We start from the raw sequence: 109,438 nt of genomic DNA, 5'->3' as shown, positions 1-109,438 counted from the left end.
GATCATCATCACCGGCGGCATGAAGACCGTGCTGTCGGGCGGCGGCTATGGCGAGCTGAACCTGATGGTCGCCAATAATTCGGGGCTGTACGAGGGATCGACCATCTCCACCGTGGCGATCGCGATCATCCCGCTGATCCTGTGGTTCACCCGCCACGGCACGATCTTCGCGCCCGACTGGCGGGTAAAGGCCGTGGCCTATGCGCTGATATTCGCATGCCTGCTGATCCCGGTCGGCACATCGACGCGCACGGGGCTGCTCTGCATCGGGCTGCTCGCGATACTGCTGCTGCGCGATTCGAAGCGCAAGGTCGCGTATCTCAGCGCGCTGGCGTGCGCGGGGCTGCTCGCCATTCCGTTCCTGCCCTCGGCCTTCACCGAGCGGATGGGGACGATCAAGACCTATCAGGGCGATGCCTCTGCCTCCACCCGCCTCGCCGTTTGGCAGTGGACGATGGAATACGCCAAGTCGCACCCGATGGGCGGCGGGTTCGAGGCGTATCGCCAGAACCGCATCCGCTACGAAAAGGTCAGCGCCGCGGACGTCGGCGGCGTGACCAAGGTCGAGCGCAGCCTCGAAGTCGACAAGGCGCGCGCCTATCACAGCGCCTATTTCGAGATGCTGGGCGAACAGGGCTATCCGGGCCTGGCGCTGTGGCTGCTGCTCAACCTGTCCGGCATTTTCCGCATGGAAGTGCTGCGCCGGCGCTATCGCAAGCCCGCCGAGGGCGAAGAATGGATCGCGCCGCTCGCATCGGCCCTGCAAAGCGCGCACATCATCTATCTGCTCGGCGCGACGTTCATCGCCATCGCGTTCCAGCCCTTCGTCTACATGCTGATCGGGGCGCAGATCGGGCTCGACACCTATACGGCGCGCAAGCGGGCCGAGACCAGCTGGCGTCCCTTACGCAAGCCGCGCGCGGCGGCGGCATGACCGGCGAGTTGCGCGCCCTGACCAGCGTGCGCGGAGTCGCGGCGTGGCTGGTCGTGTTCTTCCACCTGCGCCGTTCGATCGACGGGCTGCCCGATGCGGCGATGGCGGTGCTGGCCAAGGGGTATCTGGCGGTCGATTTCTTCTTCCTGCTGTCGGGCTTCGTCATCTGGCTGAGCTATGCGCCCCGGCTGCGCGAGGGTGGCTGGCGTGCGGTGCCCGATTTCCTGCGCCGCCGCGTGGCGCGGATCTGGCCGTTGCACCTGTTCATGCTGGGGTTCGCGGTGGTGCTCGCACTGGCGCTGCACGCGACTGGCCGGTCCGCCGCCCCCTTCCCCTTTGCCGAGCTGCCACTGCATATCCTGCTGCTCCAGAATTGGGGCTTCACCGATGCGCTGACGTGGAACGACCCGGCATGGTCGATTTCGTGCGAGCTGGCCGCCTATCTGCTGTTCCCGCTGCTCGCGCTCGGCGTCGACTGGCGGCGCGTGCCGACGCTCGCGGTGCTGGCGGCGATCGGCGCGATCCTGGTGGCGCTGCACCTCGTCTTTGCCGGCGATGGAGCGACGGCGCTGGGACAGGATATTCCGCGCCTGGGCGTCGTGCGCTGCGTGCTCGAATTCGGCTGCGGCACGGCTGTTGCCGCGCTGTGGCTGCGCTGGCGGAGCCGGTGGCGCCTGCCCGCACTCGGCGCGCTGGGCGTCGCTCTTGCAGGGTTCGCCGCATGGATCACGGGCGCGGTGCCCGAAACGCTGGCGGTGCCCGCCAGCTTCGCCGCCGGGCTGCTGGCGCTGGCGCTCAGCGCCGGGCGGCGGGGCAATCCGCTGGAGGTCAGCCCGCTCCACTATCTGGGCGAGATCAGCTACGCGACCTATCTCAGCCATTTCCTGCTGTGGTTCGCGTTCAAGCTGGCGTTCGTCAGCGACGCGCACGCCGTCGGCTGGCCGCTGATCGCGCTGTATCTGGCGCTGGTGCTGGCCGCGTCGGTGGCGCTCTACCATGGGGTAGAGCGCCCCGCGCAGCGCTGGATCAACGGCCTGGCGCTCAGGCCGCGACCGGCGCCACCGCTTCCTCGATCGCCGCAAGCACCGCGCGGTTGAAGGCGGGGATGTCGTCGGGGTTGCGGCTGGTGATCAGGTTGCCGTCGACCACGACTTCCTCGTCCACCACGTTCGCGCCCGCATTGGCCAGATCGGTGCGCACCGAAGGCCAGCTCGTCAAGCGCTTGCCCGCGACCACATCGGCCTCGACCAGCAGCCACGGCGCGTGGCAGATCGCCGCCACCGGCTTGCCCGCATCAAAGAAGCTGCGCACCAGATCGACGACGCGCTTTTCCATGCGCAGCGTATCGGGATTGCCGACCCCGCCCGGCAGCACCAGCGCGTCGAAATCACTGGCATCGACCTGATCGACGGTGGTGTCGGGGGTGATGCTGTCGCCCGTCTCGCCCGCCTTTTCGCCCGTGATCGGATCGGTTTTCAGCGATGCCAGCGTCAGCTGCACGCCGGCATCGAGCAGCGCCGCGCGCGGCTTGAACAGTTCGTCCTGCTCGAACCCGTCGGTCGCGATCATCAGCACGCGGGCAGTGGAAAGGTCGGCCATGGCAATTCCTTTGATGCGGGATGGATTGCCCGTTGAACCCCGCCGCGCCCCGGCCGGTTCCGGAACGAAGCGACGGTCCGCGCATTCATCGCGGCACGACGAGGAGGATCATGACCCAGGACGACATCGCGGACCTCGACATCCTCTATGTCGACGATCAGCAGGACGGCATCACCCGGCGCAAGGTCCGCCACGGCTGGGGCTATTGGGACGCAAGCGGCAAGCGCATCACCGACCGCGACGAGATCGAGCGGCTCAACCGCATCGGCCTGCCCCCCGCCTATGCAAATGCCTGGTTCTGCCCCGACCCGCGCGGCCATATCCAGGCGGTCGGCTGGGACGACAAGGGCCGCAAGCAATATCGCTACCACAGCGGCTTTCGCGAGGCGCAGGAGGCCGCGAAATATGATCGCTGCGGCGCGTTCGGCCATGCGCTTCCCCGGCTGCGCGCGCAGGTCGAGCACGACCTGAAGCTGCGCGGGCTGTGCAAGGAAAAGGCCGTTGCCGCCGTCGTCCGCCTGCTGGATCTCGGCACGATCCGCGTCGGGAACGAGAGCTATGCGCAGGCCAACAAGAGCTTCGGCGCGACGACGCTGCGCAAGCGTCATGCGCAGGTGAAGGGCAGCACGCTAAAGCTCCAGTTCCGCGCCAAATCGGGCAAGCTGCGGGTGATGACGATCACCGACGGCACGCTCAGCCGCTTCGTGAAGCGATGCCAGGACCTGCCGGGGCAGCACCTGTTCCGCTGGGTCGACGATGCGGGCGAGAGCCATCCGGTCACTTCCACCGACGTGAACTGCTATATCCGCGAAGCGATGCGCGGCGCCTTTACCGCCAAGCATTTCCGCACCTGGGGCGCCAGCGTGCTGGCGTTCGAGGCGCTGGCCTGTGCGGAGACCTATGTCGGCATCAAGACGATGCTGGAGCCGGTGACAGAGGCGCTGGGCAACACGCCGTCGATCGCGCGCAAATCCTATGTCCACCCGCGCCTGGTCGCGCTGGCCAAGGACCGCGCCGCACAGGAGGCGTTCCGCCAGACCTTGCGGCTGCCCCGCACCACGCGATACCTGAGCCGGTACGAACGCGGCCTGATCGCGTTTCTGGAAGACGCGGCCGAAGCGCCGCACGCAAAGGCAGCCTGACCCCGCATGACCAACAAATCGGCCCCGATCCTCCCCAAAGTCGATCTGGAAACGCACACCGTATCCTTCGTTCGCGATTCGAGCGCGTGGGTGGAAGAGCATTGGGTGCAGATACTGATCGCCGCCGGCGTCGCGGCGGCGATCGTGCTGGTGCTCCACCTCGTCCGGTCGTGGGGCTTGCGCATGTGCCAGCGCGGGCACGGCGTCGCCAACTGGTATGCGATCTTCGGCCGTGCGGTTGCCAAGACGAGCAACTTCTTCATCGTGATGGTCGCGATCCGGCTGGTCACGACCTATGCCGACCCGCCCGCAGCGGTAGTGACCACGTCGAACTTCCTGTTCACGATCGCATCGGTGTTCCAGGCGGCGATCTGGGCGCGCGAAGTGATCTTCGGCTTTATCGAGCACCGCACCATCGGTGAGGATGAACGCGCCGCCGGGCTGGCCAGCGCACTGGGCATCATCCGGCTGCTGGTGACCTTCGCGCTGTTCGCGATCGCGCTGGTGATGGTGCTGTCCAACCTTGGCGTGAACGTGACCGGCCTGGTCGCCGGTCTCGGCGTCGGCGGCATCGCCATCGGTCTGGCGGCGCAGGGCATCTTCGGCGACCTGATCGCCGCGCTGTCGATCCTGTTCGACCGCCCGTTCCGCGTCGGCCAGAACATCAAATACGACCAGACCGTCGGCACCGTCGAAGGCATCGGCCTGAAGTCGACGCGCATCCGATCGTTCGACGGCGAGCTGCGCATCATCTCCAACCGCCAGCTGCTCGACAAGGAGGTCCAGAACCTCAGCGACCGGCCCAAGATCCGCCTGCCCTTCACGCTGGGCGTCGCCTACGAAACCCCGCCCGACGTCCTCGACACCATCCCCCAGATGCTGAAGGACATTGCCGAAGCGCATGGCGGCACGGCGGTGCGCGCGGGCTTCTCGGCGTTCGGCGCCAGCACGCTCGACTATGAGTTCATCGTCGAGATGCCGAGCGGTAACTGGGACATTGCCCACCCGGCCCGTGATCGGATCGCCACCGATGTACTGCGCCGGTTCGGCGCGGCGGGCATCGCCTTCGCCTATCCGACGCAGACGAGCTATACCGCCGCGCCCGACGGCAAGTTTGTGCTGCCCTATCCCGACGTCCAGCCGGTGATGCGCGTGGACCGGGGGCCGAACGAGCAATAATCGGCGCGGATTGCGACGGGCGGAGGCAAAGGCGGCATGGAGCGCCCACCGCCCGTTTGACACAAACTGTGCCATGGCTATCAGGCTGTATGTCCTCCCGAAAATTCCTGTTTGCCGATCCTGCCAAGCCCGCCGTCGCCGACAACCTGCGTACCCGTGAACGGATCGAGGCGGCGGTGGTCGCGGTGCTGGGCGACAACGAAAAGCTGACGCACGATCGCGTGGCCGAACGCGCGGGGATCTCGCGGCGCACCGTCTATCGCTATTTCCCCGACCAGCCCACGCTGCGCCAGGCGGTTGCCAATCCGATGCGCGACGCGGCGGCGACGCCGGAATCGCTTGCGGCACTGGTGGACGAGATGCCCGCGCGCTTCGCCGCCTTCGATGCCAAGGCCGCCGCCATGACCGTGGCGCTGGCCAGCGCAGAGGGCCGCGCGCTACGCAACGCCGCCAAGCGCGAACGCGCCGCCGCGTGCCGGCAGGCGCTGGACGCCCCCACCCGCGCACTCCCCGAACCGGACCGGACACTGGCGATCGCGACGCTGCAATATCTGTCGAGCGCGCTGGCATGGCGCGAGATGCGCGACCAGTGGGACCTGAAGGGCGCCGACATCGGCACCGCCTGCCGCTGGGCGACCGAAGTGCTACTCGCCGACCTGCGCAAACGCGGCGACAAGCCGCTGGCGGACGGCCCGGCCTGACGCTCCACGCGGGCACGCTTGACCATCGCCGTATCCGCAGGCCCAATCGCGGCGGGGCCGACTCGGGCAAAGGGGGAACGGAAATGCGCAGGTTGTTGGGCGCGGGCGCAATAGCGCTGGCAATGTTCGGAACGTCGGCAATGGCAGCGGACAAGCCGGCGAAGGCGCCGCCTGCGGAAAATGCCAGGGCGGCGAAGCTCCCGCCCAAGGCGCAGCAATTCCTCGCCAGCCTCCACCCCCAGAGCGGCGACGTGAGCGTGCCTGCGGCAAAGGCCGTGCTCCATCTGGGCGACCGCTATTATTTCCTGCCCGCCGACGACGCCAAGCGCGTGCTCGTCGATGTCTGGCGCAATCCGCCCGAATCGGTGTCGGACGTGCTCGGCATGGTGATGGAGAAAGACGCCAACGCCTTCGACAATCTGTGGGGCGCGGTGATTACCTATCAGTATAGCGGCCATGTCTCCGACGCGGACGCCGACAACCAGGACTATGGCGCGGTGCTCGCCGACATGAAGGCAGGCGACGCCGCCGACAATGAACAGCGCAAGGCACAGGGCTTTCCGGCGATCTCGCTGGTCGGCTGGGCGCAGCCGCCGTCCTACGACAAGGCCAGCCATTCGCTGATCTGGGCGCGCGAACTGGCCGAAGAGGGCGGCGCAGAGCACGGGCTCAATTACGACGTGCGCCTGCTCGGGCGCACCGGGGTGCTCAGCCTCAACATGGTATCGTCGATGGCGGCACTGCCCGAGGTGCGCACGGCGGCATCCGATTTCGGCAAGGCCGTTACGTTCGAGCCGGGCGCGGCCTATGCCGACTTCAATTCCTCGACCGACAAGACGGCGGAATATGGACTGGCGGGGCTGGTCGCAGGCGGCGTCGGCCTGGCGGTGGTCAAGAAGGTCGGGCTGCTCGCGATCCTGCTCAAGTTCGGCAAGCTGATCCTGCTGGGGATCGCCACGGCGGGGGCCGCCGCCTGGGGATTCATCAAGCGGCTGGCCGGGCGGCGGGAGGAAGATGCGATCTGAGGCGGCCGGGCGCGGGATCGACTCGTCCCGAGCCCGCGCCTGACCGTTTTTCGAATATCGGGTTCGCCGCGCGCAACAGTCACGACGCTACGGCACCCGGCACTTTCCTGTTTTCGGTCGGGAGAGGCTTGCGAAGCCCCCCTCTCCCTCCCTAAATGAGCCCAGCGAAAGCCGGAGACAGGCGTGAACACGATTACCGTCGAGCAAAGGGGCGCCATGGTCGGGACCGAGCAGGTTTCGGACTGGGTGGAAGTGACCCAGGCGATGATCGACACCTTTGCCGACGCCACCGGCGACCACCAGTTCATCCATGTCGACCCCGAACGCGCGGCGCAGACGCCGTTCGGCGGCACGATCGCGCATGGCTTCCTGTCCCTGTCGCTGATGCCCATGCTCGCCGCGCGCAGCGGCGCGCCCGAGATAGCGGGCGCCAGGATGGGTGTGAACTATGGCGGCAACAAAGTCCGGTTTCTCACCCCCGTCCGCTCCGGCAAGCGCGTGCGCGGCCGGTTCAAGCTGCTCAAGTTCGTCGAGCGCAAGCCCGGTGTCTGGGAACAGGTCCAAGAATATACGCTCGAGATCGAAGGCGAGGAAAAGCCCGCGTTGATCGCCGAGTGGATCGCACTGATTTACGTCTAGCCCTTCTCCCCCTCCCGCAGGCGGGAGGGGGCCGGGGGGTGGGCAACCGCTCTCCACGAACAAATCGCCCGCCGATAGCGGGCGCCCACCCCCAGCCCCTCCCGCATGCGGGAGGGGAGCAACGAAGAGGAAGCTCGAATGCGTTCCGCCGTCATCGTCTCCACCGCCCGCACGCCGATCGGCCGCGCCTATCGCGGCGCGTTCAACAACCTGCCCGCCCCGACGCTGGCCGCCGCGTCGATCCGCGCCGCCGTGGAGCGCGCCGGCATCGACCCGGCGGAAGTCGACGACGTGGTCTTCGGCGCCGCGCTGCAACAGGGGCATCAGGGCGGCAACATCGCCCGCAACGCGCTGCTGCGCGCCGGGCTGCCGGTATCGGTCGCGGGCATGTCGCTCGATCGCCAGTGCGCGTCGGGGCTGATGGCGATCGCCACGGCGGCCAAGGAAATCATCACCGACAACATGGACATCGCCATCGGCGGCGGCGTCGAATCGATCAGCCTGGTGCAGACGCCGCAGATGCGGATCGGCGCCGATCCCGAGCTGCTGGCGATGCACCCCGACATCTACATGCCGATGCTCCAGACTGCCGAAGTCGTCGCCGAGCGCTACGGCATCGGCCGCGACCGCACCGACACCTATGCGCTCCAGTCGCAGCAGCGCACCGCCGCCGCGCAGGCCGCGGGCAAGTTCGATGCGGAAATCGTCCCCGTCACCGCGACGATGAACATCGTCAACAAGGAGACGAAGGAAGTCACGACCAAGGAAGTGACGCTATCCAAGGACGAGGGCAACCGCGCCGATACCACGCTGGAGGGGCTCCAGTCGCTCAATGCGGTGCTGCCCAACGGCACGATCACCGCCGGCAATGCCAGCCAGCTGTCGGACGGCAGCTCGGCCGCCGTGCTGATGGAGGAAAAGCTGGCGGAGAAGCGCGGACTCCAGCCGCTGGGCCGCTATATCGGCATGGCTGTCGCAGGCACCAAGCCCGACGAGATGGGCATCGGCCCGGTCTATGCGATCCCCAAGCTGCTCGAACGCTTCAACCTCAAGATGGACGATATCGGCCTGTGGGAGCTGAACGAGGCGTTCGCGGTGCAGGTGCTGTATTGCCAGGACAAGCTGGGCATCCCCAACGAACTGCTCAACGTCAATGGCGGCGCGATCTCGATCGGCCACCCCTATGGCATGAGCGGCGCGCGGATGACCGGCCATGCGCTGATCGAAGGCAAGCGGCGCGGCGCCAAATATGTTGTGGTGACGATGTGCGTCGGCGGCGGCATGGGTGCTGCCGGGCTGTTCGAAGTCCTCTGATTCCGGATGCAGGCGCGGGCCCCTCTCCCGCGCCTGCCCGTCCCTGTGTGTCCCATCGTAAAGCGTTGTTGCTTCGGCAACTTTTGTTAGCGATACCAGTGTCGAGCCCCCGAAACAGGGAGCCGATTGGGAGAGGACCGGCATGGCCGAGGGACTGGCGCTGGTGGCCGATATCGGCCGCCATTCGGTGCGTTTTGGGCTGACGGGCGGGGATGCCGGGCTTCCCCCGCGCGACGTCCGCACCTTTCTGACCGCCGAACACCCCACCTTTACCAGCGCGCTGCTTTCGTATCTGGGCGATCTGGGGCTCAGCGACGCGCGGCTGCCCAGCATCCTGGCGGTGGCCGGCGCGGCGCGCGGCGACCTCATCAACCTGACCGGCAGCCGCTGGTACATCTCGCTTGCCGGGGTGGAGGCGGTGCTGCGCATGCCGCCGCGCGCGCTCAACGAATGCGCCGCGAACGCGCTTGCGCTCACTCTCCTGCCCGCCACCGCCTTTGCCGCGCTGCCCGGCCCCATGCCGAGGCGCGTCGAGACCGGCGGCAATTTCCTGGTGCTCGGCACCGGCACCGGGCTGGGCGTCGCCGCGCTGGTGAGCGCCGGCGACCGGCTGGTCCCGATCCAGAGCGAAGCCGGGCACATGGCCTTTGCCCCCCGCACCGACGACGAACTGCGCTTCGCAGAATATTGTGTCGCCAAGGGGCTGGCGCTGCAGGTCGAGGCACTGCTGAGCGCAGGCGGGCTGTTGCTCGCCTATGAAGCGCTGTCGGGCGGCAAGACGCTGGCGCGGCCGGAGGACGTGACGCGCGCTGTCGGCCGCGATCCGGTGGCGACGGCGGTGGTGCGCATGTTCTGCGCGCATCTGGGCGCGGTCGCGGGGGATCTGGTGCTGGCGTTCGGTGCGTGGGACGGCGTGTTCCTGACCGGCGCGATCGCCCGCGCGCTCCAGCCGCAACTGGGCGATCCGAATTTCCGCCAGCGGCTGCAGGACAAGGCTGCGTTCCGCCGCCAGCTGGGCGAAGTGCCCGTCGCGCTGGTGCTGCGCAGCGACCTGGAACTGCTGGGCGCCGCCGCCGCCTTTGCCACGGCCTGAGCGGGGGAAATCTTTGCCCGATGCTTCGTTGTCCCTGCGCACCCCGAACCCAAGGAGCATCGCATGGCCGACACCGAACAACTCAAGAAAGACCTCTGGTCCAAGCTCTCGGCCAGTCCATTCCTGATGGTCGGCCTGCAAAATGGCGAGCATAGTGCGCCGCTGACCGCGCAACTCGATCCCGATCAGGTCGACACGCTGTTCTTCTTCATCGGCAAGGACAATCGCATGGCCCCCGGCGGCGCGGCGATGGCACAGTTCGTGTCAAAGGGGCACGATTATTTCGCCTGCCTCGCCGGCACCGCGCGCATCGACAACGACCCCGCGCTGATCGACAAGCTATGGAACAAGCATGTCGAGGCATGGTTTCCCGGCGGCAAGCAGGACCCGAATCTCGCGCTGCTCCGCTTCGACATCGACAGTGCCGAATTGTGGGAATCCGACCTGTCGCTGACGGGCAAGGTGAAGATGCTGTTCGGCGGCACGATCCGTTCCGACGAAACGGGCAGCCATGCGAAGGTCGAAACCACGGCCGCGTAACACGCCCCATTGACCCCGGCGCGCGAGCGGGCGATCCCATGGCATGGGTCCCTCGCTCGCGCACCGCATCCGCACCGAAGCACATGCCGTCTGGCTCGCTGTGCGCGATCCGCGCACGCCGATGCCTGCACGGATCTTCGGCGTTCTGGTCGCGGCCTATGCGCTGTCGCCCATCGATCTGATCCCCGATTTCATCCCCGTGCTCGGGCTGCTCGACGACGTGGTGCTGGTGCCAATCGGCGTCTGGCTGTTCGAGCGCATGGTTCCCCCCGCGTTGATGACCGAATATCGCAGGCGCGCCGAGGCCGAGACACAGCGCCCGGTGAGTATGGGCGGCATCGCGATTGTGGTGCTGCTCTGGGCGCTGCTGGCGCTGGCGGCGTGGAGCGTCGCGGCGTGGTATTATGACTAGGCGGGAGCCAACGCGCGCAATAACCACGAATTAATCCTGCGGCAGCAATAAGCGGGCATGGATACTGCCAAGACGCCGCTTCGCTTCGGCCATCATGCACTCGCCGTCCTTGGTGCAGCGACACTCGGCGCTACGCTATTCTCCGCGATCTGGACCGCCGGCCTTGTCGCGGCTGCCGGCGCCAAGCTGCCCGGATTGACGTGGATCGCGACAGCGGCAGTCTTGTGCTGGCTGACAGTGTTCCTCTTTGCCCTGCCGGCAGGAGGATTGGTGCTGTCGTTTTTGTTTCCCGTGACTCGTCGCCGCACCATGGCCGCGAACGCCATCTGCCTGATTGCGGGAGCCATGATCGGAGTGGTGCTGGCGCCCCTGGCAAGTCCGGCGCTTCGCGGGGCCAGTCCGCTGCAAATCGCCGCATTCGCGTTGACTGGGCTCGTGATAGCCGGGGCCTATCTGGCGATCGGGCACCGGCTCAGCCGCACCGCCGGCTAGTACAGACCGTCTCGTTTCTTAAAGGGGCGCAACCGCCGGATCTTGCGCGCCGCACTATGCCAGAGGCGCGTTTCAAAGGCGCAAAGCTCCCGGCGGGCGTCGTCCGCGCCAACGTTCGCTGCGTTGCGCAGCCAGTGCCGATAGCCGCGCATGTCGTTCCGGTTGAAACAGCTCGCCGCCGCGTTCAGCGCGGCCCGCGCGTTTCCCTTGCGCCACGCCCGCCGATACAAGCCAGCCGCCGCGAAGCTGCTCGCAGGCTTGCCGAATGCCTGCGCCGAGTTGTCTTCCGAATACCAGTCGGCCAGTTCGATCATCGCATCCGCGTGCCCGCGCATCGCAAGGTGCCGGATGATCGGCACCCATAAACCCACAGCATGCTCGTAGCGCATGCTAAGCGTCTTCTCGTACAGACGATCCGCCCGCGCGCCGCCTCTGCACACCGCAGCCGCCGTTCTCACCCCGGATGCTTGGCCATCCATTGCTCGACAATCGGAGCGATGCGGTTGCGCCATTTGGAACCGTTGAAGATGCCGTAGTGGCCGACGCCCTCGGCCAGATGATACTGCTTCATCGCCTCGGGCAGCTTGTCCGAAATCGTCAGCGCCGCCTTGGTCTGGCCGATGCCCGAAATGTCGTCGCGCTCGCCCTCGATCGCAAGGATTGCGATGTCGGTGATTGCCGAGGGATCGACGCGGCGGCCGCGATGGAGCATCTCGCCCTTGGGCAGCGCATGGTCCTGGAACACCACGTCGATCGTCTGGAGATAGAATTCGGCGGTCATGTCGCAGACCGAGCGATATTCGTCATAGAACGCCATCGTCGCGTCGGCGCTCTCGCCGTCGCCCTGGACCAGATGCTTGTACATCTCCCAATGGCTGATCATGTGGTTGCCCAGGTTCATCGTCATGAACCCGGCGAGCTGGAGGAAGCCCGGATAGACCCGGCGCCCGGCGCCCGGATAGGTCATCGGGATCGTCGCGATCACGTTCTGCTCGAACCAGCTGTGCGGCCGTTCGGTCGCCAGCGTGTTGACCGCCGTCGGCGCCTCGCGCGTGTCAATGGGGCCGCCCATCATGGTCAGCGTCGCGGGGCGATTGGGATGCTGGTCGGCGCTCATCAGCGCGGCGGCGGCGAAGCACGGAACCGACGGCTGGCACACCGCCAGCATGTGCGGCCGGGCAGCGCCCTCGGCGCCGATATGGGCCAGGAATTCGACGATATAGTCGACATAATCGTCGAGGTCGAAGCGCCCTTCGGCCAGCGGCACCAGCTTGGCGTCACGCCAGTCGGTGATGTACACATCGGCCACCGGCAGCATCCGCTCCACAGTGCCGCGCAGCAGCGTGGCGAAATGGCCCGACATCGGGGCGACGATCAGCAGCTTCGGCCCGCCCTCTACACCCTTGCGGACGAAGCGCTTGAGCTGGCCGAACGGCTTGCGCAGCACGACTTCCTCATGCACGTCCACGGTCTTACCGTCGATGATCGTATGGTCGAGCGCGAAATCCGGCTTGCCGCGCGGCGCGGAGGCATGGGCGAACACCTGAAGCGCCGACGCCATCACCGGGCCGCCACCGAAATAGGCGAACGGATTGGCGGGATTGTTCAGCAGCCCCGCGCTGAAATTGGCGAAAGCGCTGGCCCCGGCGAGAAGCGAACGCTGGATTTCATATGCGTCGTACAGCATGTGGTTCCTTCCACCGTCACCCGTAAGCAAACGGCGGCGGTTTTTCTGACAAATTGACCCGAGTCTCTATATAGCCGAGCGGTGTTGCGGCGCAACGCCACTCGGGGCTCAGCGCTTGTACGAACGGGTGGTTCCCCTATGCGGTCATTCGCGCTAGGTCCGCGCGCATGGCCGAAACGACCCCGCCTGCCCCCGCGCCCGCAAAGCGCAAGCTCAGCAACCTCAGCCTGATCTGGAGCTTTACGCGGCGCTATCCGCTGCAGCTCGCGATCGGGACGCTGGCGCTGTTCACGTCCTCCGCCGCGACGCTGTGGATTCCGCGCACGTTCAAGCAGATCGTCGACAACGGCTTTGCCGCCGGTGCGGATACCAGCCGGATCGGCGTGTATTTCGAAGGGCTGTTGCTGGTCGTCGCAGTGCTGTCGATCGCGACGGCGGTGCGCTTCTTCTTCGTGTCGTGGGTCGCCGAAAAGACCGTGGCGGACCTGCGCATTGCGGTGCACCGCAACCTGTTGCGGCTGCCGCCCAAATGGTTCGAGGAAAACCGCCCGTCCGAAATCGCCTCGCGGCTGACATCGGACACGGCGATCGTCGAGCAGGTGGTGGGATCGACCGTGTCGATCGCGCTGCGCAACCTGCTGACCGGCGTGGGCGGCGTGATCTATCTGTTCGCGCTGGCGCCCAGGATCGCCGCCTATCTGATCGTCGGCCTGCCGCTGGTGGTCATCCCGATCGTATGGCTGGGCGGCCGCATCCGCACGCTCTCGCGGTCCAGCCAGGACCGGATCGCCGATATCGGCGCGATCGCATCCGAGACGCTGGGGGCGATGCGGATCGTCCAGGCATTCGGCCAGGAAAAGCGCGAATCGACTCGCTTCGAGGAAGCCGTCACACGCAGCTTCGCCGCCGCGCAAAAGCGCTTTGCCCTGCGCGCGGTGATGACTGCGCTGGTCATCGGGCTGCTCTTCACTGCGATCACGCTCATCATGTGGGATGCCGTCTCCGGCGTCGCCGAAGGGCGGATCTCGGGCGGATCGATCACCGCGTTCGTCATCACCGCCGGGCTGGTCACGGGATCGTTCGGCGCGCTCACCGAAGTCTATGGCGACCTGTTGCGCGCATCGGGCGCCGCCAGCCGGCTGGCCGAACTGCTCGCGCAGCAACCCGACATCGCCCCGCCCGCGCACCCGACCGCGCTGCCGATGCCGCCGCAGGGAGCCATCGCGTTCCAGCATGTCACCTTCCGCTACCCCTCGCGCCCCGAAGTCGCGGCGCTCCACGACTTCTCGCTCGACATTCGCCCCGGCGAGTCGGTCGCGGTGGTCGGCCCGTCGGGGGCGGGCAAATCGACGCTGTTCCAGCTGGTGCAGCGCTTCTACGACCCCGACAGCGGCATCGTCCGCATCGACGGCGTCGATGTCCGCGACGCCGATCCGGCGGACATTCGCGCGCGCATGGCAATCGTGCCGCAGGAGACGGTGATCTTCGCCGCCTCCGCGCGCGACAATCTGCGCTACGGCGCGTGGGACGCGAGCGATGACCAGCTGTGGGACGCCGCCCGCGCGGCCAATGCCGAGGATTTCCTGCGCGACCTGCCCCAGGGCCTCGACACCTTCCTGGGCGAAGGCGGCGCGCGCCTGTCGGGCGGGCAGCGCCAGCGGATCGCCATTGCCCGCGCGCTGCTGCGCGATGCGCCGATCCTGCTGCTGGATGAAGCCACGTCCGCGCTCGACGCCGAAAGCGAGCGGCTGGTGCAGGATGCGCTCGACCGGCTGATGGAGAACCGCACCACGCTCGTCATCGCCCACCGGCTCGCCACCGTCCGCGCGGCGGGGCGAATCATCGTGATGGACGAGGGCCGGATCGTTGAAAGCGGCACCCACGCGACGCTGGTGGCGCAGGGCGGTCTGTACGCGAGGCTCGCTTCGCTGCAATTCCACGAGGCCTGACCGGAAGCGGGCAAGCGTTGCCCGCCCCCGACCATGCCGAACGACTGCGCTATTCGACGCGATCGCCCTCGGCGGCGGCAGTTGCCTCCTGCGCAATTGTGCCCTCGCCCGCCCCATCGGACAGCAACTGCAACAACCCCGGCTGGATCATCGCCTCGGCCTCCGCAGGGGAAACAAGCGCGTTGACCCCGAAGAAATCGATATAGGCCGCGATGTGCTGATACAGCGCGGTCCTGTCCAGGCCGACCTGATCCCATATCTTCTTCTGTTGCTCGCCGGTGAAGAGCTTGCTGCTCGCAATCGTGATGTACGGACTCTCCGACCCGACCATCCCGATGGCCCGGACGCGCAATGCATGGACCTCCAGCGCCATGGGCGCATCCGCCCAGAACATCGCCGCGCCCTTCTTTCCCGATGCCGTCACGTCCTGCAGTTCGGGCGACTGCGTGGTCGACCAGGCGTGGGGAACGATGTCGTTGCCGTTGTACAGCACCGCATTCCATTGCCGATAATCGGCAGTGCCGGCGGCGGTCGGTTTGAACGCGGCGGCGAACGCCGTGGCGAAGGCCTGGTCCGAAACCGTCGGGGCGGCAGTGGGATAGACGTTCATCTGGCTCCACCCAGTCCCCAGCAAACCCTGTTTCAGCAGCGAATAGGCGAGCAGCGGCGCGAGCCCGCCGCCCAGGCTGTGCCCGGACACCACCAGTTGCGCATTCGCCGGGGGCAGCATCTTGAGGAACTGGGCAAGCGTCTGGCCCGATGCCGGGAATCCCGTGGTCGGCGTCATCGTCGTCAGATTGCCCAATGCAATGAAATCGCCGTTGCTGATCTTCGCATTGGGATCGCCGGGCAGTGGCTTCATGTTTTTCGGACGTACCGCCAGGTCTTCCTTGATGTCGAAGATCGATTTCGGGTTGGTCGCTGCAATCGCGATCTGGTACAGGTTCTTCGTCTTGTTGTGGCAGACCGCCATGGTCTGGTCCGCCGCACCGCCGGACTTGTGCTGCCAGACCGCCGGTCCCCAGGCGATCTCCCATTCATCGGTCACGGCAAGTTGCGCGAAGAGTTGCTTGAGCTTGTTGGCGGATAGCCCGGCCAGATAGGCAGGCGTGCCCTTGCCTTCCGCAGACCCGCAAACCTTTAGAGAGACACAGAAAACCTGCTGATATAGATCATATGTCGACATCGGAATCTCCTGAGCATGACAACACCTGGAAACTTCGCGACCCGATTCGGTTCTATATCGCCGGCATAATGCTGTGATGGGTGCAGATCGTTACTTATACGCACCAAATTCCGCGTTAACCTCGTTTCTCCCGGTGGGCCGCGATCCGGGGCATGCTGGTCTCGATCCAGTCCGCCAGCACACGCACCTTCTCCGCTGCTTCGCGCCCCAGCGGGGTCAGGCTGTATTCGACATGCGGAGGAACCACCGCCAGCGCGCGGCGATCGACCAGCCCGTCCTGCTCCAGCCATTGCAGCGTCTGTGCCAGCATCCGCTCGCTCACCCCGCCGATCCGGCGGCGCAGCGCGCTGAACCGGTGGGTCCCCTCTTCGAGCACGATCAGCACCAGCACCCCCCATTGGCTGGTCATATGCCGCAGCACATCGCGCGACGGGCAGTCGGCGGCGAGCAACGCGCCCCTTCGCAACTGATCGGACAGCGAAGGCACGGCGTCAGCGGGCAGGTTGGCGGGATTTTTCATACTTACCCTTATGTACGTACTTACGATTGGTAAGCAAGGCGCATAGCTAGAGGCGGCAACAACAAGGACGCACCCCATGACCATCGCCATTACCGGAGCCACCGGCCAGCTCGGCCAGATCGTGATCGAGAAGCTCAAGGCCCATCTGCCCGCCGACGCGATCATCGCGCTGGCCCGCTCGCCCGAAAAGGCCGCGTCGCTGGGCGTGCCGGTCCGCGCGTTCGATTATGCCGACGCCGCCACGCTGGCCCCGGCGCTGGCGGGCGTCGATACGCTGCTGCTCATCTCGTCCAGCGAGATCGGCCAGCGCATCGAACAGCATCGCGCCGTCATCGCCGCTGCGAAGGCCGCCGGCGTGGGCCGCATCGTCTATACCAGCCTGCTCCATGCCGACACGACGCCGCTCACCGCCGTAGCCAGCGAGCATGTCGCCACCGAAGCGGCGCTGAAGGAATCGGGCATCGCCTTCACGATCCTGCGCAATGGCTGGTATGCCGAGAATTATGCCGGCTCGATCGCTGCCGCGGTCGCGCACGGCGCGTTCATCGGCAGCGCAGGCGACGGCAAGCTGTCGCTCGCGGCGCGGGAAGACTATGCCGAAGCCGCTACCGCCGCGTTGCGCCGCGACGACCTGGCCGGGCAGACGCTGGAACTGGCGGGCGACGACGCGATCACGCTGGCCGACCTCGCCGCCGAAATCTCGCGCCAGAGCGGCAAGGCCATTCCCTATCGCAACCTGAGCGAGAGCGACTATGCCGCCGCGCTGGTCGGCGCCGGGCTGCCCGAGGGGCTGGCCCAGTTCATTGCCGGGGCGGATACGGGTGCGGCGCAGGGCGGGCTGTTCGATGACAGCCGGACGCTGTCCACGCTGATCGGACGCCCGACGACGCCGCTGTCGGAAGTCGTCGCCCGAAGCCTGAGCTGAGCGCGACTCCGGGCGGGCTTCCGCAGCCCGCCCGGAACTTCGGGTATCTCGCCCCGGCCCTGCCCATCCCCTATTCCCACCGCTTTGGAATTTCGGGTATGGACATGGCAAACAGGAGAGCGATGATGGCCGACTTCGATGTGATCGTCTATGGCGCAACCGGCTTTACCGGCCGGCTGGTGGCCGAATATCTGGCCCGGCATTATGCCGATGGCAGCCTGAAATGGGCAATGGCGGGGCGTTCGCTGACCAAGCTGGAAGCGGTGCGCGACGAAATCGGCGCCGCGCCCGATACGCCGTTGCTCACTGCCAATGCCGACGATCCGGCCGCGCTGCGGGCGATGGCGGCGCGTGCCACCGTCGTAATCACCACGGTCGGCCCGTATCAGCTCTATGGCGAGCCGCTGCTCGCCGCCTGCGTCGAGACGGGCACCGCCTATTGCGACCTGTGCGGCGAGCCCGCCTGGATGGCGCAGATGATCGCCAAATATGACGCGGCAGCCAAGGCCAGCGGCGCGCGCATCGTCTTTTCCTGCGGGTTCGATTCGATCCCGTTCGACCTGGGCGTATGGGTGGCGCAACAGGCCGCCATCGCCCGCTTCGGCAAGCCCGCCCCGCGTGTGAAGGGGCGCGTGCGCGCAATGAAGGGCACGTTCTCCGGCGGCACCTTCGCCAGCGCCAAGGCGTCGATGGCAGCGGCGGCGAAGGACCCGTCGATCCTGAAGCTGATGGTCGATCCCTTCGCGCTCGCCCCGGGCTTCGCCGGGCCGCACCAGCCGAACGGGATGCTGCCGCATTATGACGAGGCGGTCTCCGCGTGGGTCGCGCCGTTCATGATGGCGGTCATCAACACCAAGAACGTCCACCGCACCAATTTCCTCGCCGGCCAGCCCTATGGCGCCGATTTCCAGTATGACGAGATGCTGGTCGCGCCGGGCCTGGGCGATCTGGGCAAGGCGGCGGCGGAGGCCATCGCCAAGATGAACCCGATGAGCGGCGACAAGGGCCCCGCCCCCGGCGAAGGCCCGAGCAAGGAGGAGCGCGAGACCGGCTATTACGATCTCGCCTTCATCGCGGAAATGCCGGGCGGCGAGCGGCTGACCGCCCAGGTCCACGGCGATCGCGACCCCGGCTATGGGTCGACCAGCAAGATGATCGCGGAAACCGCGCTATGCCTGGTGCGCGACGTGGCCGGCGCGGGCGGCATCTGGACGCCCGCCGCGCTGATGGCCGAACCGCTCAGGAAGCGGCTGGAGGACCATGCCGGGCTCCGCTTTACCGTAGAATAACGGAGGCCCCCCTTAAACCGCCCTTGATGCTGATCGTCTAGCGTGCACGCATGAGTAGCATCGAACGCGCCGCCTATACGCCGCCGGCCAGCATCGAGGGCGTACCTTCCATCCCGCCCGAGGACGGCGCGCGCGCGCGTCGCGATGCGGTCCGCGACCAGCGCACCTCGGAGCGCGCCGCCGAGAGCCGGGAGCGCCAGACGGTGCGCGAAACCGTGCGCAACGAAAGCGATCCCGCAAAGGTCGAGACCGCACGCAGGGTTGCGGAGGCCCAGCGCGCCCAGATGGTCAGCTACTGCGCGGCCGGCCCGCGCATGGGCGTAAGCGACACCGGCAGCCTGTTCGCGATCAACGCCTGACCGCGAACCCGGCTCGGACGGTCAGCGCTTCCGCCCCTGATGCCGGATATTCGCCGGACGCCCGCGATGCTTGATGACGCGCTTGGCCCCCGGCCCGCTCCGCCGCGCATCGCTGGTGCTGGCGCTCCCCTTGCCATCGGGTAGCTCGAAGCGCAGCGCGCCGGTGATCGGGTTGGCATCGGCCAGCCGCAATTGCAGCCGCTGCCCCAGCGCGAAGAACTCGCCGCTCTGCTCACCCACCAGCCGCTGGCTGGATTCGTCGTAGCGGAAATATTCGGCGCCCAGATCGCGTGCGGGGACCAGCCCGTCGCCGCCGATCCCCTCGATCGTGGCGAAGAAGCCGAAGCTCTGCACCCCGGTGATCCGCGCCTCCATCACTTCGCCGACATGGTTCGCCAGATAGGCGGCGACATAGCGATCGATCGTCTCGCGCTCCGCCTCCATCGCGCGGCGTTCCAGCTGGCTGATCGTCTGGCCGATCCGGTCCATGCTCCCGGCCTCTTCCGCCGTCAGCCCGCCGGGGCCGAGATTGTACGCGGCGACCAGCGCGCGGTGGACGACCAGATCGGCGTAGCGGCGAATAGGCGAGGTGAAATGGGCATAGCTGCCCAGCGACAGCCCGAAATGGCCGGCATTTTCGGGGCCGTAATAGGCCTGGGTCTGGCTGCGCAGCACCTGTTGCATGATCTCCTCGCGGAAATCAGCCTCGCCGACCTTGCCGAGGATGTTGTTGAACACCGCTGGGCGGATTACCTGCCCCAGCGCGAATTCGAGGTCGAAGGTCTTCAGATAGTCCTTGAGCGCCACCAGCTTCTCGCGCGCGGGCGGCTCGTGTATGCGGTACATGACCGGCATCTTCTTGGACTCCAGCGCCTTGGCCGCCGCGACGTTGGCGGCGATCATGTAATCCTCGATCAGCTTGTGCGCGTCCAGCCGCTCGCGCGGCGCGACCGAGAGGATGCGGCCCTTTTCGTCGAGCACGATCCGCCGTTCGGGCAGGTCGAGGTCGAGCGGCTCGCGCTTCTGCCGTGCCTTGAAAAGCGCACCCCAGCATTCCCACAACGGCACCAGCGTGCTTTCGACGATGGCGGGGGGCACCAGTCCCTTGACCGGCGGCTTCGGGTCGGCGCCGCCGCGCGCGTCGATCGCGGCCTGCGCGTCCTCATAGGCGATGTTCGCGGCTATGCTGACCACTGCGCGGGTGAAGCGCCAGCTCTTGAGTTCACCGTTTCTGCCGACCTGAAGGTGGCAGACCAGCGCCGCGCGGTCCTCGCCCTGCTTCAGCGAACAGACTTCGGCGGAGAGGATCTCCGGCAGCATCGGCACGACCCGGTCGGGGAAATACACCGAATTGCCGCGCTTCTTCGCCTCGCGGTCCAGCTCCGATCCGGGGCGGACATAGAAGCTGACATCGGCGATCGCGACCACGGCCTTCCAGCCGCCTTCGTTCTTCGGATCGTCGTCGCGCGCCGCCCAGACGGCGTCGTCATGGTCGCGCGCATCGGCGGGATCGATCGCGACAATGGGGATGTGGCGCAGATCCTCACGCTCGCCCAGCGGCTGTTTCGACAGCCGTTCGGCCTCGTCGAGCAGTTCCTGCGAGAACACATTCGGGATGCCGTGGCGATGGATCGCGATCAGCGAGAAGCTGCGCGGGGCAAACGGATCGCCGAGCTTCTCGGTGACATGCGCGAAGATGCGCGGCGCGCGCCCGGCCTTTTTCGCCAACACCAGGTCGCCCGGCTCGGCGCCGTTGCGCTCGGAGATCGGGTAGCTGTGGCGTTCCTTCTTCTCCACGCCCTGAAGGTAGAGCCGTCCGCCCTCTTCCTTGACGACGCCCAGCATTTCTTCCTCGCCCTTGGCGAGTTGCTTCAGCGGGTGCGCGATCCAGCCATTGCCCAGTTCCTCGGTGCGCGCGAGGATGCGGTCGCCGGGGCCCAGCGCGCCGCGCTTGCCGCGTTCGCGCACGCGCACCCGCGGCACCGGCAACCCTTCGGCCTCCCAGCGCTCGGGCACTGCCCACACGGTATCGCCATCGGCATCGGTGACGCGCAGCACCGTCACCTTGGGCAGCCCGCCCATCTTGTGGAACGCGCGGCCGGGGGCGCCGTCGATCAGCCCCTCGTCGGTCATGTCGCGGAGCAGCGCTTTGAGCGCGATCTTGTCCTGCGCGTGCAGGCCGAACGCCTTGGCGATCTCGCGCTTGCCGACAGCCATGTCGGCGCTCGAAATGAAATCGAGGATCTGCTGCCGCGTCGGCAGGCCCGTTTTCTGTTTTGGTTTTGCCATGTGCCGCCAAGATAGGAGCGCCCGGGCAAAAGGTCACGCGCCGTAATGCGGCGCGGCCACCTCCGTAGCATTCCTGTGCCGCCGATGGTCGCCAGCGATCGACCTATCATAGAAGAAGACAACCCACAGGATTGCCGCAATGTCCTTTTCCCGCCGTCTGCTCCTGGGCTCCATGCTCGGCTCGGGAGTCGCGATGCTCACCACGCCTCGCAGCGCCCAAGCCGAGGAAGACACACATGCCGGCGGCCCCAGCCCCGCCGAGGCGCTGGCATGGCTGAAGGCAGGCAATCTCGCCTTCGCAAAGGGGCGCCCCGCCGCCTATCCGATCGACGCGAAGCGCCGCCGCACGCTCGCGCTGGGCCAGCATCCGTTCGCCACGATCGTCTGCTGCTCGGACAGCCGCGTCGGGCCGGAGCAGATTTTCGAGACCGGGCTCGGCCAGCTCTTCGTCGTCCGCAACGCGGGCAGCACCGTCGCCAACCCACAAGCGATGGGCAGCATCGAATATTCGGTCGAGCATCTGGGCGTGCCGCTGGTGCTGGTGCTGGGGCACACCAAGTGCGGCGCCGTGAAGGCCGCGACCGAAGTGTTCGAGAAGCATGTCGCCCTGCCCGGCAGCCTTGCCGAGATGGTCGCGCCGATCGTGCCGGCCGTAGAATATGCGCGCAAAGGCAGCGGCGACCTGGTCGACCGTGCCGTCCACGAGAATGTGCACGAAGTGGTGCACGCGCTGCGCAGCCCCCGACAGCCACTGCTCGCGCCGTTTCAGCGCAAGGGCGCGCTGCGCGTCGTCGGTGGCGTCTATGACCTCGAAACCGGCGTGGTGGATTTCATCGACGAAGGGTGAGCGCGCGGCTGGCGTCGCGGGCGGAAACGCCTACACTGCGCGGGTGGCATATGACCTCCTCATCGTCGGCGGCGGGATCAATGGCTGCGCGATTGCCCGCGAAGCCGCGCTGAACGGGCTGACGCTGCTGCTGGTCGAGAAGGACGATCTGGCCAGCCATACGTCATCGGCGTCGACCAAGCTGATCCATGGCGGGCTGCGCTATCTGGAGACGTACGAGTTCCGGCTGGTGCGCGAGGCGCTGCACGAGCGCGAGCGATTGCTCGCCGCCGCGCCGCACCTGATCCGGCCGATGACCTTCGTGTTGCCCGATGCGCATTCGGTGCGGCCATGGTGGATGGTGCGCGCGGGGCTGTATCTGTACGATCTGCTGGCGGGGAAATCGTCGCTGCCCCGATCGCGCAGCCTGCACGCCGACGATAGCGGCTATGTCGCGCCGCTGGCGGGCGCGCATCGCGGTTTCGTCTATTCGGACGCGTGGGTGGACGATGCCCGCCTGACGCTGGCGAACGCGCGGGATGCGGCGGCGCAGGGGGCGGAGATTGCGACGCGCACGGCGCTGGTTTCCGCGCGGCGGGACGGCGAAGGCTGGGAAGCCACCCTGTCGGATGGTCGCACGGTCCGCGCGCGCGGGCTGGTCAACGCCGCCGGCCCCTGGGTGCGAACGATTCTCAATAGCGCGCGCGTTGCGAGTGAGTCGCAAGTGCGACTGGTCAAGGGGAGCCATATCGTCGTCCCCCGGCTGTTCGACGGCGACCATGCCTATATCCTCCAGCAGCCAGACCGGCGCATCGTGTTCGCCATCCCCTATGAGGCGGATTTCACCGAGATCGGCACCACCGACATCCCCGTCGAGCGGCCCGAGGATGCGGTCTGCTCGGCCGAGGAGGCGCAGTATCTGTGCGACGCGGTGAACCGCTATTTCACGCGGCAGGTGTCACCCCATGACGTCGTCGCCACCTGGTCCGGCGTCCGCCCGCTGCACGACGATGGCGCGGCGCAGGCACAGGCGGTGACGCGCGATTATGTGCTGGAACTGGACCGCGAAGGGCCGCCGCTGCTCTCGGTCTTTGGCGGCAAGATCACGACGGCGCGGGCATTGGCCGAAGAGGCCGTCGAGCGGATCGGCCCGGCGCTGGGCATCGCCCCCGAACCGCGTACCCGCGCCCGCATTTTCCCCGGCGGCGCCATCGCCGATTTCGCGCAGTTCCTGGAGCAGACGCGCGCGCGCTGGCCGTTCCTGGGCGAAGCGCGCGCCCGGCGGATGGCGCATGCCTATGGCAGCTGCCTGGGCGAAATGCTCCGCGACGTGCACGACGAAGCGGCGATGGGCGCCGATCTGGGCGGCGGGCTGACCGAGATCGAAGTCCGCTGGATGCGCGAACGCGAATGGGCACGCACGGCCGAGGACGTGCTGCTCCGCCGCAGCAAGATCGGTCTCCATACCGGCCCGGAGACCGCCGCGCGCGTCGCCGCGCTACTGGCTACCAGCGATAGTTGAAGCTGACACTGATCCGCTTGGCCTTGCCGGTGCCGGTCGGGACTTCGTGCCGCAGCCAGCTTTCCCACAACAGAACCTGCCCCGGCTCGGGCACGATCTCGACGAAGTTCTGGAGCGCATCGTCGGCGTCGGTGCGGCGCGGCGGCGCCGCCATCATCCGCGACAGCCGGGGATCCTCCAGCCGCAGCCCGCGCGACCCCTGCGGCAACGCGACATAGACCGTGCCGGATACGACGCTGTGCGGGTGCAGATGGCCGCTATGCCCGCCGCCGCCGTTCAGGACATTGACCCACAGGCTGTCCAGCTTGAGGCGGCGCCCGCCCAGATCGAACGCGCACGCATCGGCAAAGGCCGCGACATGCTTGTCCAGCAACCGCTTCAGGTCGGCAAAGGCCGGGTCGCGGATCGGCAGGTCGTTGAGCGAGGCATAGGACGTATAGCCCGGATATCCATGCGCCCGCGCCCATCCCCGCCCCGCGCGATCATCCTCCGCCAGCTGGAGGCACGACGCCTCCAGATCGGCGATCAGCGCGGCGTCGCCCAGCGATTGCTGGTACAACAGCGTCGGGAACAGGCTGCGCACGGCCATGCTCAATATGCCCGCGCGACCAGGATGCGCTCGACCGCAGGCTCACCGGTGAACATGCACGCGCCCTCTGCCGGCGCGGCGTTGCCCGGCACGTTGCGGAAGGTGAGCTTCAGCCCCTTGAGCCGCTCGACCACGGCGTCCAGCGCCGCGCCGGTCGGGCGCGCCCAGTTGACTTCGACCCAGCCGGGATAGCGATTGCCCTCGTCGAACACTTCGACCAGCCCGGCGAAATCGGTGACGTCGCGGCGGATATTGGCGTCCATGCGCTCGCGCGCCTGGCGGTGCAGCGTCTGCTGGATGCTCTCCAGCATCTGCGTTGCCTCGCCGACGAACGCGTCGCGCGCGACGACGGCGCTGTCGAGCTTGCCATCCTCGCGGTACAGCCGGTCGCGGCGGATGACCGACACATTGCCGCCCGCCATGTCGCGCCCGCCGACTTCCACGACGATCGGCGCGCCCTTCTTGACCCAGCCCCAGCGCTTGGTCGCCGCCTTGGCAGGGCGCAGGTCGAGCAGCGCGCGCACCGGCTCGCGGAACGCGCCGAGCGCCGCCAGTTCCTGTTGCAGCGTCTTGCAATACGCGATGATGTCTGCGTCCTCGGGCTGGTCGCGCAGCATCGGCACGATCACGATCTGCCACGGCGCCACCACCGGCGGCACGCGCAGGCCGTCGTCGTCGCCATGCACCATGATGACGCCGCCGATCATGCGCGTGGACACGCCCCAGCTGGTCGTCTGCGCCAGCTCCTGCTGACCCGCCGAGTTCTGGAACTTGATGTCCTGTGCCTGGCTGAACGTGGTGCCCAGGAAATGGCTGGTGCCCGCCTGGAGCGCCTTGCCATCCTGCATCATCGCCTCGATCGAATAGGTCGAGACCGCGCCGGGGAAGCGCTCATTCTCCGGCTTCTCGCCCGCGACGACCGGCATCGCCAGGCAGGTCTCGGCAAAGTCGCGATAGACTTCGAGCATCTTCATCGTTTCCTCGCGCGCCTCCTCGACGGTGGCGTGCGCGGTATGCCCTTCCTGCCACAGGAACTCGCTGGTGCGCAGGAACATGCGCGTGCGCATTTCCCAGCGGACGACGTTCGCCCATTGGTTGATGAGCACGGGCAGGTCGCGCCAGCTCTGCACCCAGCGCGACATCGCCGCGCCGATCACCGTTTCCGACGTCGGGCGCACGACCAGCGGCTCTTCCAGCTTCGCATCGGGATCGACCACCAGCTTGCCGTCGATCGATTTCAGCCGATGGTGCGTGACGACCGCCATTTCCTTGGCGAAGCCTTCGACATGGTCCGCTTCCTTCTCGAAATAGGAAAGCGGGATGAACAGCGGGAAATAGCAGTTCTCGTGCCCCGTCGCCTTGATGCGATCGTCGAGCAGGCGCTGGATCCGTTCCCAGATGCCATAGCCCCAGGGGCGGATGACCATGCATCCGCGAACGCCGCTTTCCTCGGCCAGATCGGCCTCCGAAATGACGGTCTGATACCATTGCGCGAAATCGGCTTCGCGGGTGACGTTGAGCGCGTGCTTGATCATGGAAGCGGCGGATAGCGGCTGCGAGGCTCCGCGCAAAGTCCCCCCTTGCGCACGGGGCTGTCGCAAAGGTGGGGGCGGGAGGCGACCGTGCAGCGCCGCCGCATGAGATCCCGGCTTTCGCCGGGATGACGATGGGAGGGGGGGGCGGCCGGTCCCCCACGTCCTCGCTCCGCCTCGTATGACACGTTGTCACCGTACCCCACGCCTCGTCATACCCGCCCCAGACTCCGTCACCCCGCCCCATAGCCCGTCACCCTGCCCCACACTCCGTCACCCCGGCGCAGGCCGGGGTCTCCCGGAGGCTGGGCGGGGACGGTGCAGCGCCGCCGCACGAGATCCCGGCTTTCGCCGGGATGACGACGGGAGGGGGGCGCCCCCTGCCCCCAGCTCGTCACCCCGGCGCAGGCCGGGGTCTCCCGGGGGCTGGGCGGTGACGGTGCAGCGCCGCCGCACGAGATCCCGGCTTTCGCCGGGATGACGACGGGAGGGGGCAGGGATTGCTGGCGATTGGGCTTTCCCCGCTATTGTGCCCGCGCGAACAGGTCCTTAACCCCGTGGCGAATGACACGTGTTGCCACCGATCGGGTTCTGAAGGGCCTTGGCCTCCGGCTGTTCGCGATCGCGTGCCTCTCCACCATGTCGGCGCTGGTCAAATATGCCGAGACGCGCGGCGCGACGCTGGGCGAGACGATGTTTCACCGGCAGTTCTGGGCCGCGCTGCTCGTCACCGCGTGGATCGCGGCGGGGCCGGGGCTGGCGACGGTGCGGACCGCGCGATTCGGCGCCCATGTGACGCGCGCGGCGACGGGGCTGGTCGGCATGGTCTTCACCTTTGGCGCGGTGTTGCTGCTGCCGCTGGCGGAGGCGACGACGCTGCAATTCACCGTGCCGATCTTCGCCACCTTGCTCGGCGCGCTGGTGCTCAAGGAAAAGACCGGCTGGCATCGCTGGGGCGCGGTGCTTGCCGGATTCGTCGGCGTGCTGATCGTCGCCCAGCCGGGCAGCGGGCACTTCCCCTTCTACGGCGCGCTGGTCGGGCTGATGGCGGCGCTGTTCGTTGCGATCATCGCCGTGCTGCTGCGCCAGATCGGCCGCACCGAAAGTGCGACGACGACCGTCTTCTGGTTCTCGGTCCTGTCGGTGCCGCCGCTGGCGCTGGTCTATGCGTTCCAGCTCAAGCCGCATGACCCCGCGACCTGGGCCGTGCTGGTCGCGATCGGGATGGTCGGCGGGCTGGGCCAGTTGGCGCTGACCGGGTCGCTGCGCTTCGCCCCCGTCTCCGCCGTGGTGCCGATGGACTATTCGGGGCTGGTGTGGGGCACGCTGTACGGCTGGCTGCTCTTCGGCGCGCTACCCACGCCCTATACCTGGATCGGCGCGCCGGTGATTATCGCGAGCGGGCTGTACATCGTCTATCGCGAGCACCGGCTGCACCACGCGCACAGCCCGCTCAGCCCCGCCGAAACACCGGCATAAGGTTGTTGGCGGGCATTTCCGCCACGCGCTCCAGCACCAGCCCTTGCGCCGCCGCAGCCGCCGCCACCTCCTCCAGATGGCGCAGGCCGAACGCCGGGTCACGTTCCTTCAGCCACAGCTCGAACGCCTCGTTCGACGGCGCGGTCTCCACACCCTGCCGGCGATAGGGGCCGTACAGGATCAGCGGCGCGCCCGGCGCCAGCAGCCGCCCCGCCCCGGCCATCAGCCCCAAAGTCGCGGTCCAGGGGCTGATATGCACCATGTTGATACATAGTACCGCATCGGCACGCGCCGCTGGCCAGTCGGGCATCGCCGCGTCGAGCGCCATCGGCGCGCGGACGTTCGCCAGCCCGGCGCACCATGCCGCGATCGAGGCGAGCGCATCCGGGTCGGGATCGCTCGGCTGCCATTCGAGGTGCGGGAACTGCCCGGCGAAATGGGCGCAATGCTCGCCGCTGCCGCTGGCGATTTCCAGCACCGTGCCGGAGGCGGGCAGCACCTGCGCCAGCACGTCGGCGATCGGTTCGCGGTTGCGGGCCGTGGCCGGCGCGTGGCGCTTCGCGCTCATGCCGCGCGCGCCTGCTCCAGCAGCCGCCGGGCGCGCAGGTACATTTCCAGCCGCTGCGCTGACAACAGCCCCAGCGCGAGCGCGACCAGCACATCGGTCACCAGCATCACGTCGATGTGCAGGCTGGCCCCGCCCAGCGTCGCCGCCTCGCGCGCGCCCATGCGCACCAGGATCAGCACGACGATGAACAGCATCGCCGCAACCGAACCCCGCTGCGAGATCGCGTGCGTCTGGGGATCGACGGTGATGCGCATCAGCTTGCCCCGCTGCCACCCCAATGCCGCGCCGACGGCGAGCGCGACCAGCGACACGGCGGCCCCGATCGGCGAGGGCGGGAAGCGCACGAACATCGCGCCCGCAACCACCAGGTACAGCGCGGGCACCACCCACAGATATTCGATCTTCAACGGCCGCTCACGCGCCATGCGCCGCATGCGCAGGGCAAGGACCACGACGACCACGAGGATCGGAAAGACGAAGCTGGGCCAGGACGGCGCGTGCGCGGCGGGGTGCATGGCCGCCATGTTTCGCCAAGGCTGCGGCAAACACAAGCGGCATTGCGGCCATGGGCGATCCGCGCCATGCTGGCGTTTCGGGGAGCAAGAAAAATGGCCATAGACACTCGCGGCGACGCACGCCGCCGTACGCATCCGATTGCCGTGTTCGTCGGCACGCTGATCGGCGGACTGGTGCTGCACCGGATATTGGGCGAGCCCGACCTGCCGATCACGCGGTCTGCGGAAGGGGCGCTGGGCACGCTCGGCATATTGCTGGGCGGCGCCATCCTGTTTTCGGCGGTGGCGATGTTTCGCGAGGCGGGCGTCGATCCATGGCGCGGCACGCCACCGCTGCTGACCGAAGGCATTTATGCCCGCACGCGCAATCCGATGCTGCTGGGGCTGGCGATCGCCTATGCCGGGATCGCGGTGCTGCTCGATTCCGCCGTGGTGCTGCTGGTGCTCGTGCCGCTGATGATCGTCCTGCAGCGCGAAGTCGTCGAGGACGAGGAGCGCGAACTCGAACACCGCTTTGGCGAGCGCTACGCACTGTATCGCAGCAGCGTGCGCCGCTGGATCTGAACCGCAGCGGGGCGCCGGTGGAAGCCGGCGCCCCGCGCAGTGTCACTCGGCGGCTGCGGCGGTGACCGGGTCCTTGTACGCCAGCACCGGCTTGCGCGCGGCCAGCGTCTCGTCCAGCCGGCGACGCGGGGCGAAGTGCGGAGCGGACTTCAGCGCCGGCTCGCCATTCTTGGCGCGGGCGGCCACCGAACGGAACGCGCCGATGAACTGGTCCAGCGCGGCCTTGCTCTCGGTCTCGGTCGGCTCGACCAGCATCGCGCCGTGGACGACCAGCGGGAAATACACCGTCATCGGGTGATAGCCCTCGTCGATCAGCCCCTTGGCGATGTCGATCGTGGAGAAGCCCTCGGGCAGCCCCTTGTCGCTGAAAATCGCCTCATGCATGCACGGCCCGGTCTTGGCGAAGGGCGCGTCGAGCACATCCTCCATCGAGCGCAGCACGTAATTGGCATTGAGCACCGCATCCTCGGCGACCTGGCGCAGGCCGTCGGCGCCGTGGCTGAGGATATAGGCCAGCGCGCGGGTGAACATGCCCATCTGGCCATGGAACGCGACCATGCGGCCGAAGCTGCCCGCATGATGCTCGCCCGCGGTCTCTTCCTCGACCAGCACGAAACGCTCGCCCTGCTTCTCGACGAAGGGCAGCGGCGCATAGGGCGTGAGCGCTTCAGAGAACACCACCGGCCCCGAACCCGGCCCGCCGCCGCCATGCGGCGTGGAGAAGGTCTTGTGCAGGTTGATGTGCATCGCATCGACGCCCAGGTCGCCCGGACGCACGCGCCCGACGATCGCGTTGAAGTTCGCGCCGTCGCAATAGACGAACCCGCCGGCGGCGTGCACCGCGTCGCTGATTTCCTTCAGGTCCGGCTCGAACAGGCCGCACGTGTTGGGGTTGGTGATCATCACGCCCGCGATGTCAGGCCCCAGCCGCGCCTTGAGCGCCGCCAGGTCGACGCGCCCTTCCGCCGTGGCGGGAATGTCCTCCACCGCAAAGCCGGCGAATGCCGCCGTCGCCGGATTGGTGCCGTGGGCGCTTTCGGGCACCAGCATGATGCGCCGCGCGGTCTCGCCGCGCGCGTCCAGCGCCGCGCGGATCGCCAGCACGCCGCACAGCTCGCCATGCGCGCCCGCCTTGGGGCTCATCGCCACCGAGTCCATGCCCGTCAGCGTCACCAGCCAATGGGCCAGCTCATGGATCAGCTCGAACGCGCCCTGGCACGAATCGACCGGGGTCATCGGGTGCAGATCGGCAAAGCCCGAGAGCCGCGCCATCCGCTCGTTCAGGCGCGGATTGTGCTTCATCGTGCAGCTGCCCAGCGGGAACAGCCCCAGGTCGATCGCATAGTTCTGGCGGCTGAGGCGCGTATAGTGGCGCACCGTCTCCGGCTCGGACAGGCCCGGCAGGCCGATCGGCGCGGTGCGATCCAGCCCGGCCAGCCGCGACTTGCCCGAAGGCGCCTCGGCAAAGTCGACGCCGGTCACGTCGGTCGAGCCGATTTCGAAGATCAGCGGCTCTTCGAGCATCAGCGCGCGATTGCCCGTGAACGTCTCGCCGCCGCTCTCGCCGGCCACCGGCGTGGTCGGGCGCCACCCGCTCTGGTTGATGGTGCTCATGCCAGCGCCTCCTGTAGTGCGGATGCAAGGGTTTCGACATCCTCCTCGGACGTCGTCTCGGTAACGGCCACGACCAGCCCGTTCTGCAGATCGGTCGCGCCGGGATACAGGCGGCCCAGCGACACGCCGGCCAATATGCCCTTGTCGGCAAGCTGGCGCACCACGGGCCGTGCTTCCTTGGACAGCTTGAGCGTGAATTCGTTGAAGAACCGGTCGGTGACCAGTTCCACCCCGTCCACTTCGGCCAGCCGGTCGGCGGCGGCGCTCGCGCCGACATGGTTCAGCTCGGCCAGCTGGCGCAGGCCCTTTTCGCCCAGCAGCGTCATGTGGATCGACCAGGCGAGCGCACACAGCACCGAGCTGGTGCAGATGTTCGACGTCGCCTTTTCGCGGCGGATATGCTGTTCGCGGGTGGAGAGCGTCAGCACAAAGCCGCGCTTGCCCTCGGCATCCACGGTCTCGCCGCACAGCCGGCCCGGCATCTGGCGCACCAGCTTTTCCGAACAGGCGAACAGACCGACATAGGGGCCGCCGAACTGGAGCCCGACGCCGATCGACTGGCCTTCGCCCACGACGATGTCCGCGCCCATTTCGCCCGGCGACTTGAGCACGCCCAGCGCCACCGGCTCGGTCACTACGGCGACCAGCAGCGCCTTCTTCGCATGGCAGGCATCGGCCAGCGCCGACATGTCCTCGATCCGGCCGAGAATGTCGGGATACTGGACGACGACGCACGACGTATCGCTGTCAATCTGATTGATGAGGTCCAGCGTATCGGGCTCGGGGCTCAGCGTCGGCAGGCTGGTGACCAGCTGGTCGCCGGTGAACTTCGCCATGGTCTTCGCCACCGATACATAGTGCGGGTGCAGCCCGCCCGAGAGGATCGCCTTGCCGCGCTTGGTCACGCGCCGCGCCATCGTGATCGCTTCCCAGCACGCGGTCGAGCCATCGTACATCGAGGCGTTGGCGACGTCGCAGCCCAGCAGGCGCGCGACCTGGCTCTGGAACTCGAACATCATCTGCAGCGTGCCTTGGGCGATTTCGGGCTGGTACGGCGTATAGGCCGTCAGGAACTCGCCGCGCTGGATCAGGTGATCGACGCTGGCGGGCACATGATGCTTGTATGCCCCTGCCCCCAGGAAGAACGGCGCATCGCCCGCCGTCAGGTTCTTGCGCGCCAGCGCGGCCATGTGGCGCTCGACCGCCATCTCGCTCGCATGGCCGGGCAGCCCGGCGACCGGGCCGGCCAGCCGCGCGGCCTGGGGAACATCGACGAACAGGTCGTCGATCGACTGGGCGCCGACGACGCGCAGCATTTCGGCGCGATCGGCAGGGGTAAGGGGCAAGTAGCGCATCGTTTTTCCTTCTCCCCTCCCGCATGCGGGAGGGGTCGGGGGAGGGCGTGAATTTCAGGAGGGCCTACCGCTCGCGGCTACGCCCTCCCCTGACCCCTCCCGCACGCGGGAGGGGGATTTTTACAGCTTGGCGACGAACGCGGCGTACTTCGCTTCGTCCATCAGGCCTTCCAGCTCGTCCGGGTCGGACAGCGTCAGCTTGAAGAACCAGCCATCACCCTCGGGGTCTTCGTTCACCAGCGCGGGATTGTCGGCCAGGTCCTCGTTGCCCTCGATCACGGTGCCGGACACCGGCGAATAGACGTCGGACGCGGCCTTGACGCTTTCGACCACGGCGGCATCGTCGCCCTTGGTCAGTTCCTTGCCCTCGTCGGGCACTTCGACGAACACGATGTCGCCCAGCTGGCTCTGCGCATATTCGCTGATGCCGACGGTGCCGATGTCGCCATCGACTTCAACCCATTCGTGATCTTCGGTGTAGTAACGGCTCATGGTCAGCCCTTTCTGACGTAGCGGTGGGGAACGAAGGGCATCGAGACGACCTCCGCGGAATGAGTCTTGCCGCGCTGGGCAAGGGTGATGCGAGTGCCGGGCGTCGCGAGCGCGAGCGGGACATAGGCCATGGCGATCGGCTTCTGCACGGTGGGCGCGAAACCGCCGCTGGTGACCGTGCCGATCTGCGCGCCGTCGGCGTCGACCACGGTGGCGCCCTCGCGCACCGGCTGGCGGCCTTCCACGATCAGGCCGACGCGCTTGCGGGCCGGGCCACTCTCGCGCTCCGTCATGATCTGCGCATGGCCGGGGAAGCCGCCCTGCTCGCGGCGGCGCTTCGACAGGGCAAAGCCCAGATCGGCGGCGACCGGCGTGGTCTCCAGGTCCAGGTCGTGCCCATAGAGCGGCAGCCCGGCCTCGAGCCGCAGCGAATCGCGCGCGCCCAGCCCGATCGGCTTGACCTCGGGCTGCGCGGTCAGCGCCTCGGCAAAGGCTTCCGCCGCCTCGCCGGGCAGCGAAATCTCGAACCCGTCCTCGCCGGTATAGCCCGAGCGGCTGATCCACAGCGGATTGCCCTGCCATTCGAAGGCGGCGGCGGTCATGAAGGTCAGCGCCGACACGCCGGGCACCACGCGCTCCAGCGCGGTCACGGCCTCGGGCCCCTGCAGCGCCAGCAGCGCCTGTTCGTCGAGATGGTTGATGACCACCGCGTCGGGCAGCGCCTCGCGCAGCACGCCCAGATCGTCCCACTTGGTCGCGCCGTTGACGACCATGTAGATCGCGCCCGCGTCGATCTCGAACGCATTGTCGGCGGGCAGCCGGGTCAGCATCAGATCGTCGTGGATGCCGCCATTTTCGGCGAGCAGCAGCGAATAGCGCATCCGCCCTGCGGCGAGGCCGGTGATGTCGCCCGGCAACAGCGTTTCCAGCCCCGCGTCGAACGCCTCGCCCGAAAACAGCAGCTGGCCCATATGGCTGACGTCGAACAGCCCGGCATGTTCGCGCGCCCACAGATGCTCGGCCATGATGCCTTCATACTGGACCGGCATCTCATAGCCCGCGAACGGCACCATCCGCCCGCCGCGCGCGCGATGCCAGGCGTCCAGCGGCAACAGCCCCAGCGCAATGGGGGCGTCATCTTCGCCGTGCAGTTCCTGGGTTTCGACTTCGCTCATACGGGGCACTCCGCGCCAAGGGTGGATTCGACGGAAATCGCGCGCCGTCCGGCGCCCTGATCCATCGCCCCCTCTGTCACGGTACCTGAGAGCTTTCGCGGGCGCGCCCTTTACGGCGTCCGCTTACCCCTTCGGTGGAGCCTGGCTGCAAGCCGGCTCGCTTTCCAGAGTGTCGTGGCCTGCGCGGTCCTCGGTGCCTGAGAGATTCCGGGGCGGTTGCTCCTTCGGCGATCCGGCGAACCGGATTCTCTCCCGCGCATACCCATGCCGGTTGCCCGACATCGACCCGCCAAGCCTTGGCTGGAGGGCCGGCGCGAGTCAATCGGGATAGTGGGTAAATTCAATCCTCTCCCGCACGGGGAGGGGGACCGCGCGGCGCAAGCCGCGTGGTGGAGGGGGGCCGCCGCACCGGACTCGCCTGCGGCGTGCCCCCTCCACCATGCTGCGCATGGTCCCCCTCCCCGTTCCGGGGAGGATTAAGAAGATCACCGAGTCGCGTTGTACTTCAGCTGGTCCTCGGTCAGCTGGAAGCCAACCAGCGCCTCGAAGGTGGCCGACAGCACAGCCTGGCGGATGGCGGGATCGGCGAGCGGGTCCATCGCCGCCGCCTCCTCGCCCGCGCGGCGCTTGCTGTTCAGCCGCTTGCGCACATCCTCGGGTAGCGTGGCAGCGACGCGATCGACGGAGGCGCCCCCCTGCCCCACGGCCTGCGCGCGCAGTTGTCCCTCGGCGAAGTGGATGGTCACCGTATTGATGCGCTTTGCCACCACCGACGATCCGCCGCGCACCACCGTCACGAAATAGGGCAGCGTCACGTCGCGCGCGGGGCCTGCGGTCGAACGACGGGCCAACACGTCGAAGGTGATGCTGGTCTGCACCTGCGGCCCGGTATCGTCGCAGGTCGCCTGGACGTTGGTGAGCGTCGCGGTCACGTCGATCGCCTGCGCTTCGCGGCTGGCGGGGGGATCGAACAGCGTCACGTCGCCGGTCCCGGCGGGAACGCCCACGCGCGGGCAGGCGGAGCGAACGGCCGTGATGCCGCCCTCGGCGATCTCGCCCGTACGGGCACAGCCGCCAGCGGCGAGCAGGATCAGGGCGGGAACAGCGAGCTTGGCGAGCGACAAAGGGGACACCTTTCAACAAAACCGCCGGCGCGCCGACAGGCACCCCGGAAACGGCGGGCACCATAGGAACCGCCTTTCGCCCGCGCAAGCAATCGCGTAGAGCCCATCCGCGCCATGACCGAAGCTGAAAAACCCCCGCTGACTCTGCTCATCGCCGCCCCGCGCGGCTTTTGCGCCGGTGTCGATCGTGCCATCCGCATCGTCGAGCTGGCGATCGAGAAATATGGCGCGCCGGTCTATGTCCGGCACGAAATCGTGCACAACAAATATGTCGTCGATACGCTGAAGGCGCAGGGCGCGATCTTCGTCGATGAGCTCGACGAAGTGCCCGACGACGTCCCCGTCGTTTTCTCCGCGCACGGCGTGCCCAAGGCCGTGCCCGCCAAGGCCGCCGAACGCGGCCTCTCGTACCTCGACGCCACCTGCCCGCTGGTGTCCAAGGTCCATCGCCAGGCGGAGCGGCTGGTGGCGCAGGGGCACCATATCCTGTTCATCGGCCATGCCGGCCACCCCGAAGTGATCGGCACCTTCGGCCAGGTGCCCGAAGGATCGATGACCCTGATCGAAACGGTCGAGGATGCCGAAGCACTCGCCGTCGCCGATGCCGAAAACCTCGCCTTCCTGACCCAGACGACGCTGTCGGTCGATGATACGGCAGCGGTGCTGGAGGTGCTCAAGCGCCGCTTCCCGACGATCCGCGCGCCGGGGCCGGACGACATCTGCTATGCCACGTCCAACCGGCAGAATGCGGTCAAGGCGATCGCCGAATCGTGCGACCTGGTGCTCGTGATCGGCTCGCCCAAATCGTCCAATTCGCTGCGCCTGGTCGAAGTCGCGCTGCGCGGCAACACCTGCGCCACGCTGATCCAGCGGGCCGAGGACATCGATTTCGCCTGGTTCGATGGCGCATCGACCGTGGGCATCACCGCCGGCGCCTCCGCACCCGAAGTGCTGGTCCGCGAAGTCGTGGACCGCATCGCCAGCCGTTTCACCGTGACCGAGAAGCAAGTCGAGACCGTGACCGAGAACATCGCCTTCAAGCTGCCCCGCGGACTCGAAGCCGCGTAATGGCCGTATACACGCAGGTTTCGGCCGAGGCGCTGTCCGCGTTCCTCGAGCAGTTCGACGTCGGCGAACTGGTCTCCGCCAAGGGCATCGCCGAGGGGGTGGAGAACAGCAACTACATGGTCGACACGACCAAGAGCCGCTTCATCCTGACGCTGTACGAGAAGCGCGTCGACCAGGGCGACCTGCCCTATTTCATGGCGCTGCTCGATCACTGCGCCGATCGCGGGCTGCCGGTGCCGCCGGCAGTGCCCGATCGCGACGGCACGCTGATCCACACGCTGGAGGGGCGCCCGGCGTGCCTGATCCAGTTCCTGTCGGGCGTCTCGGTCTCGCACCCTACCCCCGCACAGGCGCGCGCGGCGGCGGAGGCGATGGGGCGGATGCATAAGGCAGTGGCGGACTTCCCGCAGGACCGCCCCAATTCGATGGGCGTCGACACCTGGCGCCCGCTGTTCGAGCGCTGCGGCACCAGCCTCAACCAGATCGCGCCGGGGCTGTACGACGAGCTGGGCCAGGCGCTGGACCGCGTCACCGCGCTCTGGCCGCGCGAGGGCTTCGATTCCTGCGCGATCCATGCCGATCTGTTCCCGGACAATGTTCTGATGCTTGGCAACCGCGTGACCGGGCTGATCGACTTCTACTTCGCCTGCACCGATCTGCGGCTCTACGACCTTGCGGTGATGCACACCGCCTGGGCGTTCGATGCGACCGGAAACAAGTTCGATCCCTATGTGTCCGAGGCGCTGCTCGCGGGCTATGAGACCAGCTACAAGCTCACCGAACAGGAGCGCGCGATCCTGCCGCTGCTCGCGACCGGCGCGTGCATCCGCTTCACCTTGTCGCGCGCCTGGGACTGGCTCAACACGCCCGCCGACGCGCTGGTGACGCGCAAGGACCCGCTCGCCTTCTGGCGGCGGTCGCGGGCCTATGAATCGGCGCTGGGGGCGCTCGCATGACCACCGAACTCCAGCATGTCGAAATCGCGACCGACGGCGCGTGCAAGGGCAATCCCGGCCGGGGCGGTTGGGGCGTGGTGCTGCGCATGGGCGGCACCGAAAAGGAAATGTCGGGCGGCGAGCCGCACACCACCAACAACCGCATGGAGCTGATGGCCGCGATCCAGGGGCTACAGGCGTTGAAGCGCCCGTGCCGCGTCACGCTGTCCACCGACAGCCGCTATGTGATGGATGGCCTGACCAAATGGATCCACGGCTGGCTCAAGAACGGCTGGCGCACGGCGGACAAGAAACCGGTCAAGAACGCCGAACTGTGGCAGGAATTGCTGGCGGCGTCGAAGCCGCACCGGGTCGAATGGGTCTGGGTAAAGGGCCATGCCGGCCACCCCGACAACGAACGCGCCGACAAGCTGGCAAGCGACGCCGCGCTGGCCCAGCGGGCCTGACAACGGCCAAGCGCGCCCCTCCCCGTTCGCCCTGAGCTTGTCGAAGGGCGCTTGCCGAAGGGCAAACGGAGTAAAAAGTCAGCCCTCGTCGGACTTCACGAAGAACTTGTCGATCACGTCCTTTGCCAGCCGCGCGGGGCGGTGCGTCTGGGCGTCGATGCAGCACCAGCTGGACTTGACCTCGGCCAGCACGTCGCCGCCGCGCCGAATCACCGTTTCGTAAAACGCCCGCGCGCCCTGCACCTTTTCGAGCAGCACCGTGGCGACGACATCGTCGTTCAGGAACGCCGGGCGGCGATAGGTGATCTCGTGCTTCAGCGCGACCCACAGATGCTCGGCCACTGCCTCGACCGGCGCCAGATGCTGCCAATGGCTGATAACCGCGGCCTGCACCCATTTGAGGTAGCTGGCATTGTTGACGTGCCCCATGAAATCGATGTCGTCGGCGGCGACGTCGACCTGAAAATTATAGGGAAGCGCGGAAATACTCATGGGCTCCAACATAGCGCAATCTGCTGACAATCGCGACCTCTATCACCCGCCAGTGTAGTTTTCCGGGGTTTGCGCCCGTGGGTGCCGATTGCCGTAACGGCAGCTGCGGGCTTTGGGCCGCCCGGTCTTGACACGACACGCCCGACGCGCTGATGGCGCAAGTAATCAGACAAAAGGGGATGCCAATGCCACGTATCACTGCCGCCCGCGTCGTCGTCACGTGCCCGGGGCGCAATTTCGTAACGCTGCGCATCGAAACCGACGAGGGAGTCTACGGCCTGGGCGATGCCACGCTCAACGGGCGCGAGCTGGCGGTGGCGAGCTACCTGACCGATCATGTCATCCCCTGTCTGATCGGGCGCGACGCGCATCGGATCGAGGACATCTGGCAGTATCTGTACAAGGGCGCGTATTGGCGCCGGGGCCCGGTCACCATGTCCGCGATCGCCGCGGTCGACATGGCGCTGTGGGACATCAAGGGCAAGATTGCCGGACTGCCGGTCTACCAGCTGCTCGGCGGCGCCAGCCGCGAAGGCTGCATGGTCTATGGCCATGCGAACGGCACTGACATCGAGGAAACGATCGACCGCGCCCACGAATATCTGGAACAGGGATACAAGGCCGTCCGCCTGCAGTCGGGCGTGCCGGGCATCGCCACCACCTATGGCGTGTCGGGCGAGCGTTTCTATTACGAACCGGCCAAGGGTTCGCTGCCCGAAGAGACCGTGTGGTCCACCGCCAAGTACATGAACCATGTGCCCAAGCTGTTCGAGCGCGGGCGCGATGCGCTGGGCTGGGACGTGCACCTGCTGCACGACGTCCACCACCGGCTGACTCCGATCGAGGCGGGGCGGCTGGGCAAGGATCTGGAACCCTATCGCCTGTTCTGGCTCGAGGATGCGACTCCGGCGGAAAACCAGGCCGCGTTCCGCCTGATCCGCCAGCACACCACGACGCCGCTGGCGGTGGGAGAGATTTTCAACACGATCTGGGACGCCAAGCAGCTGATCGAGGAGCAGCTGATCGACTATATCCGCGCCACCGTGGTCCATGCCGGCGGCATCACGCACCTGCGCCGGGTGGCGGCGCTGGCCGATCTGTACCAGGTCCGCACCGGCTGCCACGGCGCGACCGACCTGTCGCCGGTGTGCATGGCGGCCGCGCTGCACTTCGGCCTGTCGGTCCCCAATTTCGGCATCCAAGAATATATGCGCCACACGCCGGAGACGGACGCCGTGTTCCCGCATGCGTACACCTTCGCGCAGGGCCTGATGCACCCGGGCGACGCCCCCGGTCTGGGCGTCGAGATGGACGAGGAACTGGCCGCAAAGTACGAATACAAGCGCGCCTATCTCCCCGTGAACCGCCTGGAAGACGGGACGATGTTCAACTGGTGAGGGTTTGAGGTGGAAGGACCGTCTGAATTTCCCGCGCAGCCGTCGCCCCGGACTTGATCCGGGGTCCCGCTTCCTGCGCCATTGACTGCGGCCAAAGAAGCGGGGTCCCGGGTCGAGCCCGGGACGACGAGGGTAATAAGCGGACGGCGCTGTACGGTCTGGAGTAAGGCAGGCGAATAAAGTTCACGCCATCCCGAACCGCCCCGGCGCGTAGCGCAGCGGGTCTATCCCCGCGACGCTCGCGTCGGGCGCGATACCCAGCAACAGCGCCGCCGCCAGTGCGGCTGCGGCGGGGGCGGTCTGGATGCCGAAGCCGCCCTGCCCCGCGCACCAGAACAGCCCCGGCACCTGCGCGTCGAAGCCATAGACGGGCAGCCGATCGGGCGCGAAGCTGCGCAGCCCCGCCCATTTATGCTCCAGCGCGGCGACGCGCCAATCGACGACATGCTCGAGCCGGTCGATCGCGATCGCCACGTCCAGTTCCTCGGGCGCGGCGTCGCACGGCACGCTGGGGATTTCGTCATGCGGCGACAGCCACAGCCGCCCGCCCGCCTCGGGCTTGAAATAGAAGCTGCCGGTCAGGTGGCCGACATGCGGCAGGTTTTGCGGCGGCGCGGGATCGGTGCGCAGCTGCACCATGGTGCGGCGATAGGGTTGGATACCCAGCGGCGCCGCGCCCGCCAGCGTCGCCACCGAATCGGCCCACGCCCCTGCCGCATTGACCAGCACGCCCGCCGCAAAGGCGCCCGCGCGCGTCTCCAGCCGCCACACGCCGCCCTCGCGCCGCGCCGCCTGTAGCGCCGCCGACACGACCAGTTCCGCGCCCGCACGCCGCGCGGTCGCCAGGAACGCCCCGTGCAGCCCGCCGACGTCGATATAGGCACAGCTCGGCTCGAACACGCCCAGCGTCCATTCGGGACGCAGCCCCGAAATGGTCTCGCGCGGATCGACGGCGCGCAGTTCCACGCCGCTGCCGTCGAACTCCGCCAGGAACGCATCCGCCGCCCCCTGCTCGTCCGCGCGGGCGATGTGGAGCGAGCCCAGCGGATCGAGGAACCCGCCCGCGTGCAGCGCCGGGCCCGACGCCGTGGTCAGCGGCTGGATATAGGGCCCGCCATAGGTTTCGGACCAGAAGGCCGCCGAACGCCCGGTGGCGTGATAGCCGGGGCGCTCCTCCGCCTCCAGAATCAGCACGCGCGCGTGCGGCGCCAGCGCGGCGGCCAGGCTCGCCCCGGCAATCCCGCCGCCGACGATCGCAATGTCGTACCGCGTCACGGCCGCGCGGCTCGTTCCGCCAGGAAGCCGTCGATCTCCGCCAGCGCGCGGTCGCGCACGGGATCGGCTTCGCGCAGGATCTCGTGCGCGCTTTCAGGCCCGAAGGTGACGACTCGCGCATCGGGCAGGTCGGGCGCGATACGCAGCGCCGCGCGCGCATCGACCAGCCCGTCGGCGTTCGCCACCAGCATCAGCACGGGCACCCGCACCGCCTTCAGCCGGGGATTCGCCGCCGTCTCGCGCATCGACCGGAACGCCTCGATCACCCAGCGCCAGCTCGGCGGGCCGGTCAGGATCGACGGGTCGTGCGTCTGCCACCAGATTTCGTCGGCATAGCGTTCGGCATCGTGCGTCAGCAGCGAGGATCGCGTGTCGGTGGTATAGGGCTTCTCGTTACCCTTCCACGCCCGGCGCGCAGGATTGCCCAGCCCGCCCAGGATGCGCGCCATGCGCTCGCCCAGCGATCCGAACGGGCTCCTGAACCCCAGCATCGGCGCGACCAGCACGACGGCGTCGGGGGCGATGGCCCCCTCCACCACGCCGCGCAGCACCAGATGGCCGCCCATCGAATGCCCCATCACCACATGCGGCCCGGGCGTCTGCGCGTGCCACTGCGCATAGAAGGCGCGCAGGTCGGCGATGAAATCGTCGAAGCTCTCGATATGCCCACAATCGCCCGCAGGCGTCAGCCGGCCCGAACCGCCCTGCCCCCGCCAATCGAACGCCGTGATCGACCAGCCTTGCGCGTGCCAGTGCGCGAACGTCTCCAGATATTTTTCGAAGATGTCGCCGCGCCCGGTCTGGAACAGGATGCTCCCGCGCGGAGACGCAGTCTCCGCCGGCCACGAAAAGGTGCGCAGGCCCCAGCCATCCGGCGCCGTCCAGCGATGCACCGTTGCGCCTGCGGGAATGGCGCGGCGGTCGAAAGAGGATGTGCTCATGAGTCGTGGTTACGGTTTGATAAGCCGCATCGTCTAGGGATTTGCGTCGATGGTCCCCCTGATCGCCACCTTTCTGCTCGGCGCGCTCGCGCTGCTCCTGCTTTCGGCGGCGATCGAGGATGTGCGAATTCGCCAGATCGCCAATTGGAAGAACGCCGCCATCGCACTGCTGGCGCCGGTTTGGTGGTGGACCAACGGGCTGGCGCTGTGGCCCGATATCGCGATCCAGGTCGGGATAGCCGCATTCGTCTTTGCGCTTTTCGCGGGCGCCTTTGCGCTGGGCCAGATGGGTGGGGGCGACGTCAAGCTGATCGGGGCGGTCGCGCTGTGGCTGCCGCTCCAGCAACTCCTATGGATGCTGGTGGTGATGGCGCTGGTCGGCGGCGTGCTCACGCTGGTCATGCTCGCCGAGCACAAATTGCGGCGGCGCGGCCCCGACCCTGTGGAAATTCCCTATGGGGTCGCGATCGTTATCGCCGCGCTGCTCGCCCTGCGCGAACCGATCCTTAACCAGTTCGGCTGATACTTAACGCCCGGACAACTACCGCGACCCGTATTTTAAGAAGGCTTGAAGCGAAATGGATGCACGCAGGGTCATTCTGCTCGTCGGAGCGCTGCTCGTCGCCACGCTGACGGCGTTCATGGCGCGCAGCCTGATGGTGGGCACGCCGGCCCCGATCGCGGGGGCGAACCCCAGTGCGGCAACTCCCGAGAACACCACCGAAGTGCTGGTCGCCACGCGCGCTCTGCCGGTGGGCACGATCCTGGACGCACAGGCGGTGAAGTTCGTCGCCTGGCCCAAGGAACTGATCGAGGGCGCCTATTTCCTCAAGTCCGCGGGCGATCCCGCCAAGCTGCAGGGCACGGTGGTTCGCTATTCGATCCCCGCCGGCCAGCCGATCACGCAGGGCGCGCTGGTCAAGCCCGGCGATCGCGGCTTCCTGGCCGCGGCGCTGGCTCCCGGCATGCGCGCGGTCACCGTGCCGGTCTCCGCACAATCCTCGGTCGCCGGCTTCGTCTTTCCGGGCGACCGAATCGACCTGGTGCTCACCCAGTCGGTCGCCGGCGGCGGCGATGGTCCGCCGCTCAAGGCATCGGAGACGATCATGCGCAACCTGCGCGTCCTCGCCACCGATCAGCGCACCGACAAGCAGACCGACGAAAACGGCAAGACCGTGGTGAGCACCTATTCCAACGTCACGATCGAGGCGACGCCCAAGATCGCGGAGAAGATCGCCGTCGCACAGACGCTGGGCACCTTGTCGCTGTCGCTGCGCTCGATCGCCGACAATCAGGGCGAACTGGAAGACGCCATCGCCAATGGCGACGTCGAAGTGCCCGCCGATGGCAATGCCAAGGCCGAAAAGGCGATGATGGCGCGCGTCGCCGCAGGGCCTCGCGAGGGTGACACCACTTTCGCCACCGGCGCCGACGTTTCCCGCTTTCAGCGCCGCACCGTCCCCGGCAAGGCGATGGAGACTGCCGGTGGTCCCTCGGGCGCGGTCCCGGCAGTGCCCGGCCAGAGCTATCCCGGCGTGGCCCCCGTCCGGCGCGGCACCGTCATCACCGTCGCGCGGGGCAATGCCGTGACGGCCGTAGAGATCGAAGGAACCAAGTGATGCGTGTCATGGCAAAACCGGCCGTGCTGCCGCTCGCCCTCTTCGCGCTTGGCGTGTCTGCGGCCGCAATCCCCCCTGCCGCCGCACAGACCGTGAGCACGCCGCAGACGGTGCTCCAGATCAACACCGATCGCGGCCGCCTCGTCACGCTGGATGCGCCGATCGCCGACGTGTTCGTCGCGAACGCCGCGATTGCCGACGTCCAGGTGCGCTCGGCGCGGCAGATCTATGTGTTCGGCAAGGCGGCGGGCGAGACCACCATCTATGCCACGTCCAAGACGGGCAAGGTCGTCTATTCCACCACCGTGCGCATCGGCAACAATATCGACTCGGTCGATACCATGCTGCGGCTGGCAATGCCCGATGCCCAGGTCGTCGCCACCCCGATGAACGGGATGATGCTGCTGACCGGCACCGTCCGCGCGCCGCAGGACATGGCCGAGGCCGAACGGCTGGTGCAGGCGTTCATGGGCAAGGACATGCAGGTCATCAGCCGCCTGAAGACCGCGACTCCGCTCCAGGTGAACCTCCAGGTCCGCTTCGCCGAAGTGAGCCGCAGCTTCATCAAGAATGTCGGCGTTAACATCCTGACGCGCGACCAGACCAGCGGCTTCCAGTTCGGCGTCGCATCGGGCCGGTCCCCGGGCACGTTCGGGGGCACGACCACCAGCGCCACCTTCACCAAGGGGTCAGAGAACGGCACCATCGGGCTGGCGGGCAAGCTGTTCGGGCTCGACATCCTCAGCGCGCTCGATCTGGGCGAGACGATCGGCCAGGTGTCGACGCTGACCAACCCCAACCTCACTGCCCTGTCGGGCGAGACCAGCAGCTTCCTTGCCGGTGGCGAAATCCCGATCCCGGTGAGCCAGGGGCTGGGCGCGGTTTCGGTGGAATACAAGCAATATGGCGTCAGCCTTGCGTTCACGCCCACGGTGCTCGCCGACGGGCGCATTTCACTGCGCGTGAAGCCCGAAGTATCGGCGCTGTCCGCCGCCGGCGCCGTGACGCTCAACGGCACCCAGATCCCCGCCCTCACCACGCGCCGCGCCGAGACGATGGTGGAGCTGGGCTCAGGCGAGAGCATGGTCATCGGCGGGCTGCTGCAGAACACGCACGACAATTCGATCACCAAGACACCGGGGCTTGGCGACGTGCCCGTGCTCGGCGCGCTGTTCCGCTCCAACGGGTTCAAGCGCAACGAGACCGAGCTCGTGATCGTCATCACCCCCTATCTGGTGAAGCCGGTCAACGCGAACGACGTCGTCCTGCCGACCGACGGCTACCGCGCGCCCGACGATTTCCAGCGGATCTTCGGCGGCCAGCTGAGCGGCAGCACGCCCGGCGGCACGCGCCCCAAGCCCAGCATGGCGCCGCCCGCCAATGCGACGCCCTCGGTCGGCGCCCTCGCGCCGGTGGCGCCCGCACAGCAGCCCAAGGCCGCGCCCACCCCAACCAAGCCCAAAAAGGGCGGCGATTCCGCTGCCCCCGGTTTCGGCTTCTGACGTCCAGAGGAATTGGCAATGGTATCGCGCTTCGCTCCCCTGCTCCTCGTGCCGCTCGTCGCCCTGGGCGCTTGCGGCACGTATAATGGCGGGCTGGACCCCATTCACCAGCCGGTCGTCCAGCGCGGCGACTATAGCTTCGACGTCGCGGTCTCGGGCGATCGCCTTGCCCCCGGCGAGGGCCAGCGGCTGGCCGGATGGATGGCATCGATGGGCCTGAAATATGGCGACCGCGTCGCGATCGACGATGGCGCCGACGGCAGCACCGGCCGCGCCGAAGTCGCCGCGCTCGCCGGAAGCTATGGCCTGTTGCTCGCCGATCGCGCGCCGATGACGCCGGGCCAGATCGCACCAGGCACTGCGCGCGTCGTCGTCACCCGGATGACCGCATCGGTCCCCGGCTGCCCGGATTTCACGCGGCAATATCAGCCCGATTATGCCGCCAGCACGTCATCGAACCTCGGCTGTGCGACCAATACCAACCTTGCCCGGATGGTCGCCGACCCCGCCGATCTGGTGCGCGGCGCCAGCGGCGCGCCCACTGCCGACCCCGCCACGGCGGGCAAGGCGGTCAACGCGCTGCGCAACGCGGCACCTAGCGGCGCCGGCGGCACGGCGGTGAAAAGCGAATCGCCGGGAGGTGGCAAGTGAACGCGCCCTTCAATCCGCTGCGTGCGGCGCATCGTGATCCGTTCACGGCGTTCGTCTGCGACGAAGGCACGGCGGAACTGCTGCGGCCGATCGCCGTCGAACTCGGCTGGTCGCCCGAAAAGGTCAACAAGGGCGGGCTGCGCAACGCCGTCCAGACGCTGTCGGTATCGGCCAGCCCGAACATCCTGTTCGTGGACCTGTCCGAATCGGGCGATCCGCTCAACGACATCAACGCGCTGGCCGAAGTGTGCGAGCCCGGCACGATCGTCATCGCCACCGGCCAGGTCAACGATGTGCGGCTGTATCGCGATCTCGTCGCCAGCGGCATCCACGATTATCTGCTCAAGCCGCTCAACCCCGACGCACTGCGCGATACCTTCGCCCATGCCCAGGCCGCGCTGAGCATGCCCAAGGTCGCCGACAACAGCGCCGATCGCCCGCACTGCGCCGTCGCGGTGATCGGCACGCGCGGCGGCGTGGGCGCGACCACGCTCGCCACGTCGCTGTCGTGGCTGATGAGCACCCCGCACGCGCGCACCACCGCACTGCTCGATCTGGATATCCATTTCGGCACCGGCGCGCTGGCGCTCGATCTCGAACCCGGCCGCGGCCTGACCGACGCGATCGAAAACCCCAGCCGAATCGACGGGCTGTTCATCGAACGCGCGATGGTGCGCGCATCGGAACGGCTGGCCGTGCTGTCCGCCGAAGCACCGATCAACTCGCCCGTGTTGACCGACGGTGCCGCTTTCTACCAGTTGCAGGAGGAAATCCGCAGCGCGTTCGAATGCACGATCGTAGATCTGCCCCGCGCGATGCTGGTCAACCATCCCCATCTGATCGCGGACGTGCAGGTCGCGGTGCTGGTGACCGACCTGACGCTGGCGGCCGCGCGCGATTCGATCCGCATCCTCAGCTGGTTCAAATCAAACGCGCCCCAGACGCAGGTGATCGTCGTCGCCAACAAGATGCAGCCCCAGCCGCTGCTGGAAATCAGCCGCAAGGATTTCGAAGGCTCGATCGAGCGCAAGATCGACGTGCTGATCCCGTTCGATCCGAAACTGGCGATGCAGGCGGCCAAGCTGGGCAAGTCGCTCGCCGAAGTGGGCAAGGGCGCGAAGGCCATGGCGCCGCTCGCCGAACTGGCGACCCGGATCACCGCGATCACCGATTCGGGCGAGCATGACGATAAGCCGGCCAAGGGCGCGGCGGACGGCAAGGGCGGATCGCTGCTCGGCAAGCTGACCGCCAAGATGCCGCGCAGGGCAAAGAAGTAACCCGATGGCGGCCATGATGGCGAAATCGAGTCTTATGGAGGCAGGCGCGGCGTGAACATGCTGCCGATCTTGATGCTGGGCGGCGGCGCCATGCTGGTGCTGATCCTGCTCGTCCTCGCGCTGTCCGGCCCCAATGCCGCGCGCGCCGGGACGCGGCGCCTGGGGTCGGTGCGCGACCGCCACATGGTCAGCACGATCGGCGCGACCGCGATGGAAGCGCAGATCCGCCGCATCTCCACGACCCGCGCGACGGGAATGGACCTGGCGGCAACGCGGCTGCTGCCCAACCCGGCCCTGCTGCAAAAGCGGCTGGAGATGACCGGCAAGCCGTGGTCGCTCGGCCAGTACGGGATGGTCAGCGCGGGGCTCACGCTGTTGCCGGCGCTGTTCCTGATGATCGAAGGCGCGCCGATCTGGCTGTCGCTGTTCCTCGGCCTCGCGATCGGGGCCGGCATCCCGCATTTCCTGGTCGGCTTCTTCATCAACCGCCGCATCGCCAAGTTCACGGCCAAGTTCCCCGACGCGATCGAGCTGCTGGTCCGCGGCCTGCGTTCGGGCCTGCCGATCACCGAGACGATCGGCGTGGTCGGCAATGAAGTCGACGGGCCGGTGGGCGAGGAATTCCGATCGGTGTCCGACAAGATGAAGATCGGCCGCACGCTCGACGTAGCGCTGCAGGAAACCGCCGACCGGCTGGGCACGCCCGAATTCCAGTTCTTCACGATCACGATCGCGATCCAGCGCGAAACCGGCGGCAACCTTGCCGAAACCCTGGCGAACCTGGCCGACGTGCTGCGCAAGCGCAGCCAGATGAAGCTCAAGATCAAGGCGATGTCGTCCGAATCAAAGGCGTCGGCGCTGATCGTCGGCGCGCTGCCCTTCATCGTGTTCGGCATGGTCTGGTTCATCAACAACAACTACATGATGAACTTCTTTCAGGATCAGCGGCTGATGGTCGCCGGCGGCGGCGGGCTGATCTGGATGGGCATCGGCGCCTTCATCATGGCCAAGATGGTCAATTTCGAGATCTGATGATGGACCCCGCAACCGGCCCCACGCTGCTCGGCGTCGATGTCACCTTCGTCGCGACGATCCTGTCGGGGGTCGCCGCGTTCGCGGTGCTGTTCGCCCTCTATATGGCGACCACGGTGCGCAACCCGATGGCGAAGCGGGTCAAGGCGCTCAACGAGCGGCGCGAGCAGCTGAAGGCCGGCATCACGGCCTCCACGTCGAAGCGCCGCGCCAAGCTGGTGCAAAAGAACGAGGCGACCGATCGCATCCGCGCGCTGCTACTCTCGCTGAAAGTGTTGCAGGACAGCCAGGTCAAGGTCGCGCAGACCAAGCTGCTCCAGGCGGGTATCCGGCGCAAGGAATGGGCCGTCGCCGTCATTTTCGGCCGGCTGGTGCTGCCGATCGTGATCGGCGGGCCGATGCTGTACCTTGTCTATGGCACCGAAGCCTTTGCCGACTGGACCCCGATCAAGGCCTATGGCCTCGTCGCGGGCAGCTTCATCCTCGCCTACAAGGCGCCCGACATTTATCTGAAGAACAAGATTACCAAGCGCAGCCACGCGATTCGCAAAGGGCTGCCCGACGCGCTCGACCTGCTGGTCATCTGTGCCGAAGCGGGACTGACCGTGGACGCCGCCTTTGCCCGTGTCGCGCGCGAACTGGGCCGCGCCTATCCCGAACTGGGCGAGGAATTCTCGCTGACCGGGATCGAGCTCGGCTTCCTCGCCGAACGCCGCCATGCGTTCGAGAACCTCGCCGCGCGGATCGACCTGGATGCGATCCGCGGCGTGGTAACCACTATGATTCAAACGGAAAAATACGGCACGCCGCTCGCTTCGGCGCTGCGCGTCCTCTCCGCCGAATTCCGCAACGAACGCATGATGCGCGCCGAGGAAAAGGCCGCGCGCCTGCCCGCGATCATGACCGTGCCGCTGATCCTGTTCATCCTGCCGGTGCTGTTCATCGTCATTCTCGGCCCCGCCGCCTGCTCGATCAACGACGCGCTGATCCACTGACGGACAGGCCCGCATTCGGGTAGTGCCCCGCCCCCGCGCGCGATAAACTCCCGTAAAATCGTGGGAAGATGGCGCCATGCAGAACTTGCCGTTCCAGACACCGACCCAGATCGCCGCGCTGGTGCTGACGCTGCTCGCCGGCTGGCTGTTCGGCCTTGCCGGGCGATCCGGCGGACGCAAATGGCGCGAACGCTATCTGGACGAGAAGCGCGCCCATGCCGCGAGCCGCGAGCGGGTGGACGCGGCGCTGGCGGAAGCACAGCAGCGCATCCGCACGCTGGAGGCCGAAAACGCCCGCCTCTCCCACGCCGCACCTGCTGCAATCGAGGGTACGCGATAGGCGCCTATGGTCCCCCTCCCGCAAGCGGGAGGGGTTAGGGGAGGGGCCGCGCTTGCGCGGCGCTTCTTCCACTTCTTGCCCTCCCCCAAACTCGCATGCGGGAGGGGAGCATTTGCGCCCTCTCCCCTACCCCACCGGCCGTAACATGCGCAGGGCCGGCGTGTACTGCTCCACCACTTCGGCCAATGGCACGCCGCGCGCGTCGAGCACCAGCGCGCGATGCCGCAGGATATAGGTTCCCAAGCCCCGCCGGCGGGCGTCGATCAGGCGGCGGTGCGGCACCAGGGGCCGGATCGCCACGCCGAACGGCGTGTCCCCGGCCAACGCCGCGCGCATTTCGGGCGTAAGCCGCGCAGGCACGTACCAATTCTGTGCCATCGACAGCGGCACCCCGTCGCAGGTCAGCGCGACGACGCGGTACGCGACCGGCTCCGCAGGCCATACGCGCAGCCGCCGCCGCTGCGCCGCGCTGGGGCGAACCACCCTGCCCCGGTCCACGATCGCGCGGATCGGCGTGGCGCAGCGCCGCTGGAGCACCGCCGTCGCGCTGGTCGCGGCGCGCAGCTCGGCATCGAGCTGCGCCACCGGATCGGGCTGGACCCATGCCAGCGCCAGCGCGATCACTTCGCCCGCAGCGCCGCCTGTGCCGCCGCCAGCCGCGCGATCGGCACGCGATAGGGCGATGCGGAGACGTAATCGAGCCGCGTCGCTTCGCAGAAGGCGATGCTGGCCGGATCGCCGCCATGTTCGCCGCAAATGCCCAGCTTGATGTCGCTGCGCGTCGCGCGGCCCCGTTCGGCGGCGATGGCGATCAGCTCACCCACGCCGTCCACATCCAGGCTGACGAACGGGTCCTTGGCGTAGATGCCCTTCTCGACATAGGTCGTCAGGAAGCGCGAGGCGTCGTCGCGGCTGACGCCCAGCGTGGTCTGGGTCAGGTCGTTGGTGCCGAAGCTGAAGAACGCGCCGACTTCGGCGATCTCCCCCGCCTTCAGCGCGGCGCGCGGCAGCTCGATCATCGTGCCGACCAGATACTCGACTTCGCGGCCCTTGTCGGCGAACACCGCCTGCGCCGCCTTGTCGACCACGGCCTTCATCAGCTCCAGCTCGCGGCGGGTTGCGACCAGCGGAATCATCACTTCGGGGATCGGCGCGTCGCCCGATTTCTCCGCGACTTCGATCGCCGCCTCGAAAATGGCGCGCGCCTGCATCTCGTAGATTTCGGGATAGGTCACGCCCAGCCGGCAACCGCGATGGCCCAGCATCGGGTTGAACTCGTGCAGCTCCGCCGCGCGGCGCTTGAGCGTCTCGACATCGAGCCCCGCCGCCGCCGCGACTTCGGCGAACTCGGATTCCTCGTGCGGCAGGAATTCGTGCAGCGGCGGATCGAGCAGGCGGATCGTCACCGGCAGCCCGGCCATCACTTCGAAGATCTGGATGAAGTCGCTGCGCTGTTCGGGCAGCAGCTTGTCCAGCGCCGCCCGGCGCCCGGCCTCGTCCGATGCCAGGATCATCTGGCGCACCGCCGTGATCCGCGCCGAATCGAAGAACATATGCTCGGTCCGGCACAGCCCGACGCCCTCGGCGCCGAAATCGCGCGCAGTGCGGCAATCAAGCGGCGTTTCGGCATTGGCGCGCACCTTCAGCCGGCGCACGGCATCCGCCCACGCCATCAGCGTGCCGAAATCGCCCGACAGCTCGGGCAGCACCGTCGGCACCTGCCCCGCCATGACTTCGCCGGTGGTGCCGTCGATCGTCACCATATCGCCTTCGCGCACTTCGCGGCTGCCGACGCGCATCACCTTTTCGCGCGCATCGATCGCGATGCTGCCTGCGCCCGAGACGCAGGGGCGCCCCATGCCGCGCGCGACCACGGCGGCGTGGCTGGTCATGCCGCCCCGGGCGGTCAGGATGCCGCGCGCCGCGTGCATCCCGTGAATATCCTCCGGGCTCGTCTCGACGCGGATCAGGATCACGCTGTCCCCCGCCGCCGCGCGCTTTTCCGCCGTGTCGCTGTCGAACACCGCCAGCCCCGATGCCGCGCCCGGCGATGCCGGCAGCCCCTTGGTCAGCACGTCGCGCGCCGCCTTGGGGTCCAGCGTCGGGTGGAGCAGCTGGTCCAGCGCCTGCGGATCGACGCGCAGGATCGCCTCGTCGCGCGTAATCAGCCCTTCGCTGGCCATGTCCACGGCGATCTTGAGCGCCGCCTTGGCCGTGCGCTTGCCGCTGCGGGTCTGGAGCATCCACAGCTTGCCGCGCTCGACGGTAAACTCGATGTCCTGCATGTCGCGGTAATGCCGCTCGAGCAGGTCGAACACGCGCGCCAGCTCGCCGTACACCTCGGGCATCGCCTCTTCCATCGACGCCGGCTTGGCCCCCGCCGCCTCGCGCGCGGCCTGGGTCAGATACTGCGGCGTGCGGATGCCCGCCACCACGTCCTCGCCCTGTGCGTTGATGAGGAACTCGCCATAATAGGCATTGTCGCCCTTGGCCGGATCGCGGGTGAAGGCCACGCCCGTCGCCGAGGTGTCGCCCATGTTGCCGAACACCATCGCCTGGACGTTGACCGCCGTGCCCCAGTCGCCGGGAATGTCGTTGAGCCGGCGATAGACCTTCGCGCGCTCCGACTGCCACGACCCGAACACCGCGCCGATCGCGCCCCATAGCTGGTCGTGCACGTTCTGCGGGAATTCCTTGCCCCACAGTTCGACGACGATAGCCTTGTATTCCGCGACCAGCGCCTGCCAGTCGGCGGCGCTCAGTTCGGTATCGAGGCTATAGCCGCGATCTTCCTTGGCGATTTCCAGCGCTTCCTCGAATCGGCCATGGTCGAGTTCGAGCACCACGTCCGAATACATCTGGATGAAGCGGCGATAGCTGTCCCACGCGAACCGCGCATCGCCCGATGCCTCGCACAGCCCCAGCACGGTCTGGTCGTTCAGCCCCAGGTTGAGCACCGTGTCCATCATGCCGGGCATCGACACCCGCGCGCCCGAACGGACCGAGACGAGCAGCGGATCGGCGGAGTCGCCAAAGGCCTTGCCGGTGATTCCCTCGATATGGGCGATGCCGTTCGCGACTTCGGCCTTCACGCTTTCGGGGAACGTCTCCCCTTCCTCGTAATAGCGCGTGCACATCGCGGTGGAGATCGTGAAGCCCGGCGGGACCGGGAGCCCGATCGAGGCCATCTCGGCAAGGTTCGCGCCCTTGCCCCCCAACAGATTCTTGTCCCCGGCGCCGCCGTCCGAAACCCCGCCGCCGAAGCGGTACACATAGTGCGTCATTCAATGCCCTTCTGGTCGAAAACGTCCGCCTGGGGAGGCAGGCCGCGCTACCGCAGGCGCGAACTGCGAGAAAGCCGTGATCGCGTTGTCAGGGGAGAAGTTCTGCTTACCCCTCGATTTTCGAAAAGTCCGCCACCTTGTGCACCGCATCGCGCATCCGCGCGAGCAGGCTCAGGCGCATCTCGCGCTTGAACGGATCGGCATCGTTGACGGTCACGTCCGCGAAGAACGTGTCGATCGGCCCGCGCAGCGTGGACAGCGCCGCCATCGCGCCTTCGAAATCCTCCGCCGCGATCGCCGCCTCGGCGCGCGGCTCGGCGGCGTCGAGCGCCTCGGTCAGCGCGGATTCGGCGGGTTCGGCGACATAGATTTCATTGTCCGCGACTTCGCCCGGAACGAACGCCTCCTTCTTGAGGATATTCGCCGCGCGCTTGTACCCGGCGAGCAGGTTCCTGCCGTCCTCGGTCGTCACGAACGCCTGGAGCGCATGGACGCGCGCGAGCAGCCGGACGAGATCGTCCTCGCCGCCGAGCGCAAACACAGCGTCGATCAGGTCGTGGCGAACGCCGGCCTCGCGCTGCTGGACCTTGAGGCGGTCGGCGAAGAAGTCGAGAATATCAACAACCAGAGGCGCCAAATATTCCTCCGATTTGAACTGTCGAATCAAATTAACATCTTCAGAGTCCTTTGCAAAATCCATGCCGAATATAGCCTTGACTATTGCTCGCCTAGATTGGTCAGTAGCATTTTCATCTTCGAACTGCTGAATGAGTTCCTGCGCCTTTTGGACATCATGCTCAAGAATTCGAGATCGAACGTCAAAAGCACTCCAAAGTTGCTTGGCTACGATCCAAAGATGCCAAGCAAGAGCGTCCACCAACGACACGCGCAGTGAATTGTCTGTGACTATTCTGAGAATGCCGAGTGCCGACCTCCTTAGGGCGAAAGGATCTTTAGAACCGGTCGGGCGCTCTTTAATCGCAAAGAAAGTCGCAATCGTATCCAGCTTGTCCGCCAGCGCCACCGCCACCGTCACCGGCGCAGTAGGCACGTCATCCCCCTGCCCGACCGGCTTGTAGTGGTCGCGGATCGCCGCCGCGACCGCCGGGTGCTCGCCCTGCGCGGCAGCGTAATAGCCGCCCATCAGGCCCTGCAGTTCGGGGAACTCGCCGACCATGCCGGTGACGAGGTCCGCCTTGGCAAGCCGCGCTGCGCGCTCGGCGAGGTCGGCCAACTCCTCCCCGGCACGGGGAGGGGGACCATCCGCAGGATGGTGGAGGGGGATCACCGCAGGGGAATCCGCCTGTGGCGCCCCCCCTCCACCATCGGCTGCGCCGACGGTCCCCCTCCCCGTTCCGGGGAGGATTATCCCCTCTTCCACCAGCCACCGCGCCAGCTTCGCCACGCGCTCGACCTTGTCGGCCACGGTGCCCAGCTTTTCGTGGAACACGATCTTGGCCAGCTTTTCGCGCTGGGTATCCAGCGGCACCTTCAGGTCGGTTTCGTAGAAGAACCGCGCATCGCTCAGCCGCGCCGCCAGCACCTTCTGGTTGCCCTCGACGATCTTCTCGCCGCCGTCCGCCGCGTCGATGTTCGCGACGCAGACGAACGCATTCGCCAGCCGCCCCTCGCCGTCGCGGCACACGAAATATTTCTGGTTCACGCGCGCAGTGAGCTGGATCACTTCGGGCGGCACTTCCAGAAACGCTTCGTCGAAACGCCCGAGCAGCGGCACCGGGAATTCGGTCAGCCCGGCATTCTCGAACAACAACCCGTCGTCCTCGATCAGGCTGAGCCCGGCCTTGTTCGCCGCCATCTTGGCGCCCAGCGCGATGATGCCGCGACGCTCGGCCCCGTCGACGATGACATGGCACGCGCGCAGCTTCTCGACATAGTCGCTCGCCGAGCCGATCGTGATCGCGCCCGGATGGTGGAAACGGTGCCCCAGCGTCGCCGCGCCGCTGGTCACGCCCGCCACTTCGACCGGCACGACATCCTCGCCGAACAGCGCGACGATCCCCTGCAACGGCCGCACCCAACGCGGGCTCTCGGTCGACAGCGACGGCGCGCCCCAGCGCATCGCCTTTGGCCAGGGGAAGGCGCGGATCACCGCGGGGATGGCTTCCGCCAGCACCTCGGCGGTCGGGCGACCGGGCTTGTCCACGATCGCAAACAGCACGCCGTCACGCTCGACCAGCTGGTCGGCGCTGAGCCCCGTCTTGCGCAGGAATCCCTCCAGCGCCTGTGGCGGCGCGCCGACGCGGGGCCCCTTGGTCTCCTCGGACACCGACGCCGTCTCGGCTGGCAGCCCGCGCGCGATCAGCGCCAGCCGGCGCGGCGTCGCATAGGTGACCGTCTCGGCGGCCTTGAGCCCCGCCTTGTCCAGCTCGGCGGCGAACAGACGCGCAAGATCCTCGCGCGCCTTTTCCTGCATCCGCGCGGGGATTTCTTCGGAACGGAGTTCGAGAAGGAAGTCGGTCATCACTGATCCTCCCCGGCACGGGGAGGGGGACCATCCGAAGGATGGTGGAGGGGGCGTGCCACCAGCGTCGCGATCGCGGCCGCAGCCTGATCGGCGTCGCGCAATACCTCTAGAGCATTCACGTGCAGTACCTCATATCCATTCTCGCGGAGAAAGGCATCGCGGTGCGCGTCCCGCGCGATCCGCGTGTTCGCGCCATGCACTTCCCCGTCAATCTCGATAACCAATGCTGCCTCGCGGCAGTAAAAATCGACTACATACGGCCCCACCGGGTGCTGACGCCGAAATTTCGCTCCGGCTTTTCCGCCACGCAAGCGTTGCCAGAGCAACACTTCGGGCAGGCTCATTTCGCGGCGGAGGCGCCGCGCACTTTCCACCTCAGGCCGTCGGACCGATGGCGCGCCCCCTCCACCGCGCTGCGCGCGGTCCCCCTCCCCGTGCCGGGGAGGATCAGAAATCATGCCACCCACCCAGGAAAGCGCGCTTCCCATTCGGGGGTCTTGCGTTCGATCCATGCCGCGCACGCGCCTTTCGCCAGATCGCGCACGCGGCCGATATAGGCCTGGCGCTCCGCGACCGAGATCACGCCGCGCGCGTTGAGCAGGTTGAAGATGTGGCTCGCCTCGATCGCCTGTTCATAGGCGGGAATGGCAAGCCCGTTTGCCAGGCAATTCTCGCATTCCGCCGCCGCCTTGCGGAACAGGTCGAACAGCGTGTCGGTGTCCGCGACTTCGAAATTCCATTTCGACATCTGGACTTCGTTCTCGTGGAACACGTCGCCATAGGTCACGCCGGCGTCGTTGAACGCCAGATCGTACACGCTGTCCTTGTTCTGGATATACATCGCCAGCCGTTCGAGGCCGTAGGTCAGCTCGCCCGCCACCGGCTTGCAGTCATAGCCGCCCATCTGCTGGAAATAGGTGAACTGGGTGACTTCCATCCCGTCGCACCACACTTCCCAGCCCAGGCCCCAGGCGCCCAGCGTCGGCGATTCCCAGTCGTCCTCGACAAAACGGATGTCGTGGCGCGTGAAATCGATGCCGATCGCCGCCAGCGAGCCCAGATACAGCTCCTGCAGGTCGCTCGGGCTCGGCTTCAGGATCACCTGATACTGGTAATAATGCTGGAGCCGGTTCGGGTTCTCGCCATAGCGGCCGTCGGTCGGGCGGCGACAGGGCTGGACGAACGCCGCGTTCCACGGCTCCGGCCCCAGCGCGCGCAGCGTCGTTGCGGTGTGAAAGGTGCCGGCGCCCATCCGCATGTCATAGGGCTGGAGGATCAGGCACCCGCGCGCGCTCCAATAGTCATGGAGCCGCAGGATCATGTTCTGGAAGCTGAGCGGTTCGGACACGGATACTTCCCAATGGGGTAACTTTGCCGCCGCTTTGACGCAGCGTGCCCAGAGGGTCAACCATGGCGGCGTTGACAGTGGCGCGGCACCCGCCCCAAGGCAGGGCGATGATCCGCGCCCTACTCCTCGGCCTGTTGCTCGTCCTCGGCGGGTGCAAGGCGCAGCAGCAGCCCGGCACCGAAGCCCATCCCGCCTTGTGGGTAGTGCGCGACGCCGACACGACGATCTATCTGTTCGGCACCGTCCACATGCTGCGCCCCGATGTGCGCTGGTTCGACGATGGCGTGCGCAAGGCGTTCGACGACAGCGGCGAGCTGGTCCTCGAACTCGTCATGCCCACGCCGGAGGCGATGCAGGCGCTGGTCAACGAACTCGGCACTACCGCCAGCGGCCCGACTTTGCCCGAACAGTTGCCCCCCGCCGCTGCGGGCAAGCTGCGCGCCGCGCTGCCCGACCTGGGCATGGCGCCCGACGCGCTCGACCATGCCGAACCCTGGCTGGCCGCGACGCTGCTGTCGTCGATGCCGCTGCGCAAGCTGGGCTATGACGACAAGGACGGCGCCGAACGGGTGCTGAGCGACGCCGCGACCCGCGCGCACAAGCCCGTGATCGGGCTGGAGACCGCGCGCCAGCAGCTTGGCTATTTCGATGCGCTCCCCCTGCCCGCCCAGCGCGCGCTGCTGGTCGACACGCTCGACCAGCTGCCCAAGGCCGGTGCCCAGATCGACGCGATGGTTGCGGCGTGGAGCAGGGGCGATGCCGACGCGCTGGCCCGGCTGATGAACGAGGATCTCGCCGGCGCGCCCGAACTCGCACAGGCGCTGCTGATCAACCGCAACCGCAACTGGGCCGAATGGATTCGGCGGCGGATGGACCGCCCCGGCACGGTGTTCGTCGCCGTCGGCGCGGGGCATCTCGCGGGCAGCGCCAGCGTCCAGACCGAGCTGGCGAAACGCGGACTGAAGGCAGAGCGGATGCAGTACTGACACCGCCCCTCCCCCACCTTGCTCTTTGCCCCCTTCTCGCCTATAGGCCCGCGCTTGTCGTGGCAGGGTCATCCCTGGAGGCTTGCCCGGCGAACGAAACGAAACACTTAGCGCATTGGAATCGACACATGAGCGACACGCTTACGCTGTCGGCCGAAACGCGCGACCGGGCTGGCAAGGGAGCCTCCCGGGCGCTGCGTCGTGAAGGCCGCATCCCCGCCGTCATCTATGGCAACAAGGCAGATCCCGTTGGCATCCACGTCAGCGAGCGTGAACTGCAGAAGCTGCTGAACACCGGCCACTTCTTCAACTCGGTGATCATGGTCAATGGCGAGCGTACGCTGGCCAAGGACGTCGCATTCGACGTCGTCACCGATCGTCCGCTCCACGCCGATTTCCTGCGCATTTCCGAGCACGCGACCGTCACTGTCGAAGTGCCGATCGTGTTCGTCGACGAGGAACTGGCACCGGGCCTGAAGCGCGGTGGCGTGCTCAACATCGTTCGCCACGAGCTGGAACTGGTCGTCGACGCAGCCAGCATCCCCGACCAGATCGAGATTTCGGTCAAGGGTCTGGAAGTCGGCGATTCGCTGCACATCTCGGCCGTGACGCTGCCCAAGGGCGCGACCTCGGCGATCACCGATCGCGATTTCACCATCGCCACCGTGGTCGCTCCGTCGGCGCTGAAGTCCAGCGACGGCGAAGCCGAGGCTGCCGAGGCCGAATAAGCCCGACGCCGAACTTCACGGTTCAAAAAATCGCCTCCGCATCCTAGGTGCGGGGGCGATTTTGTTTTTTACGCCAGTGGAGCACCCTCACCCTTCCCACCGCCTGCGGCGGCGGGCCCCTTCCCTCTCCCATCGGGAGAGGGAAGGAGGCGCGAAGCGCCGGAAGGGTGAGGGCGATCGCTGGGCGTTCTTTTTGGAAGGTAGCCGCGATGCAGCTCTGGGTGGGTCTTGGCAATCCGGGGCCGCAATATGCGATGCACCGGCACAATGTCGGGTTCATGGCGCTGGACGCCATTGCCGAGGTGCACGGCTTTTCCGCGCCCAAGAAGCAGTTCCAGGGCTGGACCCAGGAAGGGCGGATCGGCACCGAGAAGGTGATCCTGCTCAAGCCGGGCACGTTCATGAACGAAAGCGGGCGCGCGGTGCGCGCGGCGATGGACTTCTACAAGCTGACCCCCGCCGACGTCACGGTGTTCCACGACGAACTCGACCTGGTGCCCTTCAAGGTGAAGGTGAAGCAGGGCGGCGGCACGGCGGGGCATAACGGCCTGCGCTCGACCGACAGCCATATCGGGCCGGACTTCCGCCGGGTGCGGCTGGGCATCGGCCATCCGGGGCACAAGGATCGCGTCACCGGCTATGTGCTGGGCAATTACGCCAAGGCCGAGATCGAGCCGCTGACCGACATGCTCGGCGCCGTCGCGGCGGAAGCGCCCCGGCTGGCGGCGGGCGAGGATGCGCGCTTCATGAGCGACGTCGCGGTGCGGCTGCAGGATTGATCCCCGCCACGAAAAAGGGGCCCCGGTTTCCCGGAGCCCCCTTTTAGTGTTCAGGTTGGCGGCGATTACTTCTTGCCAAGGACCACGCCGACCAGACGCTGGTCCGCCGCACCGACGGTGCCCGAACCGGCAAAGGTGATGCCGATTTCCTTGGCCGCCGAGCCGTAGAACGCGCCGGTGAACGGCCCCGACAGCGGGCTGCCGGTCGAGAAGCTGCCTGTGAACACGTTGCTGCCCGAAGCGTAAGCGCCCTGGCCCGTGAAGGTGCCATAGGGAACCGCCGCGCTGCCATCGGCCGGCAGCGTGCTCAGCGCCATCGACAGGCTGACCAGCCCGGTCGCGAAGTTGACCGTGGTGGTGATCGTGCCGCTGACCTTCAGCACCGACGTGGTGCCGCCGGACGTGCTGACCAGCCGGCCGGCGACGCGCGAGGCATAGGAACCGGTGCCGGTGGTCGGCATGTCCGTCGGCACGGTGTTATAGCCGAACAAGGTATAGGTCAGCCGCTTGGCACCCGCCGTCGAATCGCCGCGCCACCATGCGCCGTAGCCGACATTGGTGAACGCAAGGCCAGCGTCGCTGGTGATCTTGGCCTTGACCGTGTTGTTCAGTACTTCGAGTTGCGAGAAATTGCCCGCCAGCGCGCCGGTGGCGGTGCTGGTGGTGCGGAACACGAACTCGGGCACCGTCGTCGCCGGGGCAACGGTCAGATTGGTCTTGGTGAAGCGCGATTCCTCGGTGTTTTCGCGGACTACGGTGATGCTGTTGTCGACCGAAGGTTCGACGTCGAGCGTCAGCTTCACGCGATCCGTGTAGCCCTGGATGCCCGCCACACCCAGCGTCACCGCGCCCGCGGGGTCGCCGGTGTAGGTGGTGCTCGCGACGAACGTGTTGAACTCGGCAGAGGCCGCAAGCGGGAATGCCGTGTAGGTCGGCGACGCAGTCGGCGTCGGCGTCGGAGTGGTCGTCGGCGTCGGCGTCGCGGTGGAGTCCTTGCCGCCCCCGCAGCTCGACAGTGCCATCGTCGCCGCGGCGGCACTCATGATCATGTGACGGCGAATCATTCCCAACTCCTCGTAAACCCGGATGCCAAAAGGCTTTGTGCCCCTGTACCCCAGATGAACGGTCTCTCGTCAAGCGACGATAGCCAGAAGCCGCGCCGGCTTCGCGATCCAATAGGGCAGTTTAAGGACGCACTCACGCGCAGAATCCCGCAAATGATCCCCGAATTGCGCTGCCGGCTGGAAAGATCGCCACTTTGCGCGTAATCGGGCGCGCAATCGAGCCGGACCTCCGGCGCTTCTTTACAGGATCAGATCACTCATGGGTTTCCGCTGCGGTATTGTGGGCCTGCCCAATGTCGGCAAGTCCACGCTCTTCAACGCCCTGACCGAGACGGCGGCGGCGCAGGCGGCCAATTATCCGTTCTGCACGATCGAGCCGAACGTCGGCAACGTCGCGGTGCCCGATCCCCGGCTGCAAAAGCTCGCCGAGATCGCAGGGTCGCAGAAGATCATCGAGACGCAGCTCGGCTTCGTCGACATCGCCGGGCTGGTGCGCGGCGCGAGCAAGGGCGAAGGGCTGGGCAACCAGTTCCTCGGCAACATCCGCGAGGTGGACGCGGTGGTCCACGTCCTGCGCTGCTTCGAGAATGACGACATCCAGCATGTCGACAACCGCGTCGATCCGATTGCCGATGCCGAGACGGTCGAGACCGAGCTGATGCTCTCCGACCTGGAATCGCTGGAAAAGCGCGTTCCCAATTTCGTCAAGAAAGCCGCGCAGGGCGACAAGGAAGCCAAGGTCGCCGCATCGGTGCTGGGCCAGACGCTCGATCTGCTGCGCGAAGGCAAGCCCGCGCGGCTGACCGTGCCCAAGGACGCAGACGAAGCCCGCGTGTTCGCCCAGGCGCAGCTGCTGACCGGCAAGCCCGTACTGTACGTCTGCAACGTCAACGAAGAGGACGCCGCCAACGGCAACGCGCTGTCGGCCAAGGTTTTCGAAAAGGCGAAGGCAGAAGGCGCGGAGGCCGTGGTCGTCTCCGCCGCGATCGAGGCCGAGATCGCGACGATGCCGGTCGAGGAACGCGCCGAATTCCTGAGCGAACTCGGCCTTGAGGAAACCGGCCTCGCCCGCGTCATCACCGCCGGGTACAAGCTGCTGCACCTCATCACCTTCTTCACCGTCGGGCCAAAGGAAGCCCGCGCCTGGACCGTGCACCAGGGCGCCTCTGCGCCCGAGGCCGCCGGCGAGATCCATAGCGATTTCGAAAAGGGCTTCATCCGGGCCGAGACGATCGCCTTTGCCGATTTCGTCGCGCTGGGCGGCGAATCCCGCGCCCGCGAAGCCGGCAAGCTCCGCGCCGAAGGCAAGGCCTATATCGTCAACGACGGCGACGTGATGCACTTCCTGCATAGCTGAGCCGAATGCGCATTGCCGCTGGCAACCCGTGCCGGCGGCACCTACAAAGAGACGTAATGCTGGTCCGCCTGCTCCTTGCCCTGCTGATCGCGCTGCTGCCGCTTCCTGCGGCGGCGGCGCCGGCATGCCATGCGGAGACGCCGGCCAGCACTGCCACCGCGCATCACGGCCATGCGGGCAAGCAGGAGGACGCCCCCGCCCGACAGGCACCCGCCGAGCATCTGTGCGTCGGCTGCGTCGCGCCTGCCACGGCCCGTGCGCCCTGGATCGCGCCGCCACTCGCCTTCGCCCCCGCACTGGTCGGGCGCGGGCAGCTGATGGGCGTGCCGCGCGCCGCCGGCCCGCCGCTGACACCCCCGCCCCGCTCCGCAGCGTGAACCCCGTGCGCGTCCTTCGCGCACCGTTCCCACGCTTTCGGAGAATTTCCATGCAGCATTTCCTGCTCGCCGCGACGGTCGCGGCGACACTCGTTGCGGCACCCGCCGCCGCGCAAGACCACGCAACGCACGACCAACAGACCCCGCCCCCCGCGCCCGCCCCGGAGACGCCGGCGATGGACCATGGCCACCACCACATGCCCGGCATGGACATGGGGACGCCTGACTCCGCCACGCACGCGCCGCCCGCCAATGCCGGCCCCGGCACCGGCACCTCGCTGGTCCCCGCCGCCGAGGGCGGGATGCGGGGCATCCACCTGACGACGGGCGACTGGATGGTGATGGCGCACGGCTTCGCGATGCTCGGCTATACCGACCAGGGCGGCCCGCGCGGCGACGATGCGGCGTTCACCAGCTCGATGGCAATGCTCTCCGCCTCGCGCACCTTCGACAGCGGCGTCGCGCTGCGCTTCAGCAGCATGTTCAGCCTCGATCCCGTCAACGGCAAGCGCGGCTATCCCAACCTGTTCGGCACCGGAGAGACCGCCAACGGCCTGCCGCTGGTCGATCGCCAGCACCCGCACGACTTCTTCATGGAGCTGGCCGCGCGCGTCGACGTGCCGCTGGCGCGGGGCGTGACCGGATTTGTCTATGGCGGGCCGGTGGCCGAGCCAGCGCTGGGCCCGTCCGCGTTCATGCACCGCCGCTCGGCGCGCTATCTGCCGCTGTCGCCGATCACCCACCACTGGTTCGACAGCAGCCACGTCACCTTCGGCGTGGTGACCGCCGGCGTCGCGACCGGCACGGTCCAGCTCGAAGGATCGGCGTTCCGGGGCCGCGAGCCCGACGAGCAGCGCTGGGACATCGAGACGCCCCGCCTCGACAGCTGGAGCCTGCGCGCCACCTTCACGCCCTCTCCCAACTGGGCGTTCCAGGTCAGCCATGGCCGGCTGGAAAGTCCCGAAAGCACGCACATAGGCGAGGACGAACGCCGCACCACTGCCAGCGCGCAGTACGCACGCGGCGGCTTTTCGGCGATGCTCGCCTTCGCCGCCAAGGATCGGGTGCCCGGACAGACGCTCACCGCCTGGCTCGGCGAGGCGAACTGGGACCTGACCCGCCACCACAGCATCTTCGGGCGCGTCGAGAATGTCGCCAATGACGAGCTGTTCCCCGATCACGCCAGCCCGCTCCACGACCGGGCGTTCCGCGTGACGCGGTTCGAGGGCGGCTATGCGTATCGCATCCCGCTGGCGCGCGACACCGAACTGGCACTGGGCGGCACGCTGGCCACCTATGTCAAGCCGGCGATCCTCGATGCGGCCTATGGCAAGGCGCCGCTGAGCTACACCGTCTTCGCGCGGCTGGCACTGGGGCAGTAACGGACTTTATCCCGTCACGATCGAGTGGCAGGGGCTGCGGCATGCGCTGGTATTCCAAGATCGCCGCCGCGGCCCTTGCCGCGATTCTCCAGGCCTGCGCGACGGCCCCCGCCCTCGCCCCGCAAGCCGCCGCGCCCGCAGCCGAGGCGCGCGCGCCCGTCACGATCCTGGTGTCGATCGACGGGTTCCGCGCCGATTATCTGGATCGCGGCGTCACGCCCACGCTGTCGCGCCTCGCGGCCGAAGGGGCGAGCGGGCCGATGCACCCCAGCTTCCCGTCCAAGACCTATCCCAATCACTGGACGCTGGTCACCGGACTGCGCCCCGACCGACACGGCATCATTGCCAACCGCATGGAGGACCCTGCCCGTCCCGGCGAAGTCTTCACCATGGCGACCGACGATCCCTTCTGGTGGAATGCCGCCGATCCGATCTGGGTCGATGCGGAGGCGGCGGGCATCCGCACCGCCACGATGTTCTGGCCCGGATCGAATGTCGCGATCGGCGGGGCCAAGGCCGCAAAGGGCTGGGAAATCGTTGGCGGCCACCGGCCCGAGGACTGGAGCCAGTTCAACCAGGCGATCAATGGCGACCAGCGCGTCAACGGCATCCTAGACTGGCTGCGCCGCCCTTCCGCGATCCGGCCCCGGTTCCTGACGCTCTATTTCGACACGGTGGACACCGCCGGCCATGATTTCGGGCCGGACGATCCCCGCATCAACACCGCCGTCGCCGGCGTCGATCGCCAGATCGCCGCGCTGGTCGATGGGCTCGCCGCGCTGCACCAGCCAGCCAACCTCGTCATCGTCGCCGATCACGGCATGGCCGCGACCAGCAGTGACCGGACGGTGGACCTTGGCACGCTGCTCGACAAGGACGACTACCATCTGGTCGAGGCGAGCACCTTCCTGGCCCTGTCCCCCGCGCCCGGCAAGGACGCGGTGGTGGCAAAGGCGCTGCTGCGTCCGCACCCGCACATGCAATGCTGGCGCAAGGAGGCGATCCCCGCCCGCTTCCACTATGGGGCCAATCCGCGCGTCTCGCCTTTCTTCTGCTTGATGGAAACCGGGTGGCTGATCACCGGCAAGGGCCGGACGGAGACGTTTGCGGGCGGCAATCACGGCTATGACGACCAGGCGCCGGAGATGCTGGCGCTGTTCATCGCGCACGGCCCCGCATTCCGCCCCGCACGGCTGGCGCCGTTCGATAATGTCGATGTGTATCCGCTGCTCCGCGACCTGCTGGGGTTGCCCGCGAAGCCGGGGGTGGATGGCAACGACGCGCCGTTTCGCGCGGCGCTGCGCCGATAGCGCTTGCCAACGACCCGTTTTCATCCGAAACTTAATCCATGCGCTATCTGGAAGACATGCAGGTCGGCGATCGGGCCAGCTTCGGCAACTACGCGGTGACGCGGGAGGAAGTGCTGGAGTTTGCCCGTAAATACGATCCCCAGCCCTTCCACCTATCCGACGATGCGGCGGCGCAGACCCATTTCGGGCGGCTGGCGGCGAGCGGCTGGCACACCTGTTCGATGACGATGGCGATGCTGGTCGCGCATATGAAGGACAGCCCCCAGGCGAGCCTGGGCGCCGCCGGGGTCGACGACCTGCGCTGGCTAAAGCCCGTCTATCCGGGCGACACGCTGCGCTGTGAAACCGAAGTGCTGGAAATCACGCCCTCCCGCAGCCGCCCCGACATGGGCAGCGTGCTGAGCCAGACGATGACGTTCAACCAGCAGGACGAGCCGGTACTGCGCTTCGTGGGCCGGGTACTGGTGCGCCGCCGGCCGGAATAGCCGGCCGCCCCCTATCGCGGGCGGCGGAAGTCGCGCCAGTTGCTGCGCCAGCCGCGCCGGTCGCCGCGCCAGCCCGAGCGCCGCCCTTCCCAATAGCCGCGCTGGCCATCGTTCCAGCGGTGGCGATGCCGCTGCCGGTCGTACACGTACACGCCGGTGCCGGGATAATAATAGTCGCCGTACCAGCCCCAATAGGGATCGCCCCAGGCGGCGTTGTAGCTGGTGCGGACGCCGCCATAGCCATAGCCGTCGTTGACGCACCCCGAGAGCGCGACGGCCCCCGCGAGCGCGGCGACGCCGGTGGCGTGTTTCAAAAGCAGGTGCATCGGTTCTGGCTCCTCATCGGGGAGCGCAGGCGGTGCGGCACGCTACCTGCGCCCCGCCCTATCTATCGAACCCGTCGCGGCCCGAATGGGTTCCGCGCACCGCCTCAATGCCCCTCGAACGCGACCAGCGTCGTCACGACGGGCACGCCATCGCCGCGCAGTGCATCCGCACCGCCCAGTTCGGGCAAGTCGATGACGAAGGCGGCCTGCACGACCTGCGCCCCCGCCTTGTGCACCAGCCGCACTGCCGCACGGGCCGTGCCGCCCGTCGCGATCAGGTCGTCCACCAGCAGCACGCGCGCGCCCGGTGCCACGGCGTCGGCATGGATGGCGATGCGATCGGTGCCATATTCCAGCGCATAGTCCTCGGCGATCGTCGCGCCGGGCAGCTTGCCGTCCTTGCGGATCAGCAACAGCCCCACCCCCAGCTTCATCGCTAGCGCCGCGCCGAAGATAAAGCCGCGCGCGTCGATCCCCGCGACGAGGTCCACCGGCCCCGCCACCTGCGCCGCCATCCCCTCGACCGACAGCCGCAACCCTTCGGGATCGAGCAGCAGCGTGGTGATGTCGCGGAACTGGATGCCGGGCTTCGGGAAATCGGGGATGGTGCGGATGCGCCGGGCGATTTCGGCGGGGTCGATCGAGTCAGCCATGGACGGGTCTCACAAAAAGAAACGGAGCCGGACGCGCCGACTCCGCTGGAAAGAAAATCGGCTCCGAACCCTGGGGTCCGGAGCCGATCGAAACATGGATCAGTGCTTCACGCCCCGCCATACCGTCAGATACGCGCCATAGGCGAGCACGGTGGCGAAGAGCAGGAACAGCACAACGGCAAGCCCCGCCTGGTGGCGCGTCTGCATCGTCGGCTCCGCCGTCCACACCAGGAACGCGGACACGTCCTTGGCCATCTGGTCCACCGTCGCACGCGTGCCGTCCGAATAGGCGACCTGATCGTCGGCGGTCAGCGGCGGCGGCATCGCGATGTTCAGGTTCGCGAAATAGGGGTTGTAGTGCGACCCCTCAGGCGTCTTGGCGCCGGGGAACTTGGCGATCTCTTCCGGCGTCTGCTCGGCATAGCCGGTCAGCAGCGAATAGACATAGGCCGCGCCGCCATGCCGCGCCTTGGTGATCAGCGTCAGGTCGGGCGGGACGCCGGTGGCGGGATAATAGACCTTGGGGAAGCGGTCCGACGGAATGTTGTCACGCTCGCCCCAGGTGCCGGCCTTTTCGTCGAACACCGGCTGCTTGATCGGCCAGTCCTTGGCGATCTTCTTCACTTCGGCCTCGGTATAGCCGAGCCCGGTCAGCTCGCGGAACGACGCGAGATGCAGCGAATGGCAGCTGGCGCAGACCTTTTCATAGACCAGGAAGCCACGCTGCAGCTGCGCCGGGTCGAACTTGCCGAACGGCCCGTCCGACGAAAGCGCCAGATCCTTGGGATGCTTGTGGAGTTCCTCCTCCGCAGTCTTCTGCGGCGGTTCCTTGATGAGGGACGTGATGGTGCCGATCAGCGCCAGGAACAGCACGCCGATAAAGGCGAGGCCGATCAGGAACTTGATCGAACGAGTGAACAGCGAAGCCATTGGTTCAAATCCCCCTTACGCGCTCAACGCCGTTTCGGTCATTCGCGAACCGCCATGCTTCGCCAGCACCGCCTCGGTGATCGAGTTGGGCAGCGGCTTGGGCGTTTCCAGGCGCGAGATGATCGGAACGATGATCAGGAAGTGCGCGAAATAATAGGCTGCGGTGATCTGGCTGGTGATCACGATAGCCGGCGTTGCCGCCGATCCGCCGCAATAGCCCAGCACCAGCACGTCCAGCACCAGCACCCAGAACGCGATGCGATACATCGGCCGGTAATTGGCCGAGCGGACCGGCGAGCGATCGAGCAGGGGCAGGAAGAACAGCAGCAGGATCGACCCGAACATCGCCAGCACGCCCCACAGCTTGGCCGGGATGATGAAGTCCGCGGTGAACGCGCGCAGGATCGCGTAGAACGGCCAGAAATACCATTCGGGGACGATGTGCGCCGGGGTCGAGAGCGGGTTCGCCGGGATATAATTGTCCGGGTGGCCCAGATAGTCCGGGAAGAAGAAGATCAGCGACGCGAAAATGATCATGAACACGCCGACCCCGAAGCCGTCCTTGGCCGTGTAATAGGGGTGGAACGGCACGGTATCCTGCTCGCCCTTCACTTCCACACCGGTCGGGTTCGACGAACCCGGGATGTGCAGCGCCCAGATGTGCAGGATGATGACGCCCAGGATCACGAACGGCAGCAGATAGTGGAGCGAGAAGAAGCGGTTCAGCGCGGCGTCGTCCGGCGCATAGCCGCCGAGCAGCCACACGCGGATCCAGTCGCCCACCACCGGAATGGCGGAGAAGAAGCCGGTGATGACCTGCGCGCCCCAGAAGCTCATCTGCCCCCAGGGGAGCACATAGCCCATGAACGCGGTTGCCATCATCAGCAGGAAGATCAGCACGCCGAGCAGCCACACCATCTCGCGCGGCGCCTTGTACGATCCGTAATAGAGGCCGCGGAACATGTGGATGTACACCACGGTCAGGAACATGCTGGCGCCATTGGCGTGCGCGAAACGCAGGAACCAGCCCGCGTTCACGTCGCGCATGATGCCGACGTTCACCGAATCGAACGCACCGGCGGCGCTGGAGTGGAAATGCATCGCCAGGACGATGCCGGTGATGATCTGCACCATCAACGCCACCCCGGCGAGGATGCCGAAGTTCCAGAAATAGTTGAGGTTGCGCGGGACGGGATAGCCGCCGCCGATCGCGCCATAGACGAAACGCGGGAGCGGCAGGCGGCTGTCCACCCACTGCATCACCGGATTTTTCGGCTCGTATTGCTTGGCCCAGGGAAAGCTCATGCGTGTCTATCCTCAACCGACCACGACGACAGTGTCGGACGTGAATGCATAATTCGGAACCTCAAGGTTCTTCGGCGCCGGGCCCTGGCGGATGCGGCCCGCCGTGTCATAGGCCGAGCCATGGCACGGGCAGAAATAGCCGCCGAACGGCCCGCGATTCTCGCCCTCGCCCGCGCCCAGCGGAACGCAGCCCAGATGGGTGCACACGCCCAGCGTGATGAGCCAGTTGGTCTTGCCTTCCTTGGTCCGCTGCTCGAGCGTCTGCGGATCGCGCAGCGTCGAGACCGGCACCGCATCGGCGGCGGCGATTTCCGCCGGCGTCAGGTTGCGGACGAACAGAGGCTGCTTGCGAAAGCTCGCCTTGATCGCCTGACCCGGCTCGATTGCGGAAACGTCCAGCTCGGTCGTCGATTGCGCCAGCACGTCAGCCGACGGGTTCATCGAATTGACCAGCGGCAGCACGACAACGCCGGCGCCAACAGCAGCCACCGACGTGGCAGCATAGGTGAGGTAATCGCGACGTCGCGGATTTTCGAGAATTTCCCCGCCGGGTCCAACCGTCTGGTCGGGGGGAACACCATCTTTAAGCGTTGCCATGCTTCAGCCCTTGCACTTCGATACAAACCGCGGCGAACGCGCGGGTAACGGGACGCGGACGCGAACGAATACGCCCAAAGCCGCCCGGTTGCCCCCGGAGGCTGCGCCGACAGATAGACAGCCCCGGGCACCTTTGCCAACAGGGATTTTACGGGTCCATGTCAACGCGTAGGCCACCTGCGACTTTGCGCTGGATCAAGGATGTCTTGGCGGGATGACGAATTCGTCCCGGTGCGTTAGTCCTCGCGGCCGATGCGACTGGCCCTTTTCCAACCCGAGATCGCCGGCAATGTCGGCACCATCCTGCGCCTGGGCGCGTGCCTTGGCGTGCCGATCGACCTGATCGAGCCGATGGGCTTTCCGTGGAGCGACAAGAGCCGCAAGCGCGCCGCGATGGACTATGCCGAGCAGGTCGAGGTGCGCCGCCACGCCGATTGGGACGCCTTTGCCGCGACGGTCGCCGGGCGCCTGGTGCTGTTCACCACGCGGGGCGGCACGCCGCTGCCCCGGGCCGATTTCCGCGCCGAGGATGTGCTGCTGTTCGGGTCCGAAGGCGCCGGCGTCCCGGATTTCGTCCATGCCCGCGCCGACAGCGCCGTGCGCATCCCGCTGATGCCGGGCACACGGTCCTTGAACCTCGCGGTCGCTGCGGGCATCGGAGTGGCCGAAGCGCTGCGACAGACACAAGGATGGCCCGAATGACCCCCCTGGACGACCAACAGCAGCGCGCGCGCACCTGGTTCGAATCGCTGCGTGATTCGATCTGCGCCGAGTTCGAGGCGATCGAGCGTGAGGCGGGGTCCGACGCGCGGTTCGACTATCTCGCCTGGGACCGGGTCGATCCCTCGGGCGCGGCGGGCGGCGGCGGCGTGCGCGGCGTGATGCTGGGCAAGGTGTTCGAAAAGGTCGGCGTCAACGTCTCCACCGTCGGCGGCACGTTCGAGGGCGATTTCGCCAAGACGATCCACGGCGCCGCCGAAGATCCCGGCTTCTTCGCCACCGGCATCAGCCTGGTCGCGCATATGGCGAACCCGCATGTCCCCGCCGTGCATATGAACACGCGCTTCCTGTGCACGACCAAACGCTGGTTCGGCGGCGGCGCGGACCTGAACCCGCCGTTGCCCTATGCCGAGGATACCGCCGATTTCCACGCGACGCTCCAGGCGGCGTGCGACGCGCATGATCCGGCGCATTATCCGCGCTTCAAGCAATGGGCGGATGATTATTTCTACATCCCCCATCGCCAGGTGCATCGTGGCGTCGGCGGGATTTTCTACGATCATCTGGAAGCCGATTGGGAAGCCGATTTCGCCTTCACCCAGGATGTCGGTCGCGCCTTCCTCGATGCCTTTCCGCGCATCGTGCGCCGCCGCATGGGGATGTCCTTCACCGAGGCGGACAAGCAGCAGCAGCTGGAATGGCGCGGGCGCTATGCCGAGTTCAACCTGATCTATGATCGCGGCACGCTGTTCGGGCTCAAGACCGGCGGCAATGTCGACGCCATTCTGATGAGCCTGCCCCCGATGGCGGCATGGCGCTGAAGGCCGAGCGGCAATGGCGCTGACCCCGGTGCGCGACGAGCAGGTCGCGACGATCGTCACGGCGCTGGAAATGCGCGAACGCGCCCGCCCGCGCCCGCTGCCGCAATCACCCTTTGCGCTGGTCCGCTGGCCGGCGCCCGACAGCGAAAAATACCGCGCGCTATTCCGCCGGGTCGGCGCGCCCTGGCTGTGGTTCTCGCGGCTGGTGCTGGCCGAGGAGGAACTGCGCCGCATCCTCGACGACCCCGGCATCGAAGTCTATGCCGCGACCGATCGCGCCGGGATCGAGATCGGCATGGTCGAGTTGGACTTCCGCGTCCCCGGCCAGTGCGCGCTGTCCTATTTCGGGCTGGTCCCCGAACTCGCGGGCAAGGGCCATGGCAACTGGATGATGGGGCACACGCTGCAACTGGCGTGGCGCAAGGACATCACGCGAGTCTGGGTGCACACCTGCACGCTGGATCACCCCGCCGCGCTCGGATTCTACCGCCGGCACGGCTTCGTTGCCTATAAGCGGACCGTGGAGACCTTTGCCGATCCACGATTGACCGGCATCCTGCCGCCGGACGCAGCGCCTCAGGTACCGTTGCTGGGCGCGCTCAGCCGGTAAGCGGCGACGCGCAGGATCGCGAGGGCCAGCCACGCGACTCCGCCGATCAGCGCCGCCACGACATAGCTGACCGTGGTGACCACCCCCGCACCGGCAAGCTTCGCCGCCAGCCCCAGCGGCAGAGTACTCACGAAAATCGCCAGCAGCGCCGCCAGCATTATCAAGGACGCCGCCGCAAGCAGCGTGATCCAGCCCAGCCCAGCCGTCTGCCGCCATCCGCTGCGCAGCGCCGCGAGCATCCCCGCCTCGGGCACCGCGGCATAGGCCGGCCCGGCCAGCCAGGTGCGCAGAAAAAGGAACACTCCCGGCAGCACGAACAGCGACAGGCCGATGCCGAACAACAGCCCGGTGAAAAATCCCAGCACCAGAAAGGGAAGAAACCGCCGCAGCGCAATGCCCAGCACTTCGCCCAACGTCCTGCCGCCGCCCTGCAGAAACAGGTTCAGCACCGCAAAGGTGCCGAAATCGAGCGCGAGATTGACGAGCAGGATCGGCACCAGATTGGCGGTGTAGAAGGTCTCCAGCGCCGCCCGCAGCTGCTCGGGCTGGACCTCGCCCGGAAAGCCGCTGGACGCCAGCAGCAGGATCGTGCCCAGCATCGGCAGGAAGAAGAACACGCCGGCCAGCGGCACCAGCAACGCCCGCTCGCTCCGCCACAGCGCCCCGGTTTCGGCGATCAGCCGACCCAGCGTCATCTTCATGCGACCGCCGCCGCATCGCGAGGGCCCGCCTGCGCCGTGAGCGCCAGGTACAGCTTCGCCTCGAAGACCGGCACGATCACCAGGAACGCCGTCTGCACCGCTGCGACGACGATCGACGTGAGCACGCCGTGGAGCGAAACGCCCTGCGAATCGTCCCCCGCAACCAGCGCAAAGATGCTGCCGAACACCGTGTTGGCGGCCAGTTGGGCGACCCAGCTGACGGCCAGGTACAACAGGATGACACCCACGATCCGCAGCGCCGCGCCCCGCGTCAGCCGCCACGACCGGGCAAGCGCGCCGAAACCGCGATTCTCGCGCACCAGCGCCGGCGTCACCAGCACCAGCCGCGCACCGACCCACATCAACACCACGATATAGAGCAGCGCATAGAGCACGACGGCGCCCGCCGTCCCCCGCCCCATATCGGGAATCTCGCCGCGCGACAGCGCCATAAGATCGACGCCGCCCGCCACCAGGATCGCGAACCCCGGTGCCAGCAGCACCAGCGCCGCGACGCCCAGCACGACCCAGACCAGCAGCGCCGACAACAGCCGCCGCTGGGCGATCTGCCCCGCAGTCGCTTCTCCGGCCAGGTCCAGCGCCATCGCGCACAGCGCCAGCGTGCCCCATAGCGACAGCACCGCAAAGGCCAGCTGCGTCAGCCGCAGCGCCAGCGTGAGTCCGGGGCCCGCCGTTGCCAGCACCGCTTCGAAATTGCCTTCGATCGACGCGGGCACGAAGAATGCCAGGAGCGCGACCGGCAACACGATGCCGATATTGTCGCTCAAAAACTCCGCCGTCCGATCCCAGACGGTCCCCATCTTCACCATGTCGGTCTTTCTCACTGCGCCCTTGGTGCGCGTGTTAGCCTTGGGGGGATCGCTTGCCAATGCTCGCAGCGGCGATGGCGGCTTGCGCAAACGTCCCGCGATGCGCACTTGGGCCGCATGGTTTCCGATATCGAATGGCGGGTGGAACCCGATCGCATCGACTATGCCGACGCACTGGCGGCGATGGAGGCGCGCGCGGCTGCCGTGACTCGCCGCGAGGCCAGCGAGCTGGTCTGGCTGCTCGAACATCCCCCCGTCTATACCGCCGGCACCAGCGCCACCGACACCGCCGAACTACTCGACGCGCGCTTTCCCGTGCATCGTACCGGGCGCGGCGGGCGCTACACCTATCACGGCCCCGGCCAGCGGATCGGCTATGTCGTGCTCGACCTGCGCGAGCGCCAGCGCGACGTGCGCAATTATGTCCACGCGATCGAAGGCTGGGTCATCGCGGCGCTGGGCGCCTGCGGGATCGAGGCGTTCCGCGCACCGGGGCGGATCGGAATCTGGACGCTCGACGCGGGAAATGAGGCGAAAATCGGCGCGATCGGCGTACGCATTCGCCAATGGGTCACGCTTCACGGGTTCGCCGTGAACCTGTCGCCCGATTTGAGCCACTTCGGCGGGATCGTGCCGTGCGGGATCGCGGAGTTTCCGGTCACCAGCGCCAAGAAACTGGGCAAAGACGTCACGCCGGCGCAGTTTGACGCCGCATTGTCCGCCACATTTTTGCCATTTTTGGACGCTCTCACTGCGTAGCGGGCAAATCGTGTCTTGAGGGTGTGCCCCGAACCGTCTAATGTCCACCACGGTTTGGGTATTAGCGGCGCGTATGCCGCCCAAATCCACTATCTAGGGAGCTTTTACATGCGTGCAGTCATTTCCAAGATCGTTGCGGGTTCGATGATCGCCGGCGCGGCCCTTCTGGCCTCGGCGTGCACCAGCAACGAGTCGACCAACATCACGAACACCACCGAAGTTCCGGTCGAGAACGTCGAGACCACCGACACGATGGTCACCAACATCGACGCGGCTGCTCCGGTCGAGAACACCGTCGTCGAGAACACCGTCGTCGAGAACACCGCAAACGCGATGTAATCGACGCGCGAAAGCGTGTTTCGAGAAACAGGGCCGTCCGGGCGACCGGGCGGCCCTTTTCATGTCCGATTGCGACGAATGCGCACGCGGGTTGCAAAAAAGGGTTGGGTCGGGACTCGAAAGACCGTAACCACGGCGCGGACCAGGCAAATGAGGGCAACATGCTCGTTCCGCGTATCTTTACACTTCTCGCCATGGGCGCCGGGCTGTTCGCCGCCGCGCCTGCATCGGCGCAGTTCTTCCTTAAATCGGCCAATCTGACCGGTGAGCGCGTGACCGGCGCCGAACCCGGCATGACCGGCCCGGCCCTTCCCGGCGCAACGCCCGACGAGTTGCGCGCAGCCCTTGTGTGGAACCTGCGTGCCGCGCTGAACGTCGCCGCGCTCCAGTGCCAGTTCGAGCCGACGCTGCTGACGCTGCCTAACTACAACGCGTTCCTCAAGGACCACGACGGCGAGCTCGACAAGTCGCAGCTGGCGCTCGAGAAATATTTCGAGCGGACGTACAAGAGCAAGAAGCTCGGCACGACCGAAAGCGACAAGTTCGGCACGCGCGTCTATTCGGGCTTCTCGACCGTGTCGGGGCAGCTCACCTTCTGCCAGACCGCAGCATCGATCGGCCATGACGCGCTGTTCGCAAAGCGCGGGGAGCTGGCGGAGCTGGCGGCGCGGCGGATGGCCGAGCTGCGCAACAGCCTGCGCCCCTGGGGCGAGCAGTTCCGCACCACGGCGTCGCACGCCGTGCCGATCCAGCAGATGCCGCCGTTCGGCAACGACAAGTGCTGGCGCAAGGGCCAGTATCAGCAGAAGAAGTGCGGCCCGCTGGCGATGGCCAGCCGCTGACCCTTCGCCTGGCCGGCGGCACCGCGCCGCCGGTTTAGCGTCTGTTTGGAAATGCGCCGCAGCGAATTTCCAAACGCTCTCTTACCGCAGCCCCAGCATCTTGTGGGTCTGTAGCGTCAGCCGCCACTGGGGCCGCGCCATCGCCAGTGCGATCGCGGCCTCGCGGTTGGCATCGGCATCGGCGCTATCCATCGGCTGGATCAGGAAATGGGCGAAGTCCCATGTCTCGATCGCCGCGATATCGCTGCCCGGCTGCGGCCAGACCAGCTTGAGTTCGTCGCCCGATCGCTGGACGACGTCGCTGCCCGCCTTGGGGCTGATACACACCCAATCGATCCCCGGATGCACGGCCAGCGTGCCGTTGCTCTCGATCGCGATGCGGAAACCGCGCGCGTGGAGCGCGTCGACCAGCGCGTCATCGACCTGGAGCATGGGCTCGCCGCCGGTCAGCACGACGAAGCGCGCCGTCCGCCCCTCGCCCCAATGCGCCTCGGCGGCATCGGCCAGCGCGTCGGCATCCGCAAAGCGCCCGCCGCCCAGCCCGTCGATCCCGACGAAATCGGTGTCGCAGAACCGGCACACCGCCGTCGCCCGATCCGCCTCGCGTCCCGACCACAAATTGCACCCGGCAAAGCGAACGAACACCGCGCGCGCGCCTGCGTTCACCCCCTCCCCCTGCAGGGTCAGGAACATCTCCTTGACGGCGTACTGCACCGCGCCCGCCTCAGCGCGTCGCGTAGACGGTGGGGTCGGGCAGGCCCGCCTCTTCAAACCCCTTGGCGCGCAGGCGGCAGCTGTCGCACTCGCCGCAATGCACGCTGCCCGGCGCCGGATCGTAGCACGACCAGCTCATCCCGGCGTCCAGCCCCAGCCGGGCGGCCTCGCGGACGATATCGGCCTTGGTCATGTCCTGCAGCGGCGCGCGGATGCGGAAGGGCTGACCCTCCACCCCCGCCTTGGTCGCGACTTCGGCCAGCTTTTCGAACTCGGCGATGAATTCCGGGCGGCAATCGGGATAGCCCGAATAATCGAGCGCATTCACGCCGATATACAGGTCGCGCGCGCCCAGCGCCTCGGCCCAGCCGAGCGCGAGGCTGAGGAAGATCGTGTTGCGCGCCGGCACATAGGTGACGGGAATGTCGCTGCCGACGCCTTCCTTGGGCACGTCGATGTCGGCGGTCAGCGCCGATCCGCCGAACGCGCGCAGATCGAGCGGGAGCACGACGTGCCGCTCGGCGCCCAGCGCAGTCGCGATCCGCCGCGCCGCCGCCAGTTCGACCTGGTGGCGCTGGTTATAGTCGATGGAGAGCGCGAAAAGCCGGTGGCCATCCTCACGCGCCCGCGCGCCGGAAACCATCGAATCGAGCCCGCCGGAGATCAGGGCAACTGCAATGCTGTCGGTCATTTGGGCCTGCTAGACGCTTTCTGCGCAAATCGGAATGGTGGGGGGCGCAGCCCCCCCTAGCTGCAGGCGCCCAGACGCCGCCCCTCATATTTCTCGGCAAAGGGCGCGCCGTCGATCACGCCCTGGGTATCGATGCTCAGCACGCGCGGGGTATCGACGATCAGCGTCGTGCGGCCCTGGCCATGGCCGGGGCAGGTATAGCGCACCGTCGCCTTGGTGGGCGAACTGTCCATCACGACCTGATCGCACTGGGCATTGCCATGGGCGATCTTCACCAACATCGCGCTGTTGGTGATGCACAGCTTGCGCACGACACCGGCCGAGTCCGTCAATTCCCACTGCCCGCGCTGGATCGCCTCCAGCGCGCCAGGGGTCTCCGCGCGCTGTGCGGAAACGGCCCCGCTAGTCAGAACGAGCACTGCCCCGGCTATCATCGGACGCACCCAACGCTTTAGAAACATTCGTAACTCCCCGAACCGTAGCGGGCGCGCCAAGGCATAGCCCGGACGCGCCCATCGGAATCGATATGGACCGCGCCGACGCGATTACAACGACGACGAAACGAAATCCGCGAGCTTCACCGGGAATTTGGTGGAGCAGAACGCGCAGTCGACGCTGATGACGCCATCGGCATCGGCCATCGTCGCCCGCTCCTCCTCGGGGAACTTCGCCAGCACCTGGAGGATGTACGACGCATCGCAGCGGCAGCCGCGCGCCAGATCCTTGCCACCGAGCAGCCGGACCTCTGGCTCTTCGTTGAACAGCCGCCAGACCAGCGTCTCCAGCGGCACCGCCGGATCGCCCAGTTCGTCGGCGCCCATCGTCTGCGCCATCGCCTCGACATGCTGCCATTCGGGATGGTCGAGCCGCACATGCAGCCGCTCGCGCCCCACTTCGCCCTCGGGCAGATGCTGGAGGAAGATGCCCCCGGCGACCAGCTTGCCCTCCGAATCGCGGCGCACGCCCAGCCGCACCACGCTGGGGATCTGTTCCGACTGGAGGAAATAGCTTTCCGCCGCCGCCGCGATCGAATCGCCGTCCAGCGGCACGATGCCCTGATAGCGCTCCTTGGTCAGCGCCTGATCGAACGTCACCGCCAGATAGCCCTTGTTGAACAGCGCGAACAGCGAGGGGTTCTTGCCCAGCTGCGACAGCCGCTCGGCATCGAACTGCACGTAACCGCGCAGCTCGCCATCCTTGTAGTCGCACACCAGCAGGCTGACGATGCCGCCCTGGGTCTGCGCCTGGAGCGTCATCTGCCCTTCCGCATCCTTGAGCGTCGCGCCGAGCAGCGCGGTGAGCGTCAGCGATTCCGCCAGCAGCTTTTCGATCACCGGCGGATAGGCGTGCGCCGACAGGATCTGGTTGAGCACCGGCCCCAGCCGCGCGACGCGGCCACGGGCGTGGCGCCCCGGAATGGTGAAGCCGATCACGCGGTCGAGATCGGTGGTGGGGGCGGGCTGAGTCACGGTCGTTCTCCGGCATTCGTGCGGCGCGCAAAAGTCGCTGGACTTCGCGCGCTCCGCCGAACGCATATCTGGGGTTTGACGCATAGATAGGAAGCGGGCGGCGCGAAACAACTCGCGCGCCCCGCCGCCGGAGCCGGGGGCCGTCCGGGAAAATGTTGAGGAAGTTTAGGGTTGCGCAAGGGCTTCGCACCCGCCCGTTTGTCCGCGGCGCCGATTCAGTCCTTCGCGGCAAAACGGCGCAACCTCCCCTTAATTATCAAGTACAAATCCGTAGCCGTATAAATACGTATGTGTTGCACGCAAGCATCATCCCACCATACATTCAATACTCCGACATAGTTGTTTGCATCCCACGTCGAACGATCGTTCGTGCCAGCATCTATACTGCAACGTCTGCCTTATCGGCGACGCTATTTTGCACTGTGGATGGGCTTACCGACATGAAAACCAGACTTCTTGCAGGCGCGGCATTTTCGGCACTGTTGTTCGCCGCTCCGGCGATTGCGCAGACCGCGCCCGCAGATCAGTCGGAACTGGTCGCGCTGCTGCGCGCGCAGGCCGCCGAAATCGCCGCGCTGCGCGCCCGGCTCGACACGATCGAGGCAAGCCGCGCCGCTCCTGTAGCACCTGCCGCCGCCCCGGTGCAGCAGGCCGCCGCCACGCGCCCCGTCGCGACGGCGAACGACGAAAATGTCCAGACATCCTTCGCGCCGCAGATCGTTCCCGCCAGCCCCGCCGAACAGGACGTGACCATGGCCCGCGCGGCCGCCAACCCGTCCGGCGTGACGACCGAATGGCGCGGCGGCGCGCCCGTGTTCCGCTCGGCGGACGGCAAGTACATGTTCAAGGTGCGCGGGCGCATCATCAACCATGTCAGCACGACGATGGGGTCGAAGTACAACGCCCGCAACATCACCACCACCGGCGCCCGCGCGCTGCGCATCGGCATCGAAGGCGCGGTCGGCCCGCACTTCTTCTACCAGTTCGAAAACGACTTCGCCGACAACGTGTCCGACGTCGGCACGATGTTCGTCGGCTGGCGCGGCGGATCGAGCGACCTGTCGTACGACGTGCGCTTCGGCAACATGTTCAACGACCGCAGCTTTGAAGGCTCCAGCGGCTCCGACGCCCCGCCGTTCCTGGAACGCAACGTCGTCGCCACGTCGATCATCCCGCAGCGCGGCTTCTATGGCATCGCGCTTATGCCCCGCATCTTCTGGAAGACGGGCCATGCTTCGATCACGATCAGCGGCGATGCCGTGGACGCCAGCCAGGCGATCAGCGACAACCGCACCGTGCTGGCCCGCGCGCACTGGAACCCGATCAAGACCGATCGCTCGATGCTCCATCTCGGCCTGTGGGGCTTTGACGAGGCATTCGCGGCACGCAGCCCCGGCACGCTGACGCGCAACACCGTGATCGGCGGGCGTTTCGACGGTCCGCTGCGCGTGTCCACCGGCACGCTGACCGGCGGCACCGGCACGACCGGCTATGGTGCCGAAGTGGGCGGCTATGTCGGTCCGTTCTGGGTGATGGGCGAGGCGGGGAAGCGCAACGCGCGGCTCAATGCCGGCCGCCCGGATTTCGAGAGCAAGGCATGGAGCGTATCCGGCGGCTGGTTCGTCACCGGCGATCTGCCCCCGTACAACCCGCGCCTCGGCACCTTCGCCCAGCCGCGCGTGCTGCGCCCGGTGTTCGACGGCGGCCCCGGCGCGATCGAGCTGCTCGCCCGCTATGAGAGCATCGATTATTCGGGCCTGCCGCTCGGCGGCAAGGGCACGGCGGCGACCGCAGGGGTGAACTGGTATCTGGACAGCGTGATCCGCCTCCAGTTCAACGTCATCCACTGGAACACCAACAACCGCGCCGGCGCCTATACCGGCAAGGACAGCGGCGAGACGGCAAGCGCCGGGTTCGGCGTCACGTTCTAAGCCCGATCGGGCGGGTTTCGGCCGCTGCCGCGTGGGCGGCGGCCGGAACTGCGTATCCGTGACAGAAGGGGCACGGCCCAGCCGGCCAGCAAGCTGGCGACTGCGACCCAAAACAGTGCATCGAGGATTCGCATCGTCAAGCCGAACTGGCTGACAATACCGGCCCAGCTCGTCGGCTCCCCGAGAACTGCGTCGCGCCAGAGGTCGAAGCTACCGATCAGAAGAAGCGCGCCCCCGCCCAGCGCGGCGAACGCGAAACCGAACATGTTTGCCGGCCCCCTCCAAGACCGAGCGGCGAGGAACACGAAAACGGCGTTCAGCACGGTCGCACAACCCAACATCAGCGTGGCCGTAACCTCGGGTCCGTCGGCGTCGCCCGCGACAACCCGCCGCACCATCAGCGCGATCGCAACGACCAACTCGGCAATTGCGATGACCCTGATCGGCATGTGCGCCCCGCTAGATCTGCTCGAAGCACCAGCGTAGCACCGATTTCTGTGCGTGGAGGCGGTTTTCCGCTTCCGGCCAGATCAGCGATTGCGGGCCGTCGATCACTTCCGGCGTCACTTCCTCGCCGCGATGCGCAGGCAGGCAGTGGAGGAACTTCGCGTCGGGCTTGGCCGCCGCCATCAGCGCTTCGTCGATCTGGAAGGGCATCATCGCCTTGAGCTTGGTCTCGGCATGGGACTGGCCCATCGAGATCCAGGTGTCGGTAACGAGGATGTCGGCGCCCTCGGCCGCCTCACTCGCGGTGCCGACCACGCGGGTGCGGCCCCGGCCCCGCGCGACGTCGGCGTCGCTCGGCTGATAGCCCTGCGGGCAGGCCGCGACGACGTCGAACTGCATCAGCCCGGCGGCTTCCATGATCGAGGCGAGCACGTTGTTGCCGTCGCCCAGCCACGCGACCTTGAGTCCGGGCAGCGGCTTGCCCGCTTCGATGATGGTCAGCAGGTCGGCCATGATCTGGCACGGGTGCGAGGCGTCGGTGAGGCCGTTGATGACCGGCACCGATGCGTATTTCGCCATATCGAGCACCTTCTGGTGATCGTCGGTGCGGATCATGATCGCGTCGACATAGCCCGAGAGCACGCGCGCCGTGTCGGCGATGCTCTCGCCGCGGCCGAGCTGCATCGATCCGGCATCCATCACGATGCTGGTGCCGCCCAATTGGCGGATCGCCATGTCGAACGAAACCCTGGTTCGGGTGCTGTTCTTCTCGAAGATCATCGCCAGCGTGTGGCCGGCCAGCGGCGCGTCGGCATCCGCCTTGCCCTTGGGCCAGCCGGCGCGGGCGGCCTTGCGGGCCAACGCGTCGTTCAGCATCGCCGCGATGGCATCGGGGCCGGCATCGGAAAGATCGATAAAGTGGCGGGTCATCCAGTCCTCCCCGGCACGGGGAGGGGGACCGCGATGCGAAGCATCGGGGTGGAGGGGGCCCTCCACCGGCGACACCCCTTGCGGCGATCCCCCTCCACCATGCTGCGCATGGTCCCCCTCCCCGTCCCGGGGAGGATCAGTTCAATCCTCAAGCTGCAACCGAAAAGCTCCGCGCGCCTGCGCTCAGCTTTTCGATGCACTCGGTCACATGGCTTTCGTCGATGATGAGCGGGGGCAGGACGCGGAACACATTCTCGCCCGCCGCCACGGTGAGCAGCCCGTGATTGTCGCGCAGATGCGCCACGAACTCGCGGCTGACCGCCGGCTCCTTCATCTTGATGCCGAGCATCAGCCCCTTGCCGCGAATCTCCTCGAACAGGTGATCGTGGTTGGGGATCATCTGCTCGAACGCCTGGCGCAGCCGCTCACCCATCTTGGTCACATGGTCGAGGAAGCCGGGCTCGAGCATCACGTCGAGGATCGCCTGCCCCGCCGCCATCCCCAGCGGATTGCCGCCATAGGTGGAGCCGTGGGTGCCGGCGACCATGCCCTTCGCCGCTTCCTCGGTCGCCAGGCACGCGCCCAGCGGGAAGCCGCCGCCGATGCCCTTGGCCGAAGTCAGGATGTCGGGGGTGATGCCGTAATGCTCATAGGCCCACATCTTGCCCGTCCGGCCATAGCCGCACTGGATCTCGTCCAGGATCAGCAACAGGCCGTGTTCGTCGCACGCCTTGCGCAGGCCCTGGATGAACTCGGGCGTGCCGGCGGTCATGCCGCCTTCGCCCTGCACCGTCTCGACCAGGAAGCCCGCCGTCTCGTCGTCGATCAGCGCCAGCGCCGCGTCGAGATCGTTGAACTTCGCATAGGCGAAGCCCGGCAGCAGCGGCTCGAACCCGTCGCGCATCTTCGCCTGGTCGGTCGCCGAGATCGCGCCCAGCGAACGGCCGTGGAAGGCGTTCTTGAAGGTGATGAGCTTGTGCCGCTGGGGGTTGCCATTGGCATAGTGATAGCGGCGCGCGGTCTTGATCGCGCACTCGATCGCCTCGACCCCCGAATTGGTGAAGAACACCGTGTCGGCGAAGCTGTTGTCCACGATCCGCTGCGCCAGCGCCTCGCCCTGCGGGCTGCCGTACAGGTTGCTGACGTGCATCAGCGTCGCCGCCTGATCGGCGATCGCCTTGGTCAGATGCGGGTGGCCATGGCCCAGCGCATTGACGGCGATGCCGGCGGCGAAATCGAGATAGCGCTCGCCGCGCTCGCCATAGAGATAGCATCCCTCGCCTCGCACCGGACGCACACCGCACCGCGGGTAAACGGGCATGAGCGCAGTGATGGCCACGGGACCTTCTCCTTCTTTCAAAAAGCAAAAAGGCGACCCGAACGGGCCGCCGGAGTGCGCTTTTACGGGCGTGGGGGCCGGGGCGTCAACACCGTGCGGTCACGGGGCCAAATCCGGGCTTCGCAGGGGCATGCAGCAATGGCATGCCCATTCAATTCTTCAGGTTCCACCCCGTCCGCAGCAGCCAGTAGCAGGCCAGCCCCAGCACGATGTCGAGGCCCAGGATCACCAGCCCGCCGATCAGGATCGGCGAATCGGCCACGCCGATGAACCCGTAGCGGAAGCCCGAGATGATGTAGAAGAACGGGTTGAGGTGGCTCACCGTCTGGAACGCGGGCGACAGCCGCTCGACCGAATAGAAGGTGCCCGAGAGCAGCGCGAGCGGCGCCACGACGAAATTGGTCACCGCCGCCGCGTGATCGAACTTTTCCGCCCAGATCGACGTCATAACGCCCATCAGCGACAGGAACACCGAGCCAAGCAGCCCGAACCACAGCACCGCCCACAAATGCTGGGGCATGACGTCCACGCCCCACACCAGCATCGCCAGCCACACCGCGCCGCCGACGCAGAACGCCCGCGTCACGGCGCCGCCGGTCAGCGCCGCAAGCAGCTCTGCGGTGGACAAAGGCGGCATCAGGTAATCGACGATGGTGCCCTGGATCTTGCCCACCAGCAGCGAGAAGCTGGCATTGGCGAACGCGTTCTGGAGCATCCCCATCACGATCAGGCCGGGCGCGATGAAGGTCGCGAAGTGAATCTCCTGCCCCTGGAGCGCCACCATCCGCCCGCCGCCGCCCAGCGCGACCGTGAAGATAACCAGAAAAAGCAACGTGGTGACCGCCGGCGCCCACACTGTCTGGAGCTGCACCTTGAAGAAACGGCGCACCTCCTTGATATAGAGGGTACGCAATCCTCCCCAATTCACGTTGCGAATCACCGGAACGCCGGGTTCGGGGAGGGCATGGCCGGTTTCGGGGCCGAGTTCGGAGTGGCTGCGCATCGCCGTGTCGCGTACTCCCTGGACGCGCCGCCCGCAAGTTGAAGGAAGACGAGAGTGAGCTGGACCGACGAGCGTATCAGTACGCTGAAAAAGATGTGGGACAGCGGCCTGACCGCGACCCAGATCGCCGAAGAGCTGGGCGGTGTCAGCCGCAACGCCGTGATCGGCAAGGCCCACCGGCTGGGCCTGCAATCGCGCCCGTCGCCGGTGAAGTCGAACGAGGCGAAGGCTGCGGCCGCCGCCGCCGCGCCCAAGGCAGAGGCAGCGCCCGCAGCGGCAGCGGCCCCGACGCCCGCCCCGGCACCCCGCCCCGCGCCTGCACCCGCCCCGATCGTGGAAAAGCGGGCGCCGGTCGAAGCAGCACCCGTCGCCCGCCCGCCGGTCGAGATCGACGACGAGGATGAAGACGAGGACGACGCCGCCCCGGTCGAAGCCAAGCCGGTGGTGAACGCGCCGGTCATGCGCTCGGTCGGCCCCGGCGGGTTCCTGCGCCAGAACCCCGGCGAGCAATCCGCACCGATCACCCCCGCCCCGCCCCGCCGGCTGGTCCCGGCGCGCCCGAGCGAGGCGATCGCCGGCAAGACGAGCCTGCTCGACCTGAACGACCGCATCTGCAAATGGCCGCTGGGCCATCCGGGCGAACCCGATTTCCACTTCTGCGGCGACAAGGTGAACCCCGGCTTCCCCTATTGCGTCGCGCATTGCGGCCACGCCTATCAGGCGCAGCTCCCCCGCCGCGATCGCCGCCCCGCGCCCCCGATGCCCTTCGGCGGCAACCGCCCCCGCTGAGCGGACGCGACATCGACACGAAAAGGCCGGGGGAGCGATCCCCCGGCCTTTTTGGTTGGAAGCCGTTTTGGTTGCCGGGCGCTCAGTCGATCCGGGTAATGCGCAGATAGCGTTCCAGCATCCGCGCCCGGTCCCCCACGATGGCGGCAGCCGCATCGGCCGCCATGGGAACGAACATCGTGCCCTGTTGCGTGGCATAGACGCCCCGGCGCGCGGCGACCTCTGCGTCGCGATACGCCAGCCACGCGCGCTGCGCCGCCTTCAGCCGCGCCGCCGCCGGGGCGGGCAGCGTGCGCATCAGCGCAGTGTAGGCGGCATTCATGCGCCGATCATAGCTGCGCATCGCCGCCGCCTCGCAATCGACCTGCGCCGCCGTGGACACATTCGCCGGCGCCTCCAGGCATCGCCGCAACGCCACTTCGGTCGGATCGTCGCGTTCGGCGGCCAGCGCCGGCGCCGCAGCCGCGATACCCAGCACCAGTGCCGACACCATCCCGATACGCTTCGTCGTCATCACCCTCTCCTTGCTCATCCCCAACCAAACGCGGCGCCCGATCGGAAGAGCCATGCCGGCAGGACAAAAGCGCCGTGGCGAGCGATGCGCCAGCCTTTTTGGTTGGAGGCGGCAGACTCGCGCCGCATTAAGCGGACGGTGTTTCCCTGATCCTCCCCCGACAGGGGGGGAGGTGGCGCCGAAGGCGACGGAGGGGGCACGCGATGCGCCGGAGTTCTGCGCGTGCGCAGGCCACCAGGTTTACGGATCGAGATGGACCACGTGAAGCACACGGCATGCGCGAGCCGGGGTAGGTCATGAACGCCTAAACGACCGCTCTCGGTCCAAGGTCTAAATGGCCGAGAATGGGTGGCTAGCTGCCCTTGCGAGTACTCGAGGATGGTGCTTTCTTCGATCCTCCCCCGGAGGGGGAGGGGGACCAGCCGCAGGCTGGTGGAGGGGTAGTCGCCTCATGCTGCACGGCGCGAATAGAACGCGGGCTCTTGCGCAACTCCGCATCTCCGCGCCCATAATCCTGTCCGACATGGAAGCTGGGATCCGCCACATCGTCGTTATCGCCCGCGGCGACTACCCCTCCACCGGCTTCGCCGGTCCCCCTCCCCCTCCGGGGGAGGAATTGGGATGGCTTCCAGCGTCCGACTTTGGGTCGCTGCCGACATCAGGCATGGGGATGGCTTTGCGAGCGGATCGGCATCCGCCCCTCCGCCCCCTCCGGCGCCACCTGCCCTTGGGGGAGGTCTCCCGGGCGAACCCGACAAAAAAAGCCGGCGGATCGCTCCGCCGGCCCCTTTTGTCGGTGTGCTGCCGAAAATCAGAAGCGGAACGCTGCCGTGGCGCGCATCGCGTGATAGTCGAAGCGGTTGTTGCGGGCCATGTCGGTGCCTGCCGCGCCGTTCAGGACGAACGGGTTGGTCGGCAGGGCCGCACCCTGAGTCGCGCGGACGCGGAAGTCGTCGTCCTTGTAGCTCGAATACAGATATTCGAGGCCGACCGAGAAGTTGCGACCGATCTTCTGCTCCACGCCGCCGCCGGCGGTGTAGCCCCACGACTTCTTGTTCTGATCGATCAGCTCGAAGTTGTTGGTCGTGTTGGTGGTGGCGAAGCCGCGGCTGATCTTCGCATAGGACGGGCCGCCGGTGCCGTAGAACAGCGTGCGCGGGCCGACCGCATAGCCGATGCGGGCACGCACCGACGCATCCCAATCGATGCCGCGCGTCAGCGTGTACGATGCCGGGGTCGAGCTGAACGCGGTTACCGAATCGGTCGCCTCGGTCTTGCCGAATTCCGCGAGCGCGCCGACGACGACGCGGCCGAACTGCACGTCATAGCCGATGCGGCCATGATATTCGATGTCGTCGCGGCGGTTGTCACAGCCCGTGTCGCGGCTCGCCGACGTGGCGCGGCCATGGCAGAAGCCGTTGGCGAAGGCGTTGCTGCCGTCCACGGTGGTCACCGTGTCGCCGAAGCCGCCATCCAGGCCGCGATCGAAGGTCACGCGGTCGCGGCGGCTGTTGCTCTGGACGGTGTAGCCGAACGAACCGCCGGCATAGGCGCCCTGGAATTCCTTGTCCTGGGGAACGTCGGTGGTCTGCGCCTGGGCGGGAACGGCGGCGACAGCGAACATCAGCGCGCCGAACGCGGCGCCTGCAAGGGTGTTGATACGCATACTGGAAAAAACGCTCCGTACTTTACTTGGGCGGCCCATACGCATGGGGGGCGCACAAGGATGCTCGGCTGGTCGATCGGTGGAAAAGCGTGATATTTCAGCAACAGTCGTTCTAACTGCCGCCATGTTCCCCTGCGACAGCAGGGGTCCAGAGTTCGGAGGGCCGCCGCTCGTGGCCCTGGGCCCCTGCTTTCGCAGGGGAACGATAAGGCCGCCGCCCTCCCGCGCCGTTCCCCTGCGCACGCAGGGGTCCAGGGTTCGGAAGGTCGCCGCTTGCGGCCCTGGGCCCCTGCTTTCGCAGGGGAGCAATCGCGCTTTCGCGGGGAGCGCGGGGCCGGAGCGCGCCATGGCCCCATTTTGTTCTCCTTACGCAACGCCATCCCTTGCCGAGTGAATTGCCGACCCCCTATAGCTTTGCACATGCCAGAAGACCTGTTTGCCGCCACCGGCGCCCCCACCGAAACCTATGACGCTTCGTCGATCGAGGTTCTCGAAGGGCTGGAGCCTGTCCGGCGCCGGCCCGGCATGTATATCGGCGGCACCGACGAGCGTGCGCTGCACCACCTCGCCGCCGAAGTGCTCGACAATGCGATGGACGAGGCGGTCGCCGGCCATGCCAACCGCATCGAAGTGACGCTGGCGGCGGGGAACCGCATCACGATCGTGGACAATGGCCGCGGCATGCCGGTGGACCCGCACCCGCGCTTCCCCGACAAGTCGGCGCTCGAAGTCATCCTGTCGATGCTCCATTCGGGCGGCAAATTCTCCGGCAAGGCCTATGCCACGTCGGGCGGCCTGCACGGCGTCGGCGTGTCGGTGGTCAACGCGCTGTCGGTCGACACCGTGGTCGAGGTCGCGCGCGACAAGCAGCTGTACCGCCAGCGGTTCAGCCAGGGGCAGACGCTGGGCCCGCTCGAACATCTGGGCGGCACCCCCAACCGGCGCGGCACCAGCGTGGCCTTCACGCCCGACACCGAGATTTTCGGCGAGATGCTGTTCCGCCCCTCACGGCTGTACAAGCTCGCCCGGTCCAAGGCGTATCTGTTCGGCGGCGTCGAGATCCGCTGGAAATGCGACCCCAGCCTCATCACCGACGACACGCCGGCAGAGGCGGTGTTCCAGTTCCCCGGCGGGCTCGCCGATCACCTGAAGGAACAGCTCGGCGCGCGCGAATGCGCGACGGCGGAGTTCTTTTCGGGGCAACAGGACTTCGCCGACGGCCAGGGCCGCGTCGAATGGGCGGTCGCCTGGCCGCTGTGGAGCGACGGCAGCTATAGCTGGTATTGCAACACCATCCCCACCCCCGATGGCGGCAGCCACGAACAGGGGCTGCGCCAGGCGCTGGTCCGCAGCATCCGCGCGTTCGGCGAGCTGGTGGGGCAGAAAAAGGCCAAGGACATCACCGCCGACGACATCGTGGTCGGCGCCGAGCTGATGTTGTCGGTCTTCATCCGCGAGCCGCAATTCCAGTCGCAGACCAAGGACCGGCTCACCAGCCCCGAGGCGACCGCGCTGGTCGAAAAGGCGATGCGCGACCATTTCGACCATTTCCTGTCGGACCGGATGGATCGCGGCAAGGCGCTGCTCGCCTATGTGATCGATCGCATGGACGACCGCCTGCGCCGCAAGCAGGAGCGTGAAGTCAAGCGCAAGACCGCGACCAGCGCCCGGAAACTGCGCCTGCCCGGCAAGCTGACCGACTGTTCCGCCGACGATCCCAAGGGCACCGAACTGTTCATCGTCGAAGGCGATTCGGCCGGCGGCAGCGCCAAGCAGGCGCGCGACCGCAAGACGCAGGCGATCCTGCCGATTCGCGGCAAGATCCTGAACGTCGCGTCCGCCACCTCGGCCAAGATCCTGGCGAACCAGGAAATCGCCGACCTGATCCTCGCCATGGGATGCGGCACGCGCAAGGACTGCGACGTCAGCCAGCTGCGCTACGAACGCATCATCATCATGACCGACGCAGACGTTGACGGCGCGCATATCGCCACGCTGCTGATGACGTTCTTCTTCCAGGAAATGCCCGATCTGGTGCGCCAGGGGCATCTGTATCTGGCGCAGCCGCCGCTGTACCGGCTGACCGTGGGGTCCAAGAGCCTCTACGCCCGCGACGACGCGCACCGCGCGGAGATCGAGGCGACCGCGTTCAAGGGGAAGAAGGTCGAAGTCAGCCGCTTCAAGGGCCTGGGGGAGATGAACCCCAACCAGCTCAAGGAAACGACGATGGACCCCAAAACGCGCGGGATGCTGCGCGTCACGCTCCCGCACGAATATGAGGAGCGCGCGAGCGTGAAGGACCTGGTCGACCGGCTGATGGGCAACAACCCGGCACACCGCTTTGCCTTCATCCAGGAAAATGCCGGGCGGCTCGACGAGGATGTGATCGACGCCTGAGGAGGCGCGCGAATTTTTCGCGCGGCCCGCGTAAGTTTTCCGCCAAGCCCGCGACTAAAGCCTGTGAACGGGGCAGGACACGCGATGCACGGCGATCGGGACAGAGACGCACTTTATGCGCAGGCGGGCGCGGCCTATGCGCCGGCGATCGCCCGGCTGGCGCGCGCGGTGGAGGGCAATGCCGACCGCGCGCGCGACCTGGAGTAGGAAATCCACCTTGCGCTGTGGCAGAGCTTCGCCCGGTTCGACGCGCGCTGCGCGATCTCGACCTGGGTCTATCGCGTCGCGCACAATGTCGCCGCCACCCATGCCCGGCAAGGCGCGCGGGGTGCCCGGCTGGTCGGGCTGGAGGCGGCGCAGGGGCTGTTCGCCGGGGACGATCCCGAGGCGGAGGTGGGGCAGGCGCAGCTGATCGAGCGGCTGAACGCGCTGGTCCGCCGGCTAGAGCCGCCCGACCGGCAAGTGATCCTTCTCTATCTGGAGGGCGTCGACACCGCCGAGATCGCTGAGGTGACCGGGCTGAAACCCGGCACCGTCTCGGTCAAGATTCATCGCATCAAGGCGCTGCTGGCGCGCCGCTTTCATTCGGAGGAACGGGCATGACCGATCCGATCGCCGCGCTGTGGCAGGAAGAGGCCCCGGACGCGACCGCACTGCCGGCGGCGACGCTGGCCGCCGCCGAGGCGCGGCTGCGCAGCCGGGTCCGCCGCCGCGACGCCATCGAATATGTCGCGGGCGCGTTCGCCATGCTGGTGTTCGCGCGCACGGCATGGATCGTGCCCGACTGGGGCGTCCGCATCGGGTGCATCGCGATCATTCTCGGCACGTTCGTCACGCTGCGCAACCTGTGGCGCCGCCGCCCTGCCGAGCCCGACAGCGCCGCGCCGGGCCTTGCCTTCTACCGCGCGCAGCTCGCGGCGCAGCGCGACGCGCTGGCGAGCGTGTGGCGCTGGTATCTGCTGCCGCCGCTGCCCGGCATGGTGCTGCTGCTCGGCGCCGTCGCGCGCGTTGCCGCCGCGCACCTGCCGCTCTGGGCCACGCTGATCGGAGTCGGGGCGGCTGCATTGCCCGTGGTGGGGGTGTTCTGGGGCATCCATGCGCTCAATCGCCGTGCGGCGCGGGCGTTGCAGGCACAGATCGACGCGCTCGACCAGGGCGTGGCCTAAGCGGATTGCTCCACAACCTAAGGTGTATTAGTCTAGCAACACAATAAAGGGGATCTCACGATGCGCCGACTGCTGCTCTGCCTGCCCATCCTCGCCCTGGCCGCGCCCGCGCTGGCGCAGACCACGCCGCCCCCCGCCCCGGCGGCGCCCGCCGCGCCCGTCGTCGCCGACAAGGAATTTCGCGCGCGGGTGGAGCAGCTTGGCGATGTGCTTTCGGGCAAGGCCGACTATGACGCCTATTTCTCCGACGCCTTCCGCGCACAGGTGCCCAAGGCGCAGTTCGATGCGATCAGCGCGCAGCTGATCGCCGGCAGCGGCCCCTTCTCCGACATTCAGCGGCTCACTGCCAAGACGCCCTGGTCCGGCACCGTGACCGTCGAGTTCCGCGACGCGCTGGCGGAGATGGACATCGCCGTCGATCCCGCCGGCGACCACCGCGTCACCGGGCTGCTGATCCGCGGCGTCACCGCGCGCGAGGCGACGCTGGACGCCGTGGGCGCGACGATCCGGGGGCTGAAGGGCAGCACCGGCTATGTCCTCGCCAAGCTGGGCGGGGCGACGCCGCAGATCCTGGCTGCGCACAACGCCGATACCCCCTTCGCGATCGGCTCCGAATTCAAGCTGGTGATCCTCGCCGAGCTGATCCGCGCGACCAATGCCGGGGAGCGCAAGTGGGACGACCTGGTCACGCTGGACGGCAAGGAGCTTCCCGGCGGCGGCTATTATGGCAAGCCGGCGGGGACGCAGGTGAGCCTGCGCGAGTTGGCGACGCAGATGATCTCGATCAGCGACAACAGCGCGACCGACATATTGCTGAAGACGCTGGGTCGCGCGAAGGTGGAGGCGATGATGCCGGTGCTCGGGATCAAGGACCCCGCGCGCAACCGCCCCTTCATGGGCACGGCGGAAGTGTTCAAGCTCAAGGGCATCGCCGGGCTGCGCGCGCGCTATCTGGCGCAGGGCGAGGCCGGGCGCCGGGCGCTGCTCGACGGCGAAGTCGCCGCCACGCCGCTGAGCGCGATCGACCATGCGCTGTTCGCCTCGAAACAGCCGCTGTCGCCCGACACGCTCGAATGGTTTGAAAGCCCCAACGACCTGGTGCGTGTGATGGACTGGATCCGCCGCAACACCGAGGGGGCGAAGGGCGCCGATGCGCGCGCGATCCTGTCGAAGAACCCCGGCATCCCCGCGCTCGCCGCGTCGAAATGGCAGTTCGTGGGCTACAAGGGCGGATCGGAGCCCGGCGTGATGGCGATGACGCTGCTGCTCCAGAGCAAGGCCGGCGACTGGTATGTCTATTCGGCAAGCTGGAACGACCCGACCCAGCCGGTGGAGAACGGCAAGTTCGCAGGATTGGTCGGGAAGGCGGCGGAACTGGCGGCACCCTGAAAGCAGCAAACTGAATCTCCCCTCCCGCAAGCGGGAGGGGTCGGGGGAGGGGCCGCGCCTGCGCGGCGCTTCTTCTACTTCAGGCCCTCCCCTAGCCCCTCCCGCTTGCGGGAGGGGAACGGATAGGCTCTCCCCTATCCCCGCATCCGCAGCTGGTGATAGCGGCTGCGCGCCGCGACGGCGGTGATCATCAGCATCACGCCGGCGCCCAGCACGATCACGCCCAGCCAGATCGGCACCGGCACCCATCCCTTGCGGTGGAGCAGCACCAGGATCGCGCCCAGCGTGGCGATCAGCACGCCGGCCAGCCGGATGCCGCGCCCCACGCCCGCCAGCTCGGTGCGATAGGCCTCGGCATCGGCGGGGTCCTTCAGGTTCGGCGGGGCCATGCGCTCACGCCACCAGCGCGTCGACCAGCGCGCGGACCTTTTTCTGGCGCCACTGCGGCAAGGGCGCGACCAGCCAGTATCCCAGCGCCGACGCCCGCGTCTCGCCCACCGCGACCACGCGCCCGGCGGCCAGATCGGCGCGGGCGAGCAGTTCGGGCACGGTCGCGCGGCCCAGCCCCTGCGCCGCCGCATCGAGCGCGAGCCCGGCATCGGAAACGCGGACCTGCGACCCGGCATCCTCGTCCAGGCACCCCGGCCAGGCGATGCGGGTATCCACGCCGCCGCCGGGCCGCTCGACCGTGACCATGCCGTCGCTCTCCAGCCCCTCGCCCTCATGCGCACCCGGCCCCTCGCCCCAGCGGACCGCCAGGTCGAGATTGGCTTCGGTAAAGTCGAGCGCATCGTCCGACGGGATCAGCACGAAGCGCAGTTCGCTGTCCGCACGCGCAATCTCGGCCAGCTTGGGCATCAGCCATTTGGCGGTGATGTCGCGCGGGGCGGCGATCGTCAGCGACTTGGACGATTGCCCCGCCTGCATCGCGCGCACCGCTTCCTCGAACTGGAGGAACCCGGCTCGCAGCGCGGCCAGCCCGCCTTCGCCCTCGGGCGTCAGCTCCAGCCCCTTGGTCGTGCGGCGGAACAGGACGACGCCCAGCGTATCCTCAAGCGCGCGGATCTGCTGGCCCACGGCCGCCGGGGTGACCGCCAGCTCGTCGGCCGCGCGCGTGAACGACAGGTGCCGCGCCGCCGCGTCGAGCACGCGCAGGCCATTGAGGGGAAGGTGCGTCCGCTTCATCCCGCCACCGCCGGCGCGTTGAGCGCGAATTTGGGAATGGCGACGTCGAACGCCGAACCGTCTTCGCCGATCATGTGGTAGCTGCCCTGCATATGCCCGGTGGGCGTCGCCAGCGGGCAGCCCGATACATAGTCGAAGCTGCCGCCGGGATCGATCATCGGCTGTTCGCCGACCACGCCCTCGCCCTCCACGGTATGCCGCACGCCGCGCCCGTCGGTGATGATCCAGTGCCGGGTGAGCAGCTGCACCGTGAAGGCGCCCGCATTCTCGATGCGGATGTGATAGGCCCAGAACCACCGCCCGCGTTCGGGCTGCGACTGTTCGGGCAGATAGGAAGCCGACACCCGCACGACGATGCCGCGCGTTTCGGCTTCGTCGGTGAAGAGTGCCTTGACCGTCACAGCCCGACGCGCCGCAATGCCTGGTCGAGATCGGCGATCACGTCGTCGGCATCCTCGAGCCCGACGTTCAGGCGCAGCGTGCCTTCGGTGATCCCCATCTCCAGCCGCTTTTCCTCGGCCAGCCCCGAATGGGTGGTCGATGCCGGATGCGTCATCAGCGAGCGCGAGTCGCCGATGTTGTTCGAAATATCGACCAGTTCCAGCCCGTCGAGCAGCCCGTGCGCCTGCGCCCGGCCGCCGTCCAGCTCGAAACTGAAGATCGGCCCCGCCGCCTTCATCTGGCGCTGGAACAGCGCGTGCTGCGGATGGCTGGGCAGCGCGGGGAAGTTCACGCGCGGCACGCGGCCTTCCAGGAAGCGGCCGACCTTGACCGCATTCTCGCTCTGGCGATGGATGCGCAGGTCCAGCGTCTCCAGCCCCTTGAGCACCACCCACGCGTTGAACGCGCTCAGCGTCGGCCCGGTGTTGCGCGTGAAGGGCAGCAGCGTGTTGGTGATGAAATCCTCGGTCCCGCACACCGCGCCGGCCAGAACACGGCCCTGCCCGTCCATCATCTTGGTCGCGGAATAGGCGACGATGTCCGCGCCGAAATCGATGGGGCGCTGGAGCACCGGCGTCGCGAAGGCATTGTCGACCACCGTCTTGATCCCGTTCGCGCGGGCAATGCCGCACACCGCCTCCAGATCGACCACGTCCATCGTCGGATTGGCGGGCGTCTCGAAAAAGAACAGCTTGGTGTTCGGGCGGATCGCGTCCTGGAACTGCTGCGGGTCGCGCGCGTCGACGATCGTCGTGGCGATCCCGAACCGGGGGAGCAGCGTCTCGGTCAGCCAGCGGCACGAACCAAAGGCGGCGCGGCCCTGGACGATATGGTCGCCCTGTTCCAGCTGGCACAGCAGCGCCGCGGTCATCGCCGCCATGCCCGTCGCCATCGTCCGGCACGCCTCGGCGCCCTCCAGCAGCGCGATGCGCTCCTCCAGCATCTGGACGCTGGGGTTCTGGAGCCGGGAATAAGTCATCCCCTCCTGCTCGCCGGCAAAGCGCGCGGCGGCATCGCCCGCGCAGTCATAGGCATAGCCGGAGGTGAGGTAGATCGCCTCGCTCGTCTCGCCGAATTCCGAACGCATGGTCCCGCCGCGCACTGCCTGGGTTGCGGGTTTCCAGGTGCGGGTGATGCTGCGATCCATGCCGGTACGACGTTTCATGCGCGCTGCTTTGCCGGGAGCGCGGCCCCCGCGTCAACTACGGGTGTCGCATTTGCCGCCGGAGCGCGAGGAATCTGCCGGTCGCCCCTGGGGAGGGCCCCGTCGCGGGCGGCGCTGCCCCAAGGATGCGGGATTGCGATTGTAACGCCACCGCAGCCGTCATCCCGGCGAAAGCCGGGACCTCAGGCGACGGAGCCCCGCTGCGGCACGAGATCCCGGCCTGCGCCGGGACGACGATTGGGGGGATGGTGCCGCGAATGGCGCGGCCCGCCCGCGATTGCGCACGTCGTCGCCACAGCCCGTAATCCCCAACCGCCACAGCCGTCATCCCGGCGAAAGCCGGGACCTCGGGCGACGGAGCCCCGCTGCTGCACGAGATCCCGGCCTGCGCCGGGAAGACGATTGGGCGGCGTGACGCCGCGAATGGCGCGGCCTGCCCACGATTGCGCACGTCGTCGCCACAGCCCGTAATCCCCAACCGCCACAGCCGTCATCCCGGCGAAAGCCGGGACCTCAGGCGACGGAGCCGCGCTACTGCACGAGATCCCGGCCTGCGCCGGGACGACGATTGGGGGGCATGGCGCCGCGAATGGCGCGGCCCGCCCGCGATTGCACGGGTCACCGCCACGACCCGCCATCCCGGACCGCCACCACAGCCGCCATTGCTTCGCCAATGACGCGCACGAAAGGATCGTTTATCGCTGTCGCCATGACCGATCGTCTCAAGGCCCTTGGCACCCGCCCTTTCCTTGTTGCCCTGCTGGTCGGGCTCGTCGCGCAGGCGCTGTTCGCCTTTCACCTCGACCAGCCGAGCCGCATCCTGTTCGACGAGGTCCATTATGTCCCCGCCGCGCAGGCGCTGATCGACCTGGAGGGGCCGCGCAATATCGAGCATCCCTTGCTGGGCAAGGAGCTGATCGGCGCGGGCATCGTCGCGCTGGGCGACAATCCGTTCGGATGGCGGATCACGGCGACGCTGGCGGGCACGGCGAGCGTGCTGGGGGTGTTCGCGTTCCTGTGGCTGTCGCTGGGATCGATGCGCGCGGCGCTGGTCGGCGCGGCGCTGGCGATGCTCAACCAGACGCTGTTCGTCCAGGCGCGCACGGCGATGCTCGACGTCTATCTGGGCGCGTTCGTCGTCTGGGGGCTGGTGCTGATGCTGTGGGCGATGCGCGGCACGAGCGGCGGACAGGTGCTGCGCCGCTGGATCGGGGCCAGCGTGCTGCTGGGGCTGGCGGTGGCGGTCAAATGGGCGGCGGTGCCCTATGTCGCGCTGGCGGGCCTTGCCTTTATCATCATCCGGCTGCGCGATGCGCGGTTGGCAAAGAAGCCGCTGGCCACCGCCTTTTCGGGCAAGGGGCAGCGGCATTGGGCCGGGCTGGGCATCGTGCCGGGGCTGCTGATCCTGGGCGCGGTCAGCATCCCGGTCTATTTCCTCACCTTCTTCCCCGCCTTCTTCTACACGGTCGATCCGCTGACCCTGCCGCGCCTGTTCGCGCAACAGGCCGACATGTACGCGCTCCAGACGCAGAGGCTGCGCGCGCATACCTATCAGTCGGACTGGTGGAGCTGGCCGCTGATGCTGCGGCCGATCTGGTATTTCTATGAATGGGATAACGGCGCGCAGCGCGGGGTGCTGCTGATCGGCAACCCGCTGGTGATGTGGGGCGGGCTGGTCGCGGTGCTGGCCTGTTACTGGGCCTGGTTCCGCAGCCGGGCAGCGTACCCGCTGGCGGTCGCCCTGCTATGGACGGCGTCGGTCGCGATCTATGCGATTATCCCGAAATCGCTGGGATTCTATTATTATTACCACCTGTCCGGCATCTTCCTGTGCATGGTGCTGGCAGTAGCCTTCCACCATTACGACGCCGGGCGGAACAAGGGCCGCGAGGAATGGTTCGCCGCCGCCGCGCTGATCGCCTTCCTCTATTTCTACCCCATCCTGGCCGCCCAGCCGCTGCCCGACGCACAGGGATTCACGCGGTGGATGTGGTTCACGGACTGGCGGTGAGGGCAGCATAAATCCTCCCCCGGAGGGGGAGGGGGACCAGCCGCAGGCTGGTGGAGGGGTAGTCGCCACATGCTGCATGGCCCGAAAGAAACGTGGTCCCGCGACCATGCTGCGGATCGCTGCGGTGGAGGTTTTTCGAACCTTGTGAGGTGATTGGTTCATGTCAGCCGGATCGCTGGCGGAAGCTACCCCTCCACCGGTTGCGCCGGTCCCCCTCCCCCTCCGGGGGAGGATTTAGGAGACCCTAATACCGTCCCCACGTAAACCGCGAGGACAGTACGAAATTCCACACCGCCGCCACGGCGATCCCGGCCAGCGCAGACAGGCGCCAGTCGCCATGTTCGACGTTATGCAGGAACGCCGCCATGCCGACATTCGCCACCGCGCCCACCGAGCAGACCACGCAGAATATCACCCAGCCGTCGAGCAGCTGCCGCCACCCCTTCAGCCGGCGCTCGCGATAGGTGAGCGCATTGTTAAGGAAGAAGTTGAACGTCATCGCCGCCACCGTGGCGACGATCGTCGCAGTGACGAAATGCATCCCCATCAGCAAGAACAGCACGCCCAGCACGAGGAAATGCACCCCCGCCCCCATCGCGCCGATCGCCGAGAACATCGCGAAGCGCACCGGGATGATCTTGCCGAACATCCGGTCGTACAGCGCGATCAGATATTCCATCGCCACGACATGGTCGAGCTTGCTCTCCCCCTCGGTGCGCGTGCGGAAGACATAGGGCAGCTCGATGAAGTTGAGCGGCGTCGGCGCCGCCGTCAGGATGTCGAGCAGGATCTTGAACCCGATCCCCGACAGCGTCGGCACCAGCGCGCGGACGATCGGCGCGCGGATCATGAAGAATCCGCTCATCGGATCGGTCAGGTCGGCCTTGAGCACGCGGCGCGACAGCCGCGTGGCGAGCGCGGACTTGGCCACCCGGTCGCTGTCCCATTCGCCGGTGCAGCCGCCTTCGCAGAAGCGCGACCCGATCGCCACGTCGAGCGTAGCGTCGGCCTGGAGCGCGTCGAGCATCCGGGGCAGCAGCCGCTCGTCATGCTGCATGTCGCCGTCGATCACCGCGACGATCGGCGCGGCGGTGGCGCACATCCCCTCGATACAGGCCGAGGAAAGCCCGCGCCGGCCGATCCGCTGGATCACCCGCACCCGCTGGTCCAGCCGCGCCAGCTCGCGCACCGCGTCGGCGGTGCCGTCGGGGCTGTCGTCGTCGACGAAGATCGCCTCCCAGCTTCGGCCGGCAAGCGCGGCATCCAGCTTGGCGACCAGCGTCGCGACATTGGCACGCTCGTTGAACGTCGGGATGACGACGGCGAGCTCAAGCAAAGTGGACGTCACTGAAGCTCCCGCAGCACCGCGTCGCCCATTTCGACCGTGGTCAGCGTGCCGCCCAGGTCGGGGGTGCGTGCACCCTTGACCAGCGCGGCGGCCACCGCCGCCTCGATCCGCTGTGCCGATGCCTCGTCCACCAGCGAGTGGCGCAGCAGCATCGCGGCCGACAGGATCGCCGCGCACGGATTGGCCTTGCCCTGCCCGGCAATGTCGGGGGCGCTGCCATGGATGGGTTCGTACATGCCGTTGCCCCCGCTCCACGCACTGAGCGAGGCGGACGGGAGCATGCCGATCGAGCCGGCACACATGCTGGCCTGGTCGGACAGGATGTCGCCGAACAGGTTGCCGGTGACGATCACGTCGAATGCGGTGGGGCGGCGAACGAGCTGCATCGCGGCATTATCGACGTACATGTGCGTCAATTCGATGTCGGGATATTGCACGCTCATTTCATTGACGACATCGCGCCACAGCTGCGAGGTTTCGAGCACATTGGCCTTGTCGACCGAGCACAGCTTCTTCTTGCGGCGCTTCGCCATTTCGAATCCGACGCGGGCGATCCGTTCCACTTCGACTTCGTCGTAGGACATCACGTCATAGCCCTGGCGCAGCCCCTCCATCGTCGTGCGATGGCCCTTTTCGCCGAAATAGACGTCGCCGGTCAGCTCGCGCACGATGACGATGTCGAGCCCGTTCACCACCTCGGGCTTGAGCGGCGATGCGTCCTCGAGGCCGGCGAACAGCGTTGCGGGGCGGATATTGGCGAACAGCCCCAGCTCGCGGCGCAGCCCCAGCAGCGCCGCCTCGGGCCGCAGCCGCCGCTCCAGCGCCTCGAAGCGCGGATCGCCGATCGCGCCGAACAGCACCGCATCCGCGCGCTTGGCCAGCGCCAGCGTATCGTCGGGAAGCGGCTTGCCCGCCGCCAGATAGCCCGCGCCGCCGACCGGCGCCTCTTCGAACTGCAGGTCGAGGCCCAGCGCCTCGAGCACGCGGCGCGCCTGGGTGGTGACTTCGGGACCGATTCCGTCCCCGGGCAAAATGGCGATCAGCGGCATTGCGACTCCTTGGCGTTCCCCCCGCCCCGGCAAGGAGGCAGCGGAAACCGCGCTTTGCCGTCACCGCAGCGGTTACGCAACCGCTCGCTTGAGCCGGTCGACCAGCCGCGCGCGCGCCGCCAGCACATCGGCGTCGCGCCCGATCAACAGGTCGCGCGCCAGGAAATGCCCGGTCAGCCGCAGCCCGTCGAGAATATCGCCCCACGCCGCCGCCCCGCCCGCGGTCAGGAACGGCGGAAGCCGTAGCAGCCGCGCTTCATAGCCGGTCGCCGCCACCCGGCTGACCGCGCCGCCGCTCTTGGGGCTGACATAGGCCAGATCCTCGCGCGCCCCGGTCGCCGCGCATTGCTCCAGGTCGAGCCCGAAGCCCAGTTCGGCGAGCAGCAGCAATTCGTAGCGCACCAGCGCCACTGCCCATCCCCGCGCCGCCGGCGCCGCCTCGATCGCCGCCAGCACCCCGTCCAGCGCGCTGTGGAGTCGCGGATAGGGCTGGGCCTCGGGCAGCGTCGTCGCGGTCAGCGCGGTCACCCATGTCAGCGCGGCGGCGGGCAAGGGTTCGCCGAACAGCGGCGCGCGGCTGTGGAGCAGTTCCACCGTCAGCCCGGCCAGCTGCTCCTGTGTCCGCGCGCGCCATTCGCCGAGCACCAGGTTCGCCGGCTGGAGCACCGGCCGCAACGCGCGCGAACGCCCGCCGCGCACATAGCCCGGCTGCACCCCGTCCCGCGCCGTCAGCGCGCGCACCACCGCGCCATGCTCGCCGTGCAGGCGCACGCTCAGGACAATGGCTTCGGCGCGCAGGTGCATGGTGCGACCCTTAGGCGAAACGCACCTGCGCGGCGAGAGGCCCGCTCGCCGGGCGACTGGCGCACACCGGCAGCGCGACCAACCTGCATTCCGTCATCCCGGCGCAGGCCGGGATCCATTGACCGCCCGGTTCGGCAGGAAGCGCAGGCGGAGCACCGAATGGATCCTGACCTTCGTCAGGATGACGATGCGTGTTCTCAACGGCAATTGCCCCCCCTTGCCGGGACGGGCCGATCCGGTATTCCTGAACAGATACTTGGGGGGAATATCGAAATGTTGGTGCGTGGGTCCGCAGCGGTCGTGATGCTGTGCGTGAGTGGTGCGGCGTGGGCGGGCGACAAGCCGTTGTATCAGGCGGCGCCGGCATGGGTGGTCCCCGCGCCCGCCATAGACATCGCCAAGCTGACCGACAGCGATCCGATGATCGTCATCCTCGACCAGCAGCAGCGCGTCGCCGACGGACAGGAATGGATATATCGCGACCAGGCGATGCGCGTGGTCTCCACCCAGGTGATGAGCCAGATCGGCCAGCTCGCGCTGCCATGGCAGCCGGACCAGGGCGACCTGATCGTCCACAGCGCCGAAATCCTGCGCGGGGCCGAGCGGATCGATTTGCTCGCCACCGGCCAGCGTTTCCAGATCCTCCAGCGCGAACAGCAGCTGGAGCAGCGCCAGCTCGACGGCACGCTCACCGCGACGCTGGCGATCGAGGGGCTGCGCGTCGGCGACGTGGTGCGGCTGCGCTTTTCGGTGACCACGCGCGACAAGGCGCTGCAAGGCAATGTCCAGGCGGGCCTGCAGCTGCTCGGCGATCCGGCCCGCGCCCGTTTCGCCCGCGCCCGGCTGTCCTGGCCCAGCGGCAGCCCGTTCAAATGGCGCACCTATGTCGACGGCCTGTCGCCGGCGGTGGTGACGAAGGACGGGTTCGATTCGATCGAAATCCCCCTGCCGCTCGCCAAATTTCCCGAGCTTCCCGGCGACGCGCCCGCACGGTTCCAGCCGCTGCCGCTGCTCGAAGGGAGCAGCTTCGCCGATTGGGCGGCGGTGTCGCGCACCTTCGCGCCGCTGTACAAGACCGAGGGGCTGATCGCCCCCGGCAGCCCGCTCGCCGCCGAAGTCGCCAAGATCGCCGCCAAGTCCACCGATCCGCGCACGCGCACCGCGCTGGCGCTGCGGCTGGTGCAGGACGAGGTCCGCTATCTGTTCAAGGCGATGAACAACGGCAATTACGTGCCACAGGCGCCGGCGGAAACCTGGTCGCTGCGCTATGGCGACTGCAAGGCCAAGACGCTGTTGCTGCTGGCGATGCTGCGCGCGCTGGGGGTCGAGGCGGAAGCGGTGCTGGCCAGCAGCCAGATGGCCGAGCAACTGCCCCGCCGCCTGCCCTCGCCCGGCGCGTTCGACCATGTGATCGTCCGCGCGACGATCGACGGCACCTCGCTGTGGCTCGACGGGACGGACAACGGCGCGCGGCTGGCCGACCTCGACGATACCCCGCCGTTCCGCACCGTGCTGCCGCTGCGCACCGATGGCGCCGCGCTGATGCCGCTGCCGCTGCGGCCATCGGCCCGGCCCTTTGGCGACATTGCGCTCGAAATGGACCAGAGCGCCGGAATCGGCCTGCCCGTGCCCTATCGCTACACCCTCACGACGCGCGGCCAGATGGCCGAAATGCTCAACGCGGCGTCGGGCCAGGCGAACAAGGAACAGCTTTCGGGCATGGTCCAGGGGATGGTCACCGAGTTCGTCGGCGATTCGATGGTCGCCGATCGCAGCATCCGCTACGACGCAGTGACGGGAACCGCCACGGTCACGGCGACCGGCATCCTCGGCAGCCCGTGGGGCCGAGTCGAGGGGCGGTTCCGCTATTCCCCCGACAAGACCGTGTCGCAGCTGGGCTTCGCCCCCGATCGCGCCCGCCCGGCGTGGAAGGACATTCCCGTCGCAGTGACCCAGCCGCTATCGACTCGGCTGAGCGTGCGGATGCACCTGCCGCAAAAGGGCGCGGGCTTCACGCTGGAGGGCGATCAGGTCCTCCCCGCGACGCTGGCGGGCGTGCCCGTGACGCGCAAGACGGTGCTGGCCGATGGCTGGGCGAGCGTGGAGGACGTCACGCAAGGCGTGCTGGGCGAAATCGCCCCCGCCGATATCGCGGCGGCGCGCGCGCAGGTGGCGCTGGCGCAGACGCGGCTGCTCGAGATCGTCGCGCCCGAAGATTATCCCGCGCGCTGGCAACTGGTCGCCGAAGCGCGCCGGACCAAGGGGTTCGCGCCGATCCTGGCAGTCTATGCCCAGGCGGTGGCCGACGATCCCAAGGCCGCACTCCCCTATCTCAACCGCGCGGCGTTCCTGGCCGGGGTCTGGGACTGGAAGGCGGCGCTGCCCGATTACGACAAGGCGATCGGAATCGAGCCGAGCGTTGACCTGTACCTCGCCCGGTCCTGGGCGCACCGCGCGCTGGGGCAGGATGCGCTGGCGCTTGCCGATGCGCAGCGCGCGCTGGAGCTGGAGCCAAGCTCGTCCTCGGCGATCGGCACGGTCGCACAGCTGCGTTTCCGCAAGGGCGAGCGCGACGCGGCGCTGGCGATGCTGGCGGAACGCATCGCGGCAGGGGGCAAGGAAAAGCAGGGATATGTCTCGGCGCACGCCACCCTGCTGGGCGAGGCCGGGCGCACCGATGAAGCGGTCGCGGCGATGGATGCGATCGTGAAGGCCAATCCGGGCAATGCGTCGCTGCTCAACGACCGCTGCTGGCTGAAGGGCACGCTGGGCGTCCAGCTCGACACTGCGCTCAAGGACTGCACCCGCGCCATCGAAATGGCCGAGCAGCCCGCGTCGATCTATGACAGCCGCGCGCTGGTCTATTACCGGCTGGGGCGGATGGAAGAGGCCGTCGCCGACCTCGACGCCGCGCTGCTGATCGCGCCCAGCCAGACCGCCAGCCTGTACCTCCGCGGCGTGGTGGGCAAGCGCACCGGCGCCAAGACCGCCGACGCCGACCTGGCCGCCGCCCGCCTGATGAACCCGCGCGTGGACGAGGATTACGCGCGGTACGGGGTGAAGCCCTGACGGGAGCGGGTTGGGCACTACAAGGGGCGCAACCGCTGTCGTCGTCATCCCAGCGAAAGCTGGGATCCATTCACCGCCCGGTTCGGCAAGAAGCGCAAACGGAGCGGCGAATGGATCCTGACTTTCGTCAGGATGACGAAGAGGGCGGAAGCATCCCAATCCCTCCAAACCGGATTTGGAGTTTCTTCACGCGCGTGGCTTAAGGGCGCCGACCATGGCGACGCGCGTTTTCCTTACGATCGACACCGAGCTGATGTGGCGGCACCATGTCGCCGGGCTCGACATCGACACGATCGTCCAGCGTTCGCTGGAGCCGGCGGGCGTCGGCGTGGGCTGGCAACTGGCGCAGCTGGCTGCGCATGGGCTGAAGGCGACGTTCTTCGTCGATCCGATGCCCGCGCTCGTCTATGGGCTCGAACCGATCAAGCGGATCACCGGCGCGATTCTCGACGCCGGGCAGGAAGTGCAGCTGCACCTGCATCCGAACTGGACAGGCGCCCATGCGGGCGATCGCGGCGCGAGCTATGGCCCGTTCGAGCTGATCGACTACAGCCTCGCCGAGCAGACGCGGCTGATCGCGGGCGCAGCGGAGATGCTGGTCGCGGCGGGGGCGCCCGATCCGGTGGCGTTCCGTTCGGGCAGCTATTCCGCCAGCGACGATACGCTCACCGCGCTGGCGACTTTGGGCTTCACGTATGATTCGAGCCACAACGGCTCCGAACATCCCTGGCCCAGCGCGATCGGGCTGGATGCGCGCCAGATCGCGCCGGTGCGCCATCGCGGCGTGATCGAAGTGCCGGTTACGCTGATCGAGGATCGCAAGGGGCATCTGCGCCATTTCCAGATCTGTGCGCTCTCGACCGGCGAGATGCGCGCCGCGCTCGACCATGCGGTGCGCCGCAACCATGCGGCAGTGACGATCGTCAGCCACGGTTTCGAGCTGGCCAATCGCGCGGGCACGCGGCGCAATGCCGTGCATGTCCGCCGGTTCGAGGCGCTGTGCCGGATGCTGGCGGCGCGACGCGGCGGGCTGGTGACCGCGCATTTTGCCGACCGCCCCACCTTGCCGCTCGACCGCGCCGACGCGCCGCTCGGCCCCAGCCTGTGGCGCACGCGCTGGCGCCAGGGGGAACAGCTCTGGTCCAACCTGGTCGAGGAGCGCGCGGCATGACCGGGACCAGCGAGCCCCGCCTCGACCTCGCCCGGCCGATGCCGCTCAAGTTCCAGATCGGCGCACGCACACTGATGGCGATCCAGCGCTCGCTGCTGCGCGTGCCGCTGAGCCTCAAGGATGCGCGCTCGGGCGCGGTGCCCGTGCTGCCCCCGCTCCCGCGCGCCGCGCATGGCTATGCGATCACGTCGCTGCCCGAGGCGCTGCTGGACGGCGTGGTCGCCGCATCGGACGCGATGCTGCCCTTCATCCGCCAGCGCTACACCCGCTATTATCTGGATTTCACGGGCAGTTTCGACGGCTGGTTCGCCGGACTGTCCTCGAATGCGCGCCAGAACCTGCGGCGCAAGGCGAAGAAGATCACGCAGGAATCGGGCGGCACGCTCGACGTGCGCCGCTTCGCCGCGCCTGCGGAGCTGGAGGCGTTCCACGACGTCGCCCGGCGGATTTCGCTGCGCACCTATCAGGAGCGGCTGCTCGGATCGGGGCTGCCCGACACCCCCGCATTCCTGCGCGAGACGGCGGCGCTGGCAGCGGCGGGGCAGGTGCGCGCATGGCTGCTGTACATTGCGGGCGAGCCGGCGGCCTATCTCTATTGCCCGGTGGTCGAGGGCACCGTGATTTATGCCCATGTCGGGCATGATCCGGCGTTCAACGACCTGTCGCCGGGCGCCGTGCTCCAGATGGAGGCGATGCAGGACCTGTTCGACGCGGGGACGTTCCAGACGTTCGACTTCACCGAGGGCGAGGGCCAGCACAAGCGCCAGTTCGCCACCGGCGGCGTCGCGTGCGTCGACCTGCTGCTGCTGCGCCCCAGCCTGGCCAATCGCGTGACGATGGCCGCGCTGGGCGGGTTCGACCGCACGGTCGCCGCCGCCAAGCGCGCGGTGCACGGCGCGGGGCTGGAGCGGCTGGCGAAGCGGGTGCGCCGGGGCGGCTAGAGCGCATCGCGCCGACAAACAGCCGTTCGTGCTGAGCGTGTCGAAGCACCGCGAGACCCGGGCCCTTCGACAAGCTCAGGGCGAACGGAGAGGTGGAGTCAGCGTGCCCGGCCCTTCCCTCAGGGCTTGATCCCGAACCGCGCATAGTCCGCATCGACCTGCGGCTGGAGCAGCCGTGCCTCCGCCAGCGCGGCATCGCCCGCCGCCGCATTGCCCATCCGCCGCTGCACCACCCCGTTCAGGAACAAGGTGCCCGCCGCACCGGGCCGCAGTTCCAGCGCGGCCTTCAGGTCGGTGGCGGCCTCGGCCAGCTTGTTCATGCGGAAATAGACCATGGCGCGGCTGTCCAGCGCCGCCGCGACGCCGCTGCCGCCCATTTCCACGGCGCGGGTGCAATCCTTGAGCGCGCTGTCCAGTTCGACGTTGAGCGTGCCCTTGATCCAGCAGCGCCCGTTGAGGAAGTTCGCATTGCCGGGCCGCTTTTCCACGGCGCTGTCGCTCGCCGCGATTGCCCCGGCGGCATCGCCCGCCGCCGCCAGCACCGCGCCACGCATCGCCAGCAATCCAGGCGCGTCCTCGCCGTCGCCGGTCGCGTCGATCCGGGCATCGACCAGCGCCAGCGCCGCATCCTTGTCGCCATTCTCCGCCTTCATGACCGCCAGCCGACGCAGCACATTGGTGTCGGCGGGGTCCAGTTCGTGCGCAGCGACCAGATCGGCCTCGGCCGCCTGCCGACGCCCCAGCGCGACCAGCACATTCGCCCGGCGCAGATAAGTCGCGTCATCGGCCTGGAGCGCGATCGCCTTGTCCAGATCGGCCAGCGCCTTTTCGCGCTCGAAAATCCCCTCCAGGAATCGCGCGCGGTCGATCAGCCGCGACGCTTCCTCGGGCTTGTCGGCGATATAGCTGGCATAATCCGCCAGCTGCCGGTCGTAGCGCCCGGCGCGCTTGGCCGCCGCCACGGCGTTCCACGGCCCCGGCCGACCCGGCACGGTGGCGGCACGCAGCAACCGGTTCTTCGCCTCGGCCAGCTTCGCGCGGGCCGCCGGGATTTCGGCGGGCGCGACTTCGCCGCCGGTCTGGGTGTTGCGCATCTCGACGGTGAGCACCTCGCCCGCCAGCGTCGCGGTGCGGCTGACATGGCGGCCGCCGGGCAAATCGATCTCGGTCACCGGCGCACCGTCCAGCACGATGCCCTTGCCGCCATCGGGCAACAGGATGCGCGTCGTCTGGCGCGTGTTCGCCGGATCGCCGAAGGCCACCGGAATGTCCTTCCAGATCGCGCGGGTCCGATCGGGCAGCGTCGCCACTCCGATCGGCGCCACGCCATAGCGATAGCGCGCATCGTCATAATTCCAGCGCGGCGTCATCGATCCGCGCAGCACGATGGTCGCGCTGCTGGCAGCGTCGTCGAACGTGACCTTGTGCGATGCCAGAATCATGTCGGCGCCACTCGGGGCCGAGCCCTGGAGCATCCGCCGCTGCTCGTCCTTGCCCATTTGCGCCATGGCGGTCTTCAGCATGCTGGCATTGCGGCCCCGGATCGTGACCGTCGCCTCGAACGGCGCGGGCAGGTCCAGCCCGCCGCGCATGTCGAGTTCGACGGTCCCCAGCATCGTCGGCCGCCCCGGCACGCGGCGCGGCGCCTGCACCAGCGTCGCGCCCTCCGCCCGCACTGGTAACGCCCAGCCGGTGATGAGAACATCGTCGATGTCCTCCAGCTGCGCATCGGTGGCAGTGCCGTCCAGCCACAGCGTCCGTCCGCCGGCCTTGGCGATCACGAAGATATGGTTGAACGCCGCAATCGACGGCAGCCGCGCCGTCACCAGATCGCCATTGCCCAGATTGGCGAGCGCGCCCTCGGCCTCGATCCCCAGGTCATGCAGGATCGCCAGCAGCAACAGCGTCTTGGCCTTGCAGTCGCCATAGCGCGTGGCCCAGGTCTGCGCGGGCGTCTGCGGCACCAGATTGCCGTTATCCATCCCCTTCGCCAGATAGCGGACCTGCCCCTGCACCAGCTTGAGCGCCAATGCGGTGCGGCGCACCGGATCGCTCTCGGCCTTGGCGATCGTGGCCACTTCGGCGGCAAGCGGGCTGCCCGGCGCGATCAGCCCCTCGGTCCTGTACAGCGGCGCCATCACCTTCGACACTGCCGCCCAATCGGCAAAGGTCGTCGCTTCGACGATCGGCGGGCGTACGAACCGCCCCGGCGCCATCGCCGGCGCCTCGGGCTGGCGCGCCAGGGGCAGCGTGAACTCCAGCACATGCCACCCCGCCGCATCGCTCTCACGCGGGGTGGCGCCCACGGGGTGCACTTTCCACTGCACCGGCGTGCCCTGCGGCCACATCACCCGCGTGCGACCGAAACCGAGCTTGATCGGCTGCGACAGGATCGGGCCGATCGCGACGGCATTGCCCGCCAGTGCCGGGTCCTTGCGTGTCACCGTATAGCGCACGTCGAGCACGTCGCCGACCTGGAGCCCCTCCACTGCCAGCGTCGCGGTCAGCGTGCCGTCCAGCATCTGTGCCTCCAGCCCCTTTTCGCGGCGGATCACGGTGAATTGCGGCCCCGCCTTGAGCGCGTCGATCCGCTGCCCCCCGCGCACGATGTCGACCGCGTGGACGATCAGGTCGCCATGCTGGGGCTGCCATTCGATACTGACCGTGCCCGCCTGGGTAAGCTGCGAAACTGACAGGATGCGCGTCGCGCGCTCGCTATAGGCCCAAAGCGTGCCGTCGGCGTCGATCCGCTGCTGGTTGTCGAACGTCACCAGGCTCGCGGCATCGCCATCGGATGCGGCGGCGGGCGCGGGGGCCGCCAGCACCCAGGCGGGCGCAGGCTGGTACAGGGGCTTGTCCCCGGCATGCGCGTTCGTCGCCGCCAGCAAGGCGACCGTCACAACACCGTAACGCAACATTCGGCAACTCCCCGCAACTACGCGACAATCCTCGCCAGTTCCGCGAGGACTGGCAAGGGCCGTGTCACTGGGCGTGGAAATAATCGTAAAGTTGCTGCGCGACTGCCGCCGATACGCCGGGCGCGCGCTTCAGGTCTTCCAGGCTGGCCCCCTTCACTGCCCTCGCCGTCCCGAAATGCATCAACAGCGCCTTTTTGCGCGCGGGGCCGATTCCCGGCACATCGTCCAGCGGGCTCGCCACGCTCGCCTTGGCCCGCTTTGCCCGGTGGACGCCGATCGCATAGCGATGCACTTCGTCGCGCAGCCGCTGGATGTAGAACAGCAACGGCGCATTGACGGGCAACATCCGCTCGCTGCCGTCCAGCATGTGGAACACTTCGCGCCCGTCGCGGCCATGGTGCGGCCCCTTGGCGACGCCGACCATGCACACATCCTCGATGCCCAGATCCTCCAGCACCGCCCGCGCGGCGTTCAGCTGGCCACGCCCGCCGTCGATCAGCACCAGATCGGGCCAGTCGCCCTGCGTCCGATCGGGGTCCTCCGCCTGCGCGCGGGCGAAGCGGCGCGTGAACACTTCGCGCATCATCCCGAAATCGTCGCCGGGGACCGTGCGCTCGTCCTTGATGTTGAACTTGCGATACTGGCCCTTGCGGAACCCCTCCGGCCCCGCGACCACCATCGCGCCGGTCGCGGCGGTGCCCTGGATATGGCTGTTGTCATACACTTCGATCCGGTCGGGCGGCTCGGGCAGGTCGAAGAAATCGGCCAGTTCGGCCAGCAGCTTCGCCTGCGTCGTGCTCTCCGCCATGCGCCGGTCCAGCGCCTCCACGGCATTGCGCTGCGCCTGTTCCATCAGCCGCCGGCGCGCGCCGCGCTGGGGCACGCTCAGCGCCACCTTGTGCCCCGCGCGCTCGGCCATCGCCTCGGCCAGCAGCGCCGCCTCGTCCAGTTCGCGATCGACGAACACGTTGCGCGGCGGCGGCACCTCCTCATAGAATTGCATCAGGAACGCGCTCAGCACTTCGTCCTCGGGCACGTCGCTGGTGTGCGCGGGAAAGAAGCTGCGATGGCCCCAGTTCTGGCCGCCGCGAATGAAGAACGCCTGGATGCCCATCACGCCGTTCTTGTGCGCCATCGCAAAGATGTCGGCGTCGCCCACCCCTTCCGCATTGATCGCCTGACTGCCCTGGATGAAGGTCAGCGCCTTCAGCCGGTCGCGCAGCACCGCCGCCTGCTCGAAGTCGAGATTCTCCGCCGCCGCCTGCATCGCCTCGCCCAGCTTGGCCTGCACCTTGGTCGACTTGCCGGTCAGGAAGTCGCGCGCGTCCTGCATCAGTTCGGCATAGCCCGCCTCGTCGATCCGCCCGACGCACGGCGCGGAACAGCGGCGGATCTGGTAGAGCAGGCACGGCCGGTCGCGCGTGGCGAAGAAACTGTCGGTGCAACTGCGCAGCAGGAACAGCTTCTGCAGCGCGTTCAGCGTCTTGCGCACCTGCCCCGCGCCCGCAAACGGCCCGAAATAGTCGCCCTTGAACCGCCGCGCCCCGCGATGGAGCTGGACGCGCGGAAAATCATGGTCGCGCCGCAACAGGATGTAGGGAAAGCTTTTGTCGTCGCGCAGCAGCACATTGTAGGGCGGGCGAAACCGCTTGATGAGCTGCGCCTCGAGCAGCAGCGCCTCCGCCTCGTTGTTGGTGGTAACGATCGTCATCGACCGGGTCTGCGCCACCATCCGCTGGAGCCGCTTGGTCAGGCGGCTGACCTGGGTATAGTTGGTCACGCGGTTCTTCAGCGCGCGCGCCTTGCCGACATACAGCACGTCGCCGCGCGCATCCTGCATCCGGTACACGCCGGGCCGCGTCGGCAGCGTCGCGACGACGTTGCGGATCGCGGCGACGCCCGCGTCGATATCGGGCACCCCCTCGCCGCGCACGGCATAGGTGGCCTTGTCCTCGTTGAAGCGATTGGGGGAATTGGGATCGGTCATGGTTCGCCGGGGGATTTAGGCGCGGCAGCCCCGCCCGGCAACGTGTACCCGCCGATCACTGCGCGGCGGCGGCGTTTTCCATGCGCTGGGCCTCGGCTTCGATCTGGCGCATCGTCTCCTGCACCCGCGCGCCGACATCGTCGCGGCGGCGCTGTTCCTCGGCGGCGTGGCGCCACGCATAGACCGCCAGCGCCGCCGCCAGCGCCAGCGTGACCAGGCCGGCGATCCGCAGCCAGCGATACGAGGGTTCAGGTGCCATGCGGGGGGGGTGTAGGGCGACGGGGCGCGAAACTGAAGGGGGTTGCGCAAGGTAGCGTTGGCCATGTTCGCTCCCCTCCCGCTTGCGGGAGGGGCCGGGGGAGGGCCTGAAGTGGAAGAAGCGCCGCGCAAGCGCGGCCCCTCCCCCTGCCCCTCCCGCAAGCGGGAGGGGAGCAAAAACACAAAAAACCGCCCCCGGTTGGTACCGGAAGGCGGCTTGCTGTGCGTGCCCGGTCGCCCGGTGCGCGAAAAGTCAGTTCAGGCGGCCGAGCCCTGCGATCGTCTTGTCGACCAGTGCCTTGTCCGCACCCGCGTCGTGCTTGGCGGCGATGATCGTCGCGGCGGCGCGGGTCGCGGCGTCGGCCATCTTGACGCGGATTTCCTGGATCGCGGCGCGTTCGGCGCTGGCGATCTTGTCTTCGGCCATCTTCGCGCGGCGTACGGTCAGTTCCTGCGCATCGGCCTCGGCCTTGGCCAGCACGGCGCGCGCCTCTTCGTCGGCATGCGCCAGCATGGCCTCGGCCTCGCCCGCCACGCCGGCGATCTTGCGCGCATATTCGTCGCGCAGCGCTTCGGCCTCGGCGCGCAGCTGCTTGGCTTCGTCTAGGCGGCTGCGGATCGCCGCGATCTGGTTGTCCAGCCCGCGGGTGATGATCCCCGGCACCTTCTTCCAGATCAGCAGCGCAAGGAACGCCGCCATCGCGATCGAGACCCAGACAGTGGCGTCGAGCCCGAACACCGAAGGATCGGCGGCATGTTCGCCCGGCGTCGCCGCGCCTTCGTGCGTCGACAGCGCGTGCGTGCCGGTGTCGGGCAGCGGCATGCCCTTGCCCTTGGCGGCCTGATCTAGCCGGTGGTCAGCGGCTTCAGCCGAAAGAACGGTGGAATTATCAGCCATGGAGCGCGGCCTTCACTGCGGTCTGTGCCTCGGCTGCCGTGACTTCGGCACCCGACAGGCGGGCGACGATCTCGCGCGCGGCATCGGCTGCGGCGGCTTCGATCTCGGCG

110 protein-coding genes and 1 riboswitch (2 of these 111 cut by a window edge) are annotated in these 109,438 nt (G+C 67.6%); of the genes, 57 read left to right on the top strand and 53 right to left on the bottom strand.

Annotation, left to right across the window (positions count from 1 at the left end; translation table 11 throughout):
- Together ACG3SL_RS02925 and ACG3SL_RS02920 are read left to right on the top strand one after the other, a co-directional pair.
- Window positions 1–934, top strand: partial view of a putative O-glycosylation ligase, exosortase A system-associated gene (locus tag ACG3SL_RS02925; RefSeq protein ID WP_448663645.1) — the 3' portion only. It extends 416 nt beyond the left edge of the window; only the last 934 of its 1,350 coding nucleotides appear in the window; its start codon lies off the left edge, out of view; its stop codon occupies window positions 932–934.
- A complete protein-coding gene (locus ACG3SL_RS02920) occupies window positions 931–2,031 on the top strand; it encodes an acyltransferase family protein (RefSeq protein WP_448663644.1) in 1,101 nt (366 codons plus the stop codon). The genes ACG3SL_RS02925 and ACG3SL_RS02920 overlap by 4 nt, the downstream gene beginning before the upstream one ends.
- Here ACG3SL_RS02920 and ACG3SL_RS02915 read toward each other — a convergent pair.
- Window positions 1,976–2,533: a type 1 glutamine amidotransferase domain-containing protein gene (locus ACG3SL_RS02915; protein ID WP_448663643.1), complete on the bottom strand. Its 558-nt coding sequence runs from the start codon at window positions 2,531–2,533 to the stop codon at window positions 1,976–1,978. The two genes, ACG3SL_RS02920 and ACG3SL_RS02915, sit on opposite strands and share 56 nt — an antisense overlap.
- A 110-nt stretch (window positions 2,534–2,643) precedes the next feature.
- On the opposite strand from ACG3SL_RS02915, the gene ACG3SL_RS02910 reads away from it, so the two are divergent.
- From ACG3SL_RS02910 to ACG3SL_RS02865, 10 genes are all read left to right on the top strand, one after another.
- A complete protein-coding gene (locus ACG3SL_RS02910; RefSeq protein ID WP_448663642.1) occupies window positions 2,644–3,675 on the top strand; it encodes a DNA topoisomerase IB in 1,032 nt (343 codons plus the stop codon).
- A 6-nt stretch (window positions 3,676–3,681) separates the two neighbouring features.
- Complete coding sequence (locus ACG3SL_RS02905) at window positions 3,682–4,854, top strand: mechanosensitive ion channel family protein (RefSeq protein ID WP_448663641.1); 1,173 nt, start codon at window positions 3,682–3,684, stop codon at window positions 4,852–4,854.
- 89 nt (window positions 4,855–4,943) lie between these two features.
- On the top strand, window positions 4,944–5,555 hold the full coding sequence (locus ACG3SL_RS02900) for a TetR/AcrR family transcriptional regulator (RefSeq protein ID WP_448663640.1): 612 nt from the start codon (window positions 4,944–4,946) through the stop codon (window positions 5,553–5,555).
- A gap of 83 nt (window positions 5,556–5,638) precedes the next feature.
- Entirely contained in the window at window positions 5,639–6,580 is a 942-nt protein-coding gene (locus ACG3SL_RS02895; protein WP_448663639.1) for a DUF2167 domain-containing protein, read from the top strand.
- Between the two features lie 216 nt (window positions 6,581–6,796).
- Window positions 6,797–7,219, top strand: coding sequence for a MaoC family dehydratase (locus ACG3SL_RS02890; protein ID WP_448665053.1), 423 nt, complete (start codon window positions 6,797–6,799; stop codon window positions 7,217–7,219).
- A gap of 138 nt (window positions 7,220–7,357) precedes the next feature.
- Complete coding sequence (locus tag ACG3SL_RS02885) at window positions 7,358–8,533, top strand: acetyl-CoA C-acyltransferase (RefSeq protein WP_448663638.1); 1,176 nt, start codon at window positions 7,358–7,360, stop codon at window positions 8,531–8,533.
- Window positions 8,534–8,675: 142 nt separating this feature from the next.
- Window positions 8,676–9,626, top strand: coding sequence for a glucokinase (locus ACG3SL_RS02880; RefSeq protein ID WP_448663637.1), 951 nt, complete (start codon window positions 8,676–8,678; stop codon window positions 9,624–9,626).
- A gap of 63 nt (window positions 9,627–9,689) precedes the next feature.
- A complete protein-coding gene (locus tag ACG3SL_RS02875; RefSeq protein WP_448663636.1) occupies window positions 9,690–10,166 on the top strand; it encodes a pyridoxamine 5'-phosphate oxidase family protein in 477 nt (158 codons plus the stop codon).
- 43 nt (window positions 10,167–10,209) lie between these two features.
- Complete coding sequence (locus tag ACG3SL_RS02870; RefSeq protein ID WP_448663635.1) at window positions 10,210–10,578, top strand: YkvA family protein; 369 nt, start codon at window positions 10,210–10,212, stop codon at window positions 10,576–10,578.
- Between the two features lie 57 nt (window positions 10,579–10,635).
- Window positions 10,636–11,070 carry a hypothetical protein gene (locus tag ACG3SL_RS02865; RefSeq protein ID WP_448663634.1) on the top strand — a complete coding sequence of 145 codons (435 nt, stop codon included), beginning with the start codon at window positions 10,636–10,638 and terminating at the stop codon, window positions 11,068–11,070.
- Here the strand turns inward: ACG3SL_RS02865 and ACG3SL_RS02860 are convergent.
- Both ACG3SL_RS02860 and ACG3SL_RS02855 read right to left on the bottom strand, forming a co-directional pair.
- Window positions 11,067–11,459, bottom strand: coding sequence for a hypothetical protein (locus ACG3SL_RS02860; RefSeq protein WP_448663633.1), 393 nt, complete (start codon window positions 11,457–11,459; stop codon window positions 11,067–11,069). The two genes, ACG3SL_RS02865 and ACG3SL_RS02860, sit on opposite strands and share 4 nt — an antisense overlap.
- A gap of 65 nt (window positions 11,460–11,524) precedes the next feature.
- Entirely contained in the window at window positions 11,525–12,757 is a 1,233-nt protein-coding gene (locus ACG3SL_RS02855; protein WP_448663632.1) for a polyhydroxyalkanoate depolymerase, read from the bottom strand.
- Window positions 12,758–12,924: 167 nt separating this feature from the next.
- Between ACG3SL_RS02855 and ACG3SL_RS02850 the strand changes: the two genes are divergently transcribed.
- A complete protein-coding gene (locus tag ACG3SL_RS02850; RefSeq protein ID WP_448663631.1) occupies window positions 12,925–14,706 on the top strand; it encodes an ABC transporter transmembrane domain-containing protein in 1,782 nt (593 codons plus the stop codon).
- A gap of 49 nt (window positions 14,707–14,755) precedes the next feature.
- Here the strand turns inward: ACG3SL_RS02850 and ACG3SL_RS02845 are convergent, their stop codons facing one another.
- Window positions 14,756–15,892: a lipase family protein gene (locus tag ACG3SL_RS02845; protein WP_448663630.1), complete on the bottom strand. Its 1,137-nt coding sequence runs from the start codon at window positions 15,890–15,892 to the stop codon at window positions 14,756–14,758.
- 115 nt (window positions 15,893–16,007) lie between these two features.
- Window positions 16,008–16,412, bottom strand: a complete 405-nt coding sequence (locus ACG3SL_RS02840; protein ID WP_448663629.1) for a winged helix-turn-helix transcriptional regulator — start codon at window positions 16,410–16,412, stop codon at window positions 16,008–16,010.
- A gap of 76 nt (window positions 16,413–16,488) precedes the next feature.
- Here ACG3SL_RS02840 and ACG3SL_RS02835 point away from each other — a divergent pair, with 76 nt between their 5' ends.
- The 3 genes from ACG3SL_RS02835 (at window position 16,489) to ACG3SL_RS02825 (ending at window position 18,985) form a co-directional block, all read left to right on the top strand.
- Entirely contained in the window at window positions 16,489–17,337 is an 849-nt protein-coding gene (locus ACG3SL_RS02835; RefSeq protein ID WP_448663628.1) for an SDR family oxidoreductase, read from the top strand.
- Between the two features lie 122 nt (window positions 17,338–17,459).
- Window positions 17,460–18,626, top strand: a complete 1,167-nt coding sequence (locus tag ACG3SL_RS02830) for a saccharopine dehydrogenase family protein (RefSeq protein WP_448663627.1) — start codon at window positions 17,460–17,462, stop codon at window positions 18,624–18,626.
- 50 nt (window positions 18,627–18,676) lie between these two features.
- Window positions 18,677–18,985 carry a hypothetical protein gene (locus ACG3SL_RS02825; protein ID WP_448663626.1) on the top strand — a complete coding sequence of 103 codons (309 nt, stop codon included), beginning with the start codon at window positions 18,677–18,679 and terminating at the stop codon, window positions 18,983–18,985.
- A gap of 21 nt (window positions 18,986–19,006) precedes the next feature.
- On the opposite strand, the gene ACG3SL_RS02820 is transcribed toward ACG3SL_RS02825, so the two are convergent.
- Window positions 19,007–21,274 carry a ribonuclease R family protein gene (locus ACG3SL_RS02820; protein ID WP_448663625.1) on the bottom strand — a complete coding sequence of 756 codons (2,268 nt, stop codon included), beginning with the start codon at window positions 21,272–21,274 and terminating at the stop codon, window positions 19,007–19,009.
- A gap of 139 nt (window positions 21,275–21,413) precedes the next feature.
- Here ACG3SL_RS02820 and ACG3SL_RS02815 point away from each other — a divergent pair, with 139 nt between their 5' ends.
- Entirely contained in the window at window positions 21,414–22,121 is a 708-nt protein-coding gene (locus ACG3SL_RS02815) for a carbonic anhydrase (RefSeq protein WP_448663624.1), read from the top strand.
- A 43-nt stretch (window positions 22,122–22,164) separates the two neighbouring features.
- Window positions 22,165–23,622 (top strand): glycerol-3-phosphate dehydrogenase, encoded by a 1,458-nt coding sequence (glpD, locus tag ACG3SL_RS02810; protein WP_448663623.1) that lies wholly within the window; start codon window positions 22,165–22,167, stop codon window positions 23,620–23,622.
- On the opposite strand, the gene ACG3SL_RS02805 is transcribed toward glpD, so the two are convergent.
- Together ACG3SL_RS02805 and proS are read right to left on the bottom strand one after the other, a co-directional pair.
- A complete protein-coding gene (locus ACG3SL_RS02805; protein ID WP_448663622.1) occupies window positions 23,606–24,211 on the bottom strand; it encodes a TIGR02466 family protein in 606 nt (201 codons plus the stop codon). The genes glpD and ACG3SL_RS02805 overlap by 17 nt on opposite strands.
- 2 nt (window positions 24,212–24,213) lie before the next feature.
- Complete coding sequence (gene proS / locus ACG3SL_RS02800) at window positions 24,214–25,746, bottom strand: proline--tRNA ligase (RefSeq protein WP_448663621.1); 1,533 nt, start codon at window positions 25,744–25,746, stop codon at window positions 24,214–24,216.
- A 561-nt stretch (window positions 25,747–26,307) separates the two neighbouring features.
- On the opposite strand from proS, the gene ACG3SL_RS02795 reads away from it, so the two are divergent.
- Entirely contained in the window at window positions 26,308–27,222 is a 915-nt protein-coding gene (locus ACG3SL_RS02795) for a DMT family transporter (RefSeq protein WP_448663620.1), read from the top strand.
- Here ACG3SL_RS02795 and ACG3SL_RS02790 read toward each other — a convergent pair.
- Both ACG3SL_RS02790 and ACG3SL_RS02785 read right to left on the bottom strand, forming a co-directional pair.
- Entirely contained in the window at window positions 27,197–27,790 is a 594-nt protein-coding gene (locus tag ACG3SL_RS02790) for a DUF938 domain-containing protein (RefSeq protein ID WP_448663619.1), read from the bottom strand. The two genes, ACG3SL_RS02795 and ACG3SL_RS02790, sit on opposite strands and share 26 nt — an antisense overlap.
- On the bottom strand, window positions 27,787–28,314 hold the full coding sequence (locus ACG3SL_RS02785; protein ID WP_448663618.1) for a CcdC protein domain-containing protein: 528 nt from the start codon (window positions 28,312–28,314) through the stop codon (window positions 27,787–27,789). Before ACG3SL_RS02785 ends, ACG3SL_RS02790 begins: the two co-directional genes overlap by 4 nt.
- Before the next feature lie 84 nt (window positions 28,315–28,398).
- On the opposite strand from ACG3SL_RS02785, the gene ACG3SL_RS02780 reads away from it, so the two are divergent.
- Window positions 28,399–28,869: a methyltransferase gene (locus tag ACG3SL_RS02780; protein WP_448663616.1), complete on the top strand. Its 471-nt coding sequence runs from the start codon at window positions 28,399–28,401 to the stop codon at window positions 28,867–28,869.
- A gap of 42 nt (window positions 28,870–28,911) precedes the next feature.
- On the opposite strand, the gene gcvPB is transcribed toward ACG3SL_RS02780, so the two are convergent.
- From gcvPB to ACG3SL_RS02755, 5 genes are all read right to left on the bottom strand, one after another.
- The gene (gene gcvPB / locus ACG3SL_RS02775; RefSeq protein ID WP_448663615.1) at window positions 28,912–30,483 is read right to left on the bottom strand and encodes an aminomethyl-transferring glycine dehydrogenase subunit GcvPB; all 1,572 of its coding nucleotides are present in this window, start codon (window positions 30,481–30,483) and stop codon (window positions 28,912–28,914) included.
- The gene (gcvPA, locus tag ACG3SL_RS02770) at window positions 30,480–31,838 is read right to left on the bottom strand and encodes an aminomethyl-transferring glycine dehydrogenase subunit GcvPA (protein ID WP_448663614.1); all 1,359 of its coding nucleotides are present in this window, start codon (window positions 31,836–31,838) and stop codon (window positions 30,480–30,482) included. The genes gcvPB and gcvPA overlap by 4 nt, the downstream gene beginning before the upstream one ends.
- 120 nt (window positions 31,839–31,958) lie before the next feature.
- The gene (gene gcvH, locus ACG3SL_RS02765) at window positions 31,959–32,330 is read right to left on the bottom strand and encodes a glycine cleavage system protein GcvH (RefSeq protein WP_448663613.1); all 372 of its coding nucleotides are present in this window, start codon (window positions 32,328–32,330) and stop codon (window positions 31,959–31,961) included.
- Window positions 32,331–32,332: 2 nt separating this feature from the next.
- Window positions 32,333–33,505, bottom strand: a complete 1,173-nt coding sequence (gene gcvT, locus ACG3SL_RS02760; protein ID WP_448663612.1) for a glycine cleavage system aminomethyltransferase GcvT — start codon at window positions 33,503–33,505, stop codon at window positions 32,333–32,335.
- Between the two features lie 174 nt (window positions 33,506–33,679).
- Window positions 33,680–33,770: riboswitch (glycine riboswitch) on the bottom strand.
- A gap of 220 nt (window positions 33,771–33,990) precedes the next feature.
- Window positions 33,991–34,629, bottom strand: coding sequence for a hypothetical protein (locus ACG3SL_RS02755; protein ID WP_448663611.1), 639 nt, complete (start codon window positions 34,627–34,629; stop codon window positions 33,991–33,993).
- 114 nt (window positions 34,630–34,743) lie between these two features.
- Between ACG3SL_RS02755 and ispH the strand changes: the two genes are divergently transcribed.
- Genes ispH through rnhA form a run of 3 tightly spaced genes read left to right on the top strand, consistent with a single transcriptional unit; the run spans window position 34,744 to window position 37,099 of the window.
- Window positions 34,744–35,697, top strand: a complete 954-nt coding sequence (ispH, locus tag ACG3SL_RS02750) for a 4-hydroxy-3-methylbut-2-enyl diphosphate reductase (protein WP_448663610.1) — start codon at window positions 34,744–34,746, stop codon at window positions 35,695–35,697.
- On the top strand, window positions 35,697–36,653 hold the full coding sequence (thrB, locus tag ACG3SL_RS02745; RefSeq protein WP_448663609.1) for a homoserine kinase: 957 nt from the start codon (window positions 35,697–35,699) through the stop codon (window positions 36,651–36,653). Before ispH ends, thrB begins: the two co-directional genes overlap by 1 nt.
- Window positions 36,650–37,099 carry a ribonuclease HI gene (rnhA, locus tag ACG3SL_RS02740; RefSeq protein ID WP_448663608.1) on the top strand — a complete coding sequence of 150 codons (450 nt, stop codon included), beginning with the start codon at window positions 36,650–36,652 and terminating at the stop codon, window positions 37,097–37,099. The genes thrB and rnhA overlap by 4 nt, the downstream gene beginning before the upstream one ends.
- Before the next feature lie 78 nt (window positions 37,100–37,177).
- On the opposite strand, the gene ACG3SL_RS02735 is transcribed toward rnhA, so the two are convergent.
- Window positions 37,178–37,591, bottom strand: a complete 414-nt coding sequence (locus tag ACG3SL_RS02735; protein ID WP_448663607.1) for an acyl-CoA thioesterase — start codon at window positions 37,589–37,591, stop codon at window positions 37,178–37,180.
- 185 nt (window positions 37,592–37,776) lie between these two features.
- Between ACG3SL_RS02735 and manD the strand changes: the two genes are divergently transcribed.
- Window positions 37,777–38,988 (top strand): D-mannonate dehydratase ManD, encoded by a 1,212-nt coding sequence (gene manD, locus ACG3SL_RS02730; protein ID WP_448663606.1) that lies wholly within the window; start codon window positions 37,777–37,779, stop codon window positions 38,986–38,988.
- A 183-nt stretch (window positions 38,989–39,171) separates the two neighbouring features.
- Here the strand turns inward: manD and ACG3SL_RS02725 are convergent, their stop codons facing one another.
- Complete coding sequence (locus ACG3SL_RS02725; RefSeq protein WP_448663605.1) at window positions 39,172–40,263, bottom strand: NAD(P)/FAD-dependent oxidoreductase; 1,092 nt, start codon at window positions 40,261–40,263, stop codon at window positions 39,172–39,174.
- On the bottom strand, window positions 40,260–41,204 hold the full coding sequence (locus ACG3SL_RS02720; RefSeq protein WP_448663604.1) for an alpha/beta fold hydrolase: 945 nt from the start codon (window positions 41,202–41,204) through the stop codon (window positions 40,260–40,262). The genes ACG3SL_RS02725 and ACG3SL_RS02720 overlap by 4 nt, the downstream gene beginning before the upstream one ends.
- A gap of 49 nt (window positions 41,205–41,253) precedes the next feature.
- Here ACG3SL_RS02720 and ACG3SL_RS02715 point away from each other — a divergent pair, with 49 nt between their 5' ends.
- The 8 genes from ACG3SL_RS02715 to ACG3SL_RS02680 all read left to right on the top strand — a co-directional run bounded on the left by ACG3SL_RS02715 (window position 41,254) and on the right by ACG3SL_RS02680 (window position 48,620).
- Window positions 41,254–41,727: an A24 family peptidase gene (locus tag ACG3SL_RS02715; RefSeq protein ID WP_448663603.1), complete on the top strand. Its 474-nt coding sequence runs from the start codon at window positions 41,254–41,256 to the stop codon at window positions 41,725–41,727.
- Between the two features lie 55 nt (window positions 41,728–41,782).
- Window positions 41,783–42,823 (top strand): Flp pilus assembly protein CpaB, encoded by a 1,041-nt coding sequence (cpaB, locus tag ACG3SL_RS02710; RefSeq protein ID WP_448663602.1) that lies wholly within the window; start codon window positions 41,783–41,785, stop codon window positions 42,821–42,823.
- A complete protein-coding gene (locus tag ACG3SL_RS02705) occupies window positions 42,823–44,325 on the top strand; it encodes a pilus assembly protein N-terminal domain-containing protein (RefSeq protein ID WP_448663601.1) in 1,503 nt (500 codons plus the stop codon). Before cpaB ends, ACG3SL_RS02705 begins: the two co-directional genes overlap by 1 nt.
- An 18-nt stretch (window positions 44,326–44,343) precedes the next feature.
- Window positions 44,344–44,976 carry a CpaD family pilus assembly lipoprotein gene (locus ACG3SL_RS02700; protein WP_448663600.1) on the top strand — a complete coding sequence of 211 codons (633 nt, stop codon included), beginning with the start codon at window positions 44,344–44,346 and terminating at the stop codon, window positions 44,974–44,976.
- Complete coding sequence (locus ACG3SL_RS02695) at window positions 44,973–46,253, top strand: AAA family ATPase (RefSeq protein WP_448663599.1); 1,281 nt, start codon at window positions 44,973–44,975, stop codon at window positions 46,251–46,253. The genes ACG3SL_RS02700 and ACG3SL_RS02695 overlap by 4 nt, the downstream gene beginning before the upstream one ends.
- A 51-nt stretch (window positions 46,254–46,304) precedes the next feature.
- Window positions 46,305–47,285, top strand: coding sequence for a type II secretion system F family protein (locus ACG3SL_RS02690; RefSeq protein WP_448663598.1), 981 nt, complete (start codon window positions 46,305–46,307; stop codon window positions 47,283–47,285).
- Window positions 47,286–47,287: 2 nt separating this feature from the next.
- A complete protein-coding gene (locus tag ACG3SL_RS02685; protein ID WP_448665228.1) occupies window positions 47,288–48,280 on the top strand; it encodes a type II secretion system F family protein in 993 nt (330 codons plus the stop codon).
- 76 nt (window positions 48,281–48,356) lie between these two features.
- Window positions 48,357–48,620, top strand: coding sequence for a hypothetical protein (locus tag ACG3SL_RS02680; RefSeq protein ID WP_448663597.1), 264 nt, complete (start codon window positions 48,357–48,359; stop codon window positions 48,618–48,620).
- Between the two features lie 126 nt (window positions 48,621–48,746).
- Here ACG3SL_RS02680 and ACG3SL_RS02675 read toward each other — a convergent pair whose 3' ends face one another.
- The 5 genes from ACG3SL_RS02675 to ACG3SL_RS02655 form a co-directional block, all read right to left on the bottom strand.
- Window positions 48,747–49,244: a chorismate--pyruvate lyase family protein gene (locus ACG3SL_RS02675; RefSeq protein WP_448663596.1), complete on the bottom strand. Its 498-nt coding sequence runs from the start codon at window positions 49,242–49,244 to the stop codon at window positions 48,747–48,749.
- Entirely contained in the window at window positions 49,241–51,904 is a 2,664-nt protein-coding gene (ppdK, locus tag ACG3SL_RS02670; protein ID WP_448663595.1) for a pyruvate, phosphate dikinase, read from the bottom strand. Before ppdK ends, ACG3SL_RS02675 begins: the two co-directional genes overlap by 4 nt.
- A 106-nt stretch (window positions 51,905–52,010) precedes the next feature.
- Window positions 52,011–54,386, bottom strand: coding sequence for a glycine--tRNA ligase subunit beta (gene glyS, locus ACG3SL_RS02665; protein WP_448663594.1), 2,376 nt, complete (start codon window positions 54,384–54,386; stop codon window positions 52,011–52,013).
- Window positions 54,386–54,847, bottom strand: coding sequence for an endonuclease domain-containing protein (locus tag ACG3SL_RS02660; RefSeq protein ID WP_448663593.1), 462 nt, complete (start codon window positions 54,845–54,847; stop codon window positions 54,386–54,388). Before ACG3SL_RS02660 ends, glyS begins: the two co-directional genes overlap by 1 nt.
- Window positions 54,844–55,710 (bottom strand): glycine--tRNA ligase subunit alpha, encoded by an 867-nt coding sequence (locus ACG3SL_RS02655; protein WP_448665227.1) that lies wholly within the window; start codon window positions 55,708–55,710, stop codon window positions 54,844–54,846. The genes ACG3SL_RS02660 and ACG3SL_RS02655 overlap by 4 nt, the downstream gene beginning before the upstream one ends.
- A gap of 134 nt (window positions 55,711–55,844) precedes the next feature.
- Here ACG3SL_RS02655 and ACG3SL_RS02650 point away from each other — a divergent pair, with 134 nt between their 5' ends.
- The 3 genes from ACG3SL_RS02650 (at window position 55,845) to pth (ending at window position 58,230) form a co-directional block, all read left to right on the top strand.
- Entirely contained in the window at window positions 55,845–56,723 is an 879-nt protein-coding gene (locus tag ACG3SL_RS02650; protein ID WP_448663592.1) for a TraB/GumN family protein, read from the top strand.
- Window positions 56,724–56,851: 128 nt separating this feature from the next.
- On the top strand, window positions 56,852–57,451 hold the full coding sequence (locus ACG3SL_RS02645; RefSeq protein ID WP_448663591.1) for a 50S ribosomal protein L25/general stress protein Ctc: 600 nt from the start codon (window positions 56,852–56,854) through the stop codon (window positions 57,449–57,451).
- A 209-nt stretch (window positions 57,452–57,660) separates the two neighbouring features.
- Complete coding sequence (gene pth, locus ACG3SL_RS02640; protein WP_448663590.1) at window positions 57,661–58,230, top strand: aminoacyl-tRNA hydrolase; 570 nt, start codon at window positions 57,661–57,663, stop codon at window positions 58,228–58,230.
- Between the two features lie 65 nt (window positions 58,231–58,295).
- Here the strand turns inward: pth and ACG3SL_RS02635 are convergent, their stop codons facing one another.
- Window positions 58,296–59,294, bottom strand: coding sequence for a transferrin-binding protein-like solute binding protein (locus tag ACG3SL_RS02635; RefSeq protein WP_448663589.1), 999 nt, complete (start codon window positions 59,292–59,294; stop codon window positions 58,296–58,298).
- A gap of 259 nt (window positions 59,295–59,553) precedes the next feature.
- On the opposite strand from ACG3SL_RS02635, the gene ychF reads away from it, so the two are divergent.
- From ychF to ACG3SL_RS02610, 5 genes are read left to right on the top strand one after another with little or no spacing between them, the layout of a single operon-like run.
- Complete coding sequence (ychF, locus tag ACG3SL_RS02630; RefSeq protein ID WP_448663588.1) at window positions 59,554–60,651, top strand: redox-regulated ATPase YchF; 1,098 nt, start codon at window positions 59,554–59,556, stop codon at window positions 60,649–60,651.
- Between the two features lie 56 nt (window positions 60,652–60,707).
- Complete coding sequence (locus ACG3SL_RS02625; protein WP_448663587.1) at window positions 60,708–61,028, top strand: hypothetical protein; 321 nt, start codon at window positions 60,708–60,710, stop codon at window positions 61,026–61,028.
- A gap of 50 nt (window positions 61,029–61,078) precedes the next feature.
- On the top strand, window positions 61,079–62,410 hold the full coding sequence (locus ACG3SL_RS02620; protein WP_448663586.1) for a hypothetical protein: 1,332 nt from the start codon (window positions 61,079–61,081) through the stop codon (window positions 62,408–62,410).
- Between the two features lie 41 nt (window positions 62,411–62,451).
- A complete protein-coding gene (locus ACG3SL_RS02615) occupies window positions 62,452–63,720 on the top strand; it encodes an alkaline phosphatase family protein (RefSeq protein ID WP_448663585.1) in 1,269 nt (422 codons plus the stop codon).
- Window positions 63,721–63,758: 38 nt separating this feature from the next.
- A complete protein-coding gene (locus tag ACG3SL_RS02610; RefSeq protein WP_448663584.1) occupies window positions 63,759–64,205 on the top strand; it encodes a MaoC family dehydratase in 447 nt (148 codons plus the stop codon).
- A gap of 11 nt (window positions 64,206–64,216) precedes the next feature.
- Here ACG3SL_RS02610 and ACG3SL_RS02605 read toward each other — a convergent pair whose 3' ends face one another.
- The 5 genes from ACG3SL_RS02605 to petA form a co-directional block, all read right to left on the bottom strand.
- Complete coding sequence (locus ACG3SL_RS02605) at window positions 64,217–64,531, bottom strand: hypothetical protein (RefSeq protein ID WP_448663583.1); 315 nt, start codon at window positions 64,529–64,531, stop codon at window positions 64,217–64,219.
- Between the two features lie 104 nt (window positions 64,532–64,635).
- Window positions 64,636–65,184: an adenine phosphoribosyltransferase gene (locus tag ACG3SL_RS02600; RefSeq protein WP_448663582.1), complete on the bottom strand. Its 549-nt coding sequence runs from the start codon at window positions 65,182–65,184 to the stop codon at window positions 64,636–64,638.
- A gap of 99 nt (window positions 65,185–65,283) precedes the next feature.
- Complete coding sequence (locus ACG3SL_RS02595) at window positions 65,284–66,114, bottom strand: cytochrome c1 (protein WP_448663581.1); 831 nt, start codon at window positions 66,112–66,114, stop codon at window positions 65,284–65,286.
- Between the two features lie 15 nt (window positions 66,115–66,129).
- Entirely contained in the window at window positions 66,130–67,419 is a 1,290-nt protein-coding gene (locus tag ACG3SL_RS02590; protein ID WP_448663580.1) for a cytochrome b, read from the bottom strand.
- A gap of 12 nt (window positions 67,420–67,431) precedes the next feature.
- A complete protein-coding gene (gene petA / locus ACG3SL_RS02585) occupies window positions 67,432–68,016 on the bottom strand; it encodes a ubiquinol-cytochrome c reductase iron-sulfur subunit (RefSeq protein WP_448663579.1) in 585 nt (194 codons plus the stop codon).
- A 252-nt stretch (window positions 68,017–68,268) separates the two neighbouring features.
- Here petA and ACG3SL_RS02580 point away from each other — a divergent pair, with 252 nt between their 5' ends.
- The 3 genes from ACG3SL_RS02580 to ACG3SL_RS02570 are packed head-to-tail and all read left to right on the top strand — an operon-like array spanning window position 68,269 to window position 70,167.
- On the top strand, window positions 68,269–68,718 hold the full coding sequence (locus tag ACG3SL_RS02580) for a tRNA (cytidine(34)-2'-O)-methyltransferase (RefSeq protein WP_448663578.1): 450 nt from the start codon (window positions 68,269–68,271) through the stop codon (window positions 68,716–68,718).
- Entirely contained in the window at window positions 68,715–69,557 is an 843-nt protein-coding gene (hemF, locus tag ACG3SL_RS02575) for an oxygen-dependent coproporphyrinogen oxidase (protein WP_448663577.1), read from the top strand. Before ACG3SL_RS02580 ends, hemF begins: the two co-directional genes overlap by 4 nt.
- Before the next feature lie 13 nt (window positions 69,558–69,570).
- A complete protein-coding gene (locus tag ACG3SL_RS02570) occupies window positions 69,571–70,167 on the top strand; it encodes a GNAT family N-acetyltransferase (RefSeq protein ID WP_448663576.1) in 597 nt (198 codons plus the stop codon).
- Here ACG3SL_RS02570 and ACG3SL_RS02565 read toward each other — a convergent pair.
- Window positions 70,134–70,868, bottom strand: coding sequence for a hypothetical protein (locus ACG3SL_RS02565; protein ID WP_448663575.1), 735 nt, complete (start codon window positions 70,866–70,868; stop codon window positions 70,134–70,136). The two genes, ACG3SL_RS02570 and ACG3SL_RS02565, sit on opposite strands and share 34 nt — an antisense overlap.
- Window positions 70,865–71,698 carry a glycerophosphoryl diester phosphodiesterase membrane domain-containing protein gene (locus tag ACG3SL_RS02560; RefSeq protein ID WP_448663574.1) on the bottom strand — a complete coding sequence of 278 codons (834 nt, stop codon included), beginning with the start codon at window positions 71,696–71,698 and terminating at the stop codon, window positions 70,865–70,867. Before ACG3SL_RS02560 ends, ACG3SL_RS02565 begins: the two co-directional genes overlap by 4 nt.
- Window positions 71,699–71,815: 117 nt before the next feature.
- On the opposite strand from ACG3SL_RS02560, the gene lipB reads away from it, so the two are divergent.
- The 3 genes from lipB to ACG3SL_RS02545 all read left to right on the top strand — a co-directional run bounded on the left by lipB (window position 71,816) and on the right by ACG3SL_RS02545 (window position 73,638).
- Entirely contained in the window at window positions 71,816–72,457 is a 642-nt protein-coding gene (gene lipB / locus ACG3SL_RS02555) for a lipoyl(octanoyl) transferase LipB (RefSeq protein ID WP_448663573.1), read from the top strand.
- A gap of 108 nt (window positions 72,458–72,565) precedes the next feature.
- Window positions 72,566–72,796, top strand: coding sequence for a hypothetical protein (locus ACG3SL_RS02550; protein WP_448663572.1), 231 nt, complete (start codon window positions 72,566–72,568; stop codon window positions 72,794–72,796).
- Between the two features lie 161 nt (window positions 72,797–72,957).
- Window positions 72,958–73,638, top strand: a complete 681-nt coding sequence (locus ACG3SL_RS02545) for a hypothetical protein (protein WP_448663571.1) — start codon at window positions 72,958–72,960, stop codon at window positions 73,636–73,638.
- 81 nt (window positions 73,639–73,719) lie between these two features.
- On the opposite strand, the gene queE is transcribed toward ACG3SL_RS02545, so the two are convergent.
- From queE to hslO, 4 genes are all read right to left on the bottom strand, one after another.
- Entirely contained in the window at window positions 73,720–74,352 is a 633-nt protein-coding gene (gene queE / locus ACG3SL_RS02540) for a 7-carboxy-7-deazaguanine synthase (RefSeq protein ID WP_448663570.1), read from the bottom strand.
- 10 nt (window positions 74,353–74,362) lie between these two features.
- The gene (gene queC / locus ACG3SL_RS02535; RefSeq protein ID WP_448663569.1) at window positions 74,363–75,043 is read right to left on the bottom strand and encodes a 7-cyano-7-deazaguanine synthase QueC; all 681 of its coding nucleotides are present in this window, start codon (window positions 75,041–75,043) and stop codon (window positions 74,363–74,365) included.
- Window positions 75,044–75,099: 56 nt separating this feature from the next.
- Window positions 75,100–75,462 (bottom strand): DUF3617 domain-containing protein, encoded by a 363-nt coding sequence (locus tag ACG3SL_RS02530; RefSeq protein ID WP_448663568.1) that lies wholly within the window; start codon window positions 75,460–75,462, stop codon window positions 75,100–75,102.
- A 126-nt stretch (window positions 75,463–75,588) separates the two neighbouring features.
- The gene (gene hslO, locus ACG3SL_RS02525; protein WP_448663567.1) at window positions 75,589–76,512 is read right to left on the bottom strand and encodes an Hsp33 family molecular chaperone HslO; all 924 of its coding nucleotides are present in this window, start codon (window positions 76,510–76,512) and stop codon (window positions 75,589–75,591) included.
- A gap of 440 nt (window positions 76,513–76,952) precedes the next feature.
- On the opposite strand from hslO, the gene ACG3SL_RS02520 reads away from it, so the two are divergent.
- A complete protein-coding gene (locus ACG3SL_RS02520) occupies window positions 76,953–78,443 on the top strand; it encodes an OprO/OprP family phosphate-selective porin (protein ID WP_448663566.1) in 1,491 nt (496 codons plus the stop codon).
- On the opposite strand, the gene ACG3SL_RS02515 is transcribed toward ACG3SL_RS02520, so the two are convergent.
- The 4 genes from ACG3SL_RS02515 to ACG3SL_RS02500 form a co-directional block, all read right to left on the bottom strand.
- The gene (locus tag ACG3SL_RS02515) at window positions 78,440–78,892 is read right to left on the bottom strand and encodes a hypothetical protein (RefSeq protein ID WP_448663565.1); all 453 of its coding nucleotides are present in this window, start codon (window positions 78,890–78,892) and stop codon (window positions 78,440–78,442) included. The two genes, ACG3SL_RS02520 and ACG3SL_RS02515, sit on opposite strands and share 4 nt — an antisense overlap.
- A 10-nt stretch (window positions 78,893–78,902) precedes the next feature.
- Window positions 78,903–79,820: an ornithine carbamoyltransferase gene (gene argF, locus ACG3SL_RS02510; RefSeq protein WP_448663564.1), complete on the bottom strand. Its 918-nt coding sequence runs from the start codon at window positions 79,818–79,820 to the stop codon at window positions 78,903–78,905.
- 148 nt (window positions 79,821–79,968) lie between these two features.
- Complete coding sequence (locus ACG3SL_RS02505) at window positions 79,969–81,159, bottom strand: acetylornithine transaminase (RefSeq protein ID WP_448663563.1); 1,191 nt, start codon at window positions 81,157–81,159, stop codon at window positions 79,969–79,971.
- Between the two features lie 151 nt (window positions 81,160–81,310).
- The gene (locus tag ACG3SL_RS02500; RefSeq protein ID WP_448663562.1) at window positions 81,311–82,162 is read right to left on the bottom strand and encodes an ABC transporter permease; all 852 of its coding nucleotides are present in this window, start codon (window positions 82,160–82,162) and stop codon (window positions 81,311–81,313) included.
- A gap of 54 nt (window positions 82,163–82,216) precedes the next feature.
- Here ACG3SL_RS02500 and ACG3SL_RS02495 point away from each other — a divergent pair, with 54 nt between their 5' ends.
- Window positions 82,217–82,951: a GcrA family cell cycle regulator gene (locus ACG3SL_RS02495; protein WP_448663561.1), complete on the top strand. Its 735-nt coding sequence runs from the start codon at window positions 82,217–82,219 to the stop codon at window positions 82,949–82,951.
- Between the two features lie 82 nt (window positions 82,952–83,033).
- Here ACG3SL_RS02495 and ACG3SL_RS02490 read toward each other — a convergent pair whose 3' ends face one another.
- A complete protein-coding gene (locus tag ACG3SL_RS02490) occupies window positions 83,034–83,465 on the bottom strand; it encodes a lysozyme inhibitor LprI family protein (RefSeq protein WP_448663560.1) in 432 nt (143 codons plus the stop codon).
- 811 nt (window positions 83,466–84,276) lie between these two features.
- A complete protein-coding gene (locus ACG3SL_RS02485) occupies window positions 84,277–85,131 on the bottom strand; it encodes an outer membrane protein (protein WP_448663559.1) in 855 nt (284 codons plus the stop codon).
- A 420-nt stretch (window positions 85,132–85,551) separates the two neighbouring features.
- Here ACG3SL_RS02485 and parE point away from each other — a divergent pair, with 420 nt between their 5' ends.
- The 5 genes from parE to ACG3SL_RS02460 all read left to right on the top strand — a co-directional run bounded on the left by parE (window position 85,552) and on the right by ACG3SL_RS02460 (window position 90,083).
- Entirely contained in the window at window positions 85,552–87,528 is a 1,977-nt protein-coding gene (parE, locus tag ACG3SL_RS02480) for a DNA topoisomerase IV subunit B (protein ID WP_448663558.1), read from the top strand.
- A gap of 84 nt (window positions 87,529–87,612) precedes the next feature.
- Window positions 87,613–87,735, top strand: a complete 123-nt coding sequence (locus ACG3SL_RS02475) for a hypothetical protein (RefSeq protein WP_448663557.1) — start codon at window positions 87,613–87,615, stop codon at window positions 87,733–87,735.
- A 3-nt stretch (window positions 87,736–87,738) separates the two neighbouring features.
- Window positions 87,739–88,131 (top strand): RNA polymerase sigma factor, encoded by a 393-nt coding sequence (locus ACG3SL_RS02470; protein WP_448665226.1) that lies wholly within the window; start codon window positions 87,739–87,741, stop codon window positions 88,129–88,131.
- Window positions 88,128–88,694: a hypothetical protein gene (locus tag ACG3SL_RS02465; protein ID WP_448663556.1), complete on the top strand. Its 567-nt coding sequence runs from the start codon at window positions 88,128–88,130 to the stop codon at window positions 88,692–88,694. Before ACG3SL_RS02470 ends, ACG3SL_RS02465 begins: the two co-directional genes overlap by 4 nt.
- A 60-nt stretch (window positions 88,695–88,754) precedes the next feature.
- Window positions 88,755–90,083: a serine hydrolase gene (locus ACG3SL_RS02460; RefSeq protein ID WP_448663555.1), complete on the top strand. Its 1,329-nt coding sequence runs from the start codon at window positions 88,755–88,757 to the stop codon at window positions 90,081–90,083.
- A 134-nt stretch (window positions 90,084–90,217) separates the two neighbouring features.
- Here ACG3SL_RS02460 and ACG3SL_RS02455 read toward each other — a convergent pair whose 3' ends face one another.
- From ACG3SL_RS02455 to ACG3SL_RS02440, 4 genes are read right to left on the bottom strand one after another with little or no spacing between them, the layout of a single operon-like run.
- Window positions 90,218–90,472, bottom strand: coding sequence for a hypothetical protein (locus ACG3SL_RS02455; protein WP_448663554.1), 255 nt, complete (start codon window positions 90,470–90,472; stop codon window positions 90,218–90,220).
- A gap of 4 nt (window positions 90,473–90,476) precedes the next feature.
- Window positions 90,477–91,268: a LysR family transcriptional regulator gene (locus ACG3SL_RS02450; RefSeq protein ID WP_448663553.1), complete on the bottom strand. Its 792-nt coding sequence runs from the start codon at window positions 91,266–91,268 to the stop codon at window positions 90,477–90,479.
- Complete coding sequence (gene apaG, locus ACG3SL_RS02445) at window positions 91,265–91,669, bottom strand: Co2+/Mg2+ efflux protein ApaG (protein WP_448663552.1); 405 nt, start codon at window positions 91,667–91,669, stop codon at window positions 91,265–91,267. Before apaG ends, ACG3SL_RS02450 begins: the two co-directional genes overlap by 4 nt.
- Window positions 91,666–92,874, bottom strand: coding sequence for a trans-sulfuration enzyme family protein (locus ACG3SL_RS02440; protein WP_448663551.1), 1,209 nt, complete (start codon window positions 92,872–92,874; stop codon window positions 91,666–91,668). Before ACG3SL_RS02440 ends, apaG begins: the two co-directional genes overlap by 4 nt.
- Before the next feature lie 709 nt (window positions 92,875–93,583).
- On the opposite strand from ACG3SL_RS02440, the gene ACG3SL_RS02435 reads away from it, so the two are divergent.
- Window positions 93,584–94,885, top strand: coding sequence for a phospholipid carrier-dependent glycosyltransferase (locus tag ACG3SL_RS02435; RefSeq protein ID WP_448663550.1), 1,302 nt, complete (start codon window positions 93,584–93,586; stop codon window positions 94,883–94,885).
- Window positions 94,886–95,129: 244 nt separating this feature from the next.
- Here ACG3SL_RS02435 and ACG3SL_RS02430 read toward each other — a convergent pair whose 3' ends face one another.
- The 3 genes from ACG3SL_RS02430 to recO all read right to left on the bottom strand — a co-directional run bounded on the left by ACG3SL_RS02430 (window position 95,130) and on the right by recO (window position 98,086).
- Window positions 95,130–96,233 (bottom strand): glycosyltransferase family 2 protein, encoded by a 1,104-nt coding sequence (locus tag ACG3SL_RS02430; RefSeq protein WP_448663549.1) that lies wholly within the window; start codon window positions 96,231–96,233, stop codon window positions 95,130–95,132.
- Window positions 96,230–97,282 carry a 3-isopropylmalate dehydrogenase gene (gene leuB, locus ACG3SL_RS02425; protein ID WP_448663548.1) on the bottom strand — a complete coding sequence of 351 codons (1,053 nt, stop codon included), beginning with the start codon at window positions 97,280–97,282 and terminating at the stop codon, window positions 96,230–96,232. The genes ACG3SL_RS02430 and leuB overlap by 4 nt, the downstream gene beginning before the upstream one ends.
- Before the next feature lie 72 nt (window positions 97,283–97,354).
- Window positions 97,355–98,086: a DNA repair protein RecO gene (recO, locus tag ACG3SL_RS02420; protein ID WP_448663547.1), complete on the bottom strand. Its 732-nt coding sequence runs from the start codon at window positions 98,084–98,086 to the stop codon at window positions 97,355–97,357.
- Window positions 98,087–98,359: 273 nt separating this feature from the next.
- Here recO and ACG3SL_RS02415 point away from each other — a divergent pair, with 273 nt between their 5' ends.
- The 3 genes from ACG3SL_RS02415 (at window position 98,360) to ACG3SL_RS02405 (ending at window position 103,267) form a co-directional block, all read left to right on the top strand.
- The gene (locus tag ACG3SL_RS02415; protein ID WP_448663546.1) at window positions 98,360–101,155 is read left to right on the top strand and encodes a DUF3857 domain-containing protein; all 2,796 of its coding nucleotides are present in this window, start codon (window positions 98,360–98,362) and stop codon (window positions 101,153–101,155) included.
- Window positions 101,156–101,369: 214 nt separating this feature from the next.
- Window positions 101,370–102,326 (top strand): polysaccharide deacetylase, encoded by a 957-nt coding sequence (locus tag ACG3SL_RS02410; protein ID WP_448663545.1) that lies wholly within the window; start codon window positions 101,370–101,372, stop codon window positions 102,324–102,326.
- Window positions 102,323–103,267 carry a GNAT family N-acetyltransferase gene (locus ACG3SL_RS02405; RefSeq protein WP_448663544.1) on the top strand — a complete coding sequence of 315 codons (945 nt, stop codon included), beginning with the start codon at window positions 102,323–102,325 and terminating at the stop codon, window positions 103,265–103,267. The genes ACG3SL_RS02410 and ACG3SL_RS02405 overlap by 4 nt, the downstream gene beginning before the upstream one ends.
- A 119-nt stretch (window positions 103,268–103,386) precedes the next feature.
- Here ACG3SL_RS02405 and ACG3SL_RS02400 read toward each other — a convergent pair whose 3' ends face one another.
- From ACG3SL_RS02400 to ACG3SL_RS02380, 5 genes are all read right to left on the bottom strand, one after another.
- Window positions 103,387–106,185 carry a DUF3857 domain-containing protein gene (locus tag ACG3SL_RS02400; protein ID WP_448663543.1) on the bottom strand — a complete coding sequence of 933 codons (2,799 nt, stop codon included), beginning with the start codon at window positions 106,183–106,185 and terminating at the stop codon, window positions 103,387–103,389.
- Window positions 106,186–106,249: 64 nt separating this feature from the next.
- Complete coding sequence (gene uvrC / locus ACG3SL_RS02395) at window positions 106,250–108,172, bottom strand: excinuclease ABC subunit UvrC (RefSeq protein ID WP_448663542.1); 1,923 nt, start codon at window positions 108,170–108,172, stop codon at window positions 106,250–106,252.
- Window positions 108,173–108,227: 55 nt separating this feature from the next.
- Window positions 108,228–108,431: a hypothetical protein gene (locus tag ACG3SL_RS02390; protein ID WP_448663541.1), complete on the bottom strand. Its 204-nt coding sequence runs from the start codon at window positions 108,429–108,431 to the stop codon at window positions 108,228–108,230.
- Between the two features lie 252 nt (window positions 108,432–108,683).
- The gene (locus ACG3SL_RS02385) at window positions 108,684–109,328 is read right to left on the bottom strand and encodes a F0F1 ATP synthase subunit B family protein (protein ID WP_448663540.1); all 645 of its coding nucleotides are present in this window, start codon (window positions 109,326–109,328) and stop codon (window positions 108,684–108,686) included.
- Window positions 109,321–109,438: the final stretch of a F0F1 ATP synthase subunit B family protein gene (locus ACG3SL_RS02380; RefSeq protein WP_448663539.1), read on the bottom strand. 374 nt of this gene lie beyond the right edge of the window; the window shows 118 of its 492 coding nt (coding positions 375–492); its start codon lies beyond the right edge, outside the window; it ends in the stop codon at window positions 109,321–109,323. Before ACG3SL_RS02380 ends, ACG3SL_RS02385 begins: the two co-directional genes overlap by 8 nt.

This window comes from Sphingomonas degradans (genome assembly GCF_053502645.1).
This window is presented reverse-complemented; position numbering and strand designations above follow the sequence as displayed.

What these genes read in the sequence shown, in the direction of transcription:
- ACG3SL_RS02545 (WP_448663571.1), top strand. Translation starts at nt 72,958, where the DNA reads ATGCTCGTTCCGCGTATCTTTACACTTCTCGCCATGGGCGCCGGGCTG.
- ACG3SL_RS02600 (WP_448663582.1), bottom strand. Translation starts at nt 65,184, where the DNA reads ATGGCTGACTCGATCGACCCCGCCGAAATCGCCCGGCGCATCCGCACC.
- cpaB (WP_448663602.1), top strand. Translation starts at nt 41,783, where the DNA reads ATGGATGCACGCAGGGTCATTCTGCTCGTCGGAGCGCTGCTCGTCGCC.
- ACG3SL_RS02805 (WP_448663622.1), bottom strand. Translation starts at nt 24,211, where the DNA reads ATGGCCGTGCGCAGCCTGTTCCCGACGCTGTTGTACCAGCAATCGCTG.
- ACG3SL_RS02435 (WP_448663550.1), top strand. Translation starts at nt 93,584, where the DNA reads ATGACCGATCGTCTCAAGGCCCTTGGCACCCGCCCTTTCCTTGTTGCC.
- queC (WP_448663569.1), bottom strand. Translation starts at nt 75,043, where the DNA reads ATGACCGACAGCATTGCAGTTGCCCTGATCTCCGGCGGGCTCGATTCG.
- ACG3SL_RS02685 (WP_448665228.1), top strand. Translation starts at nt 47,288, where the DNA reads ATGGACCCCGCAACCGGCCCCACGCTGCTCGGCGTCGATGTCACCTTC.
- ACG3SL_RS02715 (WP_448663603.1), top strand. Translation starts at nt 41,254, where the DNA reads ATGGTCCCCCTGATCGCCACCTTTCTGCTCGGCGCGCTCGCGCTGCTC.
- ACG3SL_RS02870 (WP_448663635.1), top strand. Translation starts at nt 10,210, where the DNA reads ATGGGTCCCTCGCTCGCGCACCGCATCCGCACCGAAGCACATGCCGTC.
- petA (WP_448663579.1), bottom strand. Translation starts at nt 68,016, where the DNA reads ATGGCAACGCTTAAAGATGGTGTTCCCCCCGACCAGACGGTTGGACCC.
- ACG3SL_RS02590 (WP_448663580.1), bottom strand. Translation starts at nt 67,419, where the DNA reads ATGAGCTTTCCCTGGGCCAAGCAATACGAGCCGAAAAATCCGGTGATG.
- proS (WP_448663621.1), bottom strand. Translation starts at nt 25,746, where the DNA reads ATGATCAAGCACGCGCTCAACGTCACCCGCGAAGCCGATTTCGCGCAA.
- uvrC (WP_448663542.1), bottom strand. Translation starts at nt 108,172, where the DNA reads ATGACCGATCCCAATTCCCCCAATCGCTTCAACGAGGACAAGGCCACC.
- gcvT (WP_448663612.1), bottom strand. Translation starts at nt 33,505, where the DNA reads ATGAGCGAAGTCGAAACCCAGGAACTGCACGGCGAAGATGACGCCCCC.
- ACG3SL_RS02455 (WP_448663554.1), bottom strand. Translation starts at nt 90,472, where the DNA reads ATGGCCCCGCCGAACCTGAAGGACCCCGCCGATGCCGAGGCCTATCGC.
- ACG3SL_RS02465 (WP_448663556.1), top strand. Translation starts at nt 88,128, where the DNA reads ATGACCGATCCGATCGCCGCGCTGTGGCAGGAAGAGGCCCCGGACGCG.
- ACG3SL_RS02850 (WP_448663631.1), top strand. Translation starts at nt 12,925, where the DNA reads ATGGCCGAAACGACCCCGCCTGCCCCCGCGCCCGCAAAGCGCAAGCTC.
- ACG3SL_RS02855 (WP_448663632.1), bottom strand. Translation starts at nt 12,757, where the DNA reads ATGCTGTACGACGCATATGAAATCCAGCGTTCGCTTCTCGCCGGGGCC.
- ACG3SL_RS02880 (WP_448663637.1), top strand. Translation starts at nt 8,676, where the DNA reads ATGGCCGAGGGACTGGCGCTGGTGGCCGATATCGGCCGCCATTCGGTG.
- ACG3SL_RS02900 (WP_448663640.1), top strand. Translation starts at nt 4,944, where the DNA reads ATGTCCTCCCGAAAATTCCTGTTTGCCGATCCTGCCAAGCCCGCCGTC.
- lipB (WP_448663573.1), top strand. Translation starts at nt 71,816, where the DNA reads ATGGTTTCCGATATCGAATGGCGGGTGGAACCCGATCGCATCGACTAT.
- ACG3SL_RS02845 (WP_448663630.1), bottom strand. Translation starts at nt 15,892, where the DNA reads ATGTCGACATATGATCTATATCAGCAGGTTTTCTGTGTCTCTCTAAAG.
- ACG3SL_RS02835 (WP_448663628.1), top strand. Translation starts at nt 16,489, where the DNA reads ATGACCATCGCCATTACCGGAGCCACCGGCCAGCTCGGCCAGATCGTG.
- parE (WP_448663558.1), top strand. Translation starts at nt 85,552, where the DNA reads ATGCCAGAAGACCTGTTTGCCGCCACCGGCGCCCCCACCGAAACCTAT.
- thrB (WP_448663609.1), top strand. Translation starts at nt 35,697, where the DNA reads ATGGCCGTATACACGCAGGTTTCGGCCGAGGCGCTGTCCGCGTTCCTC.
- ACG3SL_RS02560 (WP_448663574.1), bottom strand. Translation starts at nt 71,698, where the DNA reads ATGGTGAAGATGGGGACCGTCTGGGATCGGACGGCGGAGTTTTTGAGC.
- ACG3SL_RS02610 (WP_448663584.1), top strand. Translation starts at nt 63,759, where the DNA reads ATGCGCTATCTGGAAGACATGCAGGTCGGCGATCGGGCCAGCTTCGGC.
- argF (WP_448663564.1), bottom strand. Translation starts at nt 79,820, where the DNA reads ATGACCCGCCACTTTATCGATCTTTCCGATGCCGGCCCCGATGCCATC.
- ACG3SL_RS02485 (WP_448663559.1), bottom strand. Translation starts at nt 85,131, where the DNA reads ATGCGTATCAACACCCTTGCAGGCGCCGCGTTCGGCGCGCTGATGTTC.
- ACG3SL_RS02785 (WP_448663618.1), bottom strand. Translation starts at nt 28,314, where the DNA reads ATGGCGGCCATGCACCCCGCCGCGCACGCGCCGTCCTGGCCCAGCTTC.
- ACG3SL_RS02460 (WP_448663555.1), top strand. Translation starts at nt 88,755, where the DNA reads ATGCGCCGACTGCTGCTCTGCCTGCCCATCCTCGCCCTGGCCGCGCCC.
- leuB (WP_448663548.1), bottom strand. Translation starts at nt 97,282, where the DNA reads ATGCCGCTGATCGCCATTTTGCCCGGGGACGGAATCGGTCCCGAAGTC.
- ACG3SL_RS02790 (WP_448663619.1), bottom strand. Translation starts at nt 27,790, where the DNA reads ATGAGCGCGAAGCGCCACGCGCCGGCCACGGCCCGCAACCGCGAACCG.
- ACG3SL_RS02410 (WP_448663545.1), top strand. Translation starts at nt 101,370, where the DNA reads ATGGCGACGCGCGTTTTCCTTACGATCGACACCGAGCTGATGTGGCGG.
- ACG3SL_RS02565 (WP_448663575.1), bottom strand. Translation starts at nt 70,868, where the DNA reads ATGAAGATGACGCTGGGTCGGCTGATCGCCGAAACCGGGGCGCTGTGG.
- ppdK (WP_448663595.1), bottom strand. Translation starts at nt 51,904, where the DNA reads ATGACGCACTATGTGTACCGCTTCGGCGGCGGGGTTTCGGACGGCGGC.
- ACG3SL_RS02615 (WP_448663585.1), top strand. Translation starts at nt 62,452, where the DNA reads ATGCGCTGGTATTCCAAGATCGCCGCCGCGGCCCTTGCCGCGATTCTC.
- gcvH (WP_448663613.1), bottom strand. Translation starts at nt 32,330, where the DNA reads ATGAGCCGTTACTACACCGAAGATCACGAATGGGTTGAAGTCGATGGC.
- ACG3SL_RS02655 (WP_448665227.1), bottom strand. Translation starts at nt 55,710, where the DNA reads ATGATCCTGCGGCTCCATGACTATTGGAGCGCGCGCGGGTGCCTGATC.
- ACG3SL_RS02625 (WP_448663587.1), top strand. Translation starts at nt 60,708, where the DNA reads ATGCTGGTCCGCCTGCTCCTTGCCCTGCTGATCGCGCTGCTGCCGCTT.
- ACG3SL_RS02885 (WP_448663638.1), top strand. Translation starts at nt 7,358, where the DNA reads ATGCGTTCCGCCGTCATCGTCTCCACCGCCCGCACGCCGATCGGCCGC.
- ACG3SL_RS02450 (WP_448663553.1), bottom strand. Translation starts at nt 91,268, where the DNA reads ATGAAGCGGACGCACCTTCCCCTCAATGGCCTGCGCGTGCTCGACGCG.
- ACG3SL_RS02390 (WP_448663541.1), bottom strand. Translation starts at nt 108,431, where the DNA reads ATGGCACCTGAACCCTCGTATCGCTGGCTGCGGATCGCCGGCCTGGTC.
- ACG3SL_RS02385 (WP_448663540.1), bottom strand. Translation starts at nt 109,328, where the DNA reads ATGGCTGATAATTCCACCGTTCTTTCGGCTGAAGCCGCTGACCACCGG.
- glyS (WP_448663594.1), bottom strand. Translation starts at nt 54,386, where the DNA reads ATGACCGACTTCCTTCTCGAACTCCGTTCCGAAGAAATCCCCGCGCGG.
- ACG3SL_RS02830 (WP_448663627.1), top strand. Translation starts at nt 17,460, where the DNA reads ATGATGGCCGACTTCGATGTGATCGTCTATGGCGCAACCGGCTTTACC.
- ACG3SL_RS02660 (WP_448663593.1), bottom strand. Translation starts at nt 54,847, where the DNA reads ATGATTTCTGATCCTCCCCGGCACGGGGAGGGGGACCGCGCGCAGCGC.
- ACG3SL_RS02580 (WP_448663578.1), top strand. Translation starts at nt 68,269, where the DNA reads ATGCGACTGGCCCTTTTCCAACCCGAGATCGCCGGCAATGTCGGCACC.
- ACG3SL_RS02920 (WP_448663644.1), top strand. Translation starts at nt 931, where the DNA reads ATGACCGGCGAGTTGCGCGCCCTGACCAGCGTGCGCGGAGTCGCGGCG.
- ACG3SL_RS02650 (WP_448663592.1), top strand. Translation starts at nt 55,845, where the DNA reads ATGATCCGCGCCCTACTCCTCGGCCTGTTGCTCGTCCTCGGCGGGTGC.
- ACG3SL_RS02890 (WP_448665053.1), top strand. Translation starts at nt 6,797, where the DNA reads ATGGTCGGGACCGAGCAGGTTTCGGACTGGGTGGAAGTGACCCAGGCG.
- ispH (WP_448663610.1), top strand. Translation starts at nt 34,744, where the DNA reads ATGACCGAAGCTGAAAAACCCCCGCTGACTCTGCTCATCGCCGCCCCG.
- hemF (WP_448663577.1), top strand. Translation starts at nt 68,715, where the DNA reads ATGACCCCCCTGGACGACCAACAGCAGCGCGCGCGCACCTGGTTCGAA.
- ACG3SL_RS02720 (WP_448663604.1), bottom strand. Translation starts at nt 41,204, where the DNA reads ATGAGCACATCCTCTTTCGACCGCCGCGCCATTCCCGCAGGCGCAACG.
- ACG3SL_RS02865 (WP_448663634.1), top strand. Translation starts at nt 10,636, where the DNA reads ATGGATACTGCCAAGACGCCGCTTCGCTTCGGCCATCATGCACTCGCC.
- ACG3SL_RS02680 (WP_448663597.1), top strand. Translation starts at nt 48,357, where the DNA reads ATGCAGAACTTGCCGTTCCAGACACCGACCCAGATCGCCGCGCTGGTG.
- ACG3SL_RS02905 (WP_448663641.1), top strand. Translation starts at nt 3,682, where the DNA reads ATGACCAACAAATCGGCCCCGATCCTCCCCAAAGTCGATCTGGAAACG.
- ACG3SL_RS02405 (WP_448663544.1), top strand. Translation starts at nt 102,323, where the DNA reads ATGACCGGGACCAGCGAGCCCCGCCTCGACCTCGCCCGGCCGATGCCG.
- ACG3SL_RS02915 (WP_448663643.1), bottom strand. Translation starts at nt 2,533, where the DNA reads ATGGCCGACCTTTCCACTGCCCGCGTGCTGATGATCGCGACCGACGGG.
- ACG3SL_RS02620 (WP_448663586.1), top strand. Translation starts at nt 61,079, where the DNA reads ATGCAGCATTTCCTGCTCGCCGCGACGGTCGCGGCGACACTCGTTGCG.
- ACG3SL_RS02840 (WP_448663629.1), bottom strand. Translation starts at nt 16,412, where the DNA reads ATGAAAAATCCCGCCAACCTGCCCGCTGACGCCGTGCCTTCGCTGTCC.
- ACG3SL_RS02705 (WP_448663601.1), top strand. Translation starts at nt 42,823, where the DNA reads ATGCGTGTCATGGCAAAACCGGCCGTGCTGCCGCTCGCCCTCTTCGCG.
- ACG3SL_RS02520 (WP_448663566.1), top strand. Translation starts at nt 76,953, where the DNA reads ATGAAAACCAGACTTCTTGCAGGCGCGGCATTTTCGGCACTGTTGTTC.
- gcvPA (WP_448663614.1), bottom strand. Translation starts at nt 31,838, where the DNA reads ATGCGCTACTTGCCCCTTACCCCTGCCGATCGCGCCGAAATGCTGCGC.
- ACG3SL_RS02910 (WP_448663642.1), top strand. Translation starts at nt 2,644, where the DNA reads ATGACCCAGGACGACATCGCGGACCTCGACATCCTCTATGTCGACGAT.
- ACG3SL_RS02780 (WP_448663616.1), top strand. Translation starts at nt 28,399, where the DNA reads ATGGCCATAGACACTCGCGGCGACGCACGCCGCCGTACGCATCCGATT.
- ACG3SL_RS02795 (WP_448663620.1), top strand. Translation starts at nt 26,308, where the DNA reads ATGACACGTGTTGCCACCGATCGGGTTCTGAAGGGCCTTGGCCTCCGG.
- ACG3SL_RS02500 (WP_448663562.1), bottom strand. Translation starts at nt 82,162, where the DNA reads ATGCGCAGCCACTCCGAACTCGGCCCCGAAACCGGCCATGCCCTCCCC.
- ACG3SL_RS02820 (WP_448663625.1), bottom strand. Translation starts at nt 21,274, where the DNA reads ATGGCAAAACCAAAACAGAAAACGGGCCTGCCGACGCGGCAGCAGATC.
- gcvPB (WP_448663615.1), bottom strand. Translation starts at nt 30,483, where the DNA reads ATGAGCACCATCAACCAGAGCGGGTGGCGCCCGACCACGCCGGTGGCC.
- ACG3SL_RS02490 (WP_448663560.1), bottom strand. Translation starts at nt 83,465, where the DNA reads ATGACGACGAAGCGTATCGGGATGGTGTCGGCACTGGTGCTGGGTATC.
- recO (WP_448663547.1), bottom strand. Translation starts at nt 98,086, where the DNA reads ATGCACCTGCGCGCCGAAGCCATTGTCCTGAGCGTGCGCCTGCACGGC.
- ACG3SL_RS02400 (WP_448663543.1), bottom strand. Translation starts at nt 106,185, where the DNA reads ATGTTGCGTTACGGTGTTGTGACGGTCGCCTTGCTGGCGGCGACGAAC.
- ACG3SL_RS02550 (WP_448663572.1), top strand. Translation starts at nt 72,566, where the DNA reads ATGCGTGCAGTCATTTCCAAGATCGTTGCGGGTTCGATGATCGCCGGC.
- ACG3SL_RS02570 (WP_448663576.1), top strand. Translation starts at nt 69,571, where the DNA reads ATGGCGCTGACCCCGGTGCGCGACGAGCAGGTCGCGACGATCGTCACG.
- ACG3SL_RS02895 (WP_448663639.1), top strand. Translation starts at nt 5,639, where the DNA reads ATGCGCAGGTTGTTGGGCGCGGGCGCAATAGCGCTGGCAATGTTCGGA.
- ychF (WP_448663588.1), top strand. Translation starts at nt 59,554, where the DNA reads ATGGGTTTCCGCTGCGGTATTGTGGGCCTGCCCAATGTCGGCAAGTCC.
- ACG3SL_RS02595 (WP_448663581.1), bottom strand. Translation starts at nt 66,114, where the DNA reads ATGGCTTCGCTGTTCACTCGTTCGATCAAGTTCCTGATCGGCCTCGCC.
- ACG3SL_RS02700 (WP_448663600.1), top strand. Translation starts at nt 44,344, where the DNA reads ATGGTATCGCGCTTCGCTCCCCTGCTCCTCGTGCCGCTCGTCGCCCTG.
- ACG3SL_RS02860 (WP_448663633.1), bottom strand. Translation starts at nt 11,459, where the DNA reads ATGCGCTACGAGCATGCTGTGGGTTTATGGGTGCCGATCATCCGGCAC.
- ACG3SL_RS02735 (WP_448663607.1), bottom strand. Translation starts at nt 37,591, where the DNA reads ATGAGTATTTCCGCGCTTCCCTATAATTTTCAGGTCGACGTCGCCGCC.
- ACG3SL_RS02605 (WP_448663583.1), bottom strand. Translation starts at nt 64,531, where the DNA reads ATGCACCTGCTTTTGAAACACGCCACCGGCGTCGCCGCGCTCGCGGGG.
- ACG3SL_RS02635 (WP_448663589.1), bottom strand. Translation starts at nt 59,294, where the DNA reads ATGATTCGCCGTCACATGATCATGAGTGCCGCCGCGGCGACGATGGCA.
- ACG3SL_RS02825 (WP_448663626.1), top strand. Translation starts at nt 18,677, where the DNA reads ATGAGTAGCATCGAACGCGCCGCCTATACGCCGCCGGCCAGCATCGAG.
- ACG3SL_RS02440 (WP_448663551.1), bottom strand. Translation starts at nt 92,874, where the DNA reads ATGAAACGTCGTACCGGCATGGATCGCAGCATCACCCGCACCTGGAAA.
- ACG3SL_RS02645 (WP_448663591.1), top strand. Translation starts at nt 56,852, where the DNA reads ATGAGCGACACGCTTACGCTGTCGGCCGAAACGCGCGACCGGGCTGGC.
- ACG3SL_RS02415 (WP_448663546.1), top strand. Translation starts at nt 98,360, where the DNA reads ATGTTGGTGCGTGGGTCCGCAGCGGTCGTGATGCTGTGCGTGAGTGGT.
- rnhA (WP_448663608.1), top strand. Translation starts at nt 36,650, where the DNA reads ATGACCACCGAACTCCAGCATGTCGAAATCGCGACCGACGGCGCGTGC.
- ACG3SL_RS02815 (WP_448663624.1), top strand. Translation starts at nt 21,414, where the DNA reads ATGTCCTTTTCCCGCCGTCTGCTCCTGGGCTCCATGCTCGGCTCGGGA.
- ACG3SL_RS02475 (WP_448663557.1), top strand. Translation starts at nt 87,613, where the DNA reads ATGCACGGCGATCGGGACAGAGACGCACTTTATGCGCAGGCGGGCGCG.
- ACG3SL_RS02875 (WP_448663636.1), top strand. Translation starts at nt 9,690, where the DNA reads ATGGCCGACACCGAACAACTCAAGAAAGACCTCTGGTCCAAGCTCTCG.
- manD (WP_448663606.1), top strand. Translation starts at nt 37,777, where the DNA reads ATGCCACGTATCACTGCCGCCCGCGTCGTCGTCACGTGCCCGGGGCGC.
- ACG3SL_RS02515 (WP_448663565.1), bottom strand. Translation starts at nt 78,892, where the DNA reads ATGCCGATCAGGGTCATCGCAATTGCCGAGTTGGTCGTTGCGATCGCG.
- pth (WP_448663590.1), top strand. Translation starts at nt 57,661, where the DNA reads ATGCAGCTCTGGGTGGGTCTTGGCAATCCGGGGCCGCAATATGCGATG.